Origin of the sequence: Streptomyces hundungensis, assembly GCF_003627815.1 — a bacterium.
Classification (GTDB): Bacteria; Actinomycetota; Actinomycetes; order Streptomycetales; family Streptomycetaceae; genus Streptomyces; species Streptomyces hundungensis_A.
The window spans coordinates 7,027,779-7,142,059 of sequence record NZ_CP032698.1 but is presented as its reverse complement, the minus strand read 5'-3'; the positions used below and the strand labels follow the sequence as shown (position 1 = coordinate 7,142,059).

Annotated in this window: 97 protein-coding genes, 3 rRNA genes, 1 pseudogene and 2 riboswitches (3 of these 103 running past the window's edge); of the genes and pseudogenes, 41 read left to right on the top strand and 60 right to left on the bottom strand. The window is 71.5% G+C overall.

Translation table 11 applies throughout. From position 1 onward, the window contains the following. Positions 1–11, top strand: the final stretch of a protein-coding gene (locus DWB77_RS31735) for a Rieske (2Fe-2S) protein (RefSeq protein WP_120725421.1). 451 nt of this gene lie to the left of the window's left edge; only the last 11 of its 462 coding nucleotides appear in the window; its start codon lies beyond the left edge, outside the window; the stop codon is at positions 9–11. Here DWB77_RS31735 and DWB77_RS31730 read toward each other — a convergent pair. Further along, positions 1–648: the 5' portion of an isochorismatase family protein gene (locus DWB77_RS31730; protein WP_120725419.1), read on the bottom strand. The gene continues 3 nt to the left of window position 1, outside the view; the window shows 648 of its 651 coding nt (coding positions 1–648); its start codon is at positions 646–648; the stop codon falls past the left edge of the window. The genes DWB77_RS31735 and DWB77_RS31730 overlap by 14 nt on opposite strands. 134 nt (positions 649–782) lie before the next feature. Between DWB77_RS31730 and DWB77_RS31725 the strand changes: the two genes are divergently transcribed. Continuing rightward, positions 783–1,259 (top strand): pyridoxamine 5'-phosphate oxidase family protein, encoded by a 477-nt coding sequence (locus DWB77_RS31725; protein WP_120725418.1) that lies wholly within the window; start codon positions 783–785, stop codon positions 1,257–1,259. 202 nt (positions 1,260–1,461) lie between these two features. On the opposite strand, the gene DWB77_RS31720 is transcribed toward DWB77_RS31725, so the two are convergent. Continuing rightward, the gene (locus tag DWB77_RS31720) at positions 1,462–2,364 is read right to left on the bottom strand and encodes a LysR family transcriptional regulator (protein WP_120725415.1); all 903 of its coding nucleotides are present in this window, start codon (positions 2,362–2,364) and stop codon (positions 1,462–1,464) included. Between the two features lie 75 nt (positions 2,365–2,439). Here DWB77_RS31720 and DWB77_RS31715 point away from each other — a divergent pair, with 75 nt between their 5' ends. Next, the gene (locus DWB77_RS31715) at positions 2,440–3,414 is read left to right on the top strand and encodes a DMT family transporter (protein ID WP_246033696.1); all 975 of its coding nucleotides are present in this window, start codon (positions 2,440–2,442) and stop codon (positions 3,412–3,414) included. Here DWB77_RS31715 and DWB77_RS31710 read toward each other — a convergent pair. Continuing rightward, a complete protein-coding gene (locus DWB77_RS31710; protein WP_120725411.1) occupies positions 3,408–4,748 on the bottom strand; it encodes an aminotransferase class I/II-fold pyridoxal phosphate-dependent enzyme in 1,341 nt (446 codons plus the stop codon). The two genes, DWB77_RS31715 and DWB77_RS31710, sit on opposite strands and share 7 nt — an antisense overlap. A gap of 23 nt (positions 4,749–4,771) precedes the next feature. Between DWB77_RS31710 and DWB77_RS31705 the strand changes: the two genes are divergently transcribed. Continuing rightward, positions 4,772–5,455 (top strand): pyridoxamine 5'-phosphate oxidase family protein, encoded by a 684-nt coding sequence (locus DWB77_RS31705; protein ID WP_120725409.1) that lies wholly within the window; start codon positions 4,772–4,774, stop codon positions 5,453–5,455. A 31-nt stretch (positions 5,456–5,486) separates the two neighbouring features. Here the strand turns inward: DWB77_RS31705 and DWB77_RS31700 are convergent, their stop codons facing one another. From DWB77_RS31700 to DWB77_RS31690, 3 genes are all read right to left on the bottom strand, one after another. Continuing rightward, on the bottom strand, positions 5,487–6,440 hold the full coding sequence (locus tag DWB77_RS31700; RefSeq protein ID WP_120725407.1) for a DMT family transporter: 954 nt from the start codon (positions 6,438–6,440) through the stop codon (positions 5,487–5,489). Between the two features lie 187 nt (positions 6,441–6,627). Further along, entirely contained in the window at positions 6,628–7,611 is a 984-nt protein-coding gene (locus tag DWB77_RS31695) for an EamA family transporter (protein ID WP_120725405.1), read from the bottom strand. 338 nt (positions 7,612–7,949) lie between these two features. Next, positions 7,950–8,477 carry a Clp protease N-terminal domain-containing protein gene (locus DWB77_RS31690; RefSeq protein WP_120725403.1) on the bottom strand — a complete coding sequence of 176 codons (528 nt, stop codon included), beginning with the start codon at positions 8,475–8,477 and terminating at the stop codon, positions 7,950–7,952. 262 nt (positions 8,478–8,739) lie between these two features. On the opposite strand from DWB77_RS31690, the gene DWB77_RS31685 reads away from it, so the two are divergent. Together DWB77_RS31685 and DWB77_RS31680 are read left to right on the top strand one after the other, a co-directional pair. Next, entirely contained in the window at positions 8,740–8,931 is a 192-nt protein-coding gene (locus tag DWB77_RS31685) for a hypothetical protein (RefSeq protein ID WP_120725401.1), read from the top strand. An 83-nt stretch (positions 8,932–9,014) separates the two neighbouring features. After that, positions 9,015–9,443, top strand: a complete 429-nt coding sequence (locus tag DWB77_RS31680) for a type II toxin-antitoxin system Rv0910 family toxin (protein WP_120725399.1) — start codon at positions 9,015–9,017, stop codon at positions 9,441–9,443. A 74-nt stretch (positions 9,444–9,517) separates the two neighbouring features. Here DWB77_RS31680 and DWB77_RS31675 read toward each other — a convergent pair whose 3' ends face one another. Then, positions 9,518–10,117, bottom strand: a complete 600-nt coding sequence (locus DWB77_RS31675) for a PadR family transcriptional regulator (RefSeq protein WP_120725397.1) — start codon at positions 10,115–10,117, stop codon at positions 9,518–9,520. A 241-nt stretch (positions 10,118–10,358) separates the two neighbouring features. Here DWB77_RS31675 and DWB77_RS31670 point away from each other — a divergent pair, with 241 nt between their 5' ends. Continuing rightward, positions 10,359–10,607, top strand: a complete 249-nt coding sequence (locus tag DWB77_RS31670; RefSeq protein ID WP_120725396.1) for an SCO4226 family nickel-binding protein — start codon at positions 10,359–10,361, stop codon at positions 10,605–10,607. A gap of 179 nt (positions 10,608–10,786) precedes the next feature. Next, positions 10,787–11,602 (top strand): PhzF family phenazine biosynthesis protein, encoded by an 816-nt coding sequence (locus DWB77_RS31665; RefSeq protein WP_120725395.1) that lies wholly within the window; start codon positions 10,787–10,789, stop codon positions 11,600–11,602. A 7-nt stretch (positions 11,603–11,609) separates the two neighbouring features. Here DWB77_RS31665 and DWB77_RS31660 read toward each other — a convergent pair whose 3' ends face one another. Continuing rightward, the gene (locus DWB77_RS31660) at positions 11,610–12,392 is read right to left on the bottom strand and encodes a CPBP family intramembrane glutamic endopeptidase (protein WP_120728469.1); all 783 of its coding nucleotides are present in this window, start codon (positions 12,390–12,392) and stop codon (positions 11,610–11,612) included. A gap of 199 nt (positions 12,393–12,591) precedes the next feature. On the opposite strand from DWB77_RS31660, the gene DWB77_RS31655 reads away from it, so the two are divergent. Next, positions 12,592–14,385, top strand: a complete 1,794-nt coding sequence (locus DWB77_RS31655; protein WP_120725394.1) for a VWA domain-containing protein — start codon at positions 12,592–12,594, stop codon at positions 14,383–14,385. 185 nt (positions 14,386–14,570) lie between these two features. Here the strand turns inward: DWB77_RS31655 and DWB77_RS31650 are convergent, their stop codons facing one another. Then, positions 14,571–16,091, bottom strand: coding sequence for a glutamate--cysteine ligase (locus tag DWB77_RS31650; protein WP_120725393.1), 1,521 nt, complete (start codon positions 16,089–16,091; stop codon positions 14,571–14,573). Between the two features lie 490 nt (positions 16,092–16,581). Here DWB77_RS31650 and DWB77_RS31645 point away from each other — a divergent pair, with 490 nt between their 5' ends. Continuing rightward, positions 16,582–17,169 (top strand): hypothetical protein, encoded by a 588-nt coding sequence (locus DWB77_RS31645; protein WP_120725392.1) that lies wholly within the window; start codon positions 16,582–16,584, stop codon positions 17,167–17,169. Between the two features lie 331 nt (positions 17,170–17,500). Then, positions 17,501–17,707 (top strand): DUF5999 family protein, encoded by a 207-nt coding sequence (locus tag DWB77_RS31640; protein WP_053729707.1) that lies wholly within the window; start codon positions 17,501–17,503, stop codon positions 17,705–17,707. Between the two features lie 115 nt (positions 17,708–17,822). Here DWB77_RS31640 and gcvP read toward each other — a convergent pair whose 3' ends face one another. After that, positions 17,823–20,708, bottom strand: a complete 2,886-nt coding sequence (gcvP, locus tag DWB77_RS31635; protein WP_120725391.1) for an aminomethyl-transferring glycine dehydrogenase — start codon at positions 20,706–20,708, stop codon at positions 17,823–17,825. 194 nt (positions 20,709–20,902) lie between these two features. After that, a riboswitch (glycine riboswitch) is annotated at positions 20,903–21,009 on the bottom strand. Between the two features lie 135 nt (positions 21,010–21,144). On the opposite strand from gcvP, the gene DWB77_RS31630 reads away from it, so the two are divergent. Then, on the top strand, positions 21,145–21,522 hold the full coding sequence (locus tag DWB77_RS31630; RefSeq protein ID WP_120725390.1) for a PRC-barrel domain-containing protein: 378 nt from the start codon (positions 21,145–21,147) through the stop codon (positions 21,520–21,522). Between the two features lie 86 nt (positions 21,523–21,608). On the opposite strand, the gene DWB77_RS31625 is transcribed toward DWB77_RS31630, so the two are convergent. The 13 genes from DWB77_RS31625 to DWB77_RS31565 all read right to left on the bottom strand — a co-directional run bounded on the left by DWB77_RS31625 (position 21,609) and on the right by DWB77_RS31565 (position 37,000). After that, on the bottom strand, positions 21,609–23,105 hold the full coding sequence (locus DWB77_RS31625) for a DNA polymerase IV (RefSeq protein WP_120725389.1): 1,497 nt from the start codon (positions 23,103–23,105) through the stop codon (positions 21,609–21,611). A gap of 50 nt (positions 23,106–23,155) precedes the next feature. Next, on the bottom strand, positions 23,156–23,743 hold the full coding sequence (locus tag DWB77_RS31620; protein WP_174248733.1) for a MerR family transcriptional regulator: 588 nt from the start codon (positions 23,741–23,743) through the stop codon (positions 23,156–23,158). Between the two features lie 224 nt (positions 23,744–23,967). Further along, positions 23,968–24,441, bottom strand: coding sequence for a bifunctional nuclease family protein (locus DWB77_RS31615; protein ID WP_006123076.1), 474 nt, complete (start codon positions 24,439–24,441; stop codon positions 23,968–23,970). A 53-nt stretch (positions 24,442–24,494) separates the two neighbouring features. Beyond that, positions 24,495–25,238 carry a MerR family transcriptional regulator gene (locus DWB77_RS31610; RefSeq protein ID WP_120725387.1) on the bottom strand — a complete coding sequence of 248 codons (744 nt, stop codon included), beginning with the start codon at positions 25,236–25,238 and terminating at the stop codon, positions 24,495–24,497. Positions 25,239–25,258: 20 nt separating this feature from the next. Further along, positions 25,259–26,203: an FHA domain-containing protein gene (locus DWB77_RS31605; protein ID WP_120725386.1), complete on the bottom strand. Its 945-nt coding sequence runs from the start codon at positions 26,201–26,203 to the stop codon at positions 25,259–25,261. Between the two features lie 82 nt (positions 26,204–26,285). After that, the gene (locus tag DWB77_RS31600; protein WP_120725385.1) at positions 26,286–27,098 is read right to left on the bottom strand and encodes a DUF881 domain-containing protein; all 813 of its coding nucleotides are present in this window, start codon (positions 27,096–27,098) and stop codon (positions 26,286–26,288) included. A 5-nt stretch (positions 27,099–27,103) separates the two neighbouring features. Further along, positions 27,104–27,436, bottom strand: coding sequence for a small basic family protein (locus DWB77_RS31595; protein ID WP_031069011.1), 333 nt, complete (start codon positions 27,434–27,436; stop codon positions 27,104–27,106). Next, a complete protein-coding gene (locus DWB77_RS31590) occupies positions 27,433–28,365 on the bottom strand; it encodes a DUF881 domain-containing protein (protein ID WP_174248657.1) in 933 nt (310 codons plus the stop codon). The genes DWB77_RS31595 and DWB77_RS31590 overlap by 4 nt, the downstream gene beginning before the upstream one ends. An 86-nt stretch (positions 28,366–28,451) precedes the next feature. Further along, positions 28,452–30,947, bottom strand: a complete 2,496-nt coding sequence (locus tag DWB77_RS31585) for a mannose-1-phosphate guanyltransferase (RefSeq protein ID WP_120725383.1) — start codon at positions 30,945–30,947, stop codon at positions 28,452–28,454. A gap of 114 nt (positions 30,948–31,061) precedes the next feature. After that, positions 31,062–31,670: a CDP-alcohol phosphatidyltransferase family protein gene (locus tag DWB77_RS31580; RefSeq protein ID WP_120725382.1), complete on the bottom strand. Its 609-nt coding sequence runs from the start codon at positions 31,668–31,670 to the stop codon at positions 31,062–31,064. A gap of 190 nt (positions 31,671–31,860) precedes the next feature. After that, positions 31,861–31,977, bottom strand: a 5S ribosomal RNA gene (gene rrf / locus DWB77_RS31575). A gap of 90 nt (positions 31,978–32,067) precedes the next feature. Next, positions 32,068–35,191, bottom strand: a 23S ribosomal RNA gene (locus tag DWB77_RS31570). A 283-nt stretch (positions 35,192–35,474) separates the two neighbouring features. Next, positions 35,475–37,000, bottom strand: a 16S ribosomal RNA gene (locus tag DWB77_RS31565). Together the 16S, 23S and 5S rRNA genes form the textbook arrangement of a ribosomal RNA operon. 673 nt (positions 37,001–37,673) lie before the next feature. Here DWB77_RS31565 and DWB77_RS31555 point away from each other — a divergent pair. Both DWB77_RS31555 and ptsP read left to right on the top strand, forming a co-directional pair. Next, on the top strand, positions 37,674–38,123 hold the full coding sequence (locus DWB77_RS31555) for a PTS sugar transporter subunit IIA (RefSeq protein WP_120725381.1): 450 nt from the start codon (positions 37,674–37,676) through the stop codon (positions 38,121–38,123). Between the two features lie 83 nt (positions 38,124–38,206). Then, positions 38,207–39,877: a phosphoenolpyruvate--protein phosphotransferase gene (gene ptsP / locus DWB77_RS31550; RefSeq protein ID WP_120725380.1), complete on the top strand. Its 1,671-nt coding sequence runs from the start codon at positions 38,207–38,209 to the stop codon at positions 39,875–39,877. 111 nt (positions 39,878–39,988) lie between these two features. On the opposite strand, the gene DWB77_RS31545 is transcribed toward ptsP, so the two are convergent. Together DWB77_RS31545 and DWB77_RS31540 are read right to left on the bottom strand one after the other, a co-directional pair. Further along, entirely contained in the window at positions 39,989–40,873 is an 885-nt protein-coding gene (locus DWB77_RS31545) for a hypothetical protein (RefSeq protein ID WP_120725379.1), read from the bottom strand. A gap of 24 nt (positions 40,874–40,897) precedes the next feature. Continuing rightward, complete coding sequence (locus tag DWB77_RS31540) at positions 40,898–42,172, bottom strand: MFS transporter (protein WP_281280056.1); 1,275 nt, start codon at positions 42,170–42,172, stop codon at positions 40,898–40,900. Positions 42,173–42,193: 21 nt separating this feature from the next. Between DWB77_RS31540 and DWB77_RS31535 the strand changes: the two genes are divergently transcribed. Then, entirely contained in the window at positions 42,194–43,537 is a 1,344-nt protein-coding gene (locus DWB77_RS31535) for an aminotransferase class I/II-fold pyridoxal phosphate-dependent enzyme (protein WP_174248656.1), read from the top strand. Here DWB77_RS31535 and DWB77_RS31530 read toward each other — a convergent pair whose 3' ends face one another. Then, positions 43,538–45,526 (bottom strand): acetoacetate--CoA ligase, encoded by a 1,989-nt coding sequence (locus DWB77_RS31530; protein ID WP_120725377.1) that lies wholly within the window; start codon positions 45,524–45,526, stop codon positions 43,538–43,540. It abuts the gene before it with no gap. 217 nt (positions 45,527–45,743) lie between these two features. On the opposite strand from DWB77_RS31530, the gene DWB77_RS31525 reads away from it, so the two are divergent. Then, on the top strand, positions 45,744–48,098 hold the full coding sequence (locus DWB77_RS31525; RefSeq protein WP_120725376.1) for a glycoside hydrolase family 31 protein: 2,355 nt from the start codon (positions 45,744–45,746) through the stop codon (positions 48,096–48,098). A 29-nt stretch (positions 48,099–48,127) separates the two neighbouring features. Here the strand turns inward: DWB77_RS31525 and DWB77_RS31520 are convergent, their stop codons facing one another. After that, on the bottom strand, positions 48,128–48,673 hold the full coding sequence (locus tag DWB77_RS31520; RefSeq protein ID WP_120725374.1) for an NUDIX domain-containing protein: 546 nt from the start codon (positions 48,671–48,673) through the stop codon (positions 48,128–48,130). A gap of 199 nt (positions 48,674–48,872) precedes the next feature. Between DWB77_RS31520 and DWB77_RS31515 the strand changes: the two genes are divergently transcribed. The 5 genes from DWB77_RS31515 to glpK all read left to right on the top strand — a co-directional run bounded on the left by DWB77_RS31515 (position 48,873) and on the right by glpK (position 53,593). Then, on the top strand, positions 48,873–49,646 hold the full coding sequence (locus DWB77_RS31515; protein ID WP_246033939.1) for a M15 family metallopeptidase: 774 nt from the start codon (positions 48,873–48,875) through the stop codon (positions 49,644–49,646). Positions 49,647–49,847: 201 nt separating this feature from the next. After that, positions 49,848–50,204, top strand: coding sequence for a DUF962 domain-containing protein (locus DWB77_RS31510; RefSeq protein WP_120725370.1), 357 nt, complete (start codon positions 49,848–49,850; stop codon positions 50,202–50,204). Between the two features lie 119 nt (positions 50,205–50,323). Then, the gene (locus DWB77_RS31505; RefSeq protein ID WP_120725368.1) at positions 50,324–50,752 is read left to right on the top strand and encodes a Zn-ribbon domain-containing OB-fold protein; all 429 of its coding nucleotides are present in this window, start codon (positions 50,324–50,326) and stop codon (positions 50,750–50,752) included. Next, positions 50,749–51,939 carry a lipid-transfer protein gene (locus DWB77_RS31500; protein ID WP_120728465.1) on the top strand — a complete coding sequence of 397 codons (1,191 nt, stop codon included), beginning with the start codon at positions 50,749–50,751 and terminating at the stop codon, positions 51,937–51,939. The genes DWB77_RS31505 and DWB77_RS31500 overlap by 4 nt, the downstream gene beginning before the upstream one ends. 142 nt (positions 51,940–52,081) lie before the next feature. Beyond that, entirely contained in the window at positions 52,082–53,593 is a 1,512-nt protein-coding gene (glpK, locus tag DWB77_RS31495) for a glycerol kinase GlpK (protein WP_120725366.1), read from the top strand. 64 nt (positions 53,594–53,657) lie between these two features. Here the strand turns inward: glpK and DWB77_RS31490 are convergent, their stop codons facing one another. The 4 genes from DWB77_RS31490 to DWB77_RS31475 are packed head-to-tail and all read right to left on the bottom strand — an operon-like array spanning position 53,658 to position 58,064. Further along, positions 53,658–54,263, bottom strand: a complete 606-nt coding sequence (locus tag DWB77_RS31490) for a GTP-binding protein (protein WP_120725364.1) — start codon at positions 54,261–54,263, stop codon at positions 53,658–53,660. Then, positions 54,244–54,687: a DUF742 domain-containing protein gene (locus tag DWB77_RS31485; RefSeq protein WP_246033693.1), complete on the bottom strand. Its 444-nt coding sequence runs from the start codon at positions 54,685–54,687 to the stop codon at positions 54,244–54,246. Before DWB77_RS31485 ends, DWB77_RS31490 begins: the two co-directional genes overlap by 20 nt. Positions 54,688–54,714: 27 nt before the next feature. Further along, positions 54,715–55,161: a roadblock/LC7 domain-containing protein gene (locus DWB77_RS31480; RefSeq protein ID WP_120725362.1), complete on the bottom strand. Its 447-nt coding sequence runs from the start codon at positions 55,159–55,161 to the stop codon at positions 54,715–54,717. Further along, positions 55,158–58,064, bottom strand: coding sequence for a nitrate- and nitrite sensing domain-containing protein (locus DWB77_RS31475; protein ID WP_120725360.1), 2,907 nt, complete (start codon positions 58,062–58,064; stop codon positions 55,158–55,160). Before DWB77_RS31475 ends, DWB77_RS31480 begins: the two co-directional genes overlap by 4 nt. 401 nt (positions 58,065–58,465) lie before the next feature. Here DWB77_RS31475 and DWB77_RS31470 point away from each other — a divergent pair. Continuing rightward, a pseudogene (locus DWB77_RS31470) lies at positions 58,466–58,852 on the top strand (hypothetical protein); the annotation flags it as partial. Between the two features lie 215 nt (positions 58,853–59,067). Here DWB77_RS31470 and DWB77_RS31465 read toward each other — a convergent pair. The 4 genes from DWB77_RS31465 to DWB77_RS31450 form a co-directional block, all read right to left on the bottom strand. Continuing rightward, positions 59,068–63,675: a hypothetical protein gene (locus DWB77_RS31465; RefSeq protein WP_120725356.1), complete on the bottom strand. Its 4,608-nt coding sequence runs from the start codon at positions 63,673–63,675 to the stop codon at positions 59,068–59,070. Between the two features lie 46 nt (positions 63,676–63,721). Then, complete coding sequence (locus DWB77_RS31460) at positions 63,722–64,624, bottom strand: hypothetical protein (protein ID WP_120725354.1); 903 nt, start codon at positions 64,622–64,624, stop codon at positions 63,722–63,724. 382 nt (positions 64,625–65,006) lie between these two features. Further along, entirely contained in the window at positions 65,007–66,533 is a 1,527-nt protein-coding gene (locus tag DWB77_RS31455; RefSeq protein WP_120725352.1) for a hypothetical protein, read from the bottom strand. Between the two features lie 79 nt (positions 66,534–66,612). Beyond that, positions 66,613–67,329 carry a GntR family transcriptional regulator gene (locus DWB77_RS31450; RefSeq protein ID WP_246033692.1) on the bottom strand — a complete coding sequence of 239 codons (717 nt, stop codon included), beginning with the start codon at positions 67,327–67,329 and terminating at the stop codon, positions 66,613–66,615. A 180-nt stretch (positions 67,330–67,509) separates the two neighbouring features. On the opposite strand from DWB77_RS31450, the gene DWB77_RS31445 reads away from it, so the two are divergent. The 5 genes from DWB77_RS31445 to DWB77_RS31425 all read left to right on the top strand — a co-directional run bounded on the left by DWB77_RS31445 (position 67,510) and on the right by DWB77_RS31425 (position 71,958). Next, positions 67,510–68,799 (top strand): MFS transporter, encoded by a 1,290-nt coding sequence (locus tag DWB77_RS31445; protein WP_120725350.1) that lies wholly within the window; start codon positions 67,510–67,512, stop codon positions 68,797–68,799. Then, positions 68,796–69,590 carry a putative hydro-lyase gene (locus DWB77_RS31440; protein WP_120725348.1) on the top strand — a complete coding sequence of 265 codons (795 nt, stop codon included), beginning with the start codon at positions 68,796–68,798 and terminating at the stop codon, positions 69,588–69,590. The genes DWB77_RS31445 and DWB77_RS31440 overlap by 4 nt, the downstream gene beginning before the upstream one ends. A 102-nt stretch (positions 69,591–69,692) precedes the next feature. Continuing rightward, positions 69,693–70,466 carry a LamB/YcsF family protein gene (locus tag DWB77_RS31435; protein ID WP_120725346.1) on the top strand — a complete coding sequence of 258 codons (774 nt, stop codon included), beginning with the start codon at positions 69,693–69,695 and terminating at the stop codon, positions 70,464–70,466. Then, on the top strand, positions 70,463–71,092 hold the full coding sequence (pxpB, locus tag DWB77_RS31430; RefSeq protein WP_120725344.1) for a 5-oxoprolinase subunit PxpB: 630 nt from the start codon (positions 70,463–70,465) through the stop codon (positions 71,090–71,092). The genes DWB77_RS31435 and pxpB overlap by 4 nt, the downstream gene beginning before the upstream one ends. After that, complete coding sequence (locus tag DWB77_RS31425; RefSeq protein WP_120725342.1) at positions 71,089–71,958, top strand: biotin-dependent carboxyltransferase family protein; 870 nt, start codon at positions 71,089–71,091, stop codon at positions 71,956–71,958. The genes pxpB and DWB77_RS31425 overlap by 4 nt, the downstream gene beginning before the upstream one ends. A 223-nt stretch (positions 71,959–72,181) precedes the next feature. Here the strand turns inward: DWB77_RS31425 and DWB77_RS31420 are convergent, their stop codons facing one another. Together DWB77_RS31420 and DWB77_RS31415 are read right to left on the bottom strand one after the other, a co-directional pair. Further along, positions 72,182–73,600: a HEAT repeat domain-containing protein gene (locus DWB77_RS31420; protein ID WP_120725340.1), complete on the bottom strand. Its 1,419-nt coding sequence runs from the start codon at positions 73,598–73,600 to the stop codon at positions 72,182–72,184. A 268-nt stretch (positions 73,601–73,868) separates the two neighbouring features. Then, complete coding sequence (locus DWB77_RS31415) at positions 73,869–74,261, bottom strand: ankyrin repeat domain-containing protein (RefSeq protein ID WP_120725338.1); 393 nt, start codon at positions 74,259–74,261, stop codon at positions 73,869–73,871. A gap of 296 nt (positions 74,262–74,557) precedes the next feature. Here DWB77_RS31415 and DWB77_RS31410 point away from each other — a divergent pair, with 296 nt between their 5' ends. Together DWB77_RS31410 and DWB77_RS31405 are read left to right on the top strand one after the other, a co-directional pair. Next, positions 74,558–74,752 (top strand): hypothetical protein, encoded by a 195-nt coding sequence (locus DWB77_RS31410; protein ID WP_120725336.1) that lies wholly within the window; start codon positions 74,558–74,560, stop codon positions 74,750–74,752. 73 nt (positions 74,753–74,825) lie between these two features. Further along, positions 74,826–76,406 (top strand): hypothetical protein, encoded by a 1,581-nt coding sequence (locus tag DWB77_RS31405; RefSeq protein ID WP_246033691.1) that lies wholly within the window; start codon positions 74,826–74,828, stop codon positions 76,404–76,406. Between the two features lie 193 nt (positions 76,407–76,599). On the opposite strand, the gene DWB77_RS31400 is transcribed toward DWB77_RS31405, so the two are convergent. Next, entirely contained in the window at positions 76,600–78,102 is a 1,503-nt protein-coding gene (locus DWB77_RS31400; protein ID WP_120725334.1) for a PLP-dependent aminotransferase family protein, read from the bottom strand. 64 nt (positions 78,103–78,166) lie between these two features. On the opposite strand from DWB77_RS31400, the gene DWB77_RS31395 reads away from it, so the two are divergent. The 4 genes from DWB77_RS31395 (at position 78,167) to DWB77_RS31380 (ending at position 81,686) form a co-directional block, all read left to right on the top strand. Next, positions 78,167–78,883: a YczE/YyaS/YitT family protein gene (locus tag DWB77_RS31395; RefSeq protein ID WP_120725332.1), complete on the top strand. Its 717-nt coding sequence runs from the start codon at positions 78,167–78,169 to the stop codon at positions 78,881–78,883. After that, the gene (locus DWB77_RS31390; protein WP_120725330.1) at positions 78,880–79,644 is read left to right on the top strand and encodes a glycerophosphodiester phosphodiesterase; all 765 of its coding nucleotides are present in this window, start codon (positions 78,880–78,882) and stop codon (positions 79,642–79,644) included. The genes DWB77_RS31395 and DWB77_RS31390 overlap by 4 nt, the downstream gene beginning before the upstream one ends. Before the next feature lie 66 nt (positions 79,645–79,710). Beyond that, positions 79,711–81,057: an MFS transporter gene (locus DWB77_RS31385; protein ID WP_120725328.1), complete on the top strand. Its 1,347-nt coding sequence runs from the start codon at positions 79,711–79,713 to the stop codon at positions 81,055–81,057. Between the two features lie 254 nt (positions 81,058–81,311). Further along, a complete protein-coding gene (locus tag DWB77_RS31380) occupies positions 81,312–81,686 on the top strand; it encodes an RNA polymerase-binding protein RbpA (protein WP_053724453.1) in 375 nt (124 codons plus the stop codon). Between the two features lie 125 nt (positions 81,687–81,811). Here the strand turns inward: DWB77_RS31380 and fxsA are convergent, their stop codons facing one another. From fxsA to DWB77_RS31360, 4 genes are all read right to left on the bottom strand, one after another. Continuing rightward, complete coding sequence (gene fxsA / locus DWB77_RS31375) at positions 81,812–82,426, bottom strand: FxsA family membrane protein (protein WP_120725326.1); 615 nt, start codon at positions 82,424–82,426, stop codon at positions 81,812–81,814. A gap of 171 nt (positions 82,427–82,597) precedes the next feature. Then, positions 82,598–83,365 carry a polyprenol monophosphomannose synthase gene (locus DWB77_RS31370; RefSeq protein WP_120725324.1) on the bottom strand — a complete coding sequence of 256 codons (768 nt, stop codon included), beginning with the start codon at positions 83,363–83,365 and terminating at the stop codon, positions 82,598–82,600. 564 nt (positions 83,366–83,929) lie between these two features. After that, positions 83,930–85,585, bottom strand: a complete 1,656-nt coding sequence (locus DWB77_RS31365) for an amidohydrolase (RefSeq protein ID WP_120725322.1) — start codon at positions 85,583–85,585, stop codon at positions 83,930–83,932. 9 nt (positions 85,586–85,594) lie between these two features. Continuing rightward, on the bottom strand, positions 85,595–86,035 hold the full coding sequence (locus tag DWB77_RS31360; RefSeq protein ID WP_120725320.1) for an Lrp/AsnC family transcriptional regulator: 441 nt from the start codon (positions 86,033–86,035) through the stop codon (positions 85,595–85,597). A 203-nt stretch (positions 86,036–86,238) separates the two neighbouring features. Between DWB77_RS31360 and DWB77_RS31355 the strand changes: the two genes are divergently transcribed. Then, on the top strand, positions 86,239–86,661 hold the full coding sequence (locus tag DWB77_RS31355; protein WP_120725318.1) for a hypothetical protein: 423 nt from the start codon (positions 86,239–86,241) through the stop codon (positions 86,659–86,661). 53 nt (positions 86,662–86,714) lie between these two features. Here DWB77_RS31355 and DWB77_RS31350 read toward each other — a convergent pair whose 3' ends face one another. The 3 genes from DWB77_RS31350 to DWB77_RS31335 all read right to left on the bottom strand — a co-directional run bounded on the left by DWB77_RS31350 (position 86,715) and on the right by DWB77_RS31335 (position 91,107). Then, positions 86,715–87,809, bottom strand: coding sequence for a phosphotransferase family protein (locus tag DWB77_RS31350; RefSeq protein WP_120725316.1), 1,095 nt, complete (start codon positions 87,807–87,809; stop codon positions 86,715–86,717). Positions 87,810–87,836: 27 nt separating this feature from the next. Beyond that, complete coding sequence (locus DWB77_RS31345; RefSeq protein ID WP_120725314.1) at positions 87,837–88,958, bottom strand: hypothetical protein; 1,122 nt, start codon at positions 88,956–88,958, stop codon at positions 87,837–87,839. Positions 88,959–89,934: 976 nt separating this feature from the next. Further along, positions 89,935–91,107 carry an acyl-CoA dehydrogenase family protein gene (locus DWB77_RS31335; protein ID WP_120725310.1) on the bottom strand — a complete coding sequence of 391 codons (1,173 nt, stop codon included), beginning with the start codon at positions 91,105–91,107 and terminating at the stop codon, positions 89,935–89,937. Between the two features lie 369 nt (positions 91,108–91,476). Between DWB77_RS31335 and DWB77_RS31330 the strand changes: the two genes are divergently transcribed. After that, complete coding sequence (locus DWB77_RS31330) at positions 91,477–92,763, top strand: glycoside hydrolase family 18 protein (protein WP_120725309.1); 1,287 nt, start codon at positions 91,477–91,479, stop codon at positions 92,761–92,763. 57 nt (positions 92,764–92,820) lie between these two features. Here DWB77_RS31330 and DWB77_RS31325 read toward each other — a convergent pair whose 3' ends face one another. Then, positions 92,821–93,453, bottom strand: coding sequence for a TetR/AcrR family transcriptional regulator (locus DWB77_RS31325; RefSeq protein ID WP_120725307.1), 633 nt, complete (start codon positions 93,451–93,453; stop codon positions 92,821–92,823). Between the two features lie 111 nt (positions 93,454–93,564). Between DWB77_RS31325 and DWB77_RS31320 the strand changes: the two genes are divergently transcribed. Both DWB77_RS31320 and DWB77_RS31315 read left to right on the top strand, forming a co-directional pair. Further along, positions 93,565–94,179, top strand: a complete 615-nt coding sequence (locus DWB77_RS31320) for a DUF6230 family protein (protein ID WP_120725305.1) — start codon at positions 93,565–93,567, stop codon at positions 94,177–94,179. Between the two features lie 170 nt (positions 94,180–94,349). Beyond that, complete coding sequence (locus tag DWB77_RS31315) at positions 94,350–95,258, top strand: DUF6114 domain-containing protein (protein ID WP_174248654.1); 909 nt, start codon at positions 94,350–94,352, stop codon at positions 95,256–95,258. A 30-nt stretch (positions 95,259–95,288) separates the two neighbouring features. Here the strand turns inward: DWB77_RS31315 and DWB77_RS31310 are convergent, their stop codons facing one another. Together DWB77_RS31310 and DWB77_RS31305 are read right to left on the bottom strand one after the other, a co-directional pair. Further along, on the bottom strand, positions 95,289–95,453 hold the full coding sequence (locus DWB77_RS31310; protein WP_120725303.1) for an SCO1431 family membrane protein: 165 nt from the start codon (positions 95,451–95,453) through the stop codon (positions 95,289–95,291). Between the two features lie 119 nt (positions 95,454–95,572). Continuing rightward, positions 95,573–96,937 carry a peptidase C39 family protein gene (locus tag DWB77_RS31305; RefSeq protein ID WP_120725301.1) on the bottom strand — a complete coding sequence of 455 codons (1,365 nt, stop codon included), beginning with the start codon at positions 96,935–96,937 and terminating at the stop codon, positions 95,573–95,575. A 286-nt stretch (positions 96,938–97,223) separates the two neighbouring features. Here DWB77_RS31305 and DWB77_RS31300 point away from each other — a divergent pair, with 286 nt between their 5' ends. Both DWB77_RS31300 and DWB77_RS31295 read left to right on the top strand, forming a co-directional pair. Next, positions 97,224–97,874: a uridine kinase family protein gene (locus DWB77_RS31300; RefSeq protein WP_120725299.1), complete on the top strand. Its 651-nt coding sequence runs from the start codon at positions 97,224–97,226 to the stop codon at positions 97,872–97,874. A gap of 332 nt (positions 97,875–98,206) precedes the next feature. After that, entirely contained in the window at positions 98,207–100,096 is a 1,890-nt protein-coding gene (locus DWB77_RS31295; RefSeq protein WP_120725297.1) for an AAA family ATPase, read from the top strand. Here DWB77_RS31295 and DWB77_RS31290 read toward each other — a convergent pair whose 3' ends face one another. The 10 genes from DWB77_RS31290 to ribD all read right to left on the bottom strand — a co-directional run bounded on the left by DWB77_RS31290 (position 100,097) and on the right by ribD (position 108,659). Beyond that, positions 100,097–101,200 carry a hemolysin family protein gene (locus tag DWB77_RS31290; RefSeq protein ID WP_120725295.1) on the bottom strand — a complete coding sequence of 368 codons (1,104 nt, stop codon included), beginning with the start codon at positions 101,198–101,200 and terminating at the stop codon, positions 100,097–100,099. Continuing rightward, positions 101,197–102,534 (bottom strand): hemolysin family protein, encoded by a 1,338-nt coding sequence (locus tag DWB77_RS31285; protein ID WP_120725293.1) that lies wholly within the window; start codon positions 102,532–102,534, stop codon positions 101,197–101,199. The genes DWB77_RS31290 and DWB77_RS31285 overlap by 4 nt, the downstream gene beginning before the upstream one ends. 182 nt (positions 102,535–102,716) lie before the next feature. Further along, complete coding sequence (locus tag DWB77_RS31280; RefSeq protein ID WP_120725291.1) at positions 102,717–103,196, bottom strand: PH domain-containing protein; 480 nt, start codon at positions 103,194–103,196, stop codon at positions 102,717–102,719. A 52-nt stretch (positions 103,197–103,248) separates the two neighbouring features. Then, positions 103,249–104,106 (bottom strand): ATP phosphoribosyltransferase, encoded by an 858-nt coding sequence (hisG, locus tag DWB77_RS31275; protein ID WP_120725289.1) that lies wholly within the window; start codon positions 104,104–104,106, stop codon positions 103,249–103,251. 49 nt (positions 104,107–104,155) lie between these two features. Then, on the bottom strand, positions 104,156–104,437 hold the full coding sequence (locus DWB77_RS31270) for a phosphoribosyl-ATP diphosphatase (protein WP_120725287.1): 282 nt from the start codon (positions 104,435–104,437) through the stop codon (positions 104,156–104,158). 35 nt (positions 104,438–104,472) lie between these two features. Continuing rightward, positions 104,473–104,958 (bottom strand): 6,7-dimethyl-8-ribityllumazine synthase, encoded by a 486-nt coding sequence (gene ribH / locus DWB77_RS31265; RefSeq protein WP_120725285.1) that lies wholly within the window; start codon positions 104,956–104,958, stop codon positions 104,473–104,475. Positions 104,959–105,014: 56 nt separating this feature from the next. After that, positions 105,015–106,313: a bifunctional 3,4-dihydroxy-2-butanone-4-phosphate synthase/GTP cyclohydrolase II gene (locus DWB77_RS31260; RefSeq protein ID WP_120725283.1), complete on the bottom strand. Its 1,299-nt coding sequence runs from the start codon at positions 106,311–106,313 to the stop codon at positions 105,015–105,017. Beyond that, positions 106,310–106,954 (bottom strand): nicotinamide riboside transporter PnuC, encoded by a 645-nt coding sequence (gene pnuC, locus DWB77_RS31255; protein WP_120725281.1) that lies wholly within the window; start codon positions 106,952–106,954, stop codon positions 106,310–106,312. Before pnuC ends, DWB77_RS31260 begins: the two co-directional genes overlap by 4 nt. Before the next feature lie 5 nt (positions 106,955–106,959). Further along, a complete protein-coding gene (locus DWB77_RS31250; protein WP_120725279.1) occupies positions 106,960–107,568 on the bottom strand; it encodes a riboflavin synthase in 609 nt (202 codons plus the stop codon). A gap of 2 nt (positions 107,569–107,570) precedes the next feature. Continuing rightward, positions 107,571–108,659: a bifunctional diaminohydroxyphosphoribosylaminopyrimidine deaminase/5-amino-6-(5-phosphoribosylamino)uracil reductase RibD gene (gene ribD / locus DWB77_RS31245; RefSeq protein ID WP_120725277.1), complete on the bottom strand. Its 1,089-nt coding sequence runs from the start codon at positions 108,657–108,659 to the stop codon at positions 107,571–107,573. Positions 108,660–108,824: 165 nt separating this feature from the next. Next, positions 108,825–108,955, bottom strand: a riboswitch (FMN riboswitch). Positions 108,956–109,254: 299 nt separating this feature from the next. On the opposite strand from ribD, the gene DWB77_RS31240 reads away from it, so the two are divergent. After that, entirely contained in the window at positions 109,255–111,618 is a 2,364-nt protein-coding gene (locus DWB77_RS31240; RefSeq protein ID WP_120725275.1) for a chitinase C-terminal domain-containing protein, read from the top strand. A 115-nt stretch (positions 111,619–111,733) separates the two neighbouring features. Here DWB77_RS31240 and DWB77_RS31235 read toward each other — a convergent pair whose 3' ends face one another. Further along, a complete protein-coding gene (locus DWB77_RS31235) occupies positions 111,734–112,873 on the bottom strand; it encodes an ROK family transcriptional regulator (protein WP_120725273.1) in 1,140 nt (379 codons plus the stop codon). A gap of 122 nt (positions 112,874–112,995) precedes the next feature. Between DWB77_RS31235 and DWB77_RS31230 the strand changes: the two genes are divergently transcribed. Beyond that, on the top strand, positions 112,996–114,198 hold the full coding sequence (locus DWB77_RS31230; protein ID WP_120725271.1) for an MFS transporter: 1,203 nt from the start codon (positions 112,996–112,998) through the stop codon (positions 114,196–114,198). 46 nt (positions 114,199–114,244) lie between these two features. On the opposite strand, the gene DWB77_RS31225 is transcribed toward DWB77_RS31230, so the two are convergent. After that, positions 114,245–114,281: the 3' portion of an alginate lyase family protein gene (locus DWB77_RS31225; protein WP_120725270.1), read on the bottom strand. The gene runs 1,241 nt beyond the window's last position; only the last 37 of its 1,278 coding nucleotides appear in the window; its start codon lies beyond the right edge, outside the window — the gene reads right to left on this strand; its stop codon occupies positions 114,245–114,247.

Genomic DNA, 114,281 nt, shown 5'->3' with positions numbered 1-114,281 from the left:
AGCTCGCGTGACCCGGCGGCCCGCCCTCAGACAGCCGAGGATCTCGTCGGTGGTGGCCACCGTGGCGACCAGGGCGAGGGTGTGCCGGATCATCGCGGGGGTGTAGTCGGCCGGCACCCCCGCGATCGCGTCGGCGGCGACCACGGCGGTGTAGCCGAGGTTCACCGCGTCGAAGACCGCGTTGGGGATCGCCACGTTGGCCGAGACCCCGGTGACGATCAGGGTGCGGCAGCCCAGGTTGCGCAGGAGCGGGTCCACGTCGGTGCCGGACAGGGGCGAAAGCCCGTGCAGCCGGCGTACGACGATGTCCTCGTCGGCCACCTCGATCGGCTCGGCGATCCGCACCGCCCGGGAGCCGGAGTACTGCTGCACCGGCAGCCGTTCGGCGGCCCTGAAGAGCCGCGCGTTCTGGTTGGCCCCGCGCCCGTCAGGGCGCCGCTCGGCCACCGCGTGCAGCACCTGGACACCCGCCTCGTGCGCCCCGGCCACCAGCCGCGCCACGTTGTGCAGTACGCCCGACTCCCTTGCCTGTTTGGCGAGTTCGGGCAGGGCACTGTCCGCCCCGACCACACCTTGCTGGCACTCGACGGTCATCAGGGCCGTGGAAGCGGGATCGAGCTGCCGCGCGAGAAGTTCCTTCGTCGCCATGGCGCCGGAGGCTAACCGCCATTGCGCGACGAGGGAAGAGCACGCCATGATTCCTGACGTACCGTCAGAACACATGGCGGCACGCATGGTTGTTGGACGTCAGGGAACCGTCGACGCACGGAAGGGAAGGCGCCATGGCCGCCATACAGCTCCGAGGCCGACGGATCATGATGAGTGACGAGGAGCGCGACGCCTTCCTCGGCGCCCGGCGCACCTGCCGCGTCGCCACCGTCTCGGCGGACGGTAGCCCACATGTCGCACCCCTCTGGTACGTCTGGCACGGCGGCTCGCTCTGGCTGTACTCGATCACCCGTAGCCGGCGCTGGACCCAGCTCGGCAAGGATCCGAGGGTCGCGGTGGTGGTGGACGACGGCACGGAGTACGGGGAGCTGCGCGGGGTGGAGCTCAGCGGCAGCGTCGTCCCGGTCGGCGAGGCGCCGCGCACCGGTGAGCCGTGCGCCGAACTCGCCGAAGTGGAGGCGCTGTTCGCGGCCAAGAACTTCGGCATGGAGGAGATGGTCCACGACGGGCGGCACGCGTGGCTGCGGCTGACCCCGGATCGCGTGGTGTCCTGGGACTTCCGCAAACTGGGCGGCGCGTTCGCGCGCTGAGGCCTACGGCCGAATCTGTGACGGCCCTGGGTGCGGGTGCCTGCCGCGAGTGGCGGCCTTGGGTGGGCCACCGCGGGTGGCGGTAGGTGCGGGCGCCCGGTGTGAGTGCGCGTGCCCGCCGGCTGCGGATGCGGGCGCCTACCCGAGGCGGGTTCAGGCACCCACCCGCGGCGGGCGCGGGGCCCGCCCACCACCCGCTCCCCTACTCCAGCCCCTGCCCCGCCGCCGCCAGCGCGTCGACCGCGGCCCGGATCGAGGGTCTGCGGTCGGCGTCCGCGCGCCACACCGCGTACACATGGCGGCTCATCGCGGCCCGCACCGGGACCACCCTGACCCCGTCGGGCACCGGGCCACGGCCCAGGCGCGGGGCGATGCTGACCCCCAACCCGGCTTCGACCAGGGCGAGTTGCGTGGCGTGTTCGCGGGCCACATGGGCGATCCTCGGCTCGATGCCCTTGCCGCGCAGGGTGAAGAGGAGCCACTCGTTGCAGAACTCGCCCGAGGGCCAGGTGATCCACTCGTCCTCGGCGAACTCCTCCAAATCCACCGCCTCGCGGGCGGCCAACGGGTGCCCCGCGGGCAGGGCCACGTCCGCCACGTCGTCGAGGACGGCCCGCTTGGCGAGCCCGTCGGGCAGCGGCAGCGGCTTGTTGTACCAGTCGAGGACGAGCGCGAGGTCGAGGTCGCCGAGCAGCACGCCCCGCACCGACTCGTCGGCCTCCTGCTCCTCGGAGCGGACCGTCAGCTTCGGATGGTCGGCGCGGAGCGAGGCCAGCGCGGCGGGGAAGAGGCCGCGTGCGGCGGTGGCGAAGCCCGCGATCCTGAGCTCGCCGACGACGCGGTCCCGCTGGGCCTCCAACTCGGCCTGCGCGACCTGGACTTGGGAGAGGATGCGCGCGGCGTGCTCGGCGAGGAGGCGGCCCGCGTCGGTGAGCCGCACCCCGCGCCCGTTCTTGGCGAGCAGCGGCTGGCCGGCCTCGCGCTCCAGCTTGGCGAGCTGCTGGGAGACGGCGGAGGTGGTCACGTGCAGGGTGTCGGCGGCGCCGCCCACCGAGCCGTGCCGGGCCACCGCGTCGAGGGTGCGCAGACGCTCCAGATTCAACATGTAAGCGATGCTAACCGAACCATCTCGCTAAGTCTCGCTTGTGCTACGTAGTACCGAGGCGCGATGGTGGTCGTCATGAGCACCGCCACCCCGCCCCGGCCCACGCCCTCCACGCCCTCCACCTCGCTCCCGCCGTCCCCGACGCCGACCGTCCGCCGCCGTCCGGCCCTGGACTGGCGCCTGCGGTTCGCGGGGCTCTCGCTGATCTGGGGCTTCAGCTTTCTGCTGATCAAGGTGGGCACCGATGGGTACGCCCCGTTCCAGGTCACCCTCGGGCGGCTAATGTTCGGCACCCTGGTGCTCGCGGTGGCGATGGCCGTCAAGCGGGAGCGGCTGCCGCGCGGGCGCCGTACCTGGCTGCACCTCACGGTGGCGGCGCTGCTGCTCAACGCCGCGCCGTTCTCCCTGTTCGCCTACTCGGAACTGACCATTCCGTCGACGCTGGCCGGCATCTGCAACGCGACCTCGCCGCTGTGGGGCATGGCCCTGTCGATGGTGGCGCTCTCCGAGGACCGGCCGACCCGCCGCCGGGTGGCGGGGCTCGGGCTCGGATTCCTCGGGGTGCTGACCGTGCTCGGCGCGTGGCAGGGCTTCCACGGCCTGGACGTCACGGGCACCGCGCTGGCCCTGCTCGCCTCGCTCTGCTACCCGATCGGCTGGATCTACGTCCGGCGCACCCTGGCGGGCGGCGGCCACTCCAATCTCTCCCTGATCGGCTCCCAGCTCGGTGTGGCGAGCCTTCAACTCGCCCTGGTAACCCCGCTGTTCGCCGGTTTTCCGCATGCCTTCCCGCTCGTGCCGTCGCTGGCCGTGGCCGCGCTGGGGGCGCTCGGCACGGGTCTCGCGGTGCTGGTCCAGTACGGGCTCGTGAACGAGGTGGGCCCGACGACCGCGCAGATGGTCACCTATTTCATTCCGGTGATCGCCACGGCCGCGGGCGTCGTGGTCCTCGGCGAGAGCCTGAGCTGGAACACGCCGGTGGGGGCGGCCGTCGTGCTGGCGGGCGCGGCGCTCACTCAGAGCCGTCCGCGCGCCAAGCGGGGTCAGTAGGCGAAGCGCGCGCCAGGGCCCGGGCCGACCGCGGCGGCGACGGCGTCCGCGAGCGGGCCGATCTCCCGCGGGGTCAGGCTCGACACGGTGATCCGCACCCCGGGCGCCGAGGCCATCCGGAAGCGGGCGCCGGGTGCGACCGCCCAGCCCGCGTGCAGCAGCCGGGACACCGCCCCCGTCTCGTCGGGAACCGGCACCCACACCACGAACCCGCTGCGCCCCTGGGCCTCGACCCCGCGCTCCCGCAGCGCCCGTACCAGCCCTTCGCGCCGCTCGCGGTAGGAGCGCGCGACCTTCGCCGGGTCGACGGCGCCGGAGGTCCACAGCTCGACCACGGCCCGCTGGAGCAGTCGGCTGACCCATCCCGGGCCGAGCCGCTGGCGCCCGCGCACCCGGTCGAGCGTGACGGCGTCCCCGGTGAGGACGGCGAGCCGCAGGTCCGGCCCGTACGCCTTGGCCACCGACCGTACGAACGCCCAGTGCCGGGTGGCCGGCGCGATGGTGTGCAGGGGCAGGTCCACCATGCCGTGGCCGTGGTCGTCCTCGATGAGCAGCACCCCGGGGTGCGCGGCGAGCACGGCGCGCAGGGCCCGGGCGCGGGCCGCGCTCACGGCCGCGCCGGTCGGGTTCTGCGCCCGGCAGGTGACGACGACGGCCCGGGCCCCCGCGGCGAGGGCCCGTTCGAGCCCTTCGGGCAGCGGGCCTTCCTCGTCGAGCTCCATGGGTTCGGGTTTCAGGCCGAGCGCCGGTACGAGGTCGAGCAGCGCGCCCCAGCCCGGGTCCTCGATGGCCACGGCGTCGCCCGGCCGCAGATGGGCGCTGAGCACCCGCTCGATGGCGTCGAGCGATCCGGAGAGCACCCCGACCGGTCCGTCCGGCACACCCCCCTTATCGAAGGCCGCGCGGGCGAGCCGGGCGAGCTCCGCGTCCACGGGCTCCTGCCCGTACAGATACCGGCCGGGCTGGGCCGCGTTGTCGTGGGCGGCGGCCGCTAGGGCCTTCGCGAGCGGGGGCAGGAACCGCGGGTCCGGATTGCCGTCGGCGATGTTCCGTACCCCCTCGGGCACGTCCGCGCGGATCAGGTCGCGGGCGGTGCTCGCGGGCCTCGGCCGCACGCGGCTGCCGCGGCGGCCCGCCGTCTCGATGACCCCTCGGTCGCGAAGCAGCCGATAGGCGGCCGCGACGGTGTTGGGGTTCACGCCGAGCTCGGTGGCCAACTCCCTGAGCGGGGGCAGCAGTTGACCCGGTTCGAGCCCGCCGGAACCCACCGCGCGCTCCACGCTCTCGGCAATCTCCGATGCGCGACGGCCTTCGATCCGATATTCTCCTAGCACAAAGAAGATTATGCACTAGTGCAATGGAGAACGCAATGGCGGACACCTCGACCGCGGCCCCCTACCCGGCGACCGACCGCACCGTACCGACCCGCTACCGCGAGCGGGCCTCGTACGACCGCGAGCTGGTGCACGGCATCCTCGACACGGCGTACCTCTGCCACCTGGGCTTCGTCCGGGACGGCGCGCCCGTGGTGCTGCCGACGCTCTTCGCCCGGGTCGGCGAGCGGCTGTACATACACGGCTCGACCGGGGCGCGTCCGCTGCGCGCGGCGGGCCAGGCGGACCCGGGGCTCGCGGTCTGTCTGACGGTCACCCATGTCGACGGGCTCGTGCTCGCCCGTTCCGCCTTCCACCACTCGATCAACTACCGCTCGGTGGTGGTGCACGGAACCGCGCACGAGGTGACCGACCCGCGCGAGAAGCGCGAGGCGCTCGACGCGCTGGTGGACCAGGTCGTGCCCGGCCGCTCACGGGATTCGCGCCCGGCGACCGCGAAGGAACTGGCCGCGACCGCGGTGATCAGCCTCGATCTGAACGAGGTCTCGGCCAAGCTCCGCTCCGGCGGCCCGAACGACGACGCCGAAGACCTCGGGCTGCCGCACTGGGCCGGCGTCCTGCCGCTCGCCCCGGGCTACGGCGAGCCCGTGCCCGCGGACGACCTCGACCCGGCGCTCGCCGTACCGGAGTACCTCACCGCACGCTGACCGGGCGCCGCCGGACCCGCCCGCCCGCTCGCTACAGCGCCACCGCCGCGCGGCGGGACCTGGCCGCCTGTCGCGTCTCGGCGGCCGCCAGCCCGATCACCGCGAGGAGCAGCAGCGAGGTGCCTGCGGCGGTGGCCGCGGTGATCCGCTCGCCGAGCACGGACACGGCGATGACGGCCGCGCTGACCGGTTCGAGCAGCATGATCACGGAGACGGTCGCGGCCCGGACGACCGCGGCCCCCGCGAAGTAGAGGGCATAGGCGAGGGCGGTGGGGACCGCCGCCACGTACACCAGCAGGACGGCCACCCGCGCCGGTTCCACGGTGTGCGGCAGCAGTCCCTCGGCGCCCGCGAACGGCAGCAGGAGCACGGCCGCGACGCCGAAGGCCCAGGCCGTGGTGGCCGACGGGTCCGCCGCCCGGCCGTCGCGCCCGAGCCACCGGGTGAGCAGGGTGATCGCGGCATATCCGGCGGCCGACACCAGCGCGAGGACGACCCCGGCGGGCCTGACCGTGCCCCCGCCGTTGCCGACGCACAGGACCGCGAGCCCGGCGAGCGCTCCGGTGACGGCGGCGGTGCCGGCCCAGCCGATCCGCTCCCCGAGCGCGAGGCGGGCGCCGAGCGCGATGAGCACCGGGCCGGCGCCCAGGGTGACCACGGTGGCGACCGCGAGTCCGGTGGCCTCGACGGCCGCGAAGTAGGCGCTCTGGAAGACCATCAGACCGATGCCGTTGCCGAGGATACGGAGCAGCCTTCGGCGGCGCGGTTCGGCGACGGGGGCCGGGGCGGGCCGACGGCGCAGCGCCATCGCGCCGAGCAGCAACACGAGTCCGCCGGCGCACCGCCAGAACGACAGGGCGAGCGGTCCGAGGTCGCTGGCCCCGAAGACCAGGGCCGCGGCGCCGCCCGCGGTGCCCCAGGCGACTCCGGCGACGGCGAGGTAGAGCAGACCGCGGCCCAGGGGCAGCGCGGTGGAGGGGCCCATGGCGAGGCCCGTCGAAGAGTTCGACACGTACGTACTCCGAAGAGGAAGGTGGTGGCTGGTCGCTGGCGTGGAGTACGCGGGCAGCGACGAGCCGCTCGGGGACTGCCCGAGCCGGTTCCTCGTCCGAGGCGGCCGCCCGCGTTACGCGGCGGGAGGCGGCAGTACGGTCGTATGCATGATCGCCACCCTAGGCGGCGGAGTGCCCGGCCGACAACTCCCCTTCGGCGGCCACGGGTCCACCGGAGGCGATCGGTCCCGAGGGGGCCTTCGGCGCCGCGGACTGGGCGATGAACGCGCCGGTCAGGACGACCGCGCCGCCGACGATCTGCGGAGCGGAGAGATGTTCACCGAGCAGGATCCAGGCGAACACGGTGGCGAGCACCGCCTCCAGGCAGGCGACCACGCCGGCCACCTGCGGCGAGAGCTTGCGCACCGAGACCACGCCGGTGACGTAGGCGATCACGGTCGCGATCAGCACGATCCAGCAGAGCAGCAGCGCGGCGGGAACCTGGGAGCCGTTCATGCCGGCGCTGCCGGCGAGCACCGACCACCTCATGCCCCAGGGGCGGGCCATGACGGTCAGGACGAGCGAGCCGATGAGCAGTCCGTAGGCGATGACACCGAGCGGGTCCACGCTGTCCTCGCCCTCGCCGCCCTGGTCGGACAGGACGAAGTAGCCGACCTGGCAGCAGGCGGCGCCGAGCGCGAGGAGCAGTCCGACCGCGTCGAAGCTCAGCCCGGACCAGACCTCGACCACACAGGCGAGCCCGCCGACGGCGAGCACCACACCGGCCGCGGCGGCGCGGCTCACGGTCCTGCGCTGAACGAACCGGACCCAGCCGAGGACGAGCGCGGGCGCCAGGTACTCCACGAGCAGGGCGACGCCGACGGGTATGCGCGAGATCGAGGCGAAGTAGCAGGCCTGCACGCCGGCGACGGCCAGCAGCCCGAACCCGGCGAGCAGCGCGGGCTTGCGCAGCACGAGACGGCGGTGGCGCCAGGCCACCGGCAGCATGACGAGCGCGGCGCCGGTCACCCGCAGCCACACCACGTGCAGCGGGTCGAGCCCCGCTTCGATCAGCGGCTTGGCCGCCACTCCTGAACCACCGAAAGCGAAGGCCGACGCCAGGGCGAGTCCCAGGCCGACGCTTCTTCCCCGAGACGCGTGCATCGGCCCATCATGACAGCACGGGTCAGGACCGTCATCCGCGTAACACCTGTCGGACACACCTGGTGCGCGCGGCCGGGCCGGGGGCTTCGGCACGGGCCCGTCGCACCGCGTCGCGGACGGCCGGACGCGTCTGGTGCGCACGGCAGGGCGGGGGGTTCGGCCTTGGCCCGTCGCACCGCGTCGCGGACGGCCGGAGGCGTCTGGTGCACACCGCAGGGCGGGGCTTCGGCACGGGCCCGTCGCACCGCGTCGCGGACGGCCGGAGGCGTCTGGTGCACACCGCAGGGCGGGGGCTTCGGCCCGGACCCGTCGCACCGCGTCACCGACGGCCGGGCGCGCTACCGGGACCGCAGGGCGTGCTGTTCCTCCGGCTCTCTCAGGCGTTCGGTCAGCGTGGCCGCCTCGACGCCCGCGTGCCGCAGCACCTGGACGGCCCGGCACGCGCGGTCGGCGGTGAGCCCGGCCAGGACGTCCCGTCCGGTGACCCGCTCGCCGCGGGCGTCGGCGAGACCCAGCGCGTACTCGACCGCCGCCAACGTGCTGGGCGACCAGCCGGACCGGCTCATGAGGGGCACGGGCCCCGAGTCCTCGACGGACCCCTGCCAGCGCAGCCCGTACCCGATGCTGCGCTGCACCAAATACCCGAGCACCCGCGCCACTTGGGGGCCGTCGTCGAAGACGGCGCGCACCTCGGGGTCGCTCTCCATCAGGGAGTGCAGCAGGTGCGCGGTGTCCAGCTGGCGGTCGCCGTCGCGCAGCGCGCGCCTGCGGGCGCCCGCGACCACCGAACTCAGCTCCGCGGTGAGCCGGGCGTCGAGGTCTGCGGGAGCGGTCGTTCGGGGAGCTCCGGGGGGAGGACTGTGCACCCCTCCACCTCATCAGCCGCCGACTCCGAGAACATCCCCGTGCGGGAGCATTCGCCCTCCCGCACAAGGTGGGCACGCATGACCGGCTTCTCCTCCTTACGGATGAGATCTCGGGAATCTCCCCCAGGGGGCAACCCCAGGGCGCGAGCCGCCATCGCCCGCGCCCCCGGCGCAACCGCTCCACCGCGCGGGCTCGTCCTTCCCCGATGACACACCTTCCCCGATGCCACAGCCGTCCCCACCGCCCGCCGAGGGAGCGCCGATGTGCTGGATGGTCGCCCTCCTGGCCGAGGACGGACAGGAGTACGTGTACCGGGTGTACGCGCCGCTCGACGCGCTGCCCGGCGATCTGTTCTGGGCCGCGTTCCACTGCCACGACGAGTCCGCGCGGCCGCGCGCCTGCGACCTCTTCGACTCGGCCCAGATCTGGGCCCTGGCGACCCAGCAGATCTGACGGTCCATCAGTATTGAATGTTCGCCCCGCTGCGGCTACGTTCCGCGCACGTCCCCGTCACCGTCCCACGAAGGAGTGGTCGCATGGCCGAGGTCAGCGCGGAGGCACGCATCGAGGCTCCGGCCGAGAAGGTCTGGGCGCAGCTCACCGACTTCTCCTCGTACGGCGAGTGGAACGCCACGCACACCAGCTTCCCCGCGGGCGGGCCCGACAAGCTGGAACTGGGCGCGACCTACGCGGAGAACATGAAGCTCATGGGCTTCCCCGCCGAAGTGGCCTGGACGGTGGACGAGTTCGAGGCCGGCCGGGTCTTCGGCGTCAAGGGCAAGGGCCCGATGGGCGTGAACGTCACCAACCGGTACACGGTCATTCCGGAGGGCGAGGCCAGCACGGTCCGCATCGACGGCGAGTTCACCGGCGCCGCGGTCTCGCTGATGGCGGGCAAGCTCAAGGACTCGGCGACGGCGGCGCTCAACGAGTCGTTGCGCAAGCTCGGGGGCCTGTGCGCCTGAGCGCGCCGAAGCCCCGCGGCCAGGGGCCGCGGGGCTCGACTTCCGACGGGGTTCAGCTTGCCTTTTGACGAGGCTCAGCCTTCGTCGGCGAGGATCAGATAGAGCTTCTTACGGGCGTCGTTGATGACGGCGATCGCCTTCTGGCGCTGTTCGGCGGAGCCGGTCTTCCAGACCTGGCCGAACGCCTCCATCAGACCGGAGCCGGCCTGTCGGATCTCGTGCATGGCCTCCCAGTCGACCCCGCGCCCGGCGTCCTCCCAAGGAGCGTCGGCTCCCGATTCGGCCTCCGCGCGCCCGGCGTCGGTGAGCGTGAACAGCTTCTTGCCGCCCTCGCTCTCGCTGGTGATCAGACCCTCGTCCTCCAGCAGCTGGAGGGTGGGGTAGACCGAGCCCGGGCTGGGCTTCCAGGCCCCGCCACTGCGCTCGGCGATCTCCTGGATCATCTCGTAGCCGTGCATCGGCCGGTCCTTCAGGAGGGCCAGGATCGACGCGCGGACATCGCCGCGCCGCGCCCTGCCCCGGGGACCGCCCCGGCCACCACGGCCGCCGGGTCCACCACCCCACGGGCCCCCGCCGAAGCCGGGACCGAAGGGCCCGAAGGCGGCACGCCGCCCCTCGAAGTCGCCCCGACCGCGATGGCCGGGTCCTTGCTGTCCATATCCATGGGAACGCATGATTCGTTTCCTTCCATCGTTGATCTGTCGCGATGCGTCAACGATATATCGGTGACTTACGCTTGGCAAGCCTCTCTCAGGAAGTCCGCCGCCGACGCGCCGACCCGCCCGCCCCCGGTCCCTGCTCGCTCGCCCGCGCAGCCCTTCGGGCGCACGATGGAGGGAGCGGAGCTGGAACTGGCAAACGGACTTGGCAGTTCTGAACGCCCCGGCACCGATCGCCGGAAGGGGGTGCGACGCCATGTCCCAGTTCATGGACGTCCACCACGGCATGGCGGGCATCACCGCCGACCAGCTGAAGCAGGCCCACCAAGCGGACCTCGCCATCGAGAAGGAGGAGGGCGTCCACTTCGAGAAGGCCTGGGCGGACCCAAAGTCGGGCACGGTCTACTGCCTCTCCGAGGCGCCGTCGGCCGAAGCCGTGCAGCGCATCCACGAGCGGGCCGGCCACCGGGCCGACGAGGTCCACCCCGTCCCCCTGACCGCCTGACCGCCTGAGTTCCCCGACGCCGACACGGCGCGGACGGCGCCCACCTCGCCGTCCCGCCGTGAACCGGGGTACCCCTGGGCGACCACGCCCAGCCGCATCGAAGGCGCCGCCCCCCAACCGGTCCAGCGGTCGCGCATTGGCCTTGGTCCCGGGGATCGCGCGTCCCGTACGGTGCCGCCATGCGCATCCGAATCGTCGACGCCTTCACCGACCGCCCCTTCGCCGGCAACCCGGCCGGCGTCCTGCTGCTCGACGCCTTCCCGTCCGACACCTGGCTCCAGGACGTCGCCCGCGAGGTCAACCACGCGGAGACCGCCTTCGCCCACCCCCTGCCACCGGGCGGTGAGGCGGACTGGGCGCTGCGCTGGTTCACGCCCGGCACCGAGGTCGACATGTGCGGCCACGCCACCCTGGCCACCGCGCACGTGCTGCACTCCACGGGGGCCGCGACCGGGACCGTGCGGTTCGCCGCGCGCTGCGGCATCCTGACGTCGACCACCGCCGAGGACGGCACGATCACCCTGGACTTCCCCACCTCCGCCCTCCGGGAGGAGCCGGTCCCGGCGGGGCTCGCCGAGGCGCTCGGCGCCCCGGTCCTCTCGGCCCACGGCACCTCCGCCCACATCGGTGACCTCCTGGTGGAGCTGTCCGACGAGGCGGCCGTGCGTTCCCTCGCGCCCGACATCAAGGCGCTGGGCCGGCACTCCGAGCGCGGCATCATCGCGACGGCCCCGGCCGCCGACCCGGCCCGCGGCTACGACTTCGTCTCGCGCTGCTTCTTCCCCAACGTCGGCGTCGACGAGGACCCGGTGACGGGCAGCGCCCACACCGCCCTCGCCCCGTTCTGGTCGGCGCGCCTGGGCCGTACCGAACTGACCGGCCTCCAGGCCTCGGCCCGCTCCGGGATCGTCCGCACCGAGCTGCGCGGCGAGCGCACCCTGCTCACCGGCCGGGCCGTGACCGTGATCGACGGCGAGCTGCTGACCGCCCCCTGAAGCCGCCTCACATCGTCGGGAGCCAGCTCACCTTCCCGGCGAGCAGCGCGTACCCGACGAACGCCCCGATGTCGAGCAGTGCGTGCGCCACGACGAGCGGCCCGACCCGCTGCCAGCGCCGGTAGAGCAGGACGAAGACCACGCCCATCACCATGTTGCCGACGAAGCCGCCCACGCCCTGGTAGAGGTGGTACGAGCCGCGCAGTACGGAACCGGCCACCAGCGCGGCCATGGGCGTCCACCCCAACTGGCCGAGTCTGCGCAGCAGATACCCGACGACGATGACTTCTTCGAGCACCGCGTTCTGCAACGCCGAAAGGACGAGTACCGGATACTTCCACCACACACCGGGCAGCGACTCGGGAACCACCGTCAAGTTGCCGCCCACTGCCCGCGCCACCAGATAGAAGGCGAGCCCCGCGCTGCCGATCCCGGCGGCGATCAGCACCCCGCGGCCCAGGTCCGACCAGGGCCGCGTCCGGTCTAGGCCGAGCGTCCTCAGGCCCGCTCCGCGCTCGCGGAACAACAGGTGTGCCACGAGCGCGACCGGCACCAGCGCCGTCGCGATGCCGAAGAGCTGCCAGGCGAGATCGAGCCACGGCCGTCCGGGGGCGTGGGAGGCGTTGAGGTTCGCCGCCTGATGCTTGAGCCCGCCCTCCTTGGTGAGCGAGCCCACGAAGCTGATCAGCGCCGACACTCCGCTCGCGCCGAGTGAGAGCGCCAGCACGAGCACCGTCTCGGACCGCAGGATCCGCGGTGAAGTACCCCCTTGGGGAAGAGAATCAGCCACGCGCTCGGCCTCCACCTGCACACCTGCCTCCAGTTGACGAATCCCGTTCCCTCCCCACGGCCGCCCCGCTAGGGTCTCGAAGGACATCACGAAGATCGCGCGCGACAGGCCGGGGGACGGGCGCCCTTACGAGGGTGCGGGTCTCCTTTTTCCTTGTTCGGATTTCCTTGTTCGGGTTTCAAGGAGGGGCACCACCGCCATGGGACGTCACAGCTTGCCCGACGACGCCGAGACCGGCAGCACCGGGGCGGTCCGGGACTCCGCCCGGCGGCGGACGGTCGCCCTCGCCACCGCGCTCGTCCTGGCCGTGGCCGGGGGCGCCGCCGTCGCCGTGCAGCGCGGGGCGCTCTCCTTCGGCCGCTCCTGCGCGTCCTCCGCGGTACGGCTGGACCTGGTCGCCTCCCCGGACGTGGCTCCGGTGATCGAGGCCGTCGCCGACCGGGCCCGCGAGGAGCGGATCACCTCGGACGGCTCGTGCATGGACGTACGGGTCACCGCCCGCGACTCCTCCGAGGTGGCCGCGTCCTTCACCTCCCGCTCCAGACCCGACTTCGCGGTGTGGATACCGGACGCCTCGCTGTGGGTGGACCGCGCCAAGGACGCGAGCGGTTCGGCCACCGTGGTCACCGCGGGCCATGTCGCCGACTCCCCCGTCGCGCTCGGCGCGCTGCCCACCGCGGCCGCGTCGCTCGGCTGGCCCCACAAGACGTACACCTGGGCCGAGTTGGCGCTGGCCGCCACCCAGGACGACAAGCTGCGCCTGGGCTCGGCGGACCCCGCGCACAGCGCCGCGGGCCTGCTCGCGCTGAGCTGCATCGGCAAGTCCGCGGCGGCCCGGGGCGGCGAGGGCGCCACCCTGGGCGCGGCGCTCGCCAAAGTGCTCTCGCAGCGCGTCGCCGACAGCGACGGCCATGTGGTCGATACGCTCGCCCCCGCCAACTCGCCCACCAATAGCGGGACTTCACGCACCAGCGCGACCGTGATCCTCTCCGAGCAGGCGGCCTTCTCCTACAACGCCGCACATGGCGGCGGGAGTTCCGCGAGCGCGCTGCGTCTCTTCTATCCCAAGGACGGCGCGCCACACCTGGACTATCCGTACGCCATGGTCCGTGAAGCCGGCATGAGTACCGACGAGAGCCGGGCGGCGATGCGCTTTTTGACGCTGCTCGGCGACCCCGGGTCCCAACGCGCCCTCGCCGGGCGGGGGTTTCGCGCACCGGGACGGGCCGTCGCCGACCCGATCGTCTCGGCAGCCGGCGGCAGCGCACCGCAGCCGTACGCGAGCGCCACCGCCGACCCTCCCTCGAACCAGGAGCTCCAGGACGCCCTCGGCATGTGGACGATCACCGTGCAGAGCGCGCGGCTCACCACGGTGGTGGACGCCTCGGGGTCGATGGCGGCCGCGGTTCCGGGCTCGGGCGGCCGCTCCCGGATGGACGTCACCAAGGCCTCGCTGCTCCAGGCGCTTGCGCAGTTCACCGCCGAGGACGAGATCGGCCTGTGGGACTTCGCCACCCGGCTCGACGGCTCCCGCGACTACCGTCGCCTGGTGCCGACCGCCCGGCTGGGTGACCCGGCGGCCGGCGGCGGCACCCAGCGGTCCAGGCTGACGTCGGCGTTCGCCGCGCTCCAGCCGGTGCCGCACGGCGCGACCGGCCTCTTCGACACGACGCTGGCCGCGTACCAGGAGGCGACCTCGACGTACGCGAGCGGCAAGTTCAACGCGGTGGTGCTGCTCACCGACGGCGCCAACGAGGACCCGGGCAGCATCTCGCGCGCCGACCTCGTCGCCCGGTTGCACCAGCTCGCGGACCCCGCGAAGCCGGTGGCGCTGATCGCCATCGCGGTCGGCCCGCAGGCCGACCAGGACGAGGTGCGGGAGATCGCGCGGGCGGGCGGCGGCGCCGGCTACCAGGTCAACGACCCGGCCGACATCCAGGCCGTGATCCTCAGGGCGATCGTGACCCTGGTCCAGGCCCAGCACCGCGCCTAGGGCCTGTCCGGCGGATCTTGTCTGGGACGCGGGGGGCCGGCACGCCCATCTGCGGCATTGCCGTCGGTTGCCGACGCTCCGCGTCGCCGCCCTCCTCCGCCGTGCAGCTGGACGCACCAGCCCCCCACTCACCAGCACCACAAGGCCAAGGCACCCCGACGGCGACCAGATCCGCCGGACAGACCCTAGCGCCGGCGCGCCTCCGGGCCCGGGAAGCCCGTCGGCCAGGTGTGCACGGGCTCGCCCTCCAGCATCAGCTCCCGGTAGCGCCGGGTGGTGGCGGCGAGCGCCGCCTCCCTGCCGAGTCCGGCGGCCAGCGCCCGATGGTAGGTGTCGACCTGCCAGGACGCCCCGTTGACGCGACGTCGGCAGCGCTCCTCGATGATCCCGAGGTAGTAATCGCGGTCTGCCGCCTCGATGCCCCACGCGTCGAGCCCGGCCGCCGCCAGCGGCAGCAACTCCTCGCTGACGAGCTTGATGGCGGGCACCCGGGCGACGCCGCCACCACGCCGCGGCACCGGCCACAGGAGCTCGGCGTCGATCCCGTAGCGGCAGGCGGCGTCGAAGTTGGAGGCCGCGGACTCGAAGGGCAGCCGCGTCCACACCGGCCGCGACTCCTCGGCGAGGGCCCGCACCAGGCCGTAATAGAAGGCCGTGTTGGCGAGGACGTCGGCGACGGTGGGCCCGGCCGGCAGCACCCTGTTCTCCACCCTCAGATGCGGCACCCCGTCGGCGATCCCGTACACCGGCCGGTTCCACCGGTAGATCGTCCCGTTGTGCAGCACCAGCTCCTTCAGGCCCGGCACCCCGCCGTCCGCGATGACGCGCAGCGGCTCCTCCTCGTCGCAGATGGGCAGCAGCGGCGGGAAGAACCGCAGGTTCTCCTCGAAGAGTTCATAGGCGGACGACACCCAGCGCTCCCCGAACCAGGTGCGCGGGCGCACCCCTTGGGCGCGCAGTTCCGCCGGCCGGGTGTCGGTGGCCTGCTCGAACAGCGGCGGCCGGGACTCGCGCCACAGCTCACGGCCGAACAGGAAGGGCGCGTTGGCGCCCATCGCGACCTGCACGGCGGCGACCGCCTGGGCCGCGTTCCACACCGCGGCGAACCGCGCCGGCGTCACCTGCAAATGCAACTGCACGGAGGTACAGGCGGCCTCGGGGGCGATGGACGCGGAGGTGCAGGAGAGCCGTTCCACGCCGTGGATGTCGAGGGTGAAATCCTCCCCGCGGGCGGCCACGATTTGATCGTTGAGCAACTGGTAGCGGTCGACGTCGGAAAGGTTCCCGGGTACGAGGTCGTCCTGCGTCAGCGTCGGCAGAATACCGATCATGACGATGCCCGCGTCGACCTCTCCGGCCTTGCGATCCGCGTACCCGAGGGCGGTGCGCAGCTCCTCGGCGAGCTGATCGAATACCCGGCCTCCGAGCCGGTGCGGGGCGATGTTCACTTCCAGATTGAACATTCCGAGTTCGGTCTGGAAATCCCGGCTCGCGATGCGTTCGAGCACCTCGCCATTCATCATGCGCGGCATACCGTCGGGACCCGCGAGATTCAGCTCGAGCTCCAGCCCCATCATGTTCTTGGGACGGTCGAACCGCTTCTGGGCCAGCAGCTTCTCCAGCCCCTCCAGGCACTGGTGCAGCTTGTCCCGGTAGCGGTGCCGATCGGACAGGTCGAATCCGCCTGCCACGACCTTCTCCCCCATCGATGGGTCCCTCCTCGAATGGGCACCCGGTGGCACCGGGCACTCCGTGTCATGGTCGATAATGCCCAGACTGACTGATCCATAACGCCTGCGCGGGAGGTGCTGATGGAGTAGCGTCGACGACTACGGCCTCCGGCACATTCAGCAGGCATACGGCAACGTGCAGTTACCGTCTTCTCGGGAATGGTGAAAAACACCGACGAGAATCGGCCGACCCCCGCCGGGACAACTCTCCAGGTCGGCGCGGCGGGCATCACATTCCCCCGGGTAGGACGCCCGCACAAAAGGACCTGATACCGGCTTGCGGGCAAATACCGGGACGGCTAGTTGAAACCCCGCGTGAACACGTGTCGTATAAACTCCGCAAACGAGGCAGAGAGTTGGCGCCCCCGGCCATTCATCGTCGGCCCCCCTCTGACCCCGCACCGCAGACAGCGCCGTCCGCACCGCCCACGCATCACCGTGTCTCCGAAGTGAGAGGCGACCCACCATGCCGCTGCATGTCCCCCCGGCTCCCGCGCCCGCCCTGCGCAGCGTCCTCGCGGCACTCGGTTCCCCCACCGCCGTGCGCGAGGCCCGCACCCCGGCCCTCCGCTCCACCGAAGGTCCGCTCACCCCCGAACTCCCGCTCCCGCTCCACGTCCTGGACGGGATCACCCCGGGCGGCCGGACCCCGCGCACCCGCCTGGCCGGCTGGCGCTTCCTGATCAGCGACCCCGACCATCCGGTCGCCGCCGCGGACACCCGCCTCACTCCGGACGGTTGGGCCTTCTCGCACTTCTTCGAGGGCCCCTACATCGCCTCGACCCAGCGCGCCCTGCGCCAGGCCGAGCCGCTCGCCACCCACTACCAGCCCCGGCTGCTTTCGATCCCCGAGCTGTACATGCTCACCCTGTGGCTGCACACGGACACGAGCGCCGACGGCGCCTCGGGCAGCCCCGCGCCCCACGACCTCCTGGTGCCGCTCGCCCCCGCCCCGCCCGGCATCTGCGCCCATCGTCCGCTGCGGGTCAGCGAACTGCTGCCGGTACTCAGCCTGCGTCTGGCCACCGCCCCCCTGCTCGGACAGCCCGTCTGACCCCTGCCGTCGGCGCCCGGCGAAAAAAGTGCCCCGCGACCAGCGTGGTCGCGGGGCCTGGTGTGTCTATGCTGCGTACGCGCGGCCTCAGCCATACGGGCTAGTCCTGCCGGGCCACCCCGAACCACCCGAAAAGACAGGCCAGTTGAGCTGAACCGTCCGCACGGGTGACACGTCATTAAGCAGTAGGAAGCGCTGCCGCGAAATCCCTGCGGATTGACTCCCGTGGGGCAACACTGGGAACGGACCGACCGACTTACTACGGGGGGCGGCCATGAACAACGCATCGAGCCGCAGCACACTCACCACAACGCAGCGAAAGAACGCATCCATGTGCCAGCACCAGCCAGCCTGCCCGACAGCCTTCTCCGCCGACCGGGAAGCCGCGAAGCCCGTGGCACACCACCCGGAGCAGGGCTGGAGCCTGCTGTGCAACGGTGTCCTGCTCTTCGAGGACACCGGTGAGCTGCTGCCGGACGGGCAGATCATCGCCCCGCACCGGTCGCTCACGGCGGAGCAGGTGGCGACCGCCGCCTAGCGCGGCTTCGTACGGACAGCGCGCGTAGGGACGCCTCCCCAGCGGAATCGTCCCGCACGGACACATGAGGGCCGGCCCGGGGAAAACCCCGAACCGGCCCTTACGCATGGGTGGGTCAGTGGTCGTACTCGTCCAGCGGCGGGCAGGAGCAGACCAGGTTGCGGTCGCCGAAGGCTCCGTCGATGCGGCGGACCGGCGGCCAGTACTTGTCGGCGGCCGACACCCCGGCCGGGAAGACGGCGTCCTCGCGGCTGTAGGCGTGGTTCCACTCGCCGCCGAGCGCGGCAGCGGTGTGCGGGGCGTTGGCGAGCGGGTTGTCGTCGGCCGGCCAGACGCCGGAGGCGACCTTCTCGATCTCGCCGCGGATCGCGATCATCGTGTCGCAGAACCGGTCGATCTCGCCCAGGTCCTCGGACTCGGTGGGCTCGATCATCAGCGTGCCGGCCACCGGGAACGACATGGTCGGCGCGTGGAAGCCGTAGTCGATCAGGCGCTTGGCGATGTCGTCGACGCTGACGCCGGTCGCCTTGGACAGCGACCGCAGGTCCACGATGCACTCGTGCGCGACGAGGCCGTTGGGGCCGGTGTAGAGCACCGGGTAGTGCGGCTCCAGGCGCTTGGCGATGTAGTTGGCGGCGAGCACGGCGACCTGGGTCGCCCGCTTGAGGCCCTCGCCACCCATCAGACGGACGTACGCCCAGGAGATCGGCAGGATGCCGGCCGAACCCCAGGGGGCCGCGGAGATCGGGCCGACGCCCGTCGCGGGGCCGGCCGTCGGCTGGAGCGGGTGGTTGGGCAGGTACGGCGCGAGGTGGGCGCGCACACCGACCGGGCCGACACCGGGGCCGCCGCCGCCGTGCGGGATGCAGAACGTCTTGTGCAGGTTGAGGTGGGAGACGTCGCCGCCGAACTTGCCCGGCTTGGCGAGGCCCACCAGGGCGTTGAGGTTGGCGCCGTCGACGTACACCTGGCCGCCGGCCTCGTGGACCTGGGCGCAGATGTCGGCGACGTGCTCCTCGAACACGCCGTGCGTGGACGGGTAGGTGATCATCAGCACCGAGAGCTCGTCGCGGTACTGCTCGATCTTGGCGCGCAGGTCGGCCGCGTCGACCTCGCCGTCGTCGGCGGTCTTGACGACGACGACCTTCATGCCGGCCATCACGGCGCTCGCCGCGTTGGTGCCGTGCGCGGACGACGGGATGAGGCAGATGGTGCGCTGGGTGTCGCCGTTGGCGCGGTGGTAGGCGCGCACCGCGAGCAGGCCCGCGAGCTCGCCCTGGGAACCGGCGTTGGGCTGGATGGACACCGCGTCGTACCCGGTGACCTCGGCGAGCCGCTCCTCCAGCTCACGGATGAGCGTGAGGTAGCCGGCGGCCTGGTCGACCGGCGCGAAGGGGTGGATCTGCCCGAACTCGGGCCAGGTCACCGGCTCCATCTCGGTGGTGGCGTTCAGCTTCATGGTGCAGGAGCCGAGCGGGATCATGCCGCGGTCCAGCGCGTAGTCGCGGTCGGCGAGCTTGCGCAGGTAGCGCAGCATCGCGGTCTCGGAGCGGTGCTGGTGGAAGACCGGGTGGGTCAGGAAGTCGTCGGTGCGCAGCAGCGCGTCCGGCAGGGTGTCGGCGGCCGTGGCGTCCAGCGCCTCGATGTCGGCATCGGCCCCGAACGCGCCCCAGACGGCGGCCAGTTGGGCCCGGTTGGTGGTCTCGTCACAGGCGATGGAGACGGTGTCGGCGTCGACGAGGTGCAGGTTGACCCCGCCCTGACGGGCGGCGGCCACGGCCTGGGCGGCCTTGCCCGGGACCCGCACGGTGAGCGTGTCGAAGTAGGCGCCGTGGACGACGTCGACCCCGGCGGCCTTGAGCCCCTCGGCGAGCAGGGCGGCGTAGCGGTGGGTGCGCTGGGCGATCTGGCGCAGCCCGTCCGGGCCGTGGTAGACGGCGTACATCCCGGCCATGACCGCGAGCAGCACCTGCGCGGTGCAGATGTTGCTGGTGGCCTTCTCGCGGCGGATGTGCTGCTCGCGGGTCTGGAGGGCCAGGCGGTAGGCCTTGTTGCCGTCGGCGTCGACGGAGACGCCGACGAGGCGGCCGGGCAGGCTGCGGGCGAACTTCTCCTGGACCGCCATGAACCCGGCGTGCGGGCCGCCGAAGCCCATCGGGACGCCGAAGCGCTGGGTGGTGCCGACGGCGATGTCCGCGCCGAGCGAGCCCGGCGAGGCGAGCAGGGTGAGGGCGAGCAGGTCGGCGGCGACGGTGACGATCGCGCCGAGCTCGTGGGCCGCGTCGATGACCGGCTTGAGGTCGCGGACCTGACCGGAGGCGCCGGGGTACTGAAGCAGCACGCCGAAGACACCGCGCTCGGCGACCTCGGCCGGGATGCCGTCGCTGAGATCGGCGACGACGACCTCGACGCCGGTCGGCTCGGCACGCGTCTGGATCACGGCGACGGTCTGCGGCAGGGTGTCGGCGTCGACGAGGAAGACCCCGCCCTTGACCTTGCCCACGCGCCGGGACAGGGCGAGCGCCTCGGCGGCCGCGGTGCCCTCGTCGAGCAGCGAGGCGCCGGAGGTGGGCAGGCCGGTGAGCTCGGCCACCATGGTCTGGAAGTTGAGCAGCGCCTCGAGGCGGCCCTGCGAGATCTCCGGCTGGTAGGGCGTGTACGCCGTGTACCAGGCCGGGTTCTCCATGACGTTGCGCAGGATCACCGGCGGCGTGAAGGTGCCGTAGTAGCCGAGGCCGATCATGGGGGCGAGCACCTGGTTGCGGTCCGCGAGCTGTCGCAGCTCGGCGAGCACCTCGGCCTCGGTCCGCGCCTCGGGGAGGTTCAGTGCCCCGGCGCTCTTGATGACCTCGGGGACGGCGGCGGCGGTCAGCTCGTCGAGCGAGCCGTAGCCGACCTGGGCGAGCATCTTGGCCTGAGCCTCGGCATCGGGCCCGATGTGGCGCTGCTCGAAGGGGATGCCACGCTCGAGCCGGCTGAGCGGAATGCGGTTGGCGGTCATGACGGAGGCCTCCTGGTCGCACGACCTGCGAGGGGTACCACGGCGCGGGTACCCGGACGGCCTCCCCCTCTGTCATCTCAACCTGAGAGCTTCACCGGGGCGCGCGGGGGCGATCCGGTTTTCACCGTCGGTGAGGAAAGGTTCCGCCCGGGCTGACGTGCCCGTGCTTCCCCCGTCCTGCTTTCCAGAGTGACCTCGTCCGTGCGGTCCGTGGGCCTGAGAGATTCCGGGGAGGAGTTGCTCCTTCGGCGTCCGCCGAGCACTCAGGGAGCACTTCGGAGGACTCTCCCGCACGGGGTCAGCAGCCGTTTGCCAGCCTACCAGCGCGCTCCGAGCCGATTCTTTGTTCAACTGCTCAAGTGGCCAACACCCACGATGTGCCCTTTCGTAGTGCTTATGGAGCAGTTGTAACCGGTTGCGACCAGTTGGAGGGACCGTGCAGACCGATATCGATCCGCGCAGCCTGATCGGCCGCAAGGCATACGACCGCAATGGACACAAGATCGGAACGGTGGACGAGGTCTACCTCGACGACGCCACCGGCGCCCCGGAGTGGGCCGCCGTACGCACCGGACTGTTCAGCAGGGACGCCTTCGTCCCCCTGGAACCCAGCACCCTGGTCGACGAGACGCTGCGCGTCCCCTACGACCGCGCCCTGATCAAGGACGCCCCCGACTTCGGCGTGGGCCGCCACCTCTCCCCGGAGCAGGAGCTCCAGCTCTACCACCACTACGGCCTGGACATCGCGGCCCCCGACCCCGGCCCACCTCCCTCCGACCGCGACTTCGGCCGACTCGCAGGCGGCGACATCTGACCCAACCCCCCACCCGCGCGCACCGCCTGCCGACCCGTCCTCGGCCCCTCGGCGCTCGCTGCTTCCCCTCCCGCCCCCGGCCCGCCCTAGGCCGCCGCCTCCCCGCCCGCCTCCGGATCACCCCCGGTCGCCGCCTTCCCTACCGCCCCCGACCGGACCTCGGCTGCCGCCTCCCCATCCGCCTCCGGCTCTTCTTCGGCCTGCGCCGCCGTCTCCGCAGCAGCCCGCTCCACCAGTGGCAGCGGTTCCGAGGGCTCCAGGTCGGGGTCGTCCACCTTGAACGTTCGTACGCGCCCGGGCACCCGGGCCGTCGGCGTCTCGAAGCGCACCGTGACCCGCCCTACGCCGCTGCCCTGCACCCACCCCGGCCCGTACTCGACATGGCGTACGTCGTGCCCGGCCAGCCACCTCCGCTGAGCCGGGCCTTCCACGGCCTCCGCCGGGGCCCCCGCCTCCGCCTCGGCCGCGCGGGCGGGCTCCTCGCTCTCCGGCTCCTGTGCGCCCTGCTCCCCCGCGGCCTGGGCGAACAGGTCCTCCTGGGTGTAGTCGGCGAGCCCGGTGACCCCGACGCCGAGCAGGCGCACGCCGCCCGTGGTGTCCACCGATTCCAGCAACCGCGCCGCGGCCTCCCGGACCACCGCGGGATCGTCGGTGGGGCCGCGCAGCGTCTCGGAGCGCGTCAGCGTCGAGAAGTCGTACCGCCGGACCTTGAGCACGATGGTGCGCCCCGAGTGCCCGGAGGCCCGCAACCGCTGCACACACCGGTCGGCGAGGCGCCCCACCTCGCCGGTGATCCGCAGTCGGTCGTGCAGGTCCACGTCGAAGGTGTCCTCCACGGACACAGATTTGGCATCCCGCTCGGCCACCACGGGCCGGTCGTCGTACCCCGACGCCATGCGGTGGAGCGAGGCCCCGTGCGACTTGCCGAGGAGCCGTACGAGCTCGTCCTCCCCCGCCTCGAAGAGGTCCGCCACGGTGGTCATGCCGGCCCGCCGCAGATGCTCGCCGGTGGCCGGGCCGACGCCGGGAAGGATGCGCACCGACATGGGCGCGAGGAGGGCGCGCTCGGTGCCGGGCTCCATCAGCACCAGGCCGTCCGGCTTCGCCTGCTCGGAGGCGATCTTGGCCAGCATCTTGGATCCGGCGAGGCCCACGGACCCGCTCAGCCCGGTGACCGCCCTGATGTCCCTGCGCAGCCGCTCACCGGCCTCCCGCGCCGCCGCCGACCCGAAGGCCACCCCGCCGGCCTCCAGGTCCACGAAGGCCTCGTCCAGGCTCAGCGGCTCGACCAGCGGGGACAGCCGCCCGAGCAGCTCCATCACCTGCTCGCTGATGGTGCGATAGAGCTGGAAGCGCGGCACCAGATAGGCCGCGTTGGGGCAGAGCCGCCGCGCCTGCGCCATGGGCATCGCCGAGCGGATCCCGAAACGTCTCGCCTCGTACGAGGCCGTCGAGACCACGCCGCGCGGACCGAGACCGCCCACCACGACGGGTTTTCCGCGCAGGCTGGGCTTCGACGCCTGCTCTGCGGCGGCGAAGAAGGCATCCATGTCCAGATGCAGGATGGTCGGCGCGGCTCTCACACCACCGATGCTGCCCTACGCCACTGACAATCGGCCCCGGCGCCGAGCGGTCAGACCGCCCGGTTGCGCCGCCTGGCCAGCTCATCGGCCGGGTTGTGCCCGACCAGGGTCTCGCCGGTGTCGACGCGCTCACCGTGCAGCTGGGAGAGGGCCGCCTCGACGTCCCGCCACACCACGCCCACCGCGATCCCGAAGATCCCCTGACCGCCCTGGAGCAGGTCCACGACCTCGTCCGGCGACGAGCACTCGTAGACGGTGGCGCCGTCGCTCATCAGCGTCATCCGCTCCAGATCGCCAAGGCCGCGATCGCGCAGGTGCTGCACGGCGGCCCGGATGTTCTGGAGGGCCACACCGGTGTCGAGGAAGCGCTTGACGATCTTCAGGACGACGACGTCCCGGAAGCTGTAGAGGCGCTGGGTGCCCGAGCCGTAGGCCGGGCGGACGCTGGGCTCGACCAGGCCGGTACGCGCCCAGTAGTCGAGCTGGCGGTAGGTGATCCCCGCCGCCGCGCACGCGGTGGGCCCCCGATAGCCGACCGTGTCGGTGCTCGGCTCGGCCGTACCGCCGTGGAGCGGGTACGGCCCGCCCTCTCCCGAACCGAGTCCGGGAGCACCCCCTGCCGTACCGTCGCCGCTCATTCTCACGCCGACCCTCCGTCCTTGACCTGCCCACTCGACGGTAGGCAGTCACCAGGGGTGCGTCAACGATCGCCACACTCGGCACGCCGAGTGATAATCACCCTGAGAGTGGTTTCCCGTGTCTCTCCAGCGGGAAAGGCTACTCGAATGCGCCGAAACCCCTCCGGCGCACGCGCCGCGCGCGGCATCACTCGGACGGCCGCCGGATCACTCGTTTCCGGTGCTCACTGGCTGTTGGTCCCGAAGTCCTCGGGCGAGATCTGGTCGAGGAACTCGCGGAACTTCTCCACCTCGTCCTCCTGCTCGTCCGGGATGGCGATTCCCGCGTCGTCGAGGACCCCGTCACTGCCGTAGATCGGCGTGCCGGTGCGCAGCGCCAGCGCTATGGCGTCGGACGGCCGGGCGCTCACCTCGACGCCGCTGGCGAAGACCAGTTCCGCGTAGAAGACGCCTTCGCGCAGGTCCGTGATGCGGACCTCGGTCAGTTCCTGACCCACGGCCTCCAGCACGTCCTTGAAAAGGTCGTGCGTCAGCGGCCGCGCCGGCGCCATCCCCTGCTGGGCGAAGGCGATCGCGGTCGCCTCCCCCGGACCGATCCAGATAGGGAGGTACCTATCGCCTCCCACTTCACGCAGGAGCACGATCGGTTGGTTGGAGGGCATTTCCACCCGGACACCCACGACGTCGAGCTCGTTCACACAGCAACCCTAGGACGTGCTCGGCAGGTTTGGGTAGTCGGGCACCCACAAGATCAGTGAAGCCGGACACCCAGGGCGGTCTGCACGAGTGCCGCGTGGAGGCGCACGGAGAGCGCCGCGAGCTCCTTGGTGGTGGCCTCCGCATGGGCCCTGGTCTGCGGATTACGGTGCAATCGCAGGGGTGCCACCACCTGCTCGACCAGTCCCGCCTCACGGTCCGCGGCTGCCTTCATGGCGCGCAGATGGCGGGGTTCCAGACCGAATCGCCCCAGATCCGCCACAAGGCGTGCCACATTCACCGACTCGGCGTCGAAACCGCCCTCGGGCCCGGGCGTGAGCAGGCCGTAGGACTCCCATTCGGCCAGTTCCGCCTCGGTGACATCGGTGGCCGCCATCAGCTCGGCGCGCCCCACCCGGGCGGCCGTCGGCCGGTCCCCGTCCGGCTCGCCCAGGCCGTCCAGCAGCTCCCGGCCGCCGCCCGGGGCCGGCAGGGAGGGCTGCTCACCGCGGTCCAGGGCGTCCAGGTGCTCGCGGATGACCTTGAGCGGCAGATAGTGGTCCCGCTGCATCCGCAGCACCTGAGCCAGCCGCTCGACGTCCTCAGGGCTGAACTTGCGATACCCCGACGGCGTACGACGGGGCTCCACCAGGCCCTCCGACTCCAGGAACCGGATCTTTGAGATCGTCACTTCGGGGAACTCGGCGCGCAGCTGGTTGAGCACCCCGCCGATGCTCATCAGCCGGCCGCCCGCGGTGGCGGTGCCCGATCCGGCACCGCCCGTCGGTGTCTGAAGCATGGACCTTCCCTGGCCTGGGCTCAGAGCGCGCGCTGGCTCGCGTAGAAGACCAGCCGGTACTTCCCGATCTGCACCTCGTCGCCGTTGTTCAGATCGACGGCGTCGATCCGCTCGCGGTTGACATACGTACCGTTGAGGCTGCCGACGTCGGAGACGGTGAACCGCCCGTCGGAGCCGCGCCGGAACTCCACGTGGCGACGCGAGACGGTCACGTCGTCCAGGAAGATGTCGCTCTGGGGGTGGCGGCCCGCCGTCGTCAGTTCGCCGTCCAGGAGGAAGCGGCTTCCCGAGTTCGGCCCGCGGCGCACCACCAGGAGCGCCGAGCCCAGCGGAAGGGCGTCGACCGCGGCCTGCGCCTCCGGGGAGAGCGACGGCAGCTGCGTCTGACCGGTGACCTCGGCGTCGTACGCCTCGAGGCCGGAGATGGAGATGGTCGACGTGGTCTCGGAGGCTCGCTCCGGGACGACACCGGGCCGCAGCGGCGCGCCGCAGTTGGAACAGAAGCGGCTGGCTGCGGGATTGGTGTGCCCGCACCTCGTACAAACCGGCATGCCCGACATCGACGGATCCTCCTGCCGCGGCGGCACCGCGTGGGCACTGGTGGCATACGGGTCGGAGGCAAACCCTCCACCCGTACTTGAGGTTGACGGTTCCCCGAAACCTATGCGCCCCGCACCTGCCGGGTCAACAGACGACGCGCCCGGAATGTCACCACCGGAACCGGCCACCTCATCGCGGAACAGCGGGCGCTCGCCGCCCTGCTCCTCCGGCTCTCCGGGGCGCTGAGCACGGTGCCTGGCGGCGCTGCCGCCGTCCTGGCGTGCGCTCTTGCCGAACAACTTCGCAAACAACTTCACGGGCGATTCCCCTTGACCGAAACAGACCCGCCCGTGGGGCAGGACGAACCCAGAACCAACACACCGGCCGAACCGGACACCCTCACAACGTCCGTATCCGCCAAACAGTTTCCACCACGCACCACTGTTACGGAGCGGCGACCCCCCGCAACCTCCTGTCGTTGTGCGCCAGGACGCGTACCCGTCCTCATCAGTGCGAGGACGACTGAGCGTAGTCAGGCCGCTTCGCCACTCGCAAGGCGTTCACAACGATCTTCTCCGAGCGGACCACCGTGGCGGTGGCCTGCTCCTTCTCCAGAGTCTGCACCACTCCGCCGGGGATGTTCAGCGCCGGCTCGAGATCCTGGGGCTTGCCGATCACCTTGAAGACGTACGGCCCGGTGACCTTCTTGCCGTCGACCCCGATGCCACCGGTCTCGTCGGAGAAGTACGTATTGGCCACCACCCGCACGTCGTTGATCTGGATCGCCTCCGCACCGGCCGCGCGCAGTTCCTGCACCGTGTCGAGCACCTTGTCGGACTCGACGGCGCCCTTGGGGTCGCTGATCGTCAGCGTGATGCCGGGGCCCTGCGCCGGGACCGTGCCGGCCAGGATGCCGAGCTGCTGTTCCTTCTCCACGGTCTGCTTGCGCGCCTCTTCCGCCTGGTTGGAGCTGGTCTCCAGCTCGGTGCGCTGGCCCTCCAGACGCTGCTTCTCGTCCTCAAGACGCTTCGTACGCGAGTCGAGTTCATCCAGGATGCGGACCAGGTCCTCCTGGCGGGCGCCCCGCAGCGCGCTGTTGTCGCTGTTGGACCGGACCTGGATGGCGAGCCCGAGGCCGAGCACGAACAGCAACAGGGCGACGATGAGCTGCGCCCGGCTGACCCGCGGCGGCCAGAGGCCCGCGGCAAGCCGCTGACGACCCGTCAGCTGCGGCTTCGCGTCCGTGGATTCACCCGGTGCGTCGATCGGCGGTTCCTGCGCGTTGTCACCCTGATCGGTGTATTTCTCCGCGTCACTCATCGGCGTCAGGCCCTGAAGACGTGCCGACGGATGGCGGCCGCGTTGGAGAAGATCCGGATGCCGAGCACCACGACCACGCCGGTCGACAGCTGCGCGCCGACACCCAACTTGTCGCCGAGGAACACGATCAGCGCCGCGACCACCACGTTCGACAGGAAGGAGACCACGAAGACCTTGTCGACGAAGATGCCGTCGAGCATGGCGCGAAGCCCGCCGAAGACCGCGTCGAGTGCCGCTACGACGGCGATCGGCAGATACGGCTCGACCACCGCGGGCACCTCGGGCCGGACGAAAAGCCCGACCACGACTCCCACGACGAGGCCAAGTACGGCGATCACGATGTGCCCTTCCCTGTGGCGGCCGCGCCCTTGCCGGCGCCCGTGGCCATTGGCTTTGCTGTACGCACGGTCAGGCTCGGCGCTGCCGGAAGGCGCACGTCGCCCTCGGCCGAAACGCTCGCCCTGATCCCGTAGTTCTGCTGGAGCACGTGCAGGTACTGACCGTCCGCGCTGTCCTGGAAGTCGGTGCTCAGCTTGTTGCCGTTACCCACCGCGAGGACCGTGTACGGCGGCACCAGGGGCCTGTTGTCGACCAGTATGGCGTCGCCGGCGGCCCGGATCGCCGAAAACGATGTCAGCCGCTGCCCGTTGATGGCGATCGCCTCCGCGCCGGACTGCCACAGCCCGTTGACCACGCGCTGCATGTCCCGGTCCCGCACCCGGCCGGTGTCCGCGAACGTCGTGCTCTCGCGCGGCCGGCTGCCGTCGCCCTGGGCGGTCTCCTTGGCGTCGTCGACGACGAGTTTCACGCCCGGTCCGTGCACTTCCGTCGCGCCGGACAGCAGCGCCACCAGTTCGCCCTGGTCACCACCGTGCTTCTCCAGGGCCTTGCGCTGTCGGTCGCCGACCTCGGTGCGCAGCCCGTCCACGTCGTCCTGGAGCTTGTCGGCGGCCTTGGTCGCCGACTCGACCCTGTTGATGAGCTCCTGGCGCTCCTTGGCGACCACGGGAGCGGTGAAGCGCGCCTGCGCGGCCCCCACCGTCACCACGAGAGCGGCGAGCACCAGACCGGCCGCGAGACCCAGTTTGGCCTTCAGCGTGCGCGGCATCCCAGCGCCGCCCTCGGCCTCGCGCCGCGCGGTCGCCTCCGCGTATCCGTCGTCGAGCGCGTGGTCCGTGACATTGGTCAGCAGCGACATCGACGCGTCGGGGCGCGGGGGCGGAGACGGTGTGCTCCGAACGGGGGGCTGCTGCGGCATGCCGCACATCGTCGCACGTCGGCGGCGCCACCACCGAATGGCCCCACCGATGTGCGGGGCCGGGCCTTCAGGCCCGGCCCCGCACCATTGGAACGTCAGTGACCTGCGCTGTCGACCACCGCGGCCCACTCGTCCAGCAGCGCCTGGGCCGATACGTCGTCCGGCCCCTCGGCCCACAGATGGGTCACCGCCTCGGCGGGGTCGGGCAGCACCATCACCCAACGCCCGTCGGCCTCGACGACCCGTACACCGTCAGTGGTGTCCACGGACCGTCCTCCGGCGGCCTCGACGACCCGCCGCATCACCATGCCCTTGACCGCCCACGGCGTCGGGATGTCCCGCCGCAGCACGTGCGCCTGTGGTATCCGCGCATCGATCTGACTGAGCGTCAACTGAGTGCGCGCCACCAGACCGAGAAGGCGTACGAACGCGGCGGCGCCGTCGAAGACGCTGCTGAACTCGGGCACGATGAATCCGCCGCGGCCGTCTCCACCGAAGATCGTGGACTCCTCACGGCCGACCCGGGTGAGGTCGTCCGGCGAGGTCGTCGTCCACTCCACCTGAGTGCCGTGGTACGCCGCGACCTGCTCGGCGATCCGTGTCGTCGTGACGGGCAGCGCGACCCGCCCGCTGCGCCGCTCGGCCGCCACCAGGTCCAGCATCACGAGCAGCGCCCGGTCGTCCTCCACGATCCGGCCCCGCTCGTCGACCAGCGAGAGCCGCTCGCCGACCGGGTCGAACCGCACTCCGAACGCGGCTCGCGCCGAGGCCACGATCTCCCCGAGCCGCACCAGCCCGGCCCGCCGGCTCTCCACGGACTCGGTGGGCCTGGACTCGTCGAGACCCGGGTTGATCGTCAGCGCATCCACCTTGAGCCGCCCGAGGAGGCTCGGCAGCACCAGACCGGCGCTTCCGTTGGAGGCGTCGACGACGACCTTGAGGCCCGCCTCCGCGATCCCGGTGGTGTCCGCCTTGCGCAGCAGCGACCCCGTGTACGAGTCGAAGACGCTGGAGGGGAACTGAAGATCACCGATCTCGCCGGGGAAGGCCCGTCGGTACTCCTGGCGCGCGTAGACCCGGTCGAGCTTGCGCTGTCCGGCCTGCGAGAGGTCCGCGCCCCGCTCGTCGAAGAACATGATGTCGACGGAGTCCGGCACTCCCGGCGAGGTCCGGATCATGATGCCGCCGGCACTGCCCCGCGCCGTCTGCTGGCGCGCCACGGGCAGCGGCACGTTCTCCAGGTCCCGTACGTCTATGGCGCTGGCTTGCAGCGCCGAGATGACGGCCCGCTTGAGCGCCCGCGCACCACGTGAGTGGTCGCGCGCCGTGGTGACGGTCGACCCCTTCTTGAGCGTGGTGGCGTACGCCCCCGCGAGACGTACGGCGAGTTCGGGCGTGATCTCGACATTGAGAATGCCGGAGACGCCCCGGGCCCCGAAGAGATGGGCCTGCCCTCTCGACTCCCAGATCACCGAGGTGTTGACGAACGCACCGGCCTCGATGGTCTTGAAGGGATAGACCCTGACATTCCCCTGGACGATCGATTCCTCGCCGACGAGGCACTCGTCCCCGATGACGGCGCCGTCCTCGATTCTGGCGGCCCGCATGATGTCGGTGTTCTTGCCGATCACACAGCCACGGAGATTGCTGTGCTGACCGATGTATACGTTGTCGTGGACGACGGCCTTGTGCAGAAAAGCGCCGCTCTTGACCACCACATTGGATCCGACGACGGTGTGCTCACGGATTTCGACATCCGCTTCGACCTTCGCGTAGTCCCCGATGTAGAGGGGGCCGCGGAGCACGGCATCGGGGTGCACCTCGGCGCCTTCGGCGACCCAGACGCCCGGGGAGATCTCGAATCCGTCGATGTCGACGTCGACCTTGCCTTCGAGCACGTCGGCCTGCGCCTTGACGTAACTCTCGTGCGTGCCGACGTCCTCCCAGTAGCCCTCGGCGACATAGCCGTAGATCGGCTTGCCTTCCTTCATGAGCTGCGGGAAGACATCGCCGGACCAGTCGACGGACTTGTCGGCCTCGACATAGTCGAAGACCTCGGGCTCCATCACATAGATGCCCGTGTTCACGGTGTCGGAGAAGACCTGACCCCAGGTGGGCTTCTCGAGGAAGCGCTCGACCTTGCCCTCTTCATCGACGATGGTGATGCCGAATTCAAGGGGGTTGGGAACGCGTGTCAGGCACACCGTGACGAGTGCGCCCTTCTCCTTGTGGAAATTGATGAGATCAGTCAGGTCGAAGTCGGTGAGGGCGTCACCGGAGATGACCAGGAAGGCATCGTCCTTAAGAGCTTCCTCGGCATTCTTGACGCTGCCTGCGGTACCGAGGGGCTTCTCTTCGTTGGCATAGGTGAGCTCCATTCCGAGCTCTTCTCCGTCACCGAAGTAGTTCCGGACGAGTGACGCCAGGAACTGTACGGTGACGACGGTTTCATTGAGCCCATGCCGCTTGAGCAACCGCAGCACATGCTCCATGATCGGCCGGTTGACCACCGGCAGGAGCGGCTTGGGCATGCTCGAGGTCATGGGGCGAAGGCGTGTGCCTTCGCCACCAGCCATAACGACGGCCTTCATGTCGGAAACGTCCTCCTCAAGAGACGACGGTCTGGCCGACTTCGCCCGTACGGACGGGTCTCCGACGTCAAACGCGGCTGCCCACTCATCACCAGGGGCCCGCGATCGCCGGGCTCAATCGGCCGCTACGTCCGCCTTCACCAGCCGGCGGACCTGAACCACATACAGGATTCCTGCCCACCAATACAGAGTTGTACCCCATCCGGCGAACGCCCATCCGAAAATCGCAGCGAGTGACGCCAGCCATCCACTCCCGTCACTGAGCAGCAGCAGCGGGAAGGCGTACATCAGGTTGAACGTAGCCGCCTTACCCAAGAAGTTCACCTGGGGCGGCGGATAGCCGTGCCGACGAAGGATTCCCACCATCACCAGAAGCATCAACTCGCGGGCCACGAGGGCGGCGGTCAGCCAAATCGGGAGGATCTCCCGCCAGGTGAGGCCGACCAGCGTGGAAAGGATGTACAGCCGGTCGGCAGCCGGGTCGAGGAGGCGTCCCAGATTGCTGATCTGGTTCCACCGCCGGGCCAGCTTGCCGTCCAAGTAGTCACTGACACCGCTCAGCGCCAACACCAGCAGAGCCCAGCCGTCGCTGTTCAGGCCGCCGAAGACGGGTCGGAGAATCAGCCACAGGAAGAGCGGTACGCCCACGAGGCGCGCCATGCTGAGGATATTGGGGATGGTGAGCACCCGGTCCGTCTGAACGCGAGTCTCCTGGACCTCCACCCGGGGGCCTCCTGTGGGAAATGTGCCGACGATGCCCCCTGACCCTACCGTCAGCGCGGGCCAACGCCTGCACAGGGGGTACGCGCGATACAGGCGCCTCGCCGGCGCCGCACGACGGATCAGAACGCGAAAAAGCCCCGCACCGTGACCGTATTTCTACGGTCTGGTGCGGGGCTTTCCCCTAAAATTTGTTCGGCGGCGTCCTACTCTCCCACAGGGTCCCCCCTGAAGTACCATCGGCGCTGAAAGGCTTAGCTTCCGGGTTCGGAATGTAACCGGGCGTTTCCCTAACGCTATGACCACCGAAACACTATGAAGTTGAACTCAACCGGCACACACCCATCAGGGCATGCGGGAGTTCATTGCTTCAGAACAAACACAGTGGACGCGAGCAACTGAGGACAAGCCCTCGGCCTATTAGTACCAGTCAGCTCCACCCGTTACCGGGCTTCCACATCTGGCCTATCAACCCAGTCGTCTACTGGGAGCCTTACCCTCTCAAGGAGGTGGGAACACTCATCTCGAAGCAGGCTTCCCGCTTAGATGCTTTCAGCGGTTATCCTTTCCGAACGTAGCCAACCAGCCATGCCCTTGGCAGGACAACTGGCACACCAGAGGTTCGTCCGTCCCGGTCCTCTCGTACTAGGGACAGCCCTTCTCAATGTTCCTGCGCGCGCAGCGGATAGGGACCGAACTGTCTCACGACGTTCTAAACCCAGCTCGCGTACCGCTTTAATGGGCGAACAGCCCAACCCTTGGGACCGACTCCAGCCCCAGGATGCGACGAGCCGACATCGAGGTGCCAAACCATCCCGTCGATATGGACTCTTGGGGAAGATCAGCCTGTTATCCCCGGGGTACCTTTTATCCGTTGAGCGACGGCGCTTCCACAAGCCACCGCCGGATCACTAGTCCCGACTTTCGTCCCTGCTCGACCCGTCGGTCTCACAGTCAAGCTCCCTTGTGCACTTACACTCAACACCTGATTGCCAACCAGGCTGAGGGAACCTTTGGGCGCCTCCGTTACTCTTTAGGAGGCAACCGCCCCAGTTAAACTACCCATCAGACACTGTCCCTGATCCGGATCACGGACCGAGGTTAGACATCCAGCACGACCAGAGTGGTATTTCAACGACGACTCCACAACCACTGGCGTGGCCGCTTCAAAGTCTCCCACCTATCCTACACAAGCCGAACCGAACACCAATATCAAACTGTAGTAAAGGTCCCGGGGTCTTTCCGTCCTGCTGCGCGAAACGAGCATCTTTACTCGTAGTGCAATTTCACCGGGCCTATGGTTGAGACAGTCGAGAAGTCGTTACGCCATTCGTGCAGGTCGGAACTTACCCGACAAGGAATTTCGCTACCTTAGGATGGTTATAGTTACCACCGCCGTTTACTGGCGCTTAAGTTCTCAGCTTCGCCACACCGAAATGTGACTAACCGGTCCCCTTAACGTTCCAGCACCGGGCAGGCGTCAGTCCGTATACATCGCCTTACGGCTTCGCACGGACCTGTGTTTTTAGTAAACAGTCGCTTCTCGCTGGTCTCTGCGGCCACCCCCAGCTCAAGCAGCAAGTGCTATCACCAGTGATGGCCCCCCTTCTCCCGAAGTTACGGGGGCATTTTGCCGAGTTCCTTAACCATAGTTCACCCGAACGCCTCGGTATTCTCTACCTGACCACCTGAGTCGGTTTAGGGTACGGGCCGCCATGAAACTCGCTAGAGGCTTTTCTCGACAGCATAGGATCATCCACTTCACCACAATCGGCTCGGCATCAGGTCTCAGACTATGTGTTGTCCGGATTTGCCTAGACAACGTCCTACACCCTTACCCCGGGACAACCACCGCCCGGGCTGGACTACCTTCCTGCGTCACCCCATCGCTTACCTACTACAAGTCTGGGTCACCGGCTCCACCACTTTCCTTTCCCCGAAGGGTCCGGAACGGCTTCACGGGCTTAGCATCGCCTGATTCGATACTGGGCGTTTCAAAGCGGGTACCGGAATATCAACCGGTTGTCCATCGACTACGCCTGTCGGCCTCGCCTTAGGTCCCGACTTACCCTGGGCAGATCAGCTTGACCCAGGAACCCTTAGTCAATCGGCGCACACGTTTCTCACGTGTGTATCGCTACTCATGCCTGCATTCTCACTCGTGAACCGTCCACCACTAGCTTCCGCTGCGGCTTCACCCGGCACACGACGCTCCCCTACCCATCCCAGCAGGCGTTGGCCCTATATGCTGGAATGACACGACTTCGGCGGTACGCTTGAGCCCCGCTACATTGTCGGCGCGGAATCACTTGACCAGTGAGCTATTACGCACTCTTTCAAGGGTGGCTGCTTCTAAGCCAACCTCCTGGTTGTCTCTGCGACTCCACATCCTTTCCCACTTAGCGTACGCTTAGGGGCCTTAGTCGATGCTCTGGGCTGTTTCCCTCTCGACCATGGAGCTTATCCCCCACAGTCTCACTGCCGCGCTCTCACTTACCGGCATTCGGAGTTTGGCTAAGGTCAGTAACCCGGTAGGGCCCATCGCCTATCCAGTGCTCTACCTCCGGCAAGAAACACACGACGCTGCACCTAAATGCATTTCGGGGAGAACCAGCTATCACGGAGTTTGATTGGCCTTTCACCCCTAACCACAGGTCATCCCCCAGGTTTTCAACCCTGGTGGGTTCGGTCCTCCACGACCTCTTACAGCCGCTTCAACCTGCCCATGGCTAGATCACTCCGCTTCGGGTCTAGAGCGTGCAACTCAATCGCCCTGTTCGGACTCGCTTTCGCTACGGCTTCCCCACACGGGTTAACCTCGCTACACACCGCTAACTCGCAGGCTCATTCTTCAAAAGGCACGCAGTCACGACGCATTGAGTAAACTCAATGCGCGACGCTCCCACGGCTTGTAGGCACACGGTTTCAGGTACTATTTCACTCCGCTCCCGCGGTACTTTTCACCATTCCCTCACGGTACTATCCGCTATCGGTCACCAGGGAATATTTAGGCTTAGCGGGTGGTCCCGCCAGATTCACACGGGATTTCTCGGGCCCCGTGCTACTTGGGTGTCTCTCAAACGAGCCGTTGATGTTTCAGCTACGGGGGTCTTACCCTCTACGCCGGACCTTTCGCATGTCCTTCGCCTACACCAACGGTTTCTGACTCGCCTCACAGCCGGCAGACTGTGAAAGAGAGATCCCACAACCCCGCATGCGCAACCCCTGCCGGGTATCACACGCATACGGTTTGGCCTCATCCGGTTTCGCTCGCCACTACTCCCGGAATCACGGTTGTTTTCTCTTCCTGAGGGTACTGAGATGTTTCACTTCCCCTCGTTCCCTCCACATACCCTATGTGTTCAGGTATGGGTGACAGCCCATGACGACTGCCGGGTTTCCCCATTCGGAAACCCCCGGATCAAAGCCTGGTTGACGGCTCCCCGGGGACTATCGTGGCCTCCCACGTCCTTCATCGGTTCCTGGTGCCAAGGCATCCACCGTGCGCCCTTAAAAACTTGGCCACAGATGCTCGCGTCCACTGTGCAGTTCTCAAACAACGACCAGCCACCCATCACCCCCGCTTAAACGCGGAGTTCACTGGGGCCAGCACAGAAGGCAGCCTTTCGGCCGTACCTTCAGACACCCAACAGCGTGCCCGGCTCTCCCCATCGCCTCGATCCGTGTTCCACGCTCCGAAGAGCAGTACTTACGGCCCGAGTTGACCAGGAGTGCCGAATAGTCAACGTTCCACCCATGAGCTGACCGTGTAGAACATGTGTCTACAGACGGTGCTGTGCTCCTTAGAAAGGAGGTGATCCAGCCGCACCTTCCGGTACGGCTACCTTGTTACGACTTCGTCCCAATCGCCAGTCCCACCTTCGACAGCTCCCTCCCACAAGGGGTTGGGCCACCGGCTTCGGGTGTTACCGACTTTCGTGACGTGACGGGCGGTGTGTACAAGGCCCGGGAACGTATTCACCGCAGCAATGCTGATCTGCGATTACTAGCAACTCCGACTTCATGGGGTCGAGTTGCAGACCCCAATCCGAACTGAGACCGGCTTTTTGAGATTCGCTCCGCCTCGCGGCATCGCAGCTCTTTGTACCGGCCATTGTAGCACGTGTGCAGCCCAAGACATAAGGGGCATGATGACTTGACGTCGTCCCCACCTTCCTCCGAGTTGACCCCGGCAGTCTCCTGTGAGTCCCCATCACCCCGAAGGGCATGCTGGCAACACAGAACAAGGGTTGCGCTCGTTGCGGGACTTAACCCAACATCTCACGACACGAGCTGACGACAGCCATGCACCACCTGTATACCGACCACAAGGGGGCGACTATCTCTAGCCGTTTCCGGTATATGTCAAGCCTTGGTAAGGTTCTTCGCGTTGCGTCGAATTAAGCCACATGCTCCGCTGCTTGTGCGGGCCCCCGTCAATTCCTTTGAGTTTTAGCCTTGCGGCCGTACTCCCCAGGCGGGGAACTTAATGCGTTAGCTGCGGCACCGACGACGTGGAATGTCGCCAACACCTAGTTCCCAACGTTTACGGCGTGGACTACCAGGGTATCTAATCCTGTTCGCTCCCCACGCTTTCGCTCCTCAGCGTCAGTAATGGCCCAGAGATCCGCCTTCGCCACCGGTGTTCCTCCTGATATCTGCGCATTTCACCGCTACACCAGGAATTCCGATCTCCCCTACCACACTCTAGCTAGCCCGTATCGAATGCAGACCCGGGGTTAAGCCCCGGGCTTTCACATCCGACGTGACAAGCCGCCTACGAGCTCTTTACGCCCAATAATTCCGGACAACGCTTGCGCCCTACGTATTACCGCGGCTGCTGGCACGTAGTTAGCCGGCGCTTCTTCTGCAGGTACCGTCACCTTCGCTTCTTCCCTGCTGAAAGAGGTTTACAACCCGAAGGCCGTCATCCCTCACGCGGCGTCGCTGCATCAGGCTTTCGCCCATTGTGCAATATTCCCCACTGCTGCCTCCCGTAGGAGTCTGGGCCGTGTCTCAGTCCCAGTGTGGCCGGTCGCCCTCTCAGGCCGGCTACCCGTCGTCGCCTTGGTAGGCCATTACCCCACCAACAAGCTGATAGGCCGCGGGCTCATCCTTCACCGCCGGAGCTTTTAACCCCTCAAGATGCCCTGAGGAGTGTTATCCGGTATTAGACCCCGTTTCCAGGGCTTGTCCCAGAGTGAAGGGCAGATTGCCCACGTGTTACTCACCCGTTCGCCACTAATCCACCCCGAAGGGCTTCATCGTTCGACTTGCATGTGTTAAGCACGCCGCCAGCGTTCGTCCTGAGCCAGGATCAAACTCTCCATGAATGTTTACCCGTAATCGGGTGCACACATCACGTAAGAGCGGGACGGAACCACCGGAATAAGGCGGCCCGTCCACAGCGTCCTCGCTGTGTAATCGCCTGCCGACCGTGAAGGCCGACAGGACTTTTCAAAGGAACCTCGATCCACCGGAGTGGATACGGGGTTGTCAATCTGGCGTTGACTTTTGGCACGCTGTTGAGTTCTCAAGGAACGGACACTTCCTTCGTACTCACCCTCTCGGGCTTTCCTCCGGGCGCTTCCCTTCGGTATTTCGTGTTCCCGACTCTATCAGACTCTTTCGTGTCCGATTTCCTCGGCGCCTTTCCGGTTCTCCCTCTCGGGTTTCCCTTTCCGGCGATTCAGACTCTAGCAAGTCTTTTCCGTCTTCCCGACCACCATCTCTGCGGGCATGCAGAAACAGAAATCCGGGTTAGGGTTGAGACTTGGTAGGTGCCGCCGACCGCCGAATCACAGTGTCGTGATGGGGTCAGGCAGGAGTACGACAGTACATGCCGCCGGGAGTTGAGGCAAATCGTTTCCGGTGTGCACCTAGGTCTCCCAACCGGCACTCGCCGTGCGGAACTAGGACTTCTTATGACTTACCCTTCTGAACAGTACGCCGTCCAGGACAGGTAGTGACGGCGACACTAGAAGCTCCGCCCCTGGGAGGCTCCCCATGACTAGCGTGACGTCCCCACTTGCCGGACAGGCCATCGGGCTCGCTGCTGTGCCCGACCCCGTCTTCTCCGGCGCGATGGTGGGCCCCGGCACCGCTATTGATCCCGTACGTGAGCCGTCGGCGGCCGTGGCGCCCGTGGACGGCGTCGTTGTGTCCCTGCACCCGCACGCTTTCGTCGTCGTCGACGGCGAGGGCCACGGTGTGCTGACGCACCTGGGAATCGACACCGTTCAGCTCAACGGCGAGGGCTTCGAGCTCCTCGTCAACAAGGGCGACACCGTGACGCGCGGCCAAGAGGTCGTGCGCTGGAACCCGGTCGCCGTCGAGGCCGCCGGTAAGTCGCCCATCTGTCCCGTCGTGGCTCTCGAGGCCACCGCCGACTCCCTCTCCGATGTCCTCGACAGCGGCGACGTGAAGGCCGGCGACGCGCTCTTCGGCTGGCAGTGACGCCGGCGCCGTCGCGGCGGCGCGCTCTGGACAGACAACAACGGCGGCGGCTTCGACCGCCGCGCTATGCGGAGACGGGTGAGATGGAGACAACGCTGCGAGGCGTCGGCGTGAGCCACGGTGTGGCGATCGGCGAGGTTCGGCACATGGGCACGGCGGTTCTCGAGCCGCCTGCCAAGCAGATCCCGGCATCGGAGCACGGGCGCGAACAGGGGCGCGCCCGCCAGGCCGTGGAAGCTGTGGCCGCCGACCTGATGGCGCGGGGCAACCTGGCCGGCGGTGAGGCGCAGGCCGTGCTCGAGGCCCAGGCGATGATCGCCCAGGACCCGGAGCTCATGTCCGACGTCGACCGTCGCATCGTCGTGGGCAGCACGGCCGAGCGGGCCGTGTACGACGCGTTCTCGCACTACCGGGAGCTGCTCGCGGGTGCCGGCGAGTACATGGCGGGGCGCGTCGCCGACCTCGACGACGTACGGAACCGGATCGTGGCGCGTCTGCTGGGCGTGCCGATGCCGGGTGTGCCGGACAGTGACGAGCCGTATGTGCTCATCGCCCGGGACCTCGCGCCCGCCGACACCGCCCTGCTCGACCCGGCGCTGGTGCTCGGCTTCGTGACCGAGGAGGGCGGGCCGACCAGCCACAGCGCCATCCTTGCCCGGGCGCTCGGTGTGCCCGCGATCGTCGCCCTGCCCGGCGCCGGTGAGCTGGCCGAGGGCACGCTCGTCGCGGTGGACGGCAGCACCGGCGAGATCTTCGTCGACCCGAGCCCGGAGAAGCGGGCCGAGCTGGAGCGGGCCGCCGCCGAGCGCAGGGCCGCGCTGTCCGCCTCGTCCGGTCCGGGTGCCACCTCGGACGGCCACAAGGTGCCGCTGCTCGCCAATGTCGGCGGTCCCGCCGATGTCCCGGCCGCGCTGGAGGCGGGTGCCGAGGGCGTCGGTCTGTTCCGTACCGAGTTCCTCTTCCTCGACGACTCCGCCAAGGCGCCGTCGGAGGAGAAGCAGGTCGAGGCGTACCGCAAGGTGCTTGAGGCGTTCCCCGAGGGGCGCGTCGTGGTGCGGGTTCTGGACGCGGGGGCCGACAAGCCGCTCGACTTCCTGACTCCGGCCGACGAGCCGAACCCCGCGCTGGGCGTGCGTGGTCTGCGCTCGCTGCTCGACCACCCCGAGGTGCTGCGTACGCAGTTGACGGCGCTGGCCAAGGCCGCCGAGGGTCTGCCGGTGTACCTCGAGGTCATGGCGCCGATGGTGGCCGACCGTACGGACGCCAAGGCGTTCGCGGACGCGTGCCGGGAGGCCGGGCTTCGGGCGAAGTTCGGAGCGATGGTGGAGATTCCCTCCGCCGCGCTGCGTGCCCGCTCGATCCTCCAGGAGGTCGAGTTCCTTTCGCTCGGCACCAACGACCTGGCGCAGTACGCCTTCGCGGCCGACCGTCAGGTGGGTGCGGTGTCCCGGCTCCAGGACCCGTGGCAGCCCGCGCTGCTCGACCTGATCTCGATGTCGGCCGAGGCCGCCAAGGCCGAGGGCAAGAGCTGTGGTGTGTGTGGCGAGGCTGCCTCCGATCCGCTGTTGGCGTGTGTCCTGACGGGGCTTGGTGTCACCAGCCTGTCGATGGGTGCCGCTTCCATTCCTTATGTACGCGCGACGCTGGCGAAGCACACGCTGGCCCAGTGCGAGCGTGCGGCGTCGGCGGCTCGTGCCGCGGACACCGCCGAGGACGCGCGCAAGGCCGCGCAGGCGGTGCTGTCCGGCGAGTGACCGGGTGACCGGGTCGTCGTGAGACCGGTGTGAGAGGGGCTTCCCGTCGCGGGTGCGGCGGGGAGCCCCTTTGCCGTTGCCTCAACTCCGTTACGTCAGTGCGTCAGTGCGTCAGTGGTGGGTGTCGGGCTGGTCGATGGGGAATCCGGGGCGGTATTCGACGCCGGGCTCGGGAGCGACCGGGTCGCCGGTCTCCGCGTCGGTGCAGTAGGCGCTGAACACCTCGCCCGCGGTGAGCGGGTCGAGCCGGCCCTGGTGCAGGCGCCAGCCGTGCAGGCGGTCCGGGGTGTCCGGTTCGGTGGTGCGCAGGACGAGCCCGCCGGCGCTGTGGCGGGCGATGCCCGCTGCCAGGACGGTGACGAATTCCGCCGCGTCCCGCTCGTCGAGACGTACCGGATCGAAGCCCTCGCGCTCGGCGTGCAGGACGGCGATGAGCTGTTCTTCCTGGGCCGGGATGCTGCACACCAGGTGGTGGATGCCGGGGCCGGCGGTCTCCAGCAGGGTCAGCAGGAGGTGGGAGGCGCGGTCGAAGGCGTCCCTGCCGATGTCCTGGCCGCACTCGGCGCACTCCCCCGTTTCGGCGAGGAGCATCGTGGCGTACTCCCAAGTCGCTTTGCGGACGGCCTTGTTGATGAGCTGGGGGACGAGGCTGTCGATGGGCTGGCCCGCGTAGGCCACGCAGGCGCCGCCTGCCGCCAGTTCGGCCGTGAAGCGGGTGCGGCTGTCCGGGCTGTCCGGGTCGAGCCCCTTCGACGAGCAGAAGTCGGTGAACTCCTCCGGGTCGAAGAGGGCGACCGTGGTGTGCGCGCCCTGGGCGGCGAGGGAGCGCAGGAGGCCTTCGACCTGGTGGAGGTAGCCCCGGTGGTCGTCGAAGACGAAGGATCGGTATCTCGTCATGGCCGTGAAGTCGTGCGCGTCGGCGATGAGGCCGACGGTGCTCGGCATTTCACGGCGGAGTGTGCGCCGGATGGTCCGGATGTGTTGGGCGTGCGCCATGTTTCCCCCTGAGCACGGTGTCGATCAATGCTCACTCACCGTAACCGAGGGCACTGACAGTGCGGTCTGGCGCGGTCGTGGGCGGACCAGTCGGTGCTGGGTCAGGCAGGTTCCGGCGATGGCGGTGCCGAAGGCGATCCAGCCCGCGGGTCCGGTGGCGATGGCGGCGGTGACGGCGAGGGGGCCGAGGCTGCGCTGGACGGACTGGGCCAGGCCGTGAACTCCGAGGTAGGTGCCCTGGGCCTGGTCGGGGGCGAGGGCGATCGAGAGTTCCCAGGAGATGGTGGCGTGGACGATCTCGGCGAGGGTGAAGGCGACCGTGGCGGCGACGAGGAAGACGGTGGCGATCGCCGCGCCGTGGGTGGCGGAGGCGGCGATGGCGAGGCCCGCGAGCGCGAAGGTGGCCGCGAGCGGGAGGAGCAGGCGCCGGGCCGCGGGTGTGGTGGCGCCGAAGCGCGCGAGGGGTACTTGCAGGCCCACCACCATCACGTTGTTGATCACCATGAGCAGCGGGACGAGGCCGTGCGGGGCGTCGGTGGCGTGCACGGTCCACAGGGGGAGGCCGATTTTGAACACGGCGTCGTCGAGGAAGAGGACGGTTTCGGTGGCCACGAAGGCCAGGTAACGGCGGTCGCGCCAGGGGTTGGTGAGGTTCGGTCCCGTCGTGGGCTCTCCGGACTTGGCGACGGTGCGGGTAGGTGTCGAGGGGTCCGCGCAGAGGGTGGTGATGGCGGCGGAGCCGAGGAAGGAGAGGGCGTTGCCGGCCAGGAGCCAGGTGTAGGCGGAGACCGAGCCGATGGCGAGGGCGCCGGCCGCGGCGAGGCCGCCGACCGCCCAGCCGGCGTTGGCGACGGTCCGGCTGACCGCTTGGTAGCGCACGCGCTCGGGCCCGGCGATGCGGGCCGCGTACAGCTTGGTGAGCACATTGGCCGAGCGGTCGCCGAAGCTTCCCAGGGAGGCGAAGACGAGCAGGAGGGCGAAGTTGTCGGTGGTCAGCAGCGCGAACGCCGCGACGGCGCGCAGCATTTGGAGGCCGACGAGGACGCGGGTCAGGGGGAGCCGGTCGGCGATGCGGCCGCCGATGGGGGCTCCGGCGATGCCGACGGCGCCGGAGGCGGCGACCAGGGTGCCGATCTGGGCGAGGGAGAGCCCGGCCACATAGGTGAAGTAGAGGACGGAGACGGCTTCCCACAGGCCGCTTCCGGTCCTGTCGACGAAGGCGACGGACAGCATGCGGCGGCCGTCGAGGCCTCCTGGAATGCGTTCCCACAGTGCGGCGCGACGGCGACTCCAGCTCACGGCTCCCCCTTGACCCGATTTATGTATTGGTACATACTTCAGTACGTGGCAACACAATATTCGATTACGGGTACGACAGCCAGGGGAATTGCCTCATCGGTGGAGCGCGCCGTCGCCGACGGAGGTCTCGGTCCCGGCGACGCGCTTCCGCCCGTGCGCAGGCTGGCCGATGAGCTGGCGGTGAGTCCGGGCACCGTGGCCGCCGCCTACAAGGAGCTGCGCGGGCGTGGCGTGGTGGTGACGCGGGGCCGGGGCGGAACCGTGGTGGCCGCGGCGCCCGCCGTCGCCTCGCGTCGGCCGCCCAAGGTGCCCGATGGGCTGCGGGACTTGGCGGGGGGCCATCCCGACCCGGCGTTCCTGCCGGACCTGCCGGGACTCGCCGCACCGTCGAGCGGACCACGCTCACACCGCTCCACCCCGCGGCTGCCGCGCCTGGAGGAGCGGGTGCGCGCCTGGTTCGACGGCGACGGGGTGCCCTCGGAGTGCGTGACGTTCGCGCACGGGGCACTCGACTGCATCGCACGGCTGCTGACCACCGAGCTGCGCCCCGGGGACGCGGTGGCCATGGAGGACCCCGGCTATCACCATCTGCTCGATCTGCTCCAGGCCATGGGTCTGCGCACGATCGCGGTGGCCGTGGACGACGAGGGGATGCGCCCGGCCGAGCTGCGCGAGGCGCTGCGGGCGGGGGCGCGGGCCGTCGTGTGCAGTCCCCGGGCGCAGAATCCGTACGGGGGCTGCTTCTCGGCGGCACGGCGCGACGAGTTGGTCGAGGTGCTGCGGCAGGCACCCGAGGTGCTGGTGATCGAGAACGACCATGCCGCCGAGATCGCCGGCGCCGAGCTCAACTCCCTTACCGGGGGCGGCCTTTCCCGCTGGGCGCAGGTGCGGACCGTGACCAAGTACCTCGGCACCGATCTGCGGTGGGCGGCCGCCGCGTGCGACCCGGTGACGCTGGCCCGGCACGACGGACGGCTGCTGCTCACTTCCGGATGGGTGAGCCATCTGTTGCAGGCGGCCGTGCTGACCCTGCTGGACGATCCCTCGGCCCAGCTCCTGGTGACGCGCGCGGAGGCCACCTATGGAGAGCGGCGTACGACCTTTGTCAAGGAGCTCGCCCAGCGTGGGATCACGGCGCACGGGGTGAGCGGGATGAATGTGTGGGTGCCGGTGCGCGACGAGTCCGCCGTCGTCAACGGGCTGCGCACGCGCGGCTGGTGGGTGGCGGCCGGGGCGCGGTTCCGGATGGCTTCGGCGCCCGGTGTACGGATCACCGTGGCGGGTCTCGGGAGTGCGGGGGCGGCGCGGCTGGCCTCGGACTTCGCCGAGGTGCTGGGCGAGTCCGAGGCCACGTACGGGGGTTGATCAGCCGCGCTTGCGGGCGATGTCCTCGTAGAAGCGCAGCAGCTCCAGATCGTCCACCGAGCCGGGGTTGACGGCCTTGTCGAGGGCGGCGCCTTGGAGCAGGCGCTTCACGGGGACCTCGATGCGCTTGCCGGTGAGGGTGTGCGGGACGCCCGGCGCCTCGATGATCTCGTCGGGGACATGGCGGGGTGAGAGCTGCTCCCGGATGGCCTGCTTGATCTTCGTGCGGAGCGCGTCGTCCAGGACCGCGCCCTCGGCGAGGTGGATGAACAGGGGCATCCAGTAGCCGCCGTCGGGTTCTTCGAGGCCGATGACGAGGGATTCGCGGATCTCGGGGAGGCGTTCGACGACCTCGTAGATGTCGGCCGAACCCATGCGCACGCCCTGGCGGTTGAGGGTCGAGTCGGAGCGGCCGTGGATGATCACCGAGCCGTGGTCGGTGAGGGTGATCCAGTCGCCGTGCCGCCACACCCCCGGGAACATGTCGAAGTAGCTGTCGCGGTAGCGGCTGCCGTCGGGGTCGTTCCAGAACCGGATCGGCATCGAGGGCATGGGGTTGGTGACGACGAGTTCGCCGACCTCGCCGACGACGGGCCGGCCCTGCGCGTCCCACGCCTGGAGGTCGGTGCCGAGGCAGGGGGCCTGGAGCTCGCCGATGTGCACGGGCAGCGTGGGAACCGCCCCCGCGAAGCAGGAACAGACGTCGGTACCGCCACTGACCGAGGCGATCCACAGGTCCTCGCGCACCTCGTCGTGGAGCCAGCGGAACCCGTCCGGCGGCAGCGGCGACCCGGTGGTCGCGACGCCCTTGACGCGGGACAGGTCCACATCACGCGCCGGGTGCACCCCGGCCTTGCGGCAGGCCATGACGTACGCCGCCGACGTGCCGAACAGGGTGGCGCCGGTGCGCTCGGCCACGCCCCACTGGGCGCCCGTGTCGGGATGGCCCGGGCTGCCGTCGTACAAGATGACGGTGGTGCCGGTGAGCAGGCCGGAGACGAGGAAGTTCCACATCATCCAGCCGGTGGAGGTGTACCAGAAGAAGCGGTCCTCGGGGCCGAGGTCGCAGTGCAGTCCGAGCTGCTTGAAGTGTTCGAGCAGGATGCCGCCCTGGGACTGCACGATCGCCTTGGGCAGTCCCGTGGTGCCGGAGGAGTAGAGCACCCACAGGGGGTGGTCGAAGGGCACCTGCTCGAAGACCGGCTCCGTGTCCCCGGCGGTCAGGGCGGCCCAGTCGAGGGTCCCTTCGGGGGCCGGGGTGCCGAGCAGCGGGATGTGCACGACGGCGCGCAGGGTGGGCAGTTCGCGGCGCAGCTCCGCGACGACGTCGGTGCGGTCGTGCTCCTTGCCGCCGTAGCGGTAGCCGTCGACGGTGAACAGGACGACCGGCTCGACCTGCTGGAAGCGGTCGAGGACGCTGCGGGCTCCGAAGTCGGGGGCGCAGGAGGTCCACACCGCGCCGACGGCGGCCGAGGCGAGCAGAGCGGTGACCGCCTGCGGGACGTTGGGCAGATAGCCGCTCACCCGGTCTCCGGGACGCACGCCCAGAGCACGCAGTTCGGCGGCGAGCGAGCCGACCTGGCGGCGCAGCTCGGACCAGCTCGTCGCGACGGGTTCATGGGTCTCGTCGACGTGCAGCAGGGCGGGGGCGTCGGCCCGCCGGGGGTCCTCGGCGGCGCGCAGCGCGTGTTCCGCGTAGTTCAGGGTGGCGCCCGGGAACCACTGGGCGCCGGGCATCGTTCGATCGGCAAGGACGGTTTCGTACGGGGAGGAGAAGCGGATGTCGAACCAGTCGGCGACGGCCTGCCAGAAGGTGTCGAGTTCCTCGACCGACCAGCGGTGGAGAGCCGGGTATCCGCCCTCGGCCGGTGCCCCGTAGCGCTCCGCGGCCCAGGCCTGGAAGCGGGTGATCCGAGCGGCCGCGATGCGTTCGGAGTCCGGCTGCCACAGGGGCGCGGGCTGCGGATCGGGGTTCGCTGCTGAAGTCATGGGTCGGCTCCCGGGCTGTAACGCGTGATGTGCGTGTTTCCCGCGCACACGCGAGGGGTGTGCGCGTGAGGCGGCTCAGAGGGACGATGCCATGTGATCGTCTCCCGCACCAGGGTGTGCCGCCCATAGTCGGATGCCTGGACATATGGCGCCACCACAGGTGAACGGCAGTTGAACGAACCTCGCACAGGGCCGTCCGAGTGGCAGGGTGAGCTGCATGAACGGCGATGACCTGATGCGCTCGGTGCGGGCGGCCGGTTCGCTGCGAGGACTGCGGGCCCTGCGCGCGGCCCTGCGGCGGCGCCGGGCGGACGCACGGGCCCTGCCGGCGCGCGGGCCGGAGCGGGCCCGGGTGCCGGGGACGGTGACCGAGGCCGAGCCGAGGCCGGGCGGCGGCGTGGTGCGCTTCGCGCGCGCCGAGCTGGAGGTGCGGGTCGCGGCGGGTGGCGCGGTGTTCTGGAGCTGGGACGGGGCGGGTCCCGAACCGTCGTACGCCGTGCACGGCCGGCCGCCGGGGCCGGATCCCAGGGCGGTCCTGGAGCCGGACAAGGACGGCGGCTGGCGCGTCGTGTCGGAGCGGCTGACCGTGAACGTCTCGCGGTACGGCGCGGTGCAGGTGTGCACGCCGGGAGGCGTGGTGCTGCGCCGGGAGCTGCCACCGCGCTGGTGGGAGCCGGTCGGCGGTGGTCCGGGGCGATGGCTGCAACGCTCCGAAGTCCCCGCCGACGCACGGTTCTTCGGCCTGGGCGGGCGGGCGAACGGGCCCCGGTTGCGGGACGGCACGTACCGGCTGTGGAACACCGATCCGGGCGGCGGCTTCGGGCCGGGCGACGACCCGCTGTACATCACGATGCCGGTGCAGCTGGTCGTCGCGGACGCGGGCACCCACCTCGCGTTCTACGACAACACCTGGGACGGCCGGGTGGTGCTGCGCGAGGGCGAGGAGGGCGCCGGGTCCGGGCACGACCGTCCGGGCGCGAGCGAGCTGCGCATGGAGGGCGGGCCCCTGCGCTGCTGGGTGATGGCGGGCACCCCCTCGCGGGTGCTCCAGGGCTGGTCGGCGCTGACCGGCGCCCCCGCCCTGCCCCCGTCGTGGGCGCTCGGCCCCCAGCACGCCCGCTGGGGTTTCGGCACCGAGCGCGAGGTGCGGCGGATCGTCGGCGGGTACACCGGGCGCGGCCTGCCGCTGGCCGCACTGCATTTGGACATCGATCACTACGACGCCCACCAGGTCTTCACCGTCGACCGGGCCGCTTTTCCCGATGTGCCGCGGCTGGCGAAGGACCTCGCCGAGGACGGGGTGCGCCTGGTCTCGATCGTGGACCCCGGCGTCCGGGCGGAACCCGGCGGCGCGGTGTACGAGAGCGGGCGCGCCGCCGGGGCCTTCGTCAAGGACGCCGACGGGCGCGAGGTGCGCGGGGAGGTGTGGCCCGGGGAGTGCGCCTTTCCGGACTTCACGGACCCGCGGGCCCGCGCCTGGTGGGGCGCGCTCTACCGGGAGCGGCTCGACCAGGGGTTCGCGGGGGTGTGGCACGACATGAACGAACCGGTGTCCTTCGCTCCGTTCGGGGACCGGACGCTGCCCCGATCCGCCCGGCACGACCTGGACGGCCACGGCGGCGACCACCGCGAGGGACACAACGTCTACGGCCTCTGCATGGCCCGCGCGGGGTACGAGGGGCTGCGTCGGCTGCGGCCCGACGAGCGGCCCTTCCTGTTCTCGCGCTCCGGGTGGGCCGGGATGCAGCGCTACGGCGGCACCTGGTCGGGCGATGTGGCGACGGGCTGGCCGGGGCTGCGCGCCTCGCTCTCCCTGGTTCTGGGCCTCGGCCTGTGCGGGGTGCCCTACTCGGGTCCCGACGTGGGCGGCTTCACCGGAAGCCCCTCCCCCGAGCTGTATCTGCGCTGGTTCCAACTCGGCGCCTGGCTGCCTCTGTTCCGTACGCACGCCGCCAAGTGGGCGGGTAGGCGCGAGCCCTGGGAGTTCGGTCCCGAGGTGCTCGAAGCCGCGCGGGCGGCGCTGCTCGAACGGCAGCGGCTGCACCCATACTTCATGACGCTGGCCCAGTTGGCGCGGCTGACCGGGGCGCCCTATGTGCGGCCGCTGTGGTGGAGCGCGCCGGGCGACCGGGCGCTGCGGGACTGCGAGGACTCCTTCCTGCTCGGGGACGCGCTGCTGGTGGCGCCGGTCCTGGAGCACGGCGCCGACCGCCGCGCGGTGCGGCTGCCACGGGGACGCTGGTACGACACCGCGACCGGGCAGGCCCACGAGGGGCCGGGTCAGGTGCTGCTCGACGCTCCGCCGGCCCGTATCCCCGTCCTCGCCCGGGCGGGCTCGGTGATCCCGGTGCGGGGTGCGGACGGCGGCCTGGAGCTTGAGGTGTGGGCGCCGGCCACCGGGCGTACCGGGGGCGGGATCGTGTTGCGGGACGCGGGGGACGGCTGGGAGCAGGCGCGGGTCGAGCGGTTCTCGACCCGGGTCGAGAACGGCCGGGTGGTGGTGGAGCGGGCCGACGGAGGTCCGGACTGCGAGGTCGGACACCCGGTGCGGGTGCGGGGCGAGGCGCGCTGAGCCGGCATCGCGCCCAGGGCGGTGCTCGATCAGGCGAGCGGCGCGGGCCCGGCGCGGTACTCCCCCGCGAACCATCTGCGGACCGCCTCCGTGTGCAGGGGGAAGGCCAACTCGGCCGGTTCCCGCAGCAGTTCCCAGCCCTCCGTCTCGTCCGTCGGCACCGAGGGCGGCAGCTCGGCGGCCGGCCGCGCGGGCAACAGGCCGAACAGGAGCAGGTGTTGGGGGGAGCTCAGCGCGTCCGCGAGGCGTACCTCGGCCGCCGTGGCCTCGATGCCGGTCTCCTCGCCGAGTTCGCGGACGACGGCGTCCTGCCAGCTCTCGCCGAGGTCGATGAAACCGCCGGGCAGGGCGAGGTCGCCCCGCCGCGGCGCGATGGCGCGGGTGATCACGACGAGCCCGGTGCCGTGGGCGTCGATGACGGGCAGCAGCGCGACGGCGACCGGCAGCGGGTTGCGGTAGGCGGTGGTGCCGCAGTCGGCGCAGGTGCGGGACGTAACCTCGGCGGGTGCGGCGAACGGTGCTCCGCACGCGGCGCAGTGGGAGTCCGGGACGGGCTGGTTCGAGGGGGCGCTCACGCGCGGACTCTAACCGACCTCTCGCCCCCGCCGAGTGGCTTGTCCGGGATCGAATGCCCTTCCCCATCCGCCAGTTGACCTGATAGAGGGTGTGCACATGACACGACGCACCGAAGGGCGAGGCGCGCCCTCGCGACGCCCGCGAGGCGCCGCCTTCCACCGCCCGGCCTCACGATCGCGGCGGGCCGTGCGCGGTCTGATGGCCGCCGCTGCCGCGCTGCTCACCGTGACGGCCCTCTCCCCCGCCGCGCGGGCGACGCCCGAGCCCAAGGCGCCCGAGGAGTTCGTGGCGCTGCGTTCCGTCGACCCGTCCATCCTTCAGGAGATGCGCTATCGCACCCCGCACGACTTCGTGGGCGAGCCGATCGACGGCTACCGGCAGCCGCTGTGCATCCTGACCCGGCCGACCGCCGAGGCCCTGCACCACGCGCAGGTGAAGCTGTTGCGCCAGGGGTATTCGCTGAAGGTGTACGACTGCTACCGGCCGCAGCGCGCGGTCGATCACTTCGTGCGCTGGGCGAAAGATTTGGACGACGAGCGGATGAAGGCGGAGTTCTATCCCCGGGTCGACAAGTCGAGGCTGTTCGCGGACGGTTACATCGCCGAGAAGTCGGGGCACAGCCGGGGCAGCACGATGGATGTGACGATCGTGCGGCTGCCCGCGCTGCCCACCCGGCCGTACCACCCGGGGCAGCGGCTCGTACCCTGCTACGCGCCGAAGGGCGAGCGGTTCCCCGACAACTCCGTCGACATGGGCACGGGGTTCGACTGCTTCGACACGTTGGCGCACACCGACGATCCCCGGATCCAGGGCGCCCAGCGGGCGAACAGGCAGCTCCTCAAGAGCACGCTCGCGGCGGAGGGTTTCGCCAATCTGCCGGAGGAGTGGTGGCACTTCACCTACCGGCCGGAGCCCTTCCCGGACACCTACTTCGACTTCCCGGTGGCCTGGCGGTCGGTGGCCGGACACTGAGCCCGGCGCCGCATTCCGGTTTCGCCGCTCGCCCTGGCATGTTCGGCGCGGACGTCTTGCGGGCCGTATTCCACTTGAGGCCGTGATCCGGGTACGAGCGGGCGGCCGGGGCCACCCCCGTGGGTCCCGGGCGCCCGCTCTGTCTTCCTGGACGCGAAGGAGCCGTATCCGGTTCTCCGCACAGCGCATAGGTTCTGCCGTATGACGCACACGACGAAGCCGACGTTCGATTCGTACGAGGAGTTCTGGCCCTACTACGTGGCGATGCACTCGCGGGCCGCCACCCGGTGGGTCCATCTCACGGGCACCCTCACCGGGCTCGCGCTCACCGCGTACGGACTCGCACGCGGGCGGGGGCGGTACGCCCTCGCGCTGCCGCTCATCGGATACGGGACCGCCTGGCCCGCGCACTGGTTCATCGAGAAGAACAACCCCGCCACCTTCGGGCACCCCGCCTGGTCGCTGCGCGGGGACCGGCAGATGATCGCGATGATGCTGGCCGGGCGCGACCGCGAGCTCGGGGAGATCGCCGCGAAGTGGCTCGCCGAAAACCGCTGAGCCGGGGGCCCGCCCGCGACCGCCCCTCCCCAACTCCGGTTGCCCATGGCACACTTCTGACGTTCCGTCAGATGTGAGTGCCGGGAGGGGCCTTGACAGACGCACGCTCACGCACACCAGTGGTCGCGGGCTGGTTCACGGACGCCCAGGGGCAGGACTTCCGACTGCTCGGCACCCGCTGCGCCGCCTGCTCCACCGTCTTCTTTCCGCGCGAGGACGCCTTCTGCCGCAACCCGGGATGCGCGGGCGGCGAACTGACGGAGGTGCCGCTGTCCCGGCGGGGCCGTGTGTGGTCGTACACCGACGCGCGCTACCGCCCGCCCGCCCCCTATGTGTCCGACCCCCATGCGGAATGGGAACCCTATGTGCTTGTCGCCGTCGAGCTGGCGGCCGAGCACATGGTGGTGCTCGGGCAGGCGGCCCCCGGGGTCGGCGTCACCGATCTGGCGGTCGGGATGGAGGTCGAGGTGGTGGCGGGGGTGCTCGACGAGGACGCCGGGACCACGTGGACGACCTGGCACTGGCGGCCCGTGGGGGTGGCGGCGTGAGCGCGGACATCGCGGTCCTGGGTGCGGGAATGCACCCGTGGGGCAAGTGGGGACGGAGTTTCGTCGAGTACGGGACCGTAGCGGCCCGGGCCGCGCTCGCCGACGCCGGCGTCGACTGGCGCGACGTCCAGGCGGTGGTGGGCGCGGACACCGTGCGCGGCGGCTATCCGGGCCATGTGGCGGGCGCGACCTTCGCGCGGGCGCTCGGCTGGCAGGGCGCCCGGGTGACCAGCGTGTACGCGGCCTGTGCCTCCGGGGCCCAGGCCATCGGCGCGGCCCGGGCGCAGATCCTGGCGGGTCTGGCGGACGTGGTGCTGGTCGTGGGCGCCGATGCCGCGCCGAAGGGGTTCTTCGCGCCGGCCGGGGGCGAGCGGCCCGACGACCCGGACTGGCTGCGGTTCCGGGTGCTGGGCGCCACCAACCCGGCCTACTTCGGCCTGTACGCCAGGCGCCGGATGGCCCTGCACGGCGACACCGTCGACGACTTCGCCCGCGTCAAGGTGAAGAACGCGGCCCTGGGCGCGCTCAATCCGAACGCCCGCTACCGCAAGGCCGTCACCATCGAGGAGGTCGCCGCCTCCGCGGTGGTCGCCGACCCGCTGCGCCTGCTCGACATCTGCGCCACCTCGGACGGCGCCGCGGCCCTGGTCCTGACCAGCATGGACTTCGCACGCCGGCACGGCGCCGGCGACCCGGTCCGGATCCGCGCGGTCTCCACCGTCACCCCCACCTTCCCCCGCACGGTCCTGGACCTCCCCGACATCGCGACCGACTCGGCGGCCACCGTCGCGCCCTCGCCGCACTCGTTCCGTGCCTCCATCGCCCGGGCCGCCTACGAGGAGGCGGGCATCGGGCCCGAGGAGGTGTCGCTGGCCGAGGTGTACGACCTGTCCACCGCCCTGGAACTCCAGTGGTACGAGGACCTCGGGCTGTGCGGACCCGGCGAGGGGGCCAAGCTCGTCAGGGACGGGATGACCTCGCTGACGGGCCGGATCCCGGTCAACACCAGTGGCGGCCTGGCGTCGTTCGGGGAGGCCGTGCCCGCCCAGGCCATCGCCCAAGTATGCGAACTGACCTGGCAGTTGAGGGGCGTCTGCGGAGCCCGTCAGGTCGAAGGGGCACGGGTGGGGATCACCGCGAACCAGGGCCTGTTCGGGCACGGCTCGGCGGTGGTGGCGGTGCGCTGACCCGAGCGTGTGCACGACCTTGACGACCCGTCATGGCCGGTGAAAACTGCCCGTTGTCTCTCGGTATCGCCGGGTGGGGCGCTGGGTGGCCCCGTCCACCCCGCGGCCTCGCTCGACCGCGGCCAGAGAACCAGGGGTAGCCATGACGGACAGGTTCGTCGCCTCCATCGACCAGGGCACCACCTCCAGCCGCTGCATCATTTTCAACCAGGACGGGGCGATCGTCGCCGTCGACCAGCGGGAGCACCGGCAGATCTTCCCCAAGCCCGGCTGGGTGGAGCACGACGCCGCCGAGATCTGGTCCAAGGTGCAGGCCGTGGTGGCGGGCGCGCTCGCCAGGGCCGGGCTGCGCGCCGGGCAGCTCAGCGCGCTCGGCATCACCAACCAGCGCGAGACGACCGTGCTGTGGGACCGGGCGACCGGCAAGCCCGTGCACAACGCGATCGTCTGGCAGGACACCCGGACCTCCGCGCTCTGCCACGAACTGGGCGGCGACCACGGGCAGGACCGGTTCCGCGACGTGACCGGTCTGCCGCTGGCCAGCTACTTCTCCGGGCCCAAGGCGGCCTGGCTGCTCGACAACGTGCCCGGGCTGCGCACCCGCGCCGAACGCGGTGAGATCGCGTTCGGAACCATCGACTCCTGGCTCATCTGGAACCTGACGGGCGGCACGTCCGGCGGCATCCACGTCACCGACGTCACCAACGCCTCCCGCACCCTGCTGATGGACCTGACGACCCTGGAGTGGGACCCCGGGATCCTCGCCGCGATGAACGTGCCCCGGGCGATGCTCCCCGAGATCCGCTCATCGGCGGAGGTGTACGGGACCGCCGTCGGCCAGGTGGCGGGTGTGCCCGTCGCCTCCGCGCTCGGCGACCAGCAGGCGGCGGTCTTCGGACAGGCCTGCTTCGAGACGGGGAGCGCGAAGAACACGTACGGCACGGGGAGTTTCCTGCTCCTCAACACCGGCACCACGCCGGTCCCTTCGAAGAACGGGCTGATCACCACGGTCGGTTACCGGATCGGGGAGCAGCCGCCGGTCTACTGCCTTGAGGGCTCGATCGCGATCACCGGCGCGCTGGTGCAGTGGTTCCGCGACCAGCTCGGCATCATTCGCAGTGCCGATGAGATCGAATCCCTGGCGGCGAGCGTCGATGACAACGGCGGGGCGTACATCGTGCCCGCCTTCTCGGGGCTCTTCGCGCCCTACTGGCGTTCCGACGCGCGGGGCGTCATCACGGGCCTTACCCGCTACGTGACGAAGGCGCATCTGGCGCGCGCCGTCCTGGAGGCGACGAGCTGGCAGACCCGTGAGGTCGTCGACGCCATGTTCCAGGACTCGGGCGTGCCCATCACGACGCTGAAGGTGGACGGCGGGATGACCGTCAACAACCTTCTGATGCAGCATCAGGCCGATGTGCTCGGCGTCCCCGTCATTCGCCCCGAGGTGTCCGAGACGACCTGTCTGGGAGCGGCCTACGCCGCGGGGCTCGCCACCGGTGTCTGGTCGGGCCTCGACGAACTGGCCGCGCACTGGCGGCGCGACGCGCAGTGGTCGCCGCGCATGGCGGGCCCGGTCCGTGAACGCGAGTACGCCCGCTGGCGCAAGGCGGTGGAGCGCAGTCTGGACTGGCACGAAGAGGGCGACCGGTAGCCCTCGCGCACGCGCGGCCCGTACCCCGGTCGGCGGAGGTACGGGCCGCGTCACGCGCACGGGCTCACGTCGTCGCGGGCTGGCGGGACTTGGCCGACATCTCCATGGCGTGCTCGACCACCCCGACGAGGATCTCCTTGACGGACTCGCGCACCCGCGCGTCACACATGAGCAGCGGCACCTCGGGGTCGAGGTCGAGGGCCGCGCGTACCGTGTCGGCGGGGTAACGGGCCGCTTCGTCGAAGCAGTTGACCGCGACGGTGAACGGGATGCCGCGCCGTTCGAAGTAGTCGATGCCGGCGAAGCAGTCCTCAAGACGGCGGGTGTCGGCGAGGACGACGGCCCCGAGCGCTCCCTGGGCGAGTTCGTCCCACAGGAACCAGAACCGGTCCTGGCCGGGGGTGCCGAAGAGGTAGAGCACCAGGTCCTCGCGGAGCGTGATGCGCCCGAAGTCCATGGCCACGGTGGTGGTGTTCTTGCCCTCCACACCGGCCAGGTCGTCGATCGGGCGGCCCGCCTCGCTGAGCCGTTCCTCGGTGCGCAGGGGCCGGATCTCGCTCACCGCGCCGACCAACGTGGTCTTGCCGACGCCGAAGCCGCCGGCGACGAGGATCTTGAGCGTCACCGGATCGACGTGCCGCTTCCTGCGGCTAGAGCGCCCGAAGGCCATTGATCACCTCGCGGAGAAGGGACTCGTCCGGCAGCTCGGCCGGCGGAACGGGTCGGGTTACGTGCACCAGGGCGTCGGCGACCAGGTCGCCGACCAGGACCCGGACCACCCCGACGGGGAGGTCGAGCCCGGCCGCGAGCTCGGCGATCGACTGCGGCGAGTCACCGCAGCGTTCGACGATCTCCACGTGCTCCGGTGAGAGCGTCTGGTCGCGGCCCGGGTCGTCGGCGGCGGGTTCCGGGACGACCACGGCGATCAGGTCGAGCCGGTGCTGGCCGACGCTGGTGGTACGGCCCCGGGTCATGGCGTACGGACGCACCACCGGGCCGGCGTCGTCGTCGAACCAGTGGTGCGGCCGGCCCGGGGCGGCCACCCCCGAGGCGTCCCTCACCTGGTCCTCGGCCCGCTGGTCCGGGTCACTCATCGTGTCCCCCGCTCATGGCGCGCCCCCTCACCCTCCGGTGCGCAGGCCGGTCCGTGGTGCGGTGGTCAGATGGACGCCGACCCGCTTGACCATCAGGGTCATCTCATAGGCGACCTGTCCGACGTCGGAGTCGGCGTCGGACAGGACGGCCAGACAGCTGCCGTCACCGGCGGCCGTCACGAAGAGGAAGGCGTCGTCGAGTTCCACGACGGTCTGGCGGACCTTGCCCGCCTCGAAGTGGCGGCCGACGCCCTTGGCGAGGCTGTGGAAACCCGAGGCGACGGCCGCCAGGTGCTCACCGTCCTCGCGGGTCAGATCGCGCGAGGTGCCGGTGGCGAGGCCGTCGCTGGAGAGCACCAGGGCCTTGCGGATGGAGCCGACGCGGTCGACCAACTCGTCGAGGAGCCAGTTGAGTTCGCCGGAACCGCTCCCGGTGGCGTTGCGTGCTGCGGCTGAGTCTTGTGGCGCGGTCATCGACCGTCCCCCTCCGGTGTGGTTCGTCGTGCGGTGTCGCCCCGGGCCGGCGCGGATGGTCCTTCCGCGGTGTCCGAAGCGTCGTTGTACCTGCGGCCGCGCTGCCAGCCGCGCTGGAGCGAGGCCATCCTGTCGCGCACCTCGTCGGCGTCGCGCTCCGGATCGGGTCCTTCGTCGGTCGCGGACGCGGCGTGGTGGCCCTCGGCGGCCTTGAGCTGGGGGGCCAGGCTCGCCTGGCGGACCCGGCGGGGAAGCCCGCCGAGCTGTGCCTCGCCGTCGGGGCTCGCCCCCAGACGCCTGCCGAGCGGCGCACCGCCCTCGGGCGGCGCTTCGGGCAGGCTGCCCCAGGACGGCGCCGAGCTGGGCGCGCCCGGCAGGTCCGCCGGGTTGGCGGGGCCCGACCCGGACGGCTCGGCGAGACCGGCGGGCCGCACCGGCGTCAGCCCCGAGGGGCGCGGTGCGGGGCGCAGGGGCTGCGGGGCCGAAGGCTCGGCCCGGGAGTCGCCGGGACGCGGCGGCTGGGAAGCGCGGCGTTCGGGCAGCCGGCTCTCGAAGGCCCGGGGCTCCTGGGGGGCCGGTTCGGGCTCGGACGCCGGGTGGCCGCGCCCGTGGCCGTCGACGCGCCGGCCGTTGTCGCTGACCAGCGTCGGCACCCGCAGCCGGCGGGGCAGGGGCAGCGGCTCGTGGTCCTCGCCCTCGTCGGCGGCCTGCGCGTGTTGCTGGCGTTCGTCCGGGGACCCGGCGGCCCGGCGCGCCGAGCGGAGCAGCCCACTGCGCCCCGCCTCGATGCCCTCGCGTCCCACCGGCGCCTCGAACACGGAGGGCTCGTCGAAGCCCAACGGGTCGATGGACGGCTCCAGTTCGACGGGGCCGTCCAGGACCGACTGGCCGGGGATGCCCACGGGCAGCGGCGACAGCGCACGGCGCGGGGCGTCCGGGACGCTCCTGCCGTCGCCCTGGGCGGCTTGGGCGGCCTTGCGGTCGAGCCGGAAGCCGGTGCCCTCCGTCTCGGGCGCGTCGGTGAGCAGGGTGGCCGGGATGAACACGACGGCGGTGGTGCCGCCGTAGGGGGACGGCTGGAGCGAGACGCGGACGTTCTGGCGCTGGGCGAGGCGGCTGACCACGAACAGGCCGAGGCGGTCGGTGTCGGAGAGCTCGAACTCGGGGGTCTCGGCGAGACGCAGGTTGGCGTCGAGGAGGATCTCCGGGGCCATGCCGAGGCCGCGGTCGTGGATCTCCAGGGTGAAACCGTTGGCGACCCGCTCGCCGTGCACCTGGACCGCGGTGTGCGGAGGCGAGAACACCGTGGCGTTCTCCAGGAGTTCGGCGATCAGATGGGTGAGGTCGGCGACGGCGGGTCCGCCGACGCCGAGCCGGGGCAGCCTGCGCACCTCGATGCGCTCGTAGTCCTCGACCTCGGCGACCGCGGCGCGTACGACGTCCATGAGCTGGACGGGCTTGCGCCACTGGCGGGAGGCGGCGGCGCCGGACAGGATCACCAGGCCCTCGGCGTGTCGGCGCATACGGGTGGTCAGGTGGTCGAGGCGGAACAGGTCGGCGAGTTCGTCGGTGTCCTCGGTGCGCCGCTCCATGGCGTCGAGGAGCGTCAACTGGCGGTGCAGGAGCACCTGGTTGCGGCGGGCGAGGTTCACGAAGACCTCGGAGACGCCGCGGCGCATGTCGGCCTGTTTGACGGCGGCCTCGACGGCGGCGCGTTGCAGGGTGTTGAGGGCCTGGCCCACCTGGCCGACCTCGTCGCGTTCGTAGTCGAGGCGCGGCGCCTCGGTCTCCACGTCGACCTGTTCGCCGGCGGCCAGGCGCCGCATCACGCTCGGCAGGCGCACCCCGGAGGCCTCGTGGGCCTCCTTGCGGAGCCGGGTGAGGTCGCGGACCAGTTCGCGTCCGATGCGTACGGACATGAACAGGGAGACCAGCAGGGCGAGCAGACCGAGCACTCCGGCGAGGACCGCCTTCATCACGACGTTGAAGGCGACCGGCTCGACCCGGTCCTGGTAGCGGTTGCCGGCCTGGGTTCCCATCTGGGCGAGGCGGTCGAGCACCGGGGTCGCGGCCTGCTGCCAGCGGGTGGCGTCGATGTGCCGGTCCTTGGCGGGCCCGGCGTCGAGGAGGGCGGCCTCGGCGGTGCGCAGCGCTTCGGTGTCGGGGCCGCTCCAGTACTGCTCGAAGCGGTCGCGTTCGGCCCGGGGGAGGTTCTCCAGGTCGGTTTCGTAGAGCAGTCGCCGGTTGGCCACCAGGTCGGATATCCGGCGCAGTTCGGGGGCGGTCGTCCTCGGGGTGATCAGGGAGGAGGCGACGAGGGCGTCCTCGCGCGAGAGCATCTCGCGGGCCCGGGTGATGCCGACCAGGGCGCGGCCCTGCTTGTCCATCTCCACGTTCTCCAGGGCGTGGAGATTGGTGAGGAAGCCGTAGCAGGGGTCGATGAGCCGGTTGTAGAAGTCCAGCGCCTGGGGCCGGTCGACGGTACCCTGCTCGACGGACTGGCGCAGTCCCGGCAGCGAGTCGAAGCCGTCGAGCACGGTCTTGAGGCGTTCCTTCGCGGCGGGCTTGAGGTCGTCGCGGACGTTCGGGTTGTGGGCGGCGGCGCGGATCCTGGCGAGCGCGGCGTCGGTGGCGGCGCGGCGGCCGCGCAGCGAGGCGAGCGCGTCGGACGGTCGCTGGTCGGCGAGGTAGACCAGGGTCTGGCGGCGCTCCTGCTGGAGGACGCGGACGGTGTCCTCGATGGGGTAGCCGACCTTTTTGACGATGTGCGCCACGTCCATCAGGCCGCCGGCCTGGCGGCCGGTGAGGTAGGTGGAGAACCCCCACAGCGCGGTGAGGGAGACGAGCGGCACCAGCAGCAACGCCACGATCTTCCTGCGGATGGACTTCCCGCGAAAGCGCATGGCCTCCCCCAGATCAACCGTCAACAAACGGCGTGAGCCTACTACCGACGCACAGACAACTCGAAGGCACGTCCGGACGATTTTCGGCCGCTGTCGGAGGCGGTGATCATGAGTTGTCCCGGTATTCCGGGAGATGGCACCCCGGCCCGAAGCCGAGGTCACCCGTCATGGCGGCTTTTCGACCCTTCCGGCAGATGGCTGGAAGTGCTCCTTCCGGCCAAATCCCGGGAATCTTCCGGGAGTTCCGTTCGTCTGTCCGTACGGGTGGTGTGGGACGAGCGGGGTACGCGTGGCGGGGAGCGGGTCCGGTCGGAGCGGGCGCGGACGGCGCGCGGCCCGCGGCGGGAGCGAGGCATCGAGCCTTCGCCGGTGGGGAGGAATGAAGGATGAGCGTTGAGCAGCGGCCCTTGTGGGTGGAAGAGCCGGCCGTACGGCCCCGGTTGCCCGATCCGGTCCGCACGGCGGCCGTCCGCGCCGTGATCATCGTCGCGGCCACGCTGATGCAGGCGGTGGTCGCCTTCCTGTCCACGCTCGCCGGTTCGTGGCTGGCCTTCCCGATGGTGCTGAGCAGCGTCGGCAGCACGGTCCTCGCCACCTGGGGCGTGCTCGACGTCTGGGTCACCCGCCAGGTGTGGAACCAGCGCAACGGCGTGGTGTCGATGCCGAGCAGCACGGCGCGCAAGTTGCGCCGGGAGCGGCGCCGGGCCCGCCGAGCGGCGCGTACCACGCAGGGTGCGGCGCGAATACGCTCCACGGACGGTTCGGGGCAGCGGCTGTCCCGGGCCTGACCGCCAGGCGCCGCAGCGACCCGGAGCCGAGCCGCCGGGGCGCCGCAGCGACCCGGAGCTGAGCCGCCGGGGCGCCGCAGCGGCCCGGAGCTGAGCCACTCGCCTGGGCGGCGTCGCGGCCCGGAGCTGCGCCACTCGCCTGGGCGCCGCCCGCGGCCCGGAGCCGAGAGCCGGCCCAGGGCGCGGCGCGGCACCTCGCGCTGCCAATCGGCCGATCAGGCGGGCCTCTTGAACATGCGCGTCGCGGTGATCTCGCCGTGCACGGTCTCGCCCGTGGTCTCCTGCTGGGGGAGGCCGGGGCGCAGATGCTCCTCGACGCTGATGTACTTCAGGCCCGCCCTCAGGTCCGCGTCGTTGCGCAACCGGATCACCAGGGGGAATTCGGCGAGCGCCGTCGTGTCGAACAGGCCCGTGGTGTAGAGGAGTTGGACGCCGAGGGCATCGGAGACGGCCCGCTGGAGCTCCAGGAGGTACGTCGCGTTCGCGCGGCCGATGGGGTTGTCGAGGAAGAGCGTGCCGGCGTGCCGGTGTTTGTCGCGGCCCCGGTCGTTGCTGCGCAGCGCCGCCATCGTGCAGTACAGGGCGATCGCGGCGGTGAGCAGCTGGCCGCCTGAGAACACGTCCCCCATCTGTCCGACGGGGACGCGCTCGGCGCGCAGCACCGCGTCCGGCTTGAGGATCTCCACGGAGATGCCGCGCGGCTCAAGGGCCGCCTGGACTCCGCGCAGCAGCAGGGACATGCCGTCGCGGCGCAGATCGGAGTTCTTCTTGACGGCGGCGCGGGTGGCCTCGTCGATGACCTCGCCGAGGCGTTCGGTGAGGGTGGCCTGGTCGGGTTCGTCGAAGCGGACCCGCAGGAACTCCTGGCCGGACCACTCGCCGAGGCCTTCGGGAAGCTGGGACAGGCGCTGGGCGGAGCGCAGCGTGGTGAGCGCCGATTCCACCAGGCCGCGCAGCCGGTCGACGATCGAGTCGCGGTTGCGCTCCAGCTGCTCCAGCTCGTCGGTCAGGACGCGAAGCCGGGGTTCGAAGGCGGCGGCCCACGCGGCGGCGTGCTCGGGCAGGGCGGCGGCGGGCAGTTCGCGGATCTGCTGGCGGGCCGGGGTGCGGACCTGCTCGTAGCGGGTGGCGTTGGCGTGGCGCACCAGGATGTCGCTCGCCTCGCGCACGGCGGAGTCCGCGGCCGACAGGTCGCCGGTGCAGCCGCGCAGGGCGCGCCGGGTCTCGGCGGCGGCCTGGCGGGCCTCCTCCCAGGTGCCCGGATACGGCTCGGGCGCGCTCTCCTCCTCGGGGCCCTGGCCGTTGTCCCGCAGCAGGTCGCGCAGGAGCGCCGCGGTCTCCTCGAAGCCGCCCGCCCCGTCCTCGGCGGCCCGGTGGGCGGTGAGCAGTTGGGCGTGCGCGGCCCGGGAGGCGTCCAACTCGTCGGTGCGCGCGGCGAGTTCGGCCGTCGCGGTACGCAGCAGGGCCTGGGCCTGTTCGGCGTCGGCGGGCACCTGGCCGTCGGGGAGTTCGGTGTGCGCGTCGCCGTCGGCGGGGGCCAGGCGTTCGGCCTCGCCGCGCAGCCGGCCGAGCTGTTCACTGGCCGTGGACGCCCGCGTCTCCAACATCTGCACGAGCGATTCGGCGCGGGCGGCGGCCGCCTGCCGGGAGGGGCCGTCCGCGCCGTCGGTGCCTTCGAGGAGGGTGGCCGCGCGGGTGCGCACCTTGTTGGTGAGCCGGTCGAGCTCGGCCAGCGCCGCGCTCTCGTCGCTCTCGGCACGGGCCTGCTCGGCGCGCAGGTCGGCGCCGACGCCGACCTTCTCGTACAGCTGGGACGCGGCGCGGTAGGCCTCGCGCAGGGCGGGCAGCGAGGTGCGCGGGGCGTCGGCCTCGGGCTCGGGGAGGTGCTCGGGGGCGCCCGCGATCTCGGCGCGCTCGGCGCGCAGCGCCCGGGAGGTCCGGTGGGCGTCGTCGGCGGCGCGCTGGGCGGCGCGGCGGTCCTCGTCGGCGGCCTTGGCGCGCTCCAGCAGCGTCTGGGCGCGGGCCTCCGACTCGGCGGCCTCGTCGGCGAGTTCACGGAGCTTGACCTGCCAGCCGGCCCGCTCGCGGAGCCGGAAGGCGAGGCCGGCGAGCGCGTCGGCGGCGCGCCGGGCGCGCTGGGCGGCCTCTTGGCGCTCCTCGCGTACCCGCGCGGTCTCGGCGGCCGCCTCGTCCGCCTCGGCCCGCGCGGTGCGGGCCTCGTCCAGGACCTGGGCGGCCTCACCGGCGGCTTCACGGGTGGCACGGGCGGCCGTGGCGAGTTCGGCGAGCATGCCGGGCGGGCAGTCGGCGCGCCAGGATCCGATCCGGGCGGCCAGCGAGCGGTCACCGGTGAGCCGGGCGGCCAGCGCCCGGATCTCCTCGTCCCGGGCGGTGGCCCGGCCGCGCAGTGCCTGGCGTTCCTCGTCGGCGGCGTGCTCGTCGTGCATCGCCGGGTTCGGCGGCACGAGGAAGATGCCGCTGTCGGTGCCCGAGTCCGGGGCCGGAACGGGCGCGAGCAGGGCGGCGGTGGTGCCGACGGCCACGGCGGAGCGCGGCAACAGCGCGGCGTTCGCGAGCGCCTCGCGGGCCCGGGCGTGCGAGGCCGGGTCGGTGATGACCACGCCGTCGACGAGTTCGGGGCGGGCCGCGAGCACCGCGGCGTGGTCGGCGGGAGCGACGGCCTGTGCGAGGTAGCGCCAGCCGGGCAGCGCCGGGATGCCGTGCTCGCCGAGGTATTCGACGGTGGCCAGCACATCGGGGCTGGGCGGCAGGAGACCGCCGTCACCGAGCGCGCCGAGGATGCGCGCGTCGTCGGCGGCCGCCGTGCGCAGGTCGAACAGCTGGCGTTCGGCAGAGGCCACCCGCTGGTCGAGGAGCTCGCGCAGCTCTTCCGCCGCACGGTCCAACTCCTCGGCGGTGAGCGGGCTTTGGCCGCTCTCGCCGTCGGGTTTGCGGGGCTCGGGCACCGCGGCGCCGACCGCGGGCAGGCCGAGCAGTTCGGCCAGGCGCTCTTCCCCGGCGAGCGACTCGGCGGCCCGGCGTTCGGCGTCGTAGGCGTGGCCGGCGGCGCGGGCGGCGTCGTCGGCGCGGGCCGCGGCCAGTTCGGCGCGGGCCTCGACGGAGGCGGCCTCACGGGCCCGGTCGGCGGCGGTGCGGGCGGCTTCGCGGGCGGCGTCCCAGCCGGCCACCGCGTTCTTCTCCGCGTCGCTCGCGGCGAGCGCGGCGCGCGCCGGGTCGGCGTCCGGGGCGCTGTCGTCCAGCCAGCCCGCGCGGACCGCCTCGGCGGTCTCCTGCTCGACCTCGGCCAGACGCTGGCGCAGGTGCCCGGCCTCGCTGCGGGCCCGCTGGGCCTCGGTCGCGGCGGCCGTGGCGTCGCGGTGCGCCGCCTCGCCCGCTTCCTGGAGGGCCGCGGAGCGCTCCTCCTCCTCGGCCGCGAGGCGCTCGCCGTCCTCGGCGGCCGTGTGCAGGGCCCGTACGAGATCGGCGGCGGCCTTGGCGCGGGCGGCGAGGGCGGGGGCCGCGTCGCGTTCGGCCTCCTGGATGGCGGCGGCCACGCGGGCCGAGCGGTCGGCGGCGGCGCGGTGGCGCAGGACGGCCTCGGCGGCCTGCCAGGCGGAGTGGAGCGTACGGGCGTCGGCCAGTTCGCGGCGCTGCGCGGCGGCGGCCTTCTCGGCGACGGCGAGCGCCAACGAGGCGTGGCGGTAGGCGAGTTCGGAGGCGATCAGGGAGCTGCGGCCGCGGGCCTGCTCGGCGAGGGTGACGTGCTGGGCGGCGGCGGTGACCTGGTGGGCGAGGTCGGCGGCGCGGCCGCGCTCTTCGGCGGCGCGGGCCGAGAGGCGGCGCGCGAGCCTGCGGGTGCGCCGTTCGGCCGCGGCGTGGACGTCACGGGCCCGGGCGCGGGTGTCGGCGGCTTCGACGATGCGGTTCAGGAGGTCGACCGAGCCGGCGGTGAAGTCGCGCTCCGCGGTGAGTTCGGCGCGTCGGCCGAGCTTGTTGCCGAAGCCGCTGACCAGGTCGGCGAGGCCGTCGGTGTCGCGGGTGTCGGTGACGGCGCGCAGGAGCAGGTCGGTGAAGTCGGAGTCCTTCTTGACCGCGAACAGGCCGGCGGCCTCGCCCTCGTCGGCGTTCATCTCCCGCTGGTAGCGGAAGAGTTCGGGGTCGAGACCGAGCTCGCCGAGGTGCTCGTTCCAGCGGTCGTGGATCTCTTCCCAGTACACCTCGAGATGGGGGTAGACCTTGGCCGCCTCGGTGATGGCGTCGCGGAAGCCCTTCATGGTGCGGCGCCGGCCCTGGGCGCCCGAGGCGCCCTCGGCGGACGGCCGCATCGCGCTGGACTCGGCGACCGGCAGCGAGTCGAGGCTGAGGCCGGGGCCCGGCCGGAAGGAGTACCAGGCCTCGGCGAACTTCCTTGGATCGTTGGAGACTTGGCGCCCGCGCCACTCACTGACCTTGCCGACCACGACGAGTTCGCCGGTCAGGGTGTGCTGCCACTCCAAGGCGACGTGCCCGCAGTCGTCGGCGAGCAGGAATTTGCGCAGGACGCCGGAGCTGGCGCCGCCCAGGGTGTTGCGGTGGCCCGGCAGCATCACCGAGAAGATCAGCTTCAGCAGTACGGACTTGCCGCCGCCGTTCTCCAGGAAGAGCACGCCCGCGGGCGCGGGGCGGCGCGGCGGGCCGACCGGCTCGTCCTCGAAGAACTCGGCCTGCGCGGGGGCCGGGTTGGGCACGGGCGCGCCGACTCCCCGCAGGTCAAGCACGGTGTCGGCATAGCGCGCACCGGCAGGCCCGATGGAGTAGAGGCGGACCCGGGACAGCTCGTACATGTCGGCGGACTCTCGTGGTGGTGGGGGGCGGAGGGGGGAGGCGGCGTCAGGAGTGGAACGGCAGTCCGGCGTCGGCCACCAGTTCCAGGTCGTCGGCGTCGGGCGGCGGCAGCAGGGTGGCGCCGCCGTCGGTGACCGCGACCACGCCGAGCTCGATCAGCTCGGTGAGGGCGGCGCTGCCCGCCATGTCGCGGACCTGCAACTGGTAGCGGGCGGTGGTGCGGTAGGCGCCGCCCGCGTCGTCCCCGGTCCGCTGGAGGAAGCCGGATTCGGTGAGGAAGGCGACCGCCTTGGCGACGATGCCGGTGGTGGAACCGGCGAGTCGGCGGGCGTCCTTGGTGGCGCCGGTGGAGCTGCGCCGCGCGTAGATCCGCCAGGCGGCCTCCAGGCCGGGGGCGCCGGTCTCCGGGTCGGTGTTCTCGCCGGTCTCCTCGGCCCGCTCTTCGAGGCGGCGGCAGGCCTGCCGGACGAACGCGTCCACGCCGTTGACGGTGATACGGCCGATGTAGCCGTCGTCGGCGAGGTCCTCGGGGCGGGGGAACGCGAGGGCGGCGACGGCGAGATGGGCCAGGCCGTGCAGGAAGCGGTCGGCGGAGTCGGGGGCGGCGGCGCGGCGGGCGTAGTCGCCCATGCGGACGGCGAAGACGGAGTCCTCGGCGGCGGTCACGGCCATGCCGGCGCGGGGGGACACCTCCAGGACGATCAGGCCGAGCCCCGCGGCGACGGCGTCGGCGAGCCGCGCGAAGGCGGGGTCCTCGCGGTGGCGGCGGAGCAGTTCGGCGTACTCCGCGTCGCGGGCCGGCAGCAGTTTGGGCTGGAGGCCGAAGGCGACGAGCCGGGCGGCGTCGGCGGCGTCGGCGGGGGTGATCCGGCCCTCGCCGCCGGTGCCGGTCGCCGCGGGCGCCGGGGCGTCGTCGCCGAAGGCGGGCTCGGGGTGCTGATCGGTCACGGGTGCTCCATCGTGCGGTGGTGGTGGTGCGTGTGCTCGACTGCGGGGGGCTGGGCGCCTGCGGCGGGCGGTTTCCCCACCCCGCCCCTTCCCGCAACCCTCCGGGGGTGAGAAGGGAAAGGGAGGGCGGTCGTCCTGAGGGCTGCGCCCCCAGACCCCCACGGTGGCTGCGCCCCTCGACCCCGCGGCAGCGCCGATTCCAGCCCCTTCGGCGTGCTGGGGGCCGGGTCTGGGTAACACCGGCCCCCAGACCTCGGCGCAGGCCAATTCAGCCCCTCCGGCGTTTGAGGAGCGGGGTCTGGGGCGGAGCCCCAGGAGTACGGACCCGCGGTCGGACGCCCACACCCGGAGGGGTTCGGGAAGGGGCGGGGTGGGGGAAATCTCACGCCGCCTCCGTCCGGCCCGCGGCCATTCCCACCGTGTCGAGCAGTGCCGTGCCCACGATCAGGTCCGCGCCGCCGAACTCCGGGTCGTCGAGGTGCGCGCCGTCGTCGACCGCGAACAACAGCCGCTCCTCGCCCTGGCGGTAGGCCGTGCCGACCGGCGGGCTCGCCGCGTGGACCGCCAACAGGGCGACCAGATAAGGCAGTTCGGGGTCGAGCAGGCGGGCCTCGGCGAGCAGGCCCGACAGTCGGCGGGGCGCGTCGTGCTCCAGGTCGAGCAGGCGCATCGCGGCGGCGAGCTGCTCCTCGCTGAACCGGCTGTCGTCGGGGGTGGCGATCAGCTCGGGCTCGGGCATCTCCGCGCCGAGGTGCTCCCGTTCCACGGGCGGGGTGAGCAGTATGTCCACCAGGTCGCCGACGCGCACCGCCACCGGGGTACGGGGGCCGGTGCCGCGGGCGAAGAAGGCGTCGGTCACCCGGATCGCCTGTTCCACCGGCAGCGGCAGCAGCGGGGCGACCAGCTGGCCGTACAGGTCGAGGCCGGAGCGGGCGGCGGGGCGGGCGAAGGCCTGGCGGTCCTGTTCGGCGCGGAAGAGCGGGCCGGCCTCCAGGAGGCGGGACTGGAGCTGGGTGTGGCGGCGGATGCAGTCCTTGACGATGTCGACGAGCTCGGCGGCGCGGCGCTTGTGCTCCGGGTCCTCCGCCTCGTCGCGGGCCTTGCGGATGTTGGTGAGGATCGCGTTCTCGTGCCGGTAGCGGTCGGCGACGTGGTCGAGGGCCTCGGCGATCATGTCCGGCACCGCGTTGAGCCAGTCGACCGCGCGCACGTTGCGCCGGGTGGCCTCCAGGGTGCGCCGGAGCGTCTCGGCGTACTGCACCGTGCGGTAGCGGGCCTGTTCGGCGGCGAGCTGGGCGTCGGCGAGGCGGCCGCGGCTGATGAGGACCTCCAGCTTGACCTCGGCCGCGATCTGGGCGCTGGTGACATCGGTGTCGAGGGCGCCGACCAGGACGTTGACGGCTTCGTCGGTGGTGCGTAGATAGACGGCGCCGCCGTAGCCGGGGACCTCTTCGAGGAGCTTGAAGTCGTAGTCCCTGCGGACGTAGACGCCGTCGGGGTTGAACGTGCCGTACACCGCGCGGAAGCCCCGGTCCACGCTGCCCACGTTGATCAGGTTCTCCAGGACCCAGCGGGCCACCCGCTCGTGCTCGGCGGTGGGCCGGTCCGGTGCCTGGGCGGCCACGCGCGGGATGAGCCGGGCGACGATCTGCTCGTGGTCGGCGCCCGTGTCGAAGTCCATGTTCAGGGTGACGAGGTCGATGGAGGCGAGGGCCACCTCGGCCATCGCGTACACCGAGTACTCCCCCGCGAGGTTGGCCTTGCGCACGTCGAGGTCGTGCAGCGGGGCGGTGCAGGCGAGCGCGCGCAGCCGGCGCGCGAGGCCCTCGTCGGCGGCCGGGCCCGGTGCTGGGCGCGCCGCCGCGCTGAGCTGGGGCGGAACGGATTCCGTCGAGGCAGGCGAAGTCACGCTGGACAGATTAGGTCCTCGCACTGACAACGGTCGAAACGGCGCAGATCAGCCCTGGGGTTCGGGGCCGTGGCCCGGGTCAGGCGGAAGCGTCCGCGACCAGCTTTCCGTACGCCCGCACGAGCTGGGCGCGCGAGTCGTCGAGGTAGTCGGCGAGCAGCAGCCCGGCCTTGTCCCGCTCGCCCGCGCGCAGCGCTTCCAGGATCCGCCGGTTGCGTACGAGGTAGGGCTGGTGGAGGCGGCGGGGGTCGTCCACCACGTGGAAGGCCAGGCGGAGTTCGGCAAGGACGCCCCGCATGAGCTCGTCGGTGCGGGGGCTGCCCGCGAGGCCGACGAGTTCGCGGTGGAAGTGGATGTTGGCGGTGGAGACGCCCTGCCAGTCGCCCTCCCGGGCCGCGCTTTCGCCGGCCGAGACGGCCGCGTCGAGCCCGTCGAGCCAGCCCGGGGGGTGGGGCGGTTCGCCGAGCGCCTGGACGACGGCGCATTCGACCAGGCGCCGGGTGCGGTAGATGTCCGTCACGTCCTCGACGGCGAGGACCCGGACGAAGACCCCGCGGTTGAGTTCGTGGACGAGCAGCCGTTCGTGGGTGAGCAGTCGGAACGCCTCGCGCAGGGTGTTGCGCGAGACCCCGAGGGCCTTGCCGATGGCGTCCTCGGCGAGGCGGTCCCCCGGAGGGAAGAGGCCTTCGGCGATCCGGGTGCGCAGGATGTCCGCGACCCGCTCGGCGGTGCTGGTGCGACCCAGCAGAGCGCGGTCCTCGGCAAGTCGCCCGATGTCCCGGTCCGTTGTCGCCACGGCGCCCTCTCTCCCCGCCGGCCGCTGCCGCCGACGCGAGGACCCATCGTAGAAGGACCGTGAGGACATGAGGAAGCGGGAACGTCTCGGCATGAGTCTTGTCGGATCGTTCAACAATCCCCTACGTTGGAGCGACCGCACGGTCTCGGCAGCCCTCTCATCCCCTCCTGCGAGGTGCACATGAGCACGACCAAGGCACAGCCGCAGCACGGTCAACACCCGCACCACAACGGCCCGTTCGGATGGCTCAGGGCCCTCGGCCCCGGCGGCCGGCGCGCCTTCGGGGGCGCCTTCGGCGGCTACGCCCTCGACTCGTACGACTTCTTCACCCTCCCGCTCACCATGGTCGCGATCTCCGCCTACTTCGGGCTCGACACCGGCCGGACCGGACTGCTCACCACGGTGACCCTGGTGGTCTCGGCCGTGGGCGGCGCGCTCGCCGGGGTGGTCGCCGACCGCATCGGCCGGGTCAAGGCGCTGATGATCACGGTGGGCACCTATGCGGTGTTCACCGTCCTGTGCGGCTTCGCGTCCAGCTACGAGATGCTCCTCGTCTTCCGCGCCCTCCAGGGACTCGGCTTCGGAGGCGAGTGGGCGGTCGGCGCGATCCTGGTCGCCGAGTACGCCTCGGCCAGGCACCGCGGCCGCACCCTGGGCGCGGTGCAGAGCGCGTGGGCGGCCGGCTGGGCGCTCGCCGTGGTCGTCTCCACCCTGGTGTTCCAGTACGTGGACGAGGACACCGCCTGGCGCGTGGTGTTCTGGACCGGGGCGCTGCCCGCGCTCCTGCTCGTCCATGTGCGCCGCAACGTCGAGGACGCCCCCGAGGCGGCCGAGCGACGGCTCGCCACCGCCCGCACCACGAGCGGCGGCGCCACCTTCGCCGCGATCTTCCGGGGCCCGCTGCTGCGCACCACTCTGTTCGCGGTGCTGCTCTCCACCGGCGTCCAGGGCGGCTACTACACGCTGGCGACCTGGGTGCCCACCTTCCTCAAGAGCGAGCGGCACCTCACCGTGGTCGGCACCGGCGGCTATCTGACCTTCCTGATCTCCGGCGCCTTCCTCGGCTATCTGACCGGGGGCCACCTCACCGACCGGCTCGGCCGGAAGAAGAACATCGCCCTGTTCGCAGTGGCGTCGGCCCTGTGCATCCTCCTGTACACGCACCTTCCGTCGGGGGCGAACACCCTGCTCCTGGTGCTCGGCTTCCCCCTCGGCTTCTGCATGTCGGCGATCTTCAGCGGCTTCGGCTCGTTCCTGAGCGAGCTGTACCCGACGGCCGTGCGCGGCACCGGTCAGGGCTTCACGTACAACACCGGGCGGGCCGTGGGCGCCCTCTTCCCCACCCTGGTCGGCTATCTCGCCGACAGCTGGGGCGTCGGCGGAGCGCTGGTCTTCGGCGCGGTCGGCTACGCGATCGCCGTACTCGCCCTGCTCGGGCTGCCCGAGACGCGCGGACAGGAGCTGTCGTGACCGGCCTCGAACCCGCCGCCCTGACGCCGCCGCACGAGGCGCGGGCCCTGTTCCGTTCCGGTACGGACGTGCCGACGGCGGGCTGGGCGCCCGGCCACACCCAGGCGAACCTGGTCGCCGTGCCCGCCGACTGGGCCGAGGACGTGCGGCAGTTCTGCGCGCGCAATCCCCAGCCCTGCCCCGTCCTCGACGTCACGGAGCCCGGCTCCTTCACGACGCGGCTGGCCCCCGCGTCCGATCTGCGCTCGGACGTTCCCCGCTACCGGATCTGGGAGAACGGTGAACTCGTCGCCGAGCCGGTCGACGCCACCGACTGGTGGCGCGCGGACCTGGTGACGTTCCTCATCGGGTGCAGCTTCACCTTCGAGTCCCAACTGGCCGCCGAGGGCGTGCCGTTGCGCCACATCGAGCAGGGCCGCAACGTCTCGATGTACGTGACGAACCGGCCGTGCCGGCCGGCGGGGCGGCTCAGCGGCCCGCTGGTGGTGTCGATGCGGCCGGTCCCGGCCGCCCTTGTGGCCACGGCCTGCCGGGTGACCCGGGCGATGCCCGCGGTGCACGGCGCGCCCGTCCACTCGGGCGATCCCGCCGCTCTCGGCATCAAGGACCTGTCCCGGCCCGACTTCGGAGACCCGGTGGTGGCCGAGCCGGGGGACGTACCGGTCTTCTGGGCCTGCGGGGTCACTCCGCAGGCCGCGGTGATGGCGTCCCGGCCGCCGTTCGCGCTCACGCACGCGCCCGGCCGGATGTTCCTCACCGACGTCCGCGACGAGCACTACCGGATCCGCTGAACCACCCGGGCCGGCGGCCCTCCCGAGCGGGCGTCCGGCGCCCGCTCGGGGCACACTGCACCACAGGACCACACACCCTCGTGAACAGGAGAATCCGCGCCCATGACCCGGTCCGCGACGACGTCGATCGACCTCAATGCCGACCTCGGCGAGGGCTTCGGCCACTGGCGGCTGACCGACGACGAACACCTGCTGTCCGTCGTCACCAGCGCCAATGTGGCCTGCGGCTTCCACGCGGGCGATCCGGCCATCATGCGGCGGGTCTGCGACCTGGCGGCCGAGCGCGGCGTCCGTATCGGCGCGCAGGTCTCCTACCGGGACCTCGCGGGCTTCGGCCGACGCTCCATGGATGTGCCGCCCGCCGAGCTGGCCGCCGAAGTCGCCTACCAGATCGGCGCGTTGGAGGTCTTCGCACGCGCGGCGGGCAGCCGCGTCGCGTACGTCAAACCGCACGGCGCGCTCTACAACCGCGTCGTGCACGACGAGGAGCAGGCGGCGGCCGTCGTGGCCGGGGTGCTCCTCGCGGGCGAGGGGCGCGCCGTCCTCGGGCTTCCGGGGTCGCGGTTGCTGGCGGCGGCCGAGGAGGCCGGGCTGCCCGTGGTCACCGAAGCGTTCGCGGACCGCGCCTACACCGCGCGGGCCACCCTGGTGCCGCGCGGCACCGCGGGCGCGGTCGTCAGCGACCCGGACGCGGTGGTGGCGCGGGCCGTGTCGATGGCCCTGGACGGCACCGTGGTGGCCGCGTCGGGTGAGCCCGTCCCGGTCGGGGCCGGCTCGCTGTGCGTGCACGGGGACACCCCGGGCGCGGTGGAGCTGGCCCGGCGGGTGCGGGCCGCCCTGGAAGCGGCGGGCGTCCGGGTGGCGGCGTTCTCGTGAGCGGCCCGCGCGTCCTGCCGGTCGGGGACCACGCCCTGCTGGTCGAGCTCGACAGCGGCGAGGCGGCCGGCGCCCTGCACGCCGAGTTGGTACGCCGCCGCGCCGCCGGAACGCTTCCCCTGGTGCGCGAGATCGTGCCCGCGGCCCGCACCGTCCTGCTCGACGGAGTGGACGATCCGCCCGCGCTGGCCGCCCAGTTGACCACCTGGGACATCCCTCCCCTGGAGTCCGGTGCCGAGGAGACGGTGGAGATCCCGGTGCGCTACGACGGCCCCGATCTCGCGGACGTCGCCGCCCGGTGGCGGGTGTCGGAGCGGGAGGCCGTACGCATCCACTCCTCGGCCGAGTTCCGGGTCGCCTTCTGCGGATTCGCGCCCGGCTTCGCCTACCTCACCGGGCTCGGCGAGCGCTACGCGGTGCCGCGCCGGGCCACCCCCCGCACCGCCGTCCCCGCCGGGTCGGTGGCCCTGGCGGGCGAGTACACCGGGGTCTACCCGCGCTCCTCCCCCGGCGGCTGGCAGCTGATCGGCACCACGGACGCGCCGCTGTGGGACCCGCACCGCGAGCCCGCCGCGCTGCTCACCCCGGGCACCCGGGTCCGCTTCGTCCCCCGGCCGCCCCGATGACCGACCGGGCCCTGTCCGTCGTACGGGCCGGGGCGCTCACCTGCGTACAGGACGAGGGGCGCTTCGGGTACGCACACCTGGGGGTGCCGCGGTCGGGCGCGCTCGACCTGCCGGCGAGCCGGCTCGCCAACCGGCTGGTCGGCAACGCCCCGGGCGCCGCCGTGCTCGAAACGACCCTCAACGGGTGTGCGGTACGGCCCCGTTGCGCGGTCACGGTCGCGGTGACCGGGGCGCCCTGCCCGGTCGCGGTGGAGGGCCGGGCGGTGGCCTGGGGCGCCCCGGTGCGGGTGCCCTCGGGGGCCGTCGTCGAGGTGGGCGCGGCGACCCGGGGGGTGCGCTCGTATCTGGCGTTCTCGGGCGGCATCACCGTCGAGGCGGTGCTCGGCAGCCGCTCCACCGACCTTCTGTCGGGCCTCGGCCCGCCGCCGCTCAGGGACGGCGCCGTGCTGCCCCTTGGCCGGCCGGAGCGCGGGTGTCCGCACGTTGACGTGGCGCCCGCGCCGGGGGTGGCGGACGAGCTCGTGCTGCGGGTGCGTCCGGGGCCGCGCGCGGACTGGTTCACGGCGGACGCGCCGCGCGTGCTGGCGACCGGGCGCTATCGGGTGTCCTCGGCGAGCAACCGCATCGGCCTGCGCACCGAGGGGCCGGCGCTGCGCCGCGCCGTGGAGGGTGAACTGCCCAGTGAGGGAATGGTGTTGGGGGCGGTACAGGTGCCTCCGGACGGGCTGCCGGTGGTCTTTCTCGCCGATCATCCGACGACCGGGGGCTATCCGGTGATCGGCGTCGTCCCCGAGCCGGATCTGGCGGCCGCCGCCCAGGCCGGGCCGGGTACACCGCTCAGGTTCGTGCTGGGACGCCGGCTGTGATGCGGCGCGTGGGTCCGGCGAGGCGTCGGGCTCGCGGGGCGGCCGGGGACGGCCGGGCGTCGAAGCGCCGGGTCCGTGTGCCGCGAGGGCGCCCGCGGGGCGGGCGCGGCGCGTCAGAGCCCTCCCCCGTGGCCATAGGCCGGGGCTGTGACGTGCGGTGGGTGACCGTCCGGGCGGGTGCCCTGCGGTCGGCGGGGCGTCGAGGGCCCCGGTCGGCCGTGGGTCACACGGCGGTGGTGTCCGGTCCGAGCCGGTCGTGGATGGCGCTCTGCACCTCGGCCTCCTCGGCCGGGTCGGCGGCGAGCCTGCGCAGTCGGTCCGCCACCCGGGCGTCCACGAGTTCGGCGTACTGGGCCGCCACTTCCCGCGTGGTCTCCTCGCAGTCCCACAGGCATTCGACGGCGAAGCCGGTGGCGAAGGAGGGGTCCGTCGCGGCGAGCGCGCGGGCGGTGCGTCCGCGCAGCTGCGAGGAGGCGGTCTCGCGGTACACGTGCCGCAGGACCGGGGCCGCGCATCCGATGCCGAGCCGTCCCGCCCCGTCGACGAGGGCCCGCAGCAGCGGGGCGTCGGGGCCTTCGGAGCGTACGGTCTCGCGCAGTGCGCCGAGCACCAGCTTCTCGTCGCCTGCCTCGCCCCGGGAGGCGAGCACACTGGCGGCGGAGGCGCCCAGTTCGTCGGGGCGCTGGGCCCAGCCGCGGGCCCGGTCGACGGCCTCGGCGCCGCACATCCGCTCGAAGGCGTGCACGGCGGCCTCGGCCGCGATGGGCGAGCCGGTCGAGACGGCCGCCTCGATCAGGTCGAGGACGCGGGCGTCGCGGGACTCGGCGAGATAGTGCAGGGCCGCGCCGCGCGCTCCGTCGGTGCCGGAGCGGGCCGCCTCGATGATGGCGTCCCGGTCCTCCGGGCCTGCGACGGCGCCGAGGCAGCGGGCAGCGGGCAGATGCAGGACCGCGCCGCGCTCCAGGCCCTCGTCGGCCCAGTCGAAGACGGCAGCCACGCTCCAGCCGGGGCGTGGGCCCGAGGGCCGCAGCTGGCGCTGCCAGCGGTCGAAGGATCCGGCCTCCTGGGCGGCCCGCACCCGGGCGCCCACGCCGGGGCGCGGATCCTCGGCCCACAGCCGCCAGGGACGTGGCTCGAAGGCGTCGCGCACGGTGGCGGCGAGCTCGGCGTCGCCGTGCGCATCGGCGCTGAAGCGGCCGAGCACGGACGTGGCGAGGGCGCGCAGGCCCGCGTCGTCGTCGCGCAGCGCGAGCTCGTCCAGGGCCCAGGCCCAGTTGGAACCCGTCGCGGCGTAGCGGCGGAGCAGCGCGAGCGCGTCGTTCCTGCCGTACGAGGCGAGGTGGCCCAGGACGGCGAGGGCGAGCCCGGTCCTGGTGTCCTCGGTGTCGAGGAGGTCCTCGGCGCCGAAGAGGTGGTGCTCGATCTGGTCGAGCTCACCGTCGAGATCCAGGAAGAGGCGCGCGTAGTAGAGGGAGCGGTTCTCGACCTGCCAGTCGTGGCGGGGGTCGCTCAGAACGCAGTGGTTGAGGGCCGCCAGGGCCTCGTCGCGCGGGGCGGCCAGCGCGTGCAGGGTGCCGTCGCCGCGGCCCCGCTGCAACAGACCGAGCAGCGTGCCGCTCGGCGCTATGACTGGATCGAACATGGGAATAGCCTCACATCAAGCTGTCGACGCAACCGGGGGATTCGTGCCTTGCCCTAGGCCGCGCAGCAACATGAGGGGTCGCCCGCCGTCTTCTGCTTGGTGTAGACCATCTTCCTGCCTCTCGTCGTGGTCCCCGATGAAGGGACCCTGCCCCCGATGTAGGGGTTCGACGTCATGATGACCCAGCCATTTCGCCATCGCGACCACATTTACGGCGCCCCTCTCCCCGGGCTCTTCGGTGGATCCCCCGTAAACGCTCGGTGGACGCTCAGTTGGCGCCGAACAGGGCGAGCAGTTCCGTCTTGCCGAACATCCGGGCGGTGTCGACCGCGGAGGGCGTCCCGGCGGAAGGATCGGCTCCGCCGGCGAGGAGGGCCTTGATCACGGCGTCCTCGCCCTTGAAGACGGCGCCGGCGAGCGGCGTCTGGCCCCGGTCGTTGGCGCGGTCGGCCTCGGCGCCGCGGGCCAGCAGGGCGGCGACGGCCTCCGCGTGGCCGTGGTAGGCGGCCAGCATGACGAGCGAGTCGCCGCGGTCGTTGGTGAGGTTCGCGGACACCCCGGCGTCGACGTATGCGGCGAGCGCCTCGGCCTCTCCCTGACGGGCCAGCTCGAAGATCCTGGACGCCAGCTCGACCACCTCGGGATCGAGTTCCTCGCTCATCGAAAACTCCTTAGGGGCAACGGAACAAACCCGCACGGCGACAGCGCCGTACGAGTGAATCGACAGGGTACTGCCCACCGCCCGACAGGACGCGGCCCACCGGCGGCAAAGATCACCGCGAGTGACGGTTTGGCGACCCGGCGGCCGCACAGTGTGCCGCCCCAGAGTGCTTTTCATATCCGCCACTCCAGTGAAATAGCGCCACTTTCACCCGTTTGCACCTTTTATCGCATAGATACTTCCTGTGAGCCTGGAAGAACTCATGGTGACCGTCCCCATCAACCAGGAGGCCCCAAATGATCCTGTCCATGTCAGGCGTGGTGCTGCTCGGAATCATCACCTTCCTCTTTTTCAAGAAGGACGGACTCAAGGCGTCGCACGCGCTCGTGTGCTCCCTCTTCGGCTTCTATCTCGCGGGCACCGCCATCGCCCCGAGCATCACGGCCGGAGGCGCGAGCCTCGCCGGCCTGCTGGGCGGGATCAAGTTCTGACCTCCCGCTGTCCTGCGCATCCCGGCAGTCACAACGGCAGATCCCACTGCGGACACAACTCCAGGAGAACGATGTGGCCCGGCGACCACTCCCCCGCATTCTGAGCAGCAGCAGCGCATCCATCGTTCGCAGCCGCGAGATCGTGCGCACGGCCGCCGACAGCGCCACCGACGTTCTCCATCCGCTCATCACGATCAGCCGCGGCCTGCGGCTGATCGCTGCCGCCCTGCGCGGCAGATGGGCCGCCACCCCCAAGGAGCGGCGCAGTCCCGCGCTGTTCCTGACGGCGGCCGTGGTCCTGGTCGTCGCGCTCATCCCGTACGGGCCGCTCCTCGCCCTGATCACGGTGATGGGCGCGGCCGCCTGGAAGGGCCGGGAGAAACCGGTCGTCAAGACCGGCCCCGACGAGGCCGAACTCGCCCGCCTCCAGGCGCTCTACGAGGCGCTCGTGCCGTACTTCTCGGTCCCGGAGGACCCGAACCCCCTCTTCGCCCACGGAGGCGAGTGGGACAAGACCTTCAGCGAGTACGCCTTCGACGACGGCGGCCGCTTGACCCGGCTCCGGGTGCGCTACCCGGCGTACTTCACCGACGGCGAGCCCGCCGCGCGCGCCCGCATCGAACAGCTGCTGCACGCCAAGTCGGGGCGTGGTCGCGAGTACCACTTCGTCTGGGACGAGGAGGGCAACCAGCTCGACATGACCGTCCTGAGGGCCCTTGAGACCTCGATCGCCGCCCAGCGCTTCGTGACCTCCCCGGGCGAGACCGTCCTCGGTTTCACCGACGCGGACGCCGTCCAGCGCAGAGTCCCGGTGACCGTGGGCGGGGAGACCCAGGACGCCCCGCCGGTCATCTGGCGCACCGGGCCCCGCTCCACCGAGCCCCACCTTCTGGTCGTCGGCCGGCCCGGCACGGGTACCACCACCCTGCTGCGCTCCATCGCGCTCCAGGCCCTGCACCACGGCGACCTGCTGATCGTCGAGGGCAGTGGGACCGGGGAGTACGCCTGTCTGACCGGCCGCTCGGGCGTGCTCGCCGTCGAGTGCGGCCTCGCCGGAGCGCTCGCCACCCTGGAGTGGGCCTCGCACGAGACCGAGCGCCGCCTCATCGCCGCCAACCGCGCCCGCCAGGCGGGCCGCCCGGCCCCCGAGGACATCAAGCGCCCACTGTGGATCCTGCTCGACCGGCCCAGCGTGTTCGCCGATCTGGCCGCGGCCGACGGCCGCACCGACCCGCAGCACCTGCTCCAGGTTCCGCTGCGCCACGGCCGGGCCGCCGGGGTGACGGTCGTGGTGGCCGAGCAGTTCGACACCCTGGACGACCTGTCGGAGCCGGTCCGCTCGCACACCCGGGCCCGGGTGGTGCTCGGCCCCGCTTCGCACGGCCAGGTCGAGTCGGTCCTTGGCGCGCCCCCGCACACCACGCCCACCCCCGACGTCCCGCCGGGCCGTGGCTACGCCCGCCTCGGCACCGGCCCGGTGCTGCGCCTCCAGGTCCCCGCCACCCCGGACCCCTACGACGACGCGACGACGGAGGCCCACCGCCAGGCCGTCCTTGACCTGCTCCCCGGCCGGGAGGCACCGGTGGAGGCGACCCCGGCCCAGGCATCTCCGGTGGACCCGACGCCGGTGGAGGCGGTCCCGGCGGAGGGCTAGCCCGCGGGCGCCCACCCGGTTCGGGCGGCTTGGGCCGAGGGGCCACGACCGGGGCGACCTCGCCCGGGGGCGGCTACGGCCGAGGTGGCTTCGACCGGGGGCCGCTATGACCGTGGTCGCTTCGACCGGAGGGCGGTTACGACCGGGGCGGCCTCGACCGAGGGCGGCCTAGACCGACACCCGTGACCACGTCTCAGGCGACGAAGGTCCGCGGCGGCTCCGCGCTTCCCGAGCCGCCGCCCGTCTCCACCAGCCGGGCCGCCGCCGCCAGCCGCACCGCCGCCTCCTCGGCGACCGGGCCGCCCACCGTGAACGGCAGCCGAACATAGCCCTCGAAGGCGCCGTCCACGCCGAAGCGCGGTCCCGACGGCACCCGCACCCCGACCCGTTCGCCGACCTCGGCCAGCCGGGACCCCGAGAGACCTCCAGTGCGCACCCACAACGTGAGGCCGCCGCGCGGCACATGGAACTCCCAGTCGGGCAGCTCCCGGCGCACCGCGGCGACCAGCGCGTCGCGGTTCTCCCGGGCCTGGGTGCGGCGCAGTTCGACCGCCTGCTCCCAACCCCCCGTCGCCATAAGCCAGTTGACGGCCAGCTGTTCCAGGACCGGGGTCCCCAGATCCGCGTACGCGCGGGCCGCGACGAGCGAGCGGATGATGTCGGGGGCGGCGCGCACCCAGCCGATGCGCATGCCGGCCCAGAACGCCTTGCTGGCCGAGCCGACCGTGAGGACGGTGGCCCCCGCCGGGTCGAAGGCGCAGACGGGGCGCGGCATGGCGAGCTCCTCGTCCAGCCACAGCTCGCTCATCGTCTCGTCGACGACGAGCACGGTGCCGGCCGAACGGGCCGCGTCCACGAGCTGGCGCCGCTGGTCCTCGTCGGCGAGCGCGCCGGTGGGGTTGTGGAAGTCCGCGACGACATAGGCGAGTCGGGGCGCCGCGTCCCTCAACACCTGGCGCCAGCGCGGCAGATCCCAGCCGGACAGGGCCTCGGCCATGGCGATCGGCACGAGTCGGGCGCCCGCCTCGCGCATGAGCTGAAGGATGTTGGCGTAGGAGGGCGACTCGACGGCGATGCGTTCACCGCGCCCGGCGAACAGATGACAGATGGCGTCCATCGCCCCCATCGCCCCGGTGGTGACCATGATCTGCTCGGGCATCGTCGGGATGCCGCGCGCGGTGTAGCGGTCGGCGAGCATCTGACGCAGCGCGGGCAGGCCCGCCGGGTAGTCGCCATGGGTGTGGGCGTACGGCGGAAGCTCTTCGAGCGCGCCCTGTACGCCACGGGTCAGCCAGGGTTCGGGGGCGGGCAGGGCCGCGCAGCCCAGGTCGATCATGGAGCCGAGCGACTCGGGCGGGAGCGGTTCGAGCCCCCGGCCGGGCAGCGGATGCCCCGCGGGCACGGCGGTCCAGCTGCCGGCGCCGCGCCTCGATTCGAGGAAGCCCTCGCCACGCAGCGCCTCGTAGGCGGCGGCCACCGTGGTGCGGCTCACCGACAGGGCGACGGCCAGTTCGCGTTCGGCGGGCAGCCGGGCGGCGGCCGGCACGCGGCCCTCCAGGACGAGCAGCCGGATCCCGTCGGCGAGCGCGCGGTAGGCGGGCGGCTTGCGCAGGCCCGTGCCCACCGGGCGGGGTTGCTGCGCCTTGAGCTGACGGGCGAGCTGGGCGGGCCCGATCGCCGAGGTCCACTGAGCCATCGAAGTCAGTCCACCTTCCCGGAATTGGCCATGGTTGGAGTCCATTTCCCCGCCACAGAGTGTCATGAGCCAGTCCACTACCACCACACCAGGGGGCCCCGCCTTGTCCACGCACCTCACCCGGAGGCTGCTCCAGCTCTATGTCGGCCTCGCCCTGTACGGCGTCAGCTCGGGGCTGCTGGTCCGCGCCGGGCTCGGCCTCGAACCGTGGGGGGTGCTGCACCAGGGCCTCGCGAAGCACACCGGTCTCTCGATCGGGGTCGTGTCGATCATCGTCGGGGCCGCGGTGCTGCTGCTGTGGATCCCTCTGCGCCAGCGACCGGGGCTCGGCACCGTCTCCAACGTCTTCGCGATCGGCGTCTTCATGGACGGCACGCTCGCCGTCGTCCCCGATGTGCGCGGGCTGCTCGCCCAGGTGCCGCTGACGGCCGCCGCGATCGTCTGCAACGGCGTCGCGACCGGCCTCTACATCTCGGCCCGTTTCGGCCCCGGCCCACGCGACGGCCTGATGACGGGCCTGCACCGGGCGACGGGCCGGTCGATCCGGCTGGTGCGCACCTCCCTCGAGGTCGTCGTGGTGGCGACGGGCTTCCTGCTCGGTGGTTCGCTCGGCGTCGGCACGGTCCTGTACGCCCTGGCGATCGGGCCGCTCGCCCAGTTCTTCCTCCGCGTCTTCGCGATCCCCGCCGGTGACCCGGGCCCGGCGCCCGCCGCCCCGGCACCGGTACGGGGCGCCGCGGGGCCTGAGCCGGCCCCGGAGCGCGCGATACTTCCCCGGTGACTCGCGTACGCCACCCTTATCTGGACCACCCCTCCCCCATCCCGTTCGCCCACCGCGGCGGGGCGGCCGACGGCATCGAGAACACCGCGGCCGCCTTCGAACGGGCCGCGGCGGCCGGGTACCGGTACTTCGAGACCGATGTGCACACCACGGCCGACGGACGGCTGGTCGCCTTCCACGACGCGACCCTGGACCGTGTCACCGACGCGCGCGGCAGGATCGCCGACCTTCCCTGGGACGAGGTCAGGCGGGCCCGGGTGGCCGGGCGCGAGCCCCTGCCCCTCTTCGAGGAGCTTCTGGAGGCGTTTCCCGCGGTCCGCTGGAACGTCGACCTCAAGGCCGAGTCCGCGCTCGTCCCGCTGATCGACCTGATCCGTCGCACCGCCGCCTGGGACCGGGTCTGCGTGGGCTCCTTCTCGGAGGCCCGGGTGGCCAGGGCCCACCGCCTCGCGGGCCCGCGCCTGGCCACGTCGTACGGCGTGCGGGGTGTCGCCGCGCTGCGGCTGCGCTCCTTCGGGATCCCGGCGCCGCTGCGCCCCGGCGCGGTGAGCGCCCAGGTGCCCGAGAGCCAGAGCGGCGTTCCGGTCGTGGACCGTCGCTTCGTCCGTACCGCGCATGCGCTCGGCCTGCACGTCCACGTGTGGACGATCAACGATCCCGCCCGGATGAGGGCGCTCCTCGACCTTGGCGTGGATGGCATCATGACCGATCATCTGGAGACACTGCGCACGGTACTGACCGACCGGGGAGCCTGGCACTGAGCCCACCCCGGCGGCACCGCTCGCGTACGGGCACGAGCGAGGGGGCGCGGGTTGAGCGCTGAGACCATGGACCGGGCGGACGACCGTCCGGTGAGCACGGCCGACCGCCGGCGGGAACAGCGCGGCTGGTACTTCTACGACTTCGCGTGCTCGGTGTATTCGACGAGCGTCCTGACCGTGTTCCTCGGCCCGTACCTGACCTCGATCGCCAAGTCGGCCGCCGACCCCGACGGATTCGTCCACCCCTTGGGCGTCCCGGTGCGCGCGGGGTCGCTCTTCGCGTACGCCGTCTCCGCCTCGGTGATCCTCGCGGTGGTCCTGATGCCGATCGTGGGCGCCGCGGCCGACCGCTCGGGGCGCAAGAAGCCGCTGCTCGCGGCGGCCGCCTACACGGGCGCGACGGCGACGGCCGGGATGTTCTTCCTGGACGGGCACCGCTATCTGCTGGGCGCGGCGCTCCTGATCGTCGCGAACGCGTCCCTGTCGGTCTCGATGGTCCTCTACAACGCCTACCTTCCGCAGATCGCGGGCCCCGAGGAGCGCGACCGGGTCTCCTCGCGCGGCTGGGCCTTCGGCTACACCTCGGGGGCGGGCGTCCTGGTGCTCAATCTGATCCTGTACTCGGGACACGACGGCTTCGGCCTGTCGGAGTCGACCGCGGTACGGATCTGTCTGGCCTCGGCGGGCGTGTGGTGGGGCGCGTTCACGCTGGTGCCCCTGCGGCGGCTGCGCGACCGCGAGGTGGCCGCGTCGGTCCCCGAGGGCAGGGTCGGGGCGGGCTGGCGGCAACTGGTGTCGACGCTGCGGGACATGCGGGCCCGCCCGCTGACCCTCGCGTTCCTGCTCGCGTACCTCATCTACAACGACGGCGTGCAGACGGTGATCTCACAGGCCTCGATCTACGGCTCCGAGGAACTCGGCCTCGATCAGAACACGCTCATCGTGGCCGTGCTCCTGGTGCAGGTGCTCGCGGTGGCGGGCGCGCTCGGCATGGGCCGGCTCGCGCGGACGTACGGCGCGAAGCGGACGATTCTGGGCTCGCTCGCCGTCTGGGCGGTGATCCTGGGGGTCGGTTTCTTCCTTCCGGCCCGCCAGCCGGTGCTGTTCTTCGTGCTCGCGGGCGCGATCGGGACGGTGCTTGGCGGCAGCCAGGCCCTGTCGAGGTCGCTGTTCTCACACATGGTGCCGAGCGGCAAGGAGGCCGAGTACTTCTCGGCCTACGAGATGAGCGACCGGGGCCTGAGCTGGCTGGGGCCATTGGTGTTCGGTCTCGCGTACCAGCTGACCGGCAGCTACCGGGATGCCATCATCTCGCTGGTGGTCTTCTTCGCGGTCGGTTTCGTGCTGCTCGCCCGGGTGCCGGTGCGGGCCGCCGTGGCCGCCGCGGGAAACCCCGTTCCGGCGCGGATTTAGACGTTGAAGTGAAAGGCCGGTAGTGTACGCCTTTGGCCTGCCAGGCGGACCGTTACTGCGTGCTACAGAAGCGAAGACGCTGGGTGACATCTGCTGCCAGATGTGACAAACCGGTCACTGGTGGGTACAACAAGGGGCGGCACGACGGCGACGCATGACCCAGAACGGGAATCTTTACCGCCGACCGGACGTTGACCGGATGACGACGACAGTGACACCTGTCCTGTGGGCGACAAGCCCGGGAGGCACGATTCATGAGTGAGCGAGCTCTTCGCGGCACGCGCCTCGTGGTGACGAGCTACGAGACCGACCGCGGCATCGATCTGGCCCCGCGCCAGGCCGTGGAGTACGCATGCGAGAAGGGACATCGCTTTGAGATGCCCTTCTCGGTGGAGGCGGAGATTCCGCCGGAGTGGGAGTGCAAGGTCTGCGGGGCCCCCGCACTCCTGGTGGACGGCGACGGCCCTGAAGAGAAGAAGGGCAAGCCCGCGCGTACGCACTGGGACATGCTCATGGAGCGGCGCACCCGCGAGGAGTTGGAGGAGGTTCTGGCCGAAAGGCTGGAGGTCCTTCGTTCCGGCACCATGAACATTGCCGTGCATCCGCGCGACAGTCGCAAGTCCGCCTGATCGCAGCGTTTCGGCGATACGGCACGCGTTAAAAGCTGAGGGCCGGTCACACCACCTGGTGTGACCGGCCCTCAGCTTGTGTCCGGGGCCGTCGCGCGGGCGCGGCGGAACGGGGGTTCTTCGCCTCAGGGGGTCAGCGGCGGCCGCGGCCCCCGGTCCTCGCCCGGGTAGGAGCCCGAGGAGTGGGCGGACGAGGACCCGGCGTCGTCGTGGATGACCTCGCCCGGCACGACCTTGCCGTCCGGGTGGTGGATACGCGCCTGCTGGAAGGCGTCGCCGAACGTGCCGGGGACGGCGGCCCGCATCCGCTTGTCCAGCGAGCGCTCGACGAAGCGGGACACGACCGTCCGTACCGGCGGCAGCAGACACAGCAGGCCGAGCGCGTCCGAGACGAACCCGGGGAGGATCAGGAGCAGGCCGCCCAGCATGGTCAGGGCGTTGCCCTCGCCGCCGGACCGCCTGCCCGAGGCGGACGCGCCCGAGGACGGGGCGCCGGACTGCTGCTCCCTGAACGTCTCCGTGAGGTTGCGGAAGGCCCGGCGGCCGGCCCGCTTGATGACATAGCCGCCGAGCAGCAGGCCGCCGATGAGCAGCAGCACCACCGTGAGGCCACTGGTGGCCCGGGCCACCACGGTGAGCAGCCAGATCTCCAGGACCAGCCAGGCGGCGATCCCCAGGGGTACGAAGGTGCGGGCGCGCGAGCGCTTGGGAGCTGTCGGAGGCGGAGTGCCGGTCGTCATGCTCCCAGTGTGCCTGGGAGCCGATCCGGACGGCGTAAGGAAACGATCAATACGCCCAGGTCATGCCGCCGTCCGCGCCGCGCCTGCCGGGGTGCCCGGGGCCGTCGGGACGCCCTCGCCCCGGGAAGGCCGACGACCTCAGCGGACACGGGGTTCAGGAAGCCCGACGGCTCAAGAAGGCTTGCGGCCCAGGAGCTTGTTGGCGCGGGAGCCGACACCCCAGGCGGTGACCCGCCAGAGCGCCTCGACCAGGATGTCGTTGCTCATCTTCGAGTCGCCGCGTTCACGCTCGACGAACGTGATGGGCACCTCCACCACGTGGTAGCCCGCGCCGACCGCGCGGCGGGCCAGGTCGACCTGGAAGCAGTAGCCGGCCGAGGCGACCTCTTCGAGGCCGAGGCCTTCGAGGGTCTCGCGGCGGAACGCCCGGAAGCCGCCGGTGACGTCGCGGATCGGGACGCCCAGGAGCAGCCGGGAGTAGGTGGAGCCGCCCCGCGAGATGTACTCGCGGTACTTGGGCCAGTTCACGATCCGGCCGCCGGGCACCCAGCGGGAGCCGAGCACCAGGTCGGCGCCCTTGAGGGCGGTGAGCAGCCGGGGCAGTTCCTCGGGCTGGTGGGAGCCGTCGGCGTCCATCTCGACGAGGACGCCGTAGTCGTGCTCGATGCCCCAGCGGAAGCCGGCCAGATAGGCGGCGCCGAGGCCTTCCTTGCCCTGGCGGTGCAGCACGTGCACCTGCTCGTCCTGGGCGGCGAGCTCGTCCGCGAACTTGCCCGTGCCGTCGGGGCTGTTGTCGTCGGCGACCAGGATGTGGGCCTCCGGGACCGCCGCTCTGACGCGGGCGACGATCGGCTTGATGTTCTCCGCCTCGTTGTAGGTCGGGATGATCACCAAGGCTCTGCCCAGCGGGCCGTACCGCCTCTGACCGCCGTCGTTCACTACTGCCCCTTATTGTCCGTACGCAGAGGACCACCATAGCGAGCGGTCGCGGGCGGCCCGCACCGCGAGGGTGGGGTGTCGGGTGTGCCCGGAGGCGGCGAGGGCGCTGCCGGGCGTCCGGAGCGCGTCGGTACTAGGGCCCGGCGCCCTTCGGGCCGACCTGGGACCCGCTGGCTGCGGGTCGACCGAGAGCCGTTGTCTACTGAGCGTCCGGGCCCCACCCGGGTCGCACCGTCCCCCGGCCCGCAGGGGGCAGGGGGGACCCCTTCGCGGCTGAAACCTTCCCTCGCCCCCGAGGCGCGGGCGCTGAACCTGGCTCCCAGTGGTGGTGCGCCGGTGCGGCACACCGCCCCATGACCCAGCGGCGTTCGACGACTTCGTGGAGGTTCAGCCGGTCGGGCGGTCCTGTGGTGGACTCGGCCGAACCTACCGGCCCGTTGCCGCGTTCTGTCAACAGCCGGGTGAGCTGCGACGTTTTGTCAAACGGCCAGGTCAGTGCCGAAGATCCGCAGGTCGTGGCGATGCCGTGACGGTGGCCCACCGAGCGGGGCCCCCGTCCCTGGATCACTCGTTCGGCCGCGCGAACACCGTCCGTCCGAACACCACGGTGCGCAGACAGACCGGGAGCGCGACGCCCGGGGTGAGGTCGGGCAGGCCCGGGGTGCCCGAGCGCGGGTCGGTGGACCAGCGGGCCACCCGGTCGTCCGGCGCCTGGACCACGAGCTCCTCGGCGCGCCAGACCGCGTAGTCGGCCGGGGCTCCGGGCACCAGGATCCCCGCGTCGTCCCGGCCGAGCGCCCGCCAGCCGCCCCGGGTGTGGGCGGTGAAGGCGGCGCGGGCCGAGATGCGGTGTTCGAGGGTGTGGTGGAAGGCGGCCGCGCGGACGGCGCCCCAGGGGTCGAGCGGGGTCACCGGGGCGTCGGAGCCGAACGCGAGGGGCACCCCCGCCCGCAGCAGGGCCGCGTACGGGTTGAGGGTGGCCGCACGCTCCGCGCCGAGCCGCTCCGCGTACATGCCGCTCTCGCCGCCCCACAGCGCGTCGAAGGCGGGCTGCACGGAGGCGGTGAGGCCGAACTCGGCGAAGGCGGCGATCGTGGCCGGGGTGAGCATCTCGGCGTGCTCCACGCGGTGCCGGGCGGCGCGGATCCGGGCGAGGCCGACCCGCTCGGCGGCGGCCCGTACGCCCTCGACAACGGCGCTGAGCGCGGCGTCCCCGATGGCGTGGAAACCGGCCTGGAGCCCGGCCTCCGTACAGGCGGACACGTGGTCGGCGACGTCGGCGGCGTCGAGGTGGTCGGTGCCGGTGCCGGGGGCGTCCGCGTAGGGGGCGTGCAGACAGGCGGTGTGGGAGCCGAGCGAGCCGTCGACGAAGAGGTCTCCGGCCGCGCCGACCGCGCCGAGTTCGCGGATGCGATCGGCGTCCTTGGCGCCCGCGACGCGTTCGGCCCAGTAGCCGAAGACCCGCGGGCCGCTCTCCTCGCGGGCCAGCGCCAGCAGCGAGGTGAAGTCGTCCTCGTCGGAGATGTCGGGGCCGCCGCACTCGTGGACGGTGCCGATGCCGAGCGAGGCGGCGTGCCGCAGCGCCGCGCGCTGGGCCTCGGCGCGCTGGCGCGGGGTGATCGCGCCGTGGGCGGCGGCCCGCACGGCGTGGTGGGCTGCGCCGGTGAGGGGCTCGCCGGGACGGAATCCGGCCAGCTCACGAACGCCGGGTACCAGGTCGAGCAGGGCCGTAGTGACGACGGCGGAGTGGACGTCGATGCGCGGCAGGTAGAGCGGGCGGCCGCCGGTGGCCGCGTCGAGTTCGGCGGGCGAGGGGTGGCGGCGCTCGGGCCAGCGGGCCGCGTCCCAGCCGCCGCCGAGCAGCACCCGGTCGTCGGGGCGGGCGGCGGCGTGGGCGCGCACGGCGTCGAGGGCCTCGGCGAGCGTGCGGGCGGAGGACAGGTCGAGGCCGGTGAGGGCGAGTCCGGTGGCGGTGGTGTGCACATGTGCGTCGGTGAACGCGGGGGTGACCAGGGCGCCTTCGAGGTCGACGACCTCGTCGACGCCGCTCGCGAAGGCGTCCGCGGCGCCTTCCGAGCCGACCCAGGCGACGTGCCCACGTTCGACGACCATCGCGGTGGCGAAGGGGTCGGCGGGGCTGTGCACGTCGCCGCCGCGCAGCAGGACGGTGCGGTGGGCGGTCGTTGCGGGGGCGTCGGGTGCGGAACTCGCGGAACTCATGGGGACAGCCTAGATATGCGGCGGCCGTGCCTCGTACGGGGTGGACAGGACCACGGTCGTACGGGTCGAGACGCCCGCCAGGGTCCGGATCCGGGTCAGCAGGTGCTCCAGCTCCAGGGGGGTGGCGACGCGCACCTTGAGGATGTAGTTCTCGTCCCCGGCCACGCTGTGGCAGGCCTCCAGCTCGGGCACGTCCGCCAGGCGCTCGGCGATGTCGTCGGGGGCGCTGGGGTCGAAGGGCTTGACCGAGATGAACGCGGTCAGCGGCAGGCCCACCGCCTCGGGGTCCACGACGGCGGCGTATCCGCGGATGACCCCGCGCTGTTCGAGACGGCGTACCCGCTGGTGCACCGCCGAGGTGGACAGGCCGGTGGCCTTGCCCAGGTCGGTGTAGCTCATCCGCCCGTCCTTGACGAGCAGATCCACGATCTGACGGTCCAGCTCCTCCATGCGGATCAACCTATGGCCCCGGGTCGCTTCCGGCACAGTCGGGGAACGCCCTAAGGGGCATCTGCGGGTGTCATGTGACGAACACCACAGGTTCGGACACGGCTCGCCGGGGTTCGCGCGGTTATCGCCACGGCTTGGCGGGAAGTGCTTGCTTTGGTCGCGGCCACGGCGCAACGCCGGCCCACCCGAGGGGGAGTGTCCCAATGCAGAATTCCAAGCGCACCGCACGTTCGGAACGTGAACGTGGCGAACCGGAGCCCGTCGATATCGACGCATTCGTCGACGAGGACGACTCGCTCGACGCGTATGACACCTTTGAGATGTACCGGGTGATCTGCCCCGACTGCGCCCAGCCCATCGCGCTGCTCGCCGACGAGGACGAGCTCCCCGAGCACGCGCTGTGCCCGAGCCCGTGGAACCCGTTCGTGCTGACGGTGTGCGCCGGGACCGGGCGCCCCGCCGGCGCGGCGAAGGCGGCGGACGAGTCGCTGGCCGTCCAGGAGCAGGACACCGCCCTCCTGTTGACGCTCCCTCAGGGACTCGACTGGCGCACCCAGCCGTTCTCGCACGTCGGCGGCCCGGGCTCGCGACCGGTGCGGGTGCCGCAGATGCGTCGCGCCGCCTAGCGCCCGAGCCGCCGCGCGCCGGACGCCGCCGAGGGCGTCCGGCCGACGACCGCTCAACTCCAGTACGTGCCCCGCACCATGGCCTCCAGGCTGGCTCGGTGCAGGATCAGCGCGTCCGGGTCCGCAGGCGGTTCGACTTCGCCGAAGTGGAGCTGGCGGTAGGCGATCCGCAGCATGACCACGGCATGGCGCAGCGCGGCGTACAGCGTGTGGAACTCCATGTGGCGCGGGGTGTGGCCGGTGAGTTCGGCGTAGCGCCGCTCGATGTCCTCGCGCCGCAGGAAGTCGGGGAGGCCGAGCTGGCCGAAACTCACCGTGAGGTCCTGGAAGAAGCGGTGCAGGTAGACGGTCCAGCCGAGGTCGAGTTCGCGGGGGCCGCAGGCCGCCATCTCCCAGTCGAGGACGGCCGCCGCCTCGAACCCGTCGTAGACGATGTTCCCGATGCGGGCGTCGCCCCAGACGAGGCCGGAGGGCCCCTCGTCGTCGGGCCAGTGGGCGTCGAGCCAGTCGAAGGCCGCTTCGATGAGCGGTGACCGCGGGACGCCCTCAACCACCCATGTGTAGTAGGCCCGTTGGGCCTCGACATGGCGACGCAGCGGCGACCCCTTACCGGCCGGCAGCAGGAACTCGGCTTCCCGGCACGGGAATTGATCGTGCAGCCTGGCCAGGACGGAGACGGTGTTCTCCTGGAGCCGGGCGCGCTCGGCGTCGGTGGCGGCGTGCAGCCAATTGCCCTCGTACGTATAGGGCATGACGTCCGGCGGTACGCGTCCCTCCGCGCGGTCCATCACGAAGAACGGCGCACCGAGCGGCCCGGGGTCTTCTTCCAGCCAGCGCACCCGTGGCACGGGCACGTCGGTGTGCTCGGCGACCAGACGCATGACGCGGTGCTGGCGGGCCATGTCGTACACGGGGAAGACGGTGTACGCGGCCGGGTCGGCGGCGAGCCGCAGGGCGCAGGCGCGTACCGGGGTGTCGGGGTGCTCGATGTCGAAGAGCAGGGTCTCGCTGGACATGCCGTTGGAGGACGGCACCCGGATGGAGCCGACGCGGGCGCCGGGCAGCCGGGCGTCGAGCCAGGTGGTGAGCCGGCGGCCGACCTCCTCGGGGTCGCGCGTGGAGGTGCGGGGGCGTGGCGCGGTGGCCATGGGCGGTGCTCCCTTCCCGGGCGGTCCTCAGGGGGCGACGGAGGTGTGGTCCACGAAGCCGCTGGGGTCGTGCCGGCCGAAGCTGCCGTGCTCGAAGATCCCGTACCCGGTCCGCCCGTCGAGGGTGAAGCGGGCCGCGTGGTCGGTGACTCCATAGGCGGCCATCGGGTGGGCGCGGGGGTCGGACAGGTCGTAGACCTGGCGGTCGGTCCAGCCGCGGCCCTGCCAGGTGCCGTGCTGCCAGCCGTCGGCGGGCGGGTATCCGGCGCCGACGGCCAGGGGCGAGGAGGCGAGGATCTCCACACCGAGTTCGAGGGGTTTACGGGCCTGGTCGGTGAGGTGGATGACGGCGCGCTCGGGGTGGCGGGTACCGGGGCGGTAGACGATGTCGGCCTGGGGCCAGCCGAGTTGGGCATCGGGGTGGCCCGCGCGCACGAGGGAGGCCTCGTTGAGGGTGCGGTAGCCGTCGGCGTCCTCCTGCACGACGACCATGACGAACCGGTCGTCGAACCGGGCCGGCACCCAGAGCCAGTGGAAGCCCTCGGTCCGGTACTCCTCGCCGCGCCCGGCCTCCTCGCCGGGGATCGGCCGCACCCCCCAACTGCGGTCGCGCGTCCCGGTCCACTCCCCCGCCGTGACGGGTATCTCCTCGCCGCCGACCCGGATCACGCCGGCGCAGTGCCCCGCCTGCACGAACCGCCGCCCCTCCAGGGTGAGGCGGTCGCCGCGGCGCTGCACGTGATGGGGTTCCCACAGCGCGGGGAAGTCGGCGTTCCAGACGATGTCGTACGAGAGTGAACTCGGGTCGTCCGGATCGGGAGCGCAGTGCAGGCCGAGGCGGCGCAGCGGGACGTCGACGGTGATCCGCAAGGGGCCGACGCTCAGGTTCATACGGTCGTCCGTGAGGGCGCCGGAGGCGCGGACGGCGTGCAGGCGCGCTCCCACGCGGAGGGTGGCGTACGCGTCGATCACCCCGGTGTTGGGGTAGACCCCGAGCCCCGCGATGAGGAGGGCTCGGCCCTGGTGGTCGAAGGCGTGGAAGATGCAGCGGTCGTAGGCGTTGCGGTCGCCGGTCGCGACGTGGGCCATCGAGAGGGGGGTCTGGTGGATGGGGTACTCGTCGAGGGGGATGGGGCGGGACGGGGGCATCTTTGACCTCCTGTCGGACGGAAACCTGACGGTACGTCAGATAGCCCCACCAATCCAGACCCAGCCCCAAGCCCCGGCCCCCAGGGGCGTTTGCCCACCCACCCGCCCGTGCAGCGGATCGAAGGGTTCGGCCAGCCCCCGGGCCCCTTTGCCCACCCACCCGCCCGTAGGCGCAGGGTTGAATGGCCAGGGCCTCCTGGGGCTCTGCCCCAGACCCCGTTCGCGCCTAAAGGGCGCTCGTCCTCAATCGCCGGACAGGCTGAGGCGGCCGATGCGGCCCAGCACCGAGCATTTAAGGGGCGCGGGGAACTGCGCGACCAGCCACACACGGCGTGCAGACGAAAGCGGGGTTTCCTGGGGCTCCGCCCCAGACCCTGTTCGCGCCTGAAGGGCGCTCGTCCTCAATCTCCCCCAAGGCCTTAAGGGCCAGGGGGGACCCCCATGACAGGCTGAGGCGGCCGATGCGGCCCAGCACCGAGTAGCTAGGGGCGCGGGGAACTGCGCGACCAGCCACCTGCGGCCCGCAGGCGAAAACGGGTTTTCAGGGGCGCGGGGAACTGCGCGAGAGGCGACCGCGGGCCGCGGGGGCAGGCGGGTTTCAGGGGCGTGGGGAACTGCGCGAGATGGCCCGCTCGCAGGGGGTGCGCGCCGGGGGGACCCTGGGGGCCGGGGGCAACCCCGTACAGACGGGCGATTCCGCCGAGGGGTGACCACCCCTCGGCGGCCCGCGTTGGCCCAACCATGAGCCCGCTTCATTCGACCGCCCCCGGCCGAGGACGCCGCCGCCGCACGCCGCCCGCCTCCACCGCACCCCCAGAGGAATCGGTTCTTCGGTACGCCGACACCGATCCGCCCATCTATCAGTCCCTGCTGCGCCACTGGGCGAGCCGGGGGCGGACCCTGCCGGGGCGCCGTGACCAGGAGTGGGCCCGGATCGTGGCGGCCCCGGTGTGGCCGGGGCGCGAGGCGGCGGGGCTCAGCGGGTCTCAGGACCCGCGAGGTGGCGGGCGATGACCATGCGCTGGATCTGGTTGGTGCCCTCGACGATCTGAAGGACCTTCGCCTCGCGCATGAAGCGCTCGACGGGGAAGTCCGCGGTGTAGCCGTAGCCGCCGAGGACCTGGACCGCGTCCGTGGTCACCTTCATCGCCGCGTCCGTACAGAACAGCTTGGCCATCGCGGCCTGACGGGAGAAGGGGCGCCCGGCGTCACGGAGCCGGGCCGCGGCCAGGTACAGCGCGCGGCCCGCCTCGATCTGGGTCGCCATGTCCGCGAGCATGAAGCGCAGGCCCTGGAAGTCGGCGATGGGCCGGCCGAACTGTCGACGGCCGGTGGCGTAGGCGAGCGCCTCGTCGAGGGCGGCCTGGGCGACGCCGATGGCGCAGGCCGCGATGCCGAGGCGGCCGGAGTCGAGGGCGGAGAGGGCGATCGCGAAGCCCTGGCCCTCCTCGCCGATGCGGCGGGCGTCGGGGACGCGTACGCCGTCGAAGTGGAGCTGGGCGGTGGGCGAGCCCTTCATGCCCATCTTCTTCTCGGGGGCGGCCGGGTTCAGCCCCGCCGCGTCGCCCGGCACGAGGAACGCCGTGATGCCGCGGGCGCCCTCGCCTCCGGTGCGGGCCAGCACGGTGTAGAAGTCGGCGATCCCGCCGTGGGTGATCCAGGCCTTGGTGCCGGTGATGACCCAGTCCGAGCCGTCCCGCACCGCCTTGGTGCGCAGCGACGCCGCGTCCGAGCCCGAGGCCGGCTCGGAGAGGCAGTACGCGCCGAGGAGGCCGCCGCCGAGCATGGCGGGCAGGTGCTCGGTCTGCTGTTCCTTGGTGCCGTAGCCCGCGAGCGCGTGGCAGGCCAGCGAGTGGACGCTCACGCCGAGGCCGACCGTGAGGCGGGCCGACGCGAGCTCTTCCAGCACCTGGAGGTAGACCTCGTAGGGCTGGTCGCCGCCGCCGAACGCGGAGTCGTAGGGAAGGCCGAGGAGGCCGGACTCGGAGAGCAGGGTGAAGATCTCGCGCGGGAAGTGCCCGGCGTCCTCCTGCTCCGCGGCCCGAGGCGCGATCTCCCGCTGGACGATGTCGCGCACGAGGGCGACAAGGTCCCGGGCCTCTTCGGTGGGCAGCTGTCGTTCCACCGGCTGTGGGGCACGGTCGGGCATGGCGCGCTCTCCTCCCTGTCGGGCGCTTCGGCGGACGCACGCGCAGGGTGTGGCGGCGCCGCCGGTGACTCTGCTCTACGGCCGATGCCTTCCCTTCCGGGTCACGGAAGTAGCAGGCGGGTGGCCGTGGCGCTGTGAGTATGCCCGATCGGACGCGTCCCGTCACTGGCCCCAAGATCACGATTTCCCCGGGCCGCGCGCCGGACGCCGGGCCGGGCGTCGCGCCGGAGTTGAGCGCTCCGGAATTGGTCCGAACCATTGACCGCACTGGTCTAGTCCTTCTAGCGTTCCCTCTGGCGCCTTAGTGCGTTCATGTCAAAGCAGTCGTGCCCCGCCCCCCTCTCTCCCCTTTCCCACGAGGAGATCACGATGCTCGGACCCCGTCCTTCGCTCCCCCACGCCCCCGGCTCCGGCCGAGCCGGGACCACCGGCCGCTTCAAGGCGCTCGTCGCCGCCGCGTGCACCGCCGCGCTCGGCGTGACCCTGCTCGCCGGTGCGGGCAGCGCCACCGCCTCCCCCGAACGAGCGGCCCCGGCCCCGCAGACCGCTGCGGCCGGCTCCAAGGTCGTCGGATACTTCACCGACTGGGGCGTCTACCAGCGCAATTACCACGTCAAGAACATCGAGACCTCCGGCTCGGCCGCGAAGCTGACCCACATCAACTACGCGTTCGGCAACGTCACCGGAGGCAAGTGCGCCATCGGCGACGCCTATGCCGACTACCAGAAGACCTATGACGCCGCCTCCAGCGTGGACGGCACCGCCGACACCTGGGACCAGCCGGTCGCGGGCAGCATCAACCAGCTGCGCGAGCTCAAGAAGAAGCACCCCGGGCTCAAGGTGCTGTGGTCGTTCGGCGGTTGGACCTGGTCCGGTGGGTTCGCCGACGCCGCGAAGAACCCGGCCGCGTTCGCCTCCTCCTGCTACGGCCTGGTCAAGGACCCGCGCTGGGCGGACGTCTTCGACGGCATCGACATCGACTGGGAGTACCCGAACACCTGCGGCCTGTCGTGCGACACCAGCGGACGCGCGGCCTTCAAGAACCTTCTGGCGGCGCTGCGTTCGAAGTTCGGCGGGTCCAGTCTGGTCACCGCGGCCATCACCGCCGATGCCTCGGCGGGCGGCAAGATGGACGCCACCGACTACGCGGGCGCGGCGAGTTACGTCGACTGGTACAACCCGATGACCTACGACTTCTTCGGCGCCTGGGCCGCCAAGGGCCCGACCGCCCCGCACTCCCCGCTGACCTCCTACAGCGGCATCCCCACCCAGGGCTTCACCACCGACGCGGCCATCCAGAAGCTGAAGGGCCTCGGCATCCCGTCGGGCAAGCTCCTGCTCGGCATCGGCTTCTACGGGCGCGGCTGGACCGGCGTGACGCAGAAGGCGCCCGGCGGCACGGCGACGGGGCCCGCGGCGGGCACGTACGAGCAGGGCATCGAGGACTACAAGGTGCTCAAGACCAAGTGCCCCGCCAACGGCACGGTCGCCGGCACCGCGTACGCCTACTGCGGCACCGACTGGTGGAGCTACGACACCCCGTCCACCATCGCCGGGAAGATGACCTACAAGAACAACCAGGGGCTCGGCGGCACCTTCGTGTGGGAGCTGAGCGGCGACACCACCAACGGTGAGCTCATCAAGTCCGTTCACTGATAAGGGAGTTGAGCCCGAGGGGCGGATGGCCGTGGGCCGTCCGCCCCTTCGGCGCGCCTAGGGACCGTCCGGCTCCGGCGAGGGGCAGGACGGCTCGAACTCCTCGATGGTGTCCAGGGTGCGCCGCAGCATCCGCACCAGCAGTTCGCGCACGGTGTCGCGGGAGGGCTCCAGGGCGCCCAGCCAGTCCAGGGTGACGCTCTCCACGCTGCCCAGCCAGCCGAGCAGCGCGAGACGCGCCAGGACGGGGATGTCCCGGGTGCCGTAGGCGCCCTCGGCGAGGGTGGCGATCAGTTCCTGGCGCACCGCGTCCCGGATCGCCTGCACCTGGGTGTCGAAGCCGACGCCGCCGGTGACGATCGTGCGGTACGCCGCCTGGTGGTGCTCGGCGTAGCGGAGGTAGCCGTCGATGGTGCGGTGGACGCGTTCGGCGCGGGGCAGGTCGGTGTCGCTCCCGGCGCGGGACACCAGATCGGCGACGGAGTCCTCGACGATGGCCAGGTAGTAGCCCCGCTTGGACTTGAAGTAGTAGTAGATCAGGCCCTTGGCGACTTTGGCGTGCTTGGCGATGTCGTCCATCGACAGCGCGTCATAGGAGGTGTCGGCGAACAACTTGCGGCCGGTTGCGATGAGTTCGGAGCGACGGACCTGGGATCTCTCGGTCGTACCGCCCTGTTGACTATTATTCAAATTCGGCCCTACTCTCCAACTGCCACAGGATGCCCGCAGTATGGCAGACCTGCGTGCGCACCCCCCTGCACCGCCTCTTCGAAGCTTCGCCGTCTCGTACGGGAGGATCAAGTGAGCGCAGCCGCACGGCCGTTGGCCGAGGGAAGAACAGCCTGGAAGAAGACGGCGGTCGTCGCGCTGCCGGCGGTCGTCGCGGTCGGGATCATGGCCCATGTGATGGCCGAGGGCGCGCTCGCCGCGTCGTTCGCGGTCTCCGGGACCAGCTTCCAGGTCTCGTCGGGGAAGCTGACCAGCTCGGGGCTGTCCTCGTTCGTCCAGACGGACAAGTCGATCGACGGGAAGGGCCACCCGGTGGCGCTGCTCGGCATCGGTGACGCCAAGCTCAGCGACATCTGCCAGTCGGCCGAGGTGGGCACCCCGGTGGGGACGGTCGTGTTCAAGCTGACGGCGGGCGGTGACGCGGGCGAGGTGACCGCGAGCAGTCTGGTCATCGACGGCGAGGACCTGGTCGGCGACGCCCGGTTCGGCACCGCCGAGATCGGCCGGGACGCCTCAACTCTGGACGCCGTCAAGGGAGTTCAGGGCGAGAAGGGCAAGTTCGGACTTCAGGCCGGGGACATCGAGGTCGCGGGCGTGCGGTCGCACGCCTGGTCGGCGACCGGCGGCAACTTCCGGCTGAAGGGGATGAAGGTCGATGTGAGCCTCGGCGGCAAGAAGTGCTTCTGAGACGTCTCGGCCTGCTGAGGATCCCTCGCACCGGCGCGACCCCCACGCCCCGGCCGCCGGTGCGAGTGCAGGGCGCTTCCCCGGCACCCGGCCCCGCCGGCCCCCGGCCGGAAGGCGAACAAGATCGCGCCCCCCGGGGCGGGCCCGCCGACGGCGAGAGCCGGCGCCCGGTGCGGTTCGGGTGGCTGGACGAACGGCTGCCGCTGCCCGATGCGCGGCGGACGCTGCGCGGCTGGCGGCGGACCCGGCCGTTCTGGGCGGGCCTGTTCCTGCTCCTCGGCGGCGTCGAACTGCTCGTGGTGCCGCTGTCGCCCCTGACCATCCTGGTCAGCCTCGGCCTCGGCGGCATAGCGGCGATCGGCATCGGTCTCGCGCTCGCCGTCGCCGGCCTCTTCCTCTGGTTCCTGCCGCACACCCGCCACTATGTGTCCATCAACGCGCTGATCCTTTCGGTGCTCTCGTTCGCGGCCACCAACCTGGGCGGGTTCCTGATCGGGATGGCCCTCGGCATCACGGGCAGCGCGATGGGCTTCGCCTGGACGCCCCACGAGGAGGCGGGCCCCCGGGTGGCGGGCGTCCGCACCCAGCGCACCCTGGCCGCCGCCCTGCCCGTGGCCCTGCTCGTCACGCTCGGCGGGCGCCCCGCGGAGCAGCCGTCGGAGCCTCGCGGGATCACCGCCCCGGCCGTACCGCCCACGGTCACCACGACCCGCTTCTCGCCCCACGGCTTCCTGCTGGCGGGCGTGACGACCGTGCCGACCGCGCGCGGACCCCGCAAGGCCATGGTCCTGAGGATGACCTCGGCCTCGCTCACCGACTACCGCCTCCACACCCGGGACGGACACGACGAACTGGCCCTCGGCGCACGCTCGTTGGACCTGAAAGGACGGGTGACGCTCTATCTCACCAAGTTCAGCGGCTGCCTCGAAGGGCTGCTCTGCGTCACCTTCGACCCCGACACGCTTCCGGTGCCGCCGGTCGTCCCGCCGTTCGTCTTCATGACCGATGTGACGGCCGAACAGGCCCTGGTCACCTCGGACTCGATCACCGCGAACGGGCTGACCCTCGGGGCCTCGTGATCCAGGTCCCGCCGCTCGGCACCCGCGCTGCTACAGCAGGCCGGTCTGGGTGACCAGCATGGCGATGACCACCACGAGCGTCCAGCCCAGGACGTGTTCGAGGATCTTGGGGCCGACGTCCTTGGGGCCGCCGGTGCGGGCGCGGAGCTCGGCCAGGGCGCGCGGGTCGTCGAGGGTGGTGGCAGGCAGGGTCATGTGAACTCACTCGGTCGTGTGGCGGTGCACGGTCCCCCCGCTGACCGTTCCACAGTGCCAGCGGACCGGGCCCCCGGGGTAGAGACGTTCATCACTGCCCCGGGGCGGCGGCCGTCCGCTCAGCGGATGCCGACGGCCGCGAGGGCCTTGCGCTGCTTGGGCGAGGGGTGTGCGGGCCAGTACAGGTAGCAGATGCCTCCTGTGCCGGACGCCACGTTTCCGCTCGCGTTGTGGCGCTTGGTCCGCAGCCAGATGTTCTCGAATTCGCGCCGGCGGTAGACGCGGCGCACGGCCGGGTCGTCCGGCGCGGCCGGGTCGTGGGCGATCACGTCGCCGTCCTCGGTGAAGCCGATCACCGTCATGAGGTGCCCCGAGGTCCCGTACCCCGCGCCGGTCAGCTCGGACGCCAGGAAGGACTGGGACGTTATGGCCGGGATGCCGGCCCGGACCAGCGTCTCCACGTCGTTCAGCGAGCCCAGCCTCGTCACCACGGCGCTCAGCTCCCGGTAGGTGGCGGCGTAGGCGGCGTTGAACGGCCAGTTGCCGCAGCCCTTGTACTGGTAGTCGTACGTCTGGCGGGCGGCCTGGCAGACCTGCGGGTCACGGTAGGAGGGGTCGACCCACGCGAGGTCGGCCGGGTCCGGCTCGCGCCCCCAGTGCTCGATGATCATCTGCGAGGAGGTGGGGCTGCACCAGGCCTCGCCGCCGTTGTCGTACTGCGGGTACTGCCCCTTGTGGATCTCCTGCGAGTAGCTCGGCACCTCCAGCTCGCCCGCGTAGGCGGGGGTCGAGGCGTCCACCGTGAAGCGGTCCGGGATGTCGGAGGCCATCGCGCCGAGCCGCCACACGGTCGGCGTGAGCCGGCTGCCCAGGGGCCGGTAAAGGGTGACCCGCAGCCGATAGGAGGCGAGGCGCAGGCCACCGGCCGGGGCGTCGATGGCGAAGGTGTCCGTCGAGATGGAGCTTCTGCCGTCGCCCTGGCCGTCGACGGAGGTGCGCCGGATGTCGTCCTCGCCGTCGCCCGCCGTCCAGCGGCCCATGACGTACGCCGGGGTGGCGGAGCCGTCGCTGTACGTGCCGAGCAGTTCGATCTGGATCCAGGTGCCGGCCGGGGTGTGCGCGTTCCAGTGGGCGACGGCCTCGGTGGCGGGGACCGCGCAGTGGTGCTCGGGCGAGGTCCAGCTCGCGTACTCCCAGGTGGCGGTCTTGTTGGTGTGCGGGTCGGTGTAGACGGTGGTTCCGGCGGGGTGGGCGATGACGATGCCGGGGCGCGGGCCCCCTTCGGCACGCACCCCGTTCGCGGTGCCGGAGCGCCACTGGGCGTGCGACGTCCAGGCCTGGTTGTCCACGAGCTGCTGGCCCTGCTTCGGTCGGGAGGCGCCGCCCACGGCGGCCGCCGGTCCGCCGGACGCGGTCACGACGGCACCCGCCGCGACGGCGACGGCCGCGGCGAGGACGGTTCTGCGGGGGGTGGAGCTGGTCACGGTGAGGACCCCCAGTCGGTCACGGATGGGGTGGCGAGTGCACGACAGCGGGCCAACTATCCCGGGTCGCGACCCCCTTCGGCCAGTGATTCGGCGCGCGCCCCGCCGCCAATATTGGTCTCCTCCACTGGCATGACCTGGCCGGAGGGCGGCCGGATCCGGGCAGCCCCCGCGATCGCGGCCGCGCGCGGGCCAGGGCGCGCCGCGCGCCTCGGCACCGGGTACGGTCGAACCCCTCCCCGGGCTCGGCCCGGGGCCCCTCCCCCGCACCACCAGGCAGGACGCGATGACCAGCACGCCCCCCTCCGGCGCCGCCGTGACCGAACTGGCCGCCCTGCTACGGGAGTTGCCGCCGTCCTGCGGCCCGGTGCGGCTGATCGGGGTGGACGGGCACGCGGGTTCCGGCAAATCGACGTTCGCGGCCCGGCTCGCGGGGGCCCTCGGCGGGGCGCCGGTGCTGCACCTGGACGATCTCGCCACCCATGAGGAGTTCTTCGGCTGGACGCGGCGACTGCGGCTCCAGGTGCTCGACCCATTGGAACGCGGGGAGGCGGCCCGGTACGACCCGTACGACTGGGAGGAGCGGCGCTTCGGGGACCCGCGCGTCCTTAAGCCGGCGCCGGTGGTCCTCGTCGAGGGCGTCGGCGCCGGCCGGCGTGCCCTGCGCCCGGCGCTCGCCCTGCTCGTCTGGATGGAACGCGACGCGGCGGACTCCTGGGTACGGGGCCGGGACCGGGACGGAATCGGACTCTCCGCCTTCTGGGACGACTGGACGCAGGCGGAGGTACGCCATTTCACCGAGGACCCGTCGAGACCTTTCGCCGACGCCCTGGTGCACCAGGTGCCAGAGGGATACGAGTGGCTCCCGGGGCCCCGTGCGACAGCCCGTACGACCCATTTGCTCACCGAGCGTGACGACCTCACCCCACCGCCCTGAAGAGTCGCAAAACAGCCCCTGAAGTGCTTCAACTCCGCTTGACCCGGGGGCCATACAGGTCTTACGTTCTCAATGTGCGGCTTTCCGAAGCCGCCGCGGACGCGAAGCCCCCGGTTGTTCCCCCGTGATCGGGGGCTTCGTTCTGCCTTTCCTCCCCCTTTGAGCCCGCGATCCAGGCCGTCATGCTCACCCTGGGTCACCGTCGGAGCCCCTCCCCTGCCCCCTTCGGCAGCGGCCTTTCCGCAGGTACGATGCACATCGGTGCGGTCAACTCCCGTCAATTCCGTTGTGCGAATGGGCGGTTCAGCACGGGGCACGGTGTGGGGGACGTGATGGACTTCGGCACTACGGGCGCACACGCCCCGGCCGATCTCGCCTGGCTGCGCGGTGTGGACGCGTACACCATGGGCGCGTATCCGCAGGCCGAGGAGGAGTTCCGCACCGCGGTGCGGCTCGACCCCGCCATGGCGGACGGCTGGCTCGGGCTGCACGCCCTGCGCGTGGACACCACCACCGCGCTGCTGCGCATGTACCGCCATCGCGAACGCTTCGGCGAACAGCGGGCGGCCCACCGCAGGACCCTCAACTCCTGGTACTGGCTTGGCTGGTGGGTGCAGCCCGTCCTGGAGAGCCCGCGCGACCTGCTGCTCGCCCATGCCTCGCACTGGCTGGACGGCCGCCATGTCCCGGAGCTCGACCGGGCGTTGGCGGGACTGCCACCCGTCGACACCGATCCTCAGGTGCGTTTCCTGCACGCCTGCCGGGCCTATCTGGTCAAGGACTGGGACCAACTGGTGCGCCACACCGAGCCGTTGGTCGACGATCCGCTGCTCGGCATCGAGGCCGGCCTGTTCGGCGGGATGGCACGGGTCCGTCTGGAGATGTTCGGCCAGGCCGAACCGCTGCTCTCGGCCGCCCTGATGCGCTGCCGCAGCGAACAGCCGCAGCGCAAGGAGCTGCGCTACTGGCTGGCCCGCGCCCACGAGGGCACCGGGCGCTCGGCCGCGGCGCTGCCCCTGTACCGGGCGGTGCACCGGGTCGATCCGGCGTTCATGGACACCTCGGCCCGGCTCGCCGCCATCACCGAGAACGACGGGTACGACGGCTCGGACGACTCCGGCGACCTCGCCGCGGTCGCCCTCTCCGGCTTCGGCGACACCGTGGAGGCGGAGGCCGAGTCCGCCCTCGGGCCCGATCCGTCCGAAGGGCGCGAGCTGCGCCTGGGCGGCGAACCGCAGCCGCCGCTCACCGGTCCCCCGGCGCGCGACGGCGCCCGGGACAAGCCGGGCGTCCCGGCGCAGCTCGCTCCCCCGCCGTTCCCGGCCGGCCCCACCGACTCCGTCCTGCTCGCCGAGGCCTTGGCGGAGCTGGAGCGGATGGTGGGGCTCGAACCGGTCAAGCGTCAGGTGAAGGCGCTGTCGGCGCAGCTCAACATGGCGCGGCTCAGGGCCAGTCAGGGGTTACCGGTCCAGCCGCCGAAGCGTCACTTCGTCTTCTCGGGCCCCTCGGGCACCGGCAAGACCACCGTGGCCCGCATCCTGGGCCGGGTGTTCTACGCGCTCGGACTGCTCGGCGGCGACCATCTGGTGGAGGCCCAACGGGCGGACCTGGTGGGCGAGTTCCTCGGCCAGACGGCCGTCAAGGCCAACGAGCTGATCGACTCGGCGCTCGGCGGGGTGCTCTTCGTCGACGAGGCGTACTCGCTCTCCAACTCGGGCTACAGCAAGGGCGACGCCTACGGCGACGAGGCGCTCCAGGTGCTCCTCAAACGCGCCGAGGACAACCGGGACCACCTGGTGGTCATCCTCGCCGGATACCCCGAGGGCATGGACCGTCTGCTCGCCACCAACCCGGGCCTGTCCTCGCGTTTCACCACCCGCGTCGACTTCCCCTCCTACCGCCCCCTTGAGCTGACCTCGATCGGCGAGGTGCTCGCCGCCGAGAACGGCGACGCGTGGGACGAGGAGGCGCTGGAGGAGCTGCGCTCGATCAGCGGCCACGTCGTCGACCAGGGCTGGATCGACGAGCTGGGCAACGGCCGCTTCCTGCGCACCCTGTACGAGAAGAGCTGCGCCTACCGGGACCTGAGGCTGTCGATGTATCCGACGACGCCGACCCGTGACGATCTGGCGACCCTGCGCCTGCCGGATCTGATGCAAGCCTACGGAGAGGTCCTTTCGGGTCGCGGCCCCACTCGCCGCGACCCTCAGGAACCGCTCTAGCTAGCCGGCCAGCGCCTGCTGGGCCTGTTCGCCGCGCTGCTCGGCGAGGCGGGCCGGCGGGGCCGGCTCCTCGCGGTGGGCGGGGTCGCGGACCTCGCCCACCAGCTTTTCCAGGACGTCCTCCAGGGCGACCAGGCCGAGCACCCGGCCGGAGCCGTCGGTGACCTGGGCGAGGTGGGTGGCGGCGCGGCGCATCACCGTCAGGGCGTCGTCCAGGGGCAGCTCGGCCCGCAAGGTGGTGAGCGGACGCCACAGCTGCTGCGGCACCGCGCGCTCCCGCTCCTCCACGTCGAGTACGTCCTTGACGTGGAGGAACCCCATGAAGGCACCCTGGGCGCCGCCCTCCGCGCACACCGGGAAGCGGGAGTAGCCGGTGCGTACCGTCAGCTCCTCCAGCTCCCTGGGGGTCACCGAGGAGCCGACCGTCACCAAGGATGCCCGGTCGAGCAGGACGTCGGTCACCGGCAGGCTGCCCAGTTCCAGGGCGTCCTCCAGGCGCTCCTGGGCCTCGGGTTCCAGGAGTCCGGCCTGGCCGGAGTCCTCGACGAGGCGGCCGAGCTGGACGCTGGTGAAGACCGCCTCCACCTCGTCCTTGGGCTCGACCCGGAACAGCTTCAGCACGAGCCGCGCGCAGGCGCCGAGCGCGACGGTCACCGGCTTGCAGACCCGGGCGAAGGCGACCAGGCCCGGGCTGAACCAGAGCGCCGTCTTCTCGGGCGCGGCCATCGCCAGGTTCTTGGGCACCATCTCGCCGATGACCAGGTGGAGCGAGACCACCAGGGCCAGCGCGATGACATAGCCGAGCGGGTGGACGAGCCCCTCGGGGATCCGGGCGACCTGGAAGAGGGGTTCCAGGAGCCGGGCCACGGTCGGCTCGGCGACCGCGCCGAGCGTCAACGAGCAGACGGTGATGCCGAATTGGGCCGCCGCCATCATCTGCGGCAGGTTCTCCAGGCCGTGCAGCACCTGGCGGGCCCGCTTGGAGGCCGCGGCCAGCGGTTCGATCTGGCTGCGGCGCACGGAGACGAGGGCGAACTCGGCGCCGACGAAGAATCCGTTGGCGAGCACGAGCAGCAGCGCGAACAGGAGTTGGAGCACGCTCATCGGACCGCCTCCGCCACCGGCGCGTCGGCCGACCGCACGAAGCGGACCCGTTCCGCGCGGTACCGCTCGACCCGGCGGACCTGGATGCGCCAGCCGGGCAGCTCGACGCGGTCGCCGGGAACCGGGATGCGGCCGAGCAGGTCCGCGACGAGACCGGCGACGGTCTCGTAGGGGCCTTCGGGCGCGTCCAGGCCTATCCGGCCGAGCGAGAGGACCCGGCAGCTGCCGTCGGCCTCCCAGGCGGGCCTGCCGTCCTCGCCCGCCACCACGGCGAGCTCCGGCCGGGCGGCGTCCGCGCCGTCGTGCTCGTCGCGGACCTCGCCGACGAGCTCCTCGATGATGTCCTCCAGGGTCACCACGCCGGCCGTGCCCCCGTACTCGTCGACGACGACGGCTATCGGCTGTTCGCTGCGCAGCCGCCCCAACAGCTGCTGCACGGGCAGCGTCTGGGGAACGAGCAGCGGCTGCACGGCGATCAGGCCGACCGCGGTGCGCAGCCGCTCGGCCGGCCGTACGGCGAGCGCGTCCTTGAGGTGGACCATGCCGACGACCTCGTCGATGCGCTCCCGGTAGACCGGGAAGCGGGACAGTCCGGTGGCCCGGGTGAGGTTGAGGACGTCGGCGGCGGTCGCCGTGGTCTGCAAGGCGCTGACCTTGACGCGCGGGGTCATCACGTTCTCGGCCGTGAGGTGGCCGAGCGAGAGGGTCCGTACGAAGAGGTCGGCGGTGTCCTGTTCCAGGGTTCCGGCCCGCGCCGAGTGCTTGACCAGGGAGACCAGCTCACCGGGGGTGCGGGCGGAGGCCAGCTCGTCGGCGGGCTCCACGCCGAGCGCCCGCACCAGGCGGTTGGCGACGGTGTTGAGCAGCGCGATGACCGGGCGGAACAGCCGCGAGAAGCGGTCCTGCGGCCCGGCCACGAAGCGGGCCACCTGGAGCGGCTTGGAGACCGCCCAGTTCTTCGGTACGAGTTCGCCGACCACCATCTGGACGGCGGCGGCGAGCAGCATGCCGAGGACGACGCTGATGCCGGAGACGGCGCCGGCCGGGAGGCCGGTGGCCCCGATCGGCCCGTCGAGCAGATCGGCGAGGGCGGGCTCGGCGAGCATGCCCACGACGAGTGAGGTGATGGTGATGCCGAGCTGGGTGCCGGAGAGCTGGAAGGACAGCTCGCGCAGGGCGCGCACCACGGCGCCGGCCCTGCGGTCGCCCTCGGCGGCGGCGCGCTCGGCGTCCGGCCGGTCGACGGTGACCAGGCCGAACTCGGCCGCCACGAAGAAGCCGTTGGCGAGGATGAGAAGGAATGCCGCCAGGAGCGGCACAAGCGTGATGGTCATGCCGCCGCCTCCTGGGAGGGGGCGGCGCACGTACTACCGGACGATCCGTCCATTGCTGGAGGGAGTCACTCCTCGGGTCGTAGGTTCCCCGCGGCCGATGGTGCGGGCCGGTGTGCGGGGCGGGGCGCCCCGGGCGCCCCCGACATCAGGGTAATCAAGATGGTGGCGGGCGGGGCAGGGGCTCAGCCGGTGTCGCCGGGCGCGGCGGGGCCGGCGCCGTGGACGCCGTGCGCCTCGGCGAGCGCGCGCAGCGCCCTGGCGTCCCGGATGGCCCGGGCCTTGCCGCTGCCGGGCTGGATGCCGAGGGCGGGCAGGCTGGTGCCGTCGCTGAGGTCGAGGAAGACCCAGGGGTCGCCGTGGCGCAGGTTCACCCGCAGGATCTCCGCCCAGGCGAGCCGGCGCCGAGCGGTGAGGTTGACCACGGTGACGCCCGCGTCGTCGGCGACGATCTTGGGCCTGCTCAGCAGCACCAGCACCCCGGCGAACAGGGCGGCCGTCAGGATGAAGCTGGCCCGCTCGCCCCCGCTCAGGGTCTCCAGGAGCAGCGACATCACCGTCATCGCGACGAAGAGGGCGGCGGCGCTGGTCAGCAGGACGGCCCGGGTGACGGTCGGCCTGAACGTGACCGGCAGGACGGGCGGTTGGGGCACGGGGGCGGACACGGTGTCGTTCGCTTTCGTCGCTGTCGTCTTCGTCGCTGGCGTGGGCCGGGTGTCAGAGGCGGCAGGCGTGGATGGCCGTGGTGAGGATCGCGCGGGCGCCCAGGGCGTACAAGTCGTCCATGACGCGCTGGGAGTCCTTGGCGGGGACCATGGAGCGGACGGCGACCCAGCCCTCGTTGTGCAGGGGCGAGATCGTGGGCGACTCCAGGCCCGGGGTGAGCGCGACCGCCCGCTCCAGGTGCTCGGCACGGCAGTCGTAGTCCATCATCACGTAGCTGCGGGCGACCAGGACGCCCTGGAGGCGGCGCAGGAACTGCTCGATCTTGAGCTGGACCGCGGGGTCGGGCTCGGCGCCGGTGCGGCGGATGACCGCCGCCTCGGACTTCATGATCGGGTCGCCGAAGACCTCCAGGCCCGCGTTGCGCAGCGAGGTGCCGGTCTCGACGACGTCCGCGATGACCTGGGCGACGCCCAGCTCGATCGCGGTCTCAACGGCGCCGTCGAGGTGCACCACGGAGGCGTTCACGCCGGCTTCGGCGAGGTGCTTGGCGACGATGCCCTCATAGGAGGTGGCGATGGTCTTGCCCGCCAGGTCCTCGATGCCGGATACGGTGCCGGGCTTGGCCGCGAAGCGGAAGGTGGAGCGGGCGAAGCCGAGCGGCAGGATCACCTCGGCGTCGGCACCGGAGTCGATCAGGAGGTCCTGGCCGGTGATGCCGATGTCGAGCTTGCCCGCGGACACGTAGATCGCGATGTCCTTGGGGCGCAGGTAGAAGAACTCGACCTCGTTGACGGGGTCGACGAGGACGAGCTCCTTCGACTCCTTGCGCATCTGGTAGCCGGCCTCATGGAGCATCGCCGACGCAGGCCCGGAGAGTGAACCCTTGTTGGGGACGGCGATGCGCAGCATGAGGTCGGCTTCCTTCGGTGCGGAGGGGGTGGTGACGGGACGGGCTGGCTCAGAGGTGGGCGTAGACGTCGTCGAGGGAGATGCCGCGCGCCACCATCATCACCTGGACGTGGTAGAGCAGCTGGGAGATCTCCTCGGCGGCGGCTTCCTTGCTCTCGTACTCGGCGGCCATCCAGACTTCGGCGGCCTCCTCGACGACCTTCTTGCCGATGGCATGCACGCCCTTGCCCACCAGTTCCGCGGTGCGGGAGGTGGACGGGTCGCCGCCGGCGGCCTTGAGCTGGAGCTCGGTGAAGAGCTCTTCGAAGCTCTTGGAGGGTTTGTTCGCCATGATGCTTCTCAGGGTAAGGGGTGGCTTCGGGTCGCTCAGCGCCAGGGTTCGCTGACGGTGCGCAGCGTGGCCGCGGTGGCGACGGCGGCGGTGACCGCTTCGTGCCCCTTGTCCTCGTTCGACCCTTCGAGGCCGGCCCGGTCCAGGGCCTGCTCCTCGGTGTCGCAGGTCAGCACGCCGAAGCCGACGGGTACGCCGGTGTCCACGGTGACCTGGGTGAGGCCAAGGGTGACACCCTGGCACACGTACTCGAAGTGCGGGGTGCCGCCCCTGATCACGACGCCGAGCGCGACGATCGCATCGTAGCCGCGGCCCGCGAGCACCTTCGCCACGACCGGCAGTTCGAAGCTGCCCGGGACGCGCAGCAGCGTCGGCTCGTCGATGCCGAGCTCGTGCAGGGCGCGCAGGGCGCCGTCGACGAGTCCGTCCATCACCTTCTCGTGCCACTGTGCCGCCACCACGGCGACACGGAGGTCTCCGCAGTTGCGTACGGACAGTTCGGGTGCGCCCTTGCCACTCACGTGCTCTCCTTCAGGTGTTCTCGGTCTTGCTGAGCTGTGCGGTCTTCCGCGTTCGGTTACTGGTTGCCGCAGGCCGACATGGGGGACGGGGCCCCCTCGAGCCACGGCAGGTCGTGTCCCATCCGGTCCCGCTTGGTGCGCAGGTAGCGCAGGTTGTGCTCGCCCGCCTGGATGGGCATGGGCTCGCGGCCCGACACGGTCAGGCCGTACCGGACGAGCGCCGTGATCTTGTCGGGGTTGTTGGTCATCAGCCGCAGGCTGTGGACGCCGAGGTCGGCGAGGATCTGGGCGCCGGCCGCGTAGTCGCGGGCGTCGGCGGGCAGGCCGAGCTCCAGGTTGGCGTCGAGGGTGTCGCGGCCGCGCTCCTGGAGTTCGTACGCGCGCAGCTTGGACAGCAGGCCGATGCCGCGCCCCTCGTGGCCGCGCAGATAGACCACGACGCCGCGGCCCGCCTCGGTGATGCGCTGCATGGAGGCGTGGAGCTGGGGACCGCAGTCGCAGCGCAGGGAGCCGAAGATGTCGCCGGTCAGGCACTCGGAGTGGACCCGGACCAGGACGTCCTCGCCGTCGCCGATCTCGCCGTGGACCAGCGCCACGTGCTCGACGCCGTCGACGGTCGAGCGGTAGCCGTAGGCGGTGAACTCACCTGCGGCGGTGGGCAGTTGGACCTCGGCCTCGCGGCGCACGGTCGGCTCGGCGGAGCGGCGGTAGGCGATCAGGTCCTCGATGGAGATGATCGTGAGGCCGTGCTTGCGGGCGAAGGGGATGAGTTCGGGCAGGCGCAGCATGACGCCGTCCTCGCCCGCGATCTCGACGATGGCGCCGGCCGGCGCGAGTCCGGCGAGCCGGGCGAGGTCGACCGCGGCCTCGGTGTGGCCGTTGCGCACGAGCACGCCGCCGGGCTTGGCGCGCAGCGGGAAGATGTGGCCGGGACGGACGAAGTCGCCGGGCGCGGAGCGGCCGTCGGCGAGCAGCCGCAGCGTGGTGGCGCGGTCGGCGGCCGAGATGCCGGTGCTCACCCCGTGCGCGGCGCTCGCGTCCACGGAGACGGTGAAGGCGGTCTTCATCGACTCGGTGTTGTGGTCGACCATCTGCGGCAGTTCGAGCCGGTCGAGGTCGTCGCCCTCCATGGGCGCGCAGATCAGGCCGCGGCACTCGCTCATCATGAACGCGATGATCTCGGGGGTCGCCATCTCGGCGGCGATCACGAGGTCGCCCTCGTTCTCGCGGTCCTCGTCGTCGACGACGACCACGGGCCGCCCGGCCGCGATGTCGCGGACGGCCTGCTCGACGGGGTCGAGGGAGAGGTCCTCGCGGTTGTCGGTGGAGTACCAGGTGGGTGCGTGCGTGGTCATGCCGTCGCTCCTTCCAGGACGGGCTTGACGCTCAGACGCGAGCGCAGCCACCAGTCGCGCAGGCCCCACAGGACGAGCGCGCCGTAAATGACGTAGACGAAGCCGGAGAAGGCGTAGCCGTTGGCGAAGTTGAGGGGGACGCCGACGACGTCGACGAGCAGCCAGGCGAACCAGAACTCGACCATGCCGCGGGCCTGGGCATACATGGCGACGACGGTGCCGACGAAGACATAGGCGTCGGGCCACGGGTCCCACGACAGGGCGGGGTAGGCGGTGAACAGGCCGGCGACGGCGACCGTGCCGAGCGCGGCGCCGCCGAGCAGGAAGGCCCGCTCGCGCCAGGTCGCGAACCGTACGGCGATGGAGCCGTCCTGCGCCTGCTGCCTGCCGCGCGTCCAGGCGAGCCAGCCGCCGGCCGCCACCACCATCACCACGACCTGCTTGCCCGCGCTGCCCGAGAGGTGTCCGGCGGCGAAGGCCACGAACAGGATGAGACCGGAGACGAACTGGGCGGGCCAGGTCCATATCGACCGGCGCCAGCCGAGCGCCAGGGCGATCAGGCCGATCGTGTTGCCGATCATGTCGGACCACTTGATGTGCTGGTCGAGGACCGTGAAGGCCTCGCCGTTCAGCCAGTTCACTGCGCTCACTTGTCGTTCCCCCCGTGGCTCGCGCCGAGCAGTCGCTCGACGTACTTGGCGATGACGTCGACCTCGAGGTTGACCGGGTCGCCGGGCTGCTTGATGCCGAGCGTGGTCAGCGCGAGGGTGGTCGGGATGAGGCTGATGGTGAAGTAGTCGGCGGCGGCCTCCACGACCGTGAGGCTGACGCCGTCCACGGTGATGGAGCCCTTCTCCACGACGTACTTGGAGAGCTCCCCGGGCAGGGCGATCTTGACGATCTCCCAGTTCTCCGAGGGGGTGCGGGCGAGCACCGTGCCGGTGCCGTCGACATGGCCCTGCACGATGTGGCCGCCGAGCCGGCCGCCGACGGCCATGGGCCGCTCCAGGTTGACCCGGGAGCCGACCTCCAGGGCGCCGAGGCTGGAGCGCTTCAGCGTCTCGTCCATGACGTCGGCGGTGAACTCGCCGTCGCCGAACTCCACGACCGTCAGACACACCCCGTTGACGGCGATCGAGTCGCCGTGGCCGGCGCCCTCGGTGACGAGGGGGCCGCGCAGACGGAAGCGAGAGGCGTCACCGAGGGTCTCGATGGCGGTGACCTCGCCCAGCTCTTCGACGATTCCGGTGAACACGTTCAGCTCTCCTTGGCGAGAGGGGTGGCGGTGATGCGCAGGTCGGGGCCGATGCGTACGGCCTCGGTGAGGTCGAGGCGCAGCGCATCGGCGATGGTGGGGATGCCCGCTCCGGCGAGCGCCGCGGGCCCCGCGCCGAGCAGGGCGGGCGCGAGGTAGCCGACGACCCGGTCCACGGCGCCCGCGGCGACGAAGGCGCCGGCCAGCGTCGGCCCGCCTTCGAGGAGTACGGAGCGCACGCCCCGGGTGTGCAGGGCGGCGAGCAGGGCCGGGATGTCCAGGCCGGTGGCGGCGCGCGGCACGCGCAGGACGGCGGCTTCGGGCAGATGGCCGGCGTCGGCGTCCTCGGCGACCGCGATGAGGGTGGGCGCCGCGTCGTCGAGGATGCGGGCGCCGGGCTTGACGGCGGTGGCGTTGGTGTCAACTGCCAGGCGCAGCGGCTGAGTTGCCCCTTCGACGCCTCGGACCGCGAGGTGCGGATCGTCGGTGCGCACGGTGCCGGAGCCCACGACGACGGCGTCGCATTCGGCGCGCAGCCGGTGGACGTCGGCGCGGGAGTCGGCGGAGGTGATCCAGCGGCTGGTGCCGTCCTCGGCTGCCGTCCTGCCGTCGAGGGTGGCGGCGTACTTCCAGGTGACGTGCGGGCGGCCCAGGCGTACCGAGGTGAGCCAGGCGGCGTTGCCGGCCTCCGCCTCGGCGCCGAGCAGTCCCTGCTCGACGTGGATCCCGGCCGCGCGCAGGGTGTCGGCGCCGCCGGTGGCCTGCGGGTTCGGGTCGCCCACCGCGTAGTGGACCCGGGTGATGCCCGCCTCGATGAGGGCCTGGGCACAGGGGCCGGTGCGGCCGGTGTGGTTGCAGGGTTCGAGGGTGACGTACGCGGTGCCGCCCCGGGCGCGCTCACCGGCGTCGGCGAGGGCGTGGACCTCGGCGTGCGGGCCGCCGGCCCGCTGGTGGAAGCCCTCGCCCACGACGGTGCCCGAGGCGTCGGTGATGACGCATCCGACGACCGGGTTGGGGCTGGTGGAGCCGAGTCCGCGCGCGGCGAGCTCGATGGCTCGGCGCATGGCGTCCGCGTCGGCTGTGGGTGCCACCGGGTCCTCCTGCCTCTTCGGGCACGGACTCCGGGGCCTGTCGATGACGACAGAGAGCGGGAAAACAGACCATCGCGCACAGCTCACGCCACGGCCGAAAGAGACCGGTGCCACGGAGGGCGACCGGTAACAGACGGCCGGCGCGACCGTGGAACGGTCCGCCCGCCGCGCACTGCCTCCCATCCGGACTTTCACCGTCGGTCCAGGAATTTCACCTGGTCAACCGGCCGCTGGATGCGGACGGGTCGCGGACTATAACCGCCGGTTCGGAATTACACCGACCCCGGAGTGCGCTGCTGCTGGTACAGGGCCAGTGTGCCACGCCCGGCCGAAGGCCATGTGAGCGAGTGGATGTGGCCTGGCTCACAGAACGGCCGGATTCGAGCGCCGCACCATCGGGAGTCCGCCGCGCCGCGAGCGCGGGCCGGGCGCCGGCCGTTTCGCTTTGGTCCATACCTATTGACGCACTGGTCTAGTCCTTTTAATCTCTGCGTCACCTCCGAGGAGAGGCCCGCCGGTGTGCGCACACCGGGGCCGTGCACGACCACCGCCTTGTTCGTTGCGTTCCGCCCGACCTCCCAGGAGGAACCCGCTCGTGTTCTCCCCCACCCGCAGACGCACCGTGCTGCTCACGACCGCCACCGCGGTCGCCGGGCTGCTGTTCGGCGCGCTGTCCACCGGCGTCTCCCAGGCCGCCGTCGACAACGAGGCCTGTCGACCCGACGGCCTGTACAAGACCCCGGGCGTCGACGTCCCGTACTGCTCGGTGTACGACACCGAGGGCCGCGAGAAGATGGGCGCCGACCACCAGCGCCGTGTCATCGGCTACTTCACCGGCTGGCGCACCGGCCAGGACGGCACGCCCGCCTACCTCGCCTCCGACATCCCGTGGGACAAGGTCACCCACGTCAACTACGCCTTCGCGCACGCCGGTTCGGACAACAAGGTCTCGGTCGGCTCCGACAGCGAGAAGAACGCCGCGACCGGCATGACCTGGCCGGGCGTCGCGGGCGCCGAGATGGACCCGGCACTCCCCTACAAGGGCCATTTCAACCTGCTCAACAAGTTCAAGAAGCAGCACCCGAACGTCAAGACCCTGATCTCCGTGGGCGGTTGGGCCGAGACCGGCGGCTACTTCGGCGACGACGGCAAGCGCGTCGGCTCCGGCGGTTTCTACTCCATGGCCACCAACGCGGACGGCTCCGTCAACCAGGCGGGCATCGACACGTTCGCCGACTCGGCGGTCGCCTTCATCAAGAAGTACGGCTTCAACGGCGTCGACATCGACTACGAGTACCCGACGACGATGAAGGACGCGGGCAATCCGCTCGACCTGACCCTCTCCAACGCGCGGCGGGCGGGTCTCGTCAAGGGCTACGCGGCGCTGATGAAGTCGCTGCGCGAGAAGCTCGACCGCGCGGGGGCGGCCGACGCCAAGCACTATCTGCTCTCCGTCGCGGCGCCGTCGTCGGGCTATCTGCTGCGCGGCATGGAGACCTTCCAGGTCCAGCAGTACCTGGACTACGTCAACATCATGTCCTACGACCTGCACGGCGCCTGGAACCAGTACGTGGGCCCCAACGCCTCCCTCTTCGACGACGGCAAGGACCCCGAACTCGCCTCCGCGGGCGTCTACTCCACCTCCCAGTACGGCGGGATCGGCTATCTCAACGCCGACTGGGCGTATCACTACTTCCGCGGCTCCATGCCGGCCGGCCGCATCAACATGGGGCTGCCGTACTACACCCGCGGATTCCAGAACGTGCAGGGCGGCACCAACGGGCTGTGGGGCAAGGCGCCCTCGACCACCTGCCCGGCGGGCGCGGGCCTGACCACCTGCGGTGACGGCGCGGTCGGCGTCGACAACCTCTGGCACGACCTGGACACGAACGGCAAGGAGGCCCCGGCGGGCTCCAACCCGATGTGGCACGCCAAGAACCTGGAGAAGGGGATCGTCGGCGACTACGTCACGAAGTACGGTCTGCCCGCCGACACCAAGCTGACCGGCAGCTACGTCCGCAACTACGACGCGACGCTGGTCGCGCCCTGGCTGTGGAACGACCGGAAGAAGGTCTTCCTGTCCACCGAGGACGAGCAGTCGGTGAACGCCAAGGCCGACTACGTGGTCGACAAGGGCATCGGCGGCACCATGGTCTGGGAGCTGGCCGGGGACTACCAGTGGAACGCGGCCAAGGGCCAGTACCAGCAGGGCTCGACCCTGACGAGTGCGATGTACGACAAGTTCAAGTCGGCCACCCCGTACGGCAACCGGCGCTCCACCATCGCCCTGCCCGGCCAGGCGCTGAACATCGGCGTGGACTTCGGGCAGTTCCCGCTCGGCGACTCCAACTACCCCATCAGCCCCAAGGTGACGCTCACCAACAACACCACGGCGACGCTGCCCGGTGGCACGGAGTTCCAGTTCGACTACGGCACCTCCGCCCCCGCCAACGCCAAGGACCAGTCCGGGTTCGGCACCACGATCGTGCGCAGCGACCACACCGCTGCCAACAACATCGGCGGGCTCAAGGGCGACTACAACCGCGTCTCGCTGAAGCTGCCGAGCTGGCAGTCGCTCGCCCCGGGCGCCTCGGTCACCCTCGACTTCGTCTACTACCTGCCGGTTTCCACCCCCTCGAACTGGACGGTGACCTTCGGTGGCAAGACCTACGCACTGGCCGGCGACCACACCCGGGGCGCCGTCGTGAGCGACCCGGGCACCTCCTCGCCCACTCCGACGCCGACCCCGACGCCCTCGGGCGCGACCGGCCCCTCGCCGTCCCCCACGCCCTCGGGCGGCACCTGCTCGGCGCCCCTGTGGTCGGCGGGTTCGGCGTACGGCGGCGGCACGAGCGTCTCGTACAAGTCGCACACCTGGAAGTCCAAGTGGTGGACGAAGGGCGAGGAACCGGGTACTACCGGTGACTGGGGAGTCTGGCAGGACCTCGGTCCCTGCTGAGGCGGCTCCCCGCCCAGACGCCCGGCGGCGGTCTCCCGGCCCTTGGCCGCCGTCGGGCTCCAGGACCTGACGACACGTCACGAGAGCCTGACACGTCGTCAAGTCCCTTGTTTTCTCAGGCCTTCGGTCCGAAGAGTTCGTCCTGGGCGGCGTCCCGCGCGGTGAGCAGCGCGCCGCTCAGGACCGCGCCGTCGCCGAGCGCGCTCGGCCGGACCTCCGTGGCGAGCGGCGTGAGGGCGGACAGGGCGCGCCGTACCCGGGACGCCAGCAACTGGCCACCCGCGTGGCCGAGTTCACCGCCGAGCACGATCAGACCGGGGTCGAGCACCGCGACCACGCTCGCGGCCCCGATCGCGAGCCGCTCGGCCAGCGCGTCGAGGAAGGGCCCGTCGGCGTCGCGGACGGCCTCCTCGGCGCCACCAGGCCTCCCGTACTCGGCGGCGAGGCGGGCCACCGCGCCCGCGTGCGCCAGCTCGTGGAAGCCGCCGTCGCAGCCGGTCGCGGAGGGCAGCCCGCTGGTGCCCGGCACCGGCATGAAGCCGATCTCGCCCGCGCCGCCCGAGGCACCCCTGCGCACTTCGCCGTCCAGGACGACGGCCGCGCCGATGCCCTGACCCAGCCACATCAGCACGAAGGTGTCCTGCCCGCGGGCCGCGCCGAGCCGCTGCTCGGCCACGGCGGCCAGATTGGTCTCGTTCTCGACGAGTACGGCGGCCGGCAGCCGCTGGGCCAGGACGCGGACGAGCTCACGGTGCCAGGCGGGCAGCCCGCTGGTGTCGCGCAGCTCCCCGCTCGCCGGGTCGATGAGGCCGGGGGCGCCGACCGCCACGCTGTGCAGCCGCTCGGCGCCCGCCTCCTTCGCGGTGCGCTCGAGCAGGGCGACGACCTGCTCCACGGCGGGGCCGGTCCCGGCGTCCGGCTCGACGGGCAGCGTCGCCTCGGCCAGGGTTTGTCCCAGCAGATCGGCGACGACCAGACAGACGCCGTGGGTGCGCACGTCCAGGGCGGCGAGGTGCGCACGGTCGGCGACGAGGGCGTACAGACGCGCGTTGGGACCGCGCCGCTCGGCGCCCGACTCCCCCACGACATGGACCAGGCCGGAGCCCTGGAGGCGCTCGACGAGGTCGGCGACGGTGGGCCGGGAGAGCCCGGTGAGGGTCTTCAACTGGCCTGCCGTCAACGGCCCCTCGTCCTGCAACAGGCGCAGGGCGAGCCGGTCGTTGATGGCCCGGGCGGTGCTCGGGGATGCGGGCATGCGGGGATCCTTCCAGATCACCGAAGACGGGTTGCGGTCCCTTCCATTCATCAGGCAGGGTTCCTGATAGTTTACGGCCCGGCGGTGGGGAAGCCGCCGCACCCAGGGAGGGAACCCGGTCGATGGCAGCCGAACTGGCTCTGGAGCAACGGCAGTTGAGGCGGGCGCGGATCGCGGTCGCCGCGGTGTTCTGTGTGCACGGGGCGGTGACCGGCAACTTCGCCACCCGGGTCCCCTGGATCCAGGAGCACGCCGGGGTCTCGGCGGGGCAGCTCGGGCTGGCCCTCGCCTTCCCGGCGATCGGCTCGTCCCTGCTGATGCCGCTGACCGGGGCGATCAGCCATCGGTTCGGCGCGCGCGGCGCGCTGCGCGTACTGCTCGCCCTGTGGACGCTGGCCCTGGCGCTGCCGGCGCTCGCCCCGAACGTCTACACCCTGTGCGCGGTGCTCTTCGCCTACGGCGCGAGCGCCGGCATGGCGGACGTGGCGATGAACGCGCTGGGCGTGGAGACCGAGAACCGGCTCGGTCGCTCGATCATGTCCTCGCTGCACGGCATGTGGAGCGTGGGTGCGCTCATCGGCTCGGCGGCGGGCACCCTGGCCGCACACCTCGGGGCTGACGCCCGGCTGCACCACGCGATCGCGGCCGGCGTGCTGACCCTGCTCGGCCTCGTCGCCTGTCAGGGCGTACTCGATCTGCGCAGCGCCCCCGGTGAGGCGCCGCCGCCCCGGTTCGCGCTGCCGCCCAGGTCGGCGCTGCTCATCGGCCTGGTGGGGTTCTGCGCGGTGTTCGCGGAGGGCGCGAGCCTGGACTGGTCGGCGGTCTATCTGCGCGATGTGCTCGACACCTCGGCCGGTACGGCGGCGGCCTGCACCACGGCGTTCACGCTGACGATGGCGGTGGCCCGGCTCGCCGGCGACAAGGGCGTGGACCGCTTCGGTGCCGTACGCACGGTCCGCGCCGGCGGGGTCCTCGCCACCCTGGGCGGGGTGCTCGTGGTGATCGCGCCGGGTGCCGCCGTGGCGATGGCGGGGTTCGCTCTGCTGGGTCTGGGCGTGGCGGTCGTGGTGCCGCTCGCGTTCGCGGCGGCGGGCCGCAGCGGACCCAACCCGAGCCAGGCCATCGCGGGCGTCGCGACCATCACCTACACCTCGGGCCTGGTCGCGCCGTCCGCGATCGGCACCATCGCCGACCTCACCTCCCTGGTGGTGTCGTTCGGCCTGGTCACCGTGTTGGCGCTCGGCCTGGTGGTGGGGGCGCGGGTGCTGCGGACGGGCCCCGGCCCCCAGGAGAAGGCGGCCCCGGCGCCGGCCCGTCAAACCTGAACCGGCACCGCGCGCCCGGCCGGGCTCACCGCCCTCCCCAACGGGGTCAGCCGGCGATGGAGTCGAGCTGTTCGGCCGCCGGA

Excerpts from the sequence above, each read along its gene's own strand:
- DWB77_RS31725 (WP_120725418.1), top strand. The coding sequence starts at position 783 with ATGGCCGCCATACAGCTCCGAGGCCGACGGATCATGATGAGTGACGAG.
- DWB77_RS31720 (WP_120725415.1), bottom strand. The coding sequence starts at position 2,364 with ATGTTGAATCTGGAGCGTCTGCGCACCCTCGACGCGGTGGCCCGGCAC.
- DWB77_RS31715 (WP_246033696.1), top strand. The coding sequence starts at position 2,440 with ATGAGCACCGCCACCCCGCCCCGGCCCACGCCCTCCACGCCCTCCACC.
- DWB77_RS31705 (WP_120725409.1), top strand. The coding sequence starts at position 4,772 with ATGGAGAACGCAATGGCGGACACCTCGACCGCGGCCCCCTACCCGGCG.
- DWB77_RS31700 (WP_120725407.1), bottom strand. The coding sequence starts at position 6,440 with ATGGGCCCCTCCACCGCGCTGCCCCTGGGCCGCGGTCTGCTCTACCTC.
- DWB77_RS31695 (WP_120725405.1), bottom strand. The coding sequence starts at position 7,611 with ATGCACGCGTCTCGGGGAAGAAGCGTCGGCCTGGGACTCGCCCTGGCG.
- DWB77_RS31685 (WP_120725401.1), top strand. The coding sequence starts at position 8,740 with ATGTGCTGGATGGTCGCCCTCCTGGCCGAGGACGGACAGGAGTACGTG.
- DWB77_RS31680 (WP_120725399.1), top strand. The coding sequence starts at position 9,015 with ATGGCCGAGGTCAGCGCGGAGGCACGCATCGAGGCTCCGGCCGAGAAG.
- DWB77_RS31675 (WP_120725397.1), bottom strand. The coding sequence starts at position 10,117 with ATGCGTTCCCATGGATATGGACAGCAAGGACCCGGCCATCGCGGTCGG.
- DWB77_RS31670 (WP_120725396.1), top strand. The coding sequence starts at position 10,359 with ATGTCCCAGTTCATGGACGTCCACCACGGCATGGCGGGCATCACCGCC.
- DWB77_RS31665 (WP_120725395.1), top strand. The coding sequence starts at position 10,787 with ATGCGCATCCGAATCGTCGACGCCTTCACCGACCGCCCCTTCGCCGGC.
- DWB77_RS31655 (WP_120725394.1), top strand. The coding sequence starts at position 12,592 with ATGGGACGTCACAGCTTGCCCGACGACGCCGAGACCGGCAGCACCGGG.
- DWB77_RS31650 (WP_120725393.1), bottom strand. The coding sequence starts at position 16,091 with ATGGGGGAGAAGGTCGTGGCAGGCGGATTCGACCTGTCCGATCGGCAC.
- DWB77_RS31645 (WP_120725392.1), top strand. The coding sequence starts at position 16,582 with ATGCCGCTGCATGTCCCCCCGGCTCCCGCGCCCGCCCTGCGCAGCGTC.
- DWB77_RS31640 (WP_053729707.1), top strand. The coding sequence starts at position 17,501 with ATGTGCCAGCACCAGCCAGCCTGCCCGACAGCCTTCTCCGCCGACCGG.
- gcvP (WP_120725391.1), bottom strand. The coding sequence starts at position 20,708 with ATGACCGCCAACCGCATTCCGCTCAGCCGGCTCGAGCGTGGCATCCCC.
- DWB77_RS31620 (WP_174248733.1), bottom strand. The coding sequence starts at position 23,743 with ATGAGCGGCGACGGTACGGCAGGGGGTGCTCCCGGACTCGGTTCGGGA.
- DWB77_RS31610 (WP_120725387.1), bottom strand. The coding sequence starts at position 25,238 with ATGCTTCAGACACCGACGGGCGGTGCCGGATCGGGCACCGCCACCGCG.
- DWB77_RS31600 (WP_120725385.1), bottom strand. The coding sequence starts at position 27,098 with ATGAGTGACGCGGAGAAATACACCGATCAGGGTGACAACGCGCAGGAA.
- DWB77_RS31590 (WP_174248657.1), bottom strand. The coding sequence starts at position 28,365 with ATGTGCGGCATGCCGCAGCAGCCCCCCGTTCGGAGCACACCGTCTCCG.
- DWB77_RS31585 (WP_120725383.1), bottom strand. The coding sequence starts at position 30,947 with ATGAAGGCCGTCGTTATGGCTGGTGGCGAAGGCACACGCCTTCGCCCC.
- DWB77_RS31555 (WP_120725381.1), top strand. The coding sequence starts at position 37,674 with ATGACTAGCGTGACGTCCCCACTTGCCGGACAGGCCATCGGGCTCGCT.
- ptsP (WP_120725380.1), top strand. The coding sequence starts at position 38,207 with ATGGAGACAACGCTGCGAGGCGTCGGCGTGAGCCACGGTGTGGCGATC.
- DWB77_RS31545 (WP_120725379.1), bottom strand. The coding sequence starts at position 40,873 with ATGGCGCACGCCCAACACATCCGGACCATCCGGCGCACACTCCGCCGT.
- DWB77_RS31535 (WP_174248656.1), top strand. The coding sequence starts at position 42,194 with ATGTATTGGTACATACTTCAGTACGTGGCAACACAATATTCGATTACG.
- DWB77_RS31530 (WP_120725377.1), bottom strand. The coding sequence starts at position 45,526 with ATGACTTCAGCAGCGAACCCCGATCCGCAGCCCGCGCCCCTGTGGCAG.
- DWB77_RS31525 (WP_120725376.1), top strand. The coding sequence starts at position 45,744 with ATGAACGGCGATGACCTGATGCGCTCGGTGCGGGCGGCCGGTTCGCTG.
- DWB77_RS31515 (WP_246033939.1), top strand. The coding sequence starts at position 48,873 with ATGGCCGCCGCTGCCGCGCTGCTCACCGTGACGGCCCTCTCCCCCGCC.
- DWB77_RS31510 (WP_120725370.1), top strand. The coding sequence starts at position 49,848 with ATGACGCACACGACGAAGCCGACGTTCGATTCGTACGAGGAGTTCTGG.
- glpK (WP_120725366.1), top strand. The coding sequence starts at position 52,082 with ATGACGGACAGGTTCGTCGCCTCCATCGACCAGGGCACCACCTCCAGC.
- DWB77_RS31490 (WP_120725364.1), bottom strand. The coding sequence starts at position 54,263 with ATGGCCTTCGGGCGCTCTAGCCGCAGGAAGCGGCACGTCGATCCGGTG.
- DWB77_RS31485 (WP_246033693.1), bottom strand. The coding sequence starts at position 54,687 with ATGAGTGACCCGGACCAGCGGGCCGAGGACCAGGTGAGGGACGCCTCG.
- DWB77_RS31480 (WP_120725362.1), bottom strand. The coding sequence starts at position 55,161 with ATGACCGCGCCACAAGACTCAGCCGCAGCACGCAACGCCACCGGGAGC.
- DWB77_RS31475 (WP_120725360.1), bottom strand. The coding sequence starts at position 58,064 with ATGCGCTTTCGCGGGAAGTCCATCCGCAGGAAGATCGTGGCGTTGCTG.
- DWB77_RS31465 (WP_120725356.1), bottom strand. The coding sequence starts at position 63,675 with ATGTACGAGCTGTCCCGGGTCCGCCTCTACTCCATCGGGCCTGCCGGT.
- DWB77_RS31445 (WP_120725350.1), top strand. The coding sequence starts at position 67,510 with ATGAGCACGACCAAGGCACAGCCGCAGCACGGTCAACACCCGCACCAC.
- DWB77_RS31435 (WP_120725346.1), top strand. The coding sequence starts at position 69,693 with ATGACCCGGTCCGCGACGACGTCGATCGACCTCAATGCCGACCTCGGC.
- DWB77_RS31425 (WP_120725342.1), top strand. The coding sequence starts at position 71,089 with ATGACCGACCGGGCCCTGTCCGTCGTACGGGCCGGGGCGCTCACCTGC.
- DWB77_RS31420 (WP_120725340.1), bottom strand. The coding sequence starts at position 73,600 with ATGTTCGATCCAGTCATAGCGCCGAGCGGCACGCTGCTCGGTCTGTTG.
- DWB77_RS31415 (WP_120725338.1), bottom strand. The coding sequence starts at position 74,261 with ATGAGCGAGGAACTCGATCCCGAGGTGGTCGAGCTGGCGTCCAGGATC.
- DWB77_RS31410 (WP_120725336.1), top strand. The coding sequence starts at position 74,558 with ATGATCCTGTCCATGTCAGGCGTGGTGCTGCTCGGAATCATCACCTTC.
- DWB77_RS31400 (WP_120725334.1), bottom strand. The coding sequence starts at position 78,102 with ATGGCTCAGTGGACCTCGGCGATCGGGCCCGCCCAGCTCGCCCGTCAG.
- DWB77_RS31395 (WP_120725332.1), top strand. The coding sequence starts at position 78,167 with ATGAGCCAGTCCACTACCACCACACCAGGGGGCCCCGCCTTGTCCACG.
- DWB77_RS31385 (WP_120725328.1), top strand. The coding sequence starts at position 79,711 with ATGGACCGGGCGGACGACCGTCCGGTGAGCACGGCCGACCGCCGGCGG.
- DWB77_RS31380 (WP_053724453.1), top strand. The coding sequence starts at position 81,312 with ATGAGTGAGCGAGCTCTTCGCGGCACGCGCCTCGTGGTGACGAGCTAC.
- fxsA (WP_120725326.1), bottom strand. The coding sequence starts at position 82,426 with ATGACGACCGGCACTCCGCCTCCGACAGCTCCCAAGCGCTCGCGCGCC.
- DWB77_RS31365 (WP_120725322.1), bottom strand. The coding sequence starts at position 85,585 with ATGAGTTCCGCGAGTTCCGCACCCGACGCCCCCGCAACGACCGCCCAC.
- DWB77_RS31360 (WP_120725320.1), bottom strand. The coding sequence starts at position 86,035 with ATGGAGGAGCTGGACCGTCAGATCGTGGATCTGCTCGTCAAGGACGGG.
- DWB77_RS31355 (WP_120725318.1), top strand. The coding sequence starts at position 86,239 with ATGCAGAATTCCAAGCGCACCGCACGTTCGGAACGTGAACGTGGCGAA.
- DWB77_RS31350 (WP_120725316.1), bottom strand. The coding sequence starts at position 87,809 with ATGGCCACCGCGCCACGCCCCCGCACCTCCACGCGCGACCCCGAGGAG.
- DWB77_RS31345 (WP_120725314.1), bottom strand. The coding sequence starts at position 88,958 with ATGCCCCCGTCCCGCCCCATCCCCCTCGACGAGTACCCCATCCACCAG.
- DWB77_RS31335 (WP_120725310.1), bottom strand. The coding sequence starts at position 91,107 with ATGCCCGACCGTGCCCCACAGCCGGTGGAACGACAGCTGCCCACCGAA.
- DWB77_RS31330 (WP_120725309.1), top strand. The coding sequence starts at position 91,477 with ATGCTCGGACCCCGTCCTTCGCTCCCCCACGCCCCCGGCTCCGGCCGA.
- DWB77_RS31310 (WP_120725303.1), bottom strand. The coding sequence starts at position 95,453 with ATGACCCTGCCTGCCACCACCCTCGACGACCCGCGCGCCCTGGCCGAG.
- DWB77_RS31300 (WP_120725299.1), top strand. The coding sequence starts at position 97,224 with ATGACCAGCACGCCCCCCTCCGGCGCCGCCGTGACCGAACTGGCCGCC.
- DWB77_RS31295 (WP_120725297.1), top strand. The coding sequence starts at position 98,207 with ATGGACTTCGGCACTACGGGCGCACACGCCCCGGCCGATCTCGCCTGG.
- DWB77_RS31290 (WP_120725295.1), bottom strand. The coding sequence starts at position 101,200 with ATGAGCGTGCTCCAACTCCTGTTCGCGCTGCTGCTCGTGCTCGCCAAC.
- DWB77_RS31285 (WP_120725293.1), bottom strand. The coding sequence starts at position 102,534 with ATGACCATCACGCTTGTGCCGCTCCTGGCGGCATTCCTTCTCATCCTC.
- hisG (WP_120725289.1), bottom strand. The coding sequence starts at position 104,106 with ATGCTGCGCATCGCCGTCCCCAACAAGGGTTCACTCTCCGGGCCTGCG.
- DWB77_RS31270 (WP_120725287.1), bottom strand. The coding sequence starts at position 104,437 with ATGGCGAACAAACCCTCCAAGAGCTTCGAAGAGCTCTTCACCGAGCTC.
- DWB77_RS31260 (WP_120725283.1), bottom strand. The coding sequence starts at position 106,313 with ATGACCACGCACGCACCCACCTGGTACTCCACCGACAACCGCGAGGAC.
- DWB77_RS31235 (WP_120725273.1), bottom strand. The coding sequence starts at position 112,873 with ATGCCCGCATCCCCGAGCACCGCCCGGGCCATCAACGACCGGCTCGCC.
- DWB77_RS31230 (WP_120725271.1), top strand. The coding sequence starts at position 112,996 with ATGGCAGCCGAACTGGCTCTGGAGCAACGGCAGTTGAGGCGGGCGCGG.